We start from the raw sequence: 97494 nt of genomic DNA on the forward strand, positions 1-97494 counted from the left end.
GGTGGATTCACAAACGAAGTGCAAATTCTGTATTCAAACAGAGGTTTGCATGGAGATTGATGAATGGGAAGCCACTACTCTCACCTGACGTTCGAAGAGCGCCGCAAGATCGACAAATGGCATGACGCAAAAATGCCGGTTCCCGAAATTGCGGACCGGCTGGGCCGCGCACCGTCGTCGATCTACCGCGAACTGAAGCGCAATTACTATGACGACAAAGAAATCCCGGAGTTGAACGGCTACTACTCGGTGACCGCGCAACGCCTCTCCGAAGAGCGCCGTGCCGTCCACCGCAAGCTGATCGTGAACCCCGAGCTGAAAGCCGCCGTCGAAGACCGCCTCAAGGCCGGTTGGTCCCCCGAACAGATCGCCGGTCGCATGCGCCTGGAGCGCCATCCGGTCCGTGTCAGCCACGAGACGATCTACCGTTTCGCCTACTCGAAGGACGGCCGCGAAGAACAGTTCTATCGCCACCTCCCAGAGCATCGCAGACGCCGCCGACCGCGAGGGTATCGGCGACACAACCGAACCCACATCTTCGACAGCCAAAGCCTGTCACACAGGCCCGAACGTGTCTCCGAGCGCACCGAGTTCGGCCACTGGGAGTGCGATCTGATGATGTTCCGCAAGGAACACGGCAAGATCAACGTCACCTCCCTGGTCGAGCGCGTCAGCCGCTACACGGTGGTGATGCGAAACGAGGACCGCCAGTCCAAACCGATCATGGAAGCCCTGATCCAGGGCCTCGCGCCTCTGCCCGCGGATGCGCGCCAGTCGATTACCTTCGACCGAGGCACCGAGTTCTCGGCCTGGCGCAAGCTGAAAGACGGGATCGGCGCGGACAGCTGGTTCTGCGATCCGCAGGCGCCGTGGCAGAAAGGTACGGTCGAGAATACCAACAACAGGTTGCGAAAGTACCTGCCCCGCTCGACCGATCCGACGGCGTTGACAAATCGATATTTGAGGTCGATTTGCCACCGCCTCAATTCCACGCCGCGCAAATGCCTTGGCTATAGAACGCCTGCAGAGGTCTTTGAAAGCGAGCTGCTGGCAATTAGCAATGGGATAGAATAGAAACGATATCAGATAGTTGCACTTCGCCGTGAGTTCACACAGAAAACCCCCACAAGATTGTCCCGACCGACGCCAAGCAGGCCCTTCGCCGTTCCGTCGCGCAATACACTAATCTGTTGGAGCGTGGGCAGTCCTAAACAGCGACTATGGAACTTTAGTGTGATGTCATGCGTTGAGTTATGAGGCACCCACCGCCGCGGAGGTTCTATTATGTCGGATTTACGCCGCAACATCCTTACCAAACCTATTCACAAATGGGCTCGAAAAGTTATGCCTAGCCTTAGCCAGACCGAGGCCGAAGCATTGCAAGCGGGTGACATCTGGTGGGAGGCCGAGTTGTTTTCCGGCAACCCCAACTGGTCGAAACTCGCAGCTGTCGCCGAACCACAATTGACGGAAGAAGAACGCACTTTCCTTGGAGGGCCGTGCCGTGAACTCTGCGCCCTGATAGACGATTGGAAAATCAACCACGAAGCCGCTGACCTGCCACCCGAAGCTTGGGCTTTTCTGCGTCAGCATAAATTCTTTGGCATGATTATCGACAAAAAACATGGTGGGCTGGGCTTCTCGGCCTATGCCCATTCCGAAGTCGTGCGGTTTTTGTCCACCCGTTCCGTTGCGGCCGCCGTAACCGTGATGGTCCCCAATTCGCTTGGACCGGGTGAGCTTTTGCATATGTTCGGGACCGATGACCAGAAAGAACACTGGCTACCCCGTCTTGCGGATGGCCGCGAATTGCCCGCCTTTGGCCTGACCAGCGCCGAGGCTGGGTCTGACGCGGCGGCCATGAAAGATGACGGCGTGATCGAAAAGGGCCAATGGCAAGGCGAGGAAGTGCTGGGCATCCGGCTGAACTGGGCCAAGCGGTATATCACCTTGTCGCCCGTCTGCACCGTACTGGGCCTTGCCTTCAAACTGCGCGACCCCCACGGGCATCTGGGCGATGTGGAAGACATCGGCATCACCTGCGCCTTGATCCCCACCGATCTTGCGGGGGTAGATATAGGGCGGCGTCATATTCCGTCGTCCACAATGTTTATGAACGGGCCGACAACAGGCACGGACGTGTTTATTCCTTTGGATCACATCATCGGCGGGCCGGAATATGCCGGGCGTGGCTGGATGATGTTGATGAGCGCGCTGGCCGCCGGGCGCGGCATTTCGCTGCCGTCAATGGGCTGTGCCGCCATCGCCCTGTCGGCGCATACCACCGGTGCATATTCGCGCATCCGGGAACAGTTCAACCTGCCCATCGGTATGTTTGGCGGGGTTCAAGTGCGTTTGGGGCGGCTCGCCGCTGACGCGTATTCTATGGATGCAGCCCGCCGCCTGACCTGCGCCGGCCTTGACGAAGGCCATGCGCTTTCGATCATCTCGGCGATAATGAAAGCGCACGCCACGTTCCGTATGCGCGATGCGATTAACGACGCGATGGACGTGCATTCCGGCAAAGCGGTTATCGACGGACCTTCCAATTATTTGTTGCCGCTTTATCGCGCGGTGCCCATCGGCATCACGGTCGAGGGGGCCAATATCGTCACCCGTAGCCTGATTATCTTCGGGCAAGGCGCGATCCGGGCGCATCCTCATATGTTGGACAACGTTCAGGCCCTGTCCGAAGCCGACGACAGCAAAAGTCTTGAAAAGTTCGATCGCAGTTTCTGGGCGCATGTCAGCCATACGACCAAGACGATGGGGCGTGCCATTGGGCGGGCATGGACGGGCGGATACTTCGCCCCAGCCCCGAAAGCAGGCAAGATGACCTGGGCCTATCGCCAGTTGGCGCGTTGGTCCGCAGCCTATGCGCTGACCGCCGATTTTGCGTTCCTGACGATGGGTGGCGCCCTGAAGCGGAACGAGATGATTTCGGCGCGCATGGGCGATATCTTGTCTGAAATGTATATCCTTTCCGCCACCCTCAAACGTTGGCAGGATGAAGGGCAGCAACAGGCCGACCTGCCCGTGGTGGAATACACCGCCGCACGCGGTATCCAACGTATTCAGTTGGCGCTGGACGAGGTACTTGACGCATTCCCTGCGCGGTGGGCCGCATGGCTTTTACGGGCGATCACACTGCCCGGTGGTCGCGCGCGCGGGCCATCCGACAAGCTTATCAAGGAGTGTGCAGACCTGATCTATGAACCCTCAGACACCCGTGACCGTATCACGGGACGGGTCTTTGAAGGATGTGCGCGGGATGGCATCATAGATCTGAACAAGGCTTACGCTGCCGTGATCGACTGTGCGCCTTTGATGAAAAAACTGCGCGAGGCGAAGTTGACACCCGAAAGCGGGCTGGAGGCCGGCGTTATCTCGGACGCCGACGCCACCCGGATCGCAGAGATGCAGGCACTGGTCGACAAGGTGATCGCCGTTGATGAATACACGCCGAAAGAACTAGCTGCCCTTTACCCCGAACTGAAGGTGCCGACCAAGCATCAGGAGGCTGCAGAATGACCCGTCCCGTTTATCTTGTCGATGGGGCCCGCACGCCCTTTTTGAAGGCCGAAGGCAAACCCGGCCCTTTCACACCTGTCGATCTTGCGGTGCAATGTGGGCGCCCGCTGCTTTTGCGTCAAATGTTTGATCCGCGCGCACTTGATCTGGTGATCCTTGGCTGCGTCAACGTGATCGCGGACGAAATGAACCCGGCGCGCGTGGCCGCCTTGCGGCTGGGATTAGGGGCCGAGATGGTCGCGTTCACCATGCAGATCAATTGCGGATCAGGGATGCAGTCAATTGATACCGCCTATCGCTATATCCGTGACGGCAGCCACGACATGATCCTAGCAGGTGGGGCCGAGGCGTTAAGCCACGCGCCCCTGACCCTTCGCCAAGACGCGGTGGAATGGTTTGGCGGCATGGCGCAAGCCAAGGGGCCCGTGGCGCAGGCCAAAGCGTTGACCGGGCTGCGTCCGGATTTTTTCAAGCCCGTTATCGGGCTGGAACGCGGTCTGACCGACCCGATCACCACACTGAACATGGGACAAACAGCCGAGGTGCTGGCGCACCATTTCGACATCGACCGCAAGACGGCGGATGCCTATGCGATGGAAAGCCATCTGCGGCTTGCCAAAGCGCAAGAAGAAGGCTGGCTGACGGACGAGGTCATGCCAGCCTTTGACAATGACGGCACCGTTTATGACCACGACAACGGCGTGCGCCCTGACAGCAATATGGAAGGGCTTGCCAAGCCGAAACCGGCGTTTGAACGCCCTCATGGCAAGGTCACGGCGGGCAATTCCAGCCAGATCACCGATGGCGCGTCCTGGGTCATCGTTGCGTCCGAGGACGCGGTGGAAAAGCACGGGCTGACACCGTTGGCGCGGATTGTGGACAGCGAATGGGCGGCACTGGACCCAAAGATTATGGGGCTTGGCCCGGTTCTGGCCTCGACCCCGCTTGCGCGGCGCAACGGGATGGATTTGGACGATGTAGGGCTGTGGGAACTGAACGAAGCGTTCGCCGCGCAGGTTCTGGCCTGTCTTGCCGCTTGGCAGCATGACGAGTTCTGCCGCGAGGTTCTGGGGCTGGACGGCGCGTTCGGGCGGATTGACCGTGACCGGCTTAACGTTGATGGCGGCGCAATTTCCTTGGGCCATCCGGTGGGCACCAGTGGCAACCGGATCGTGCTACATTTGGCGAACGCGATGCGAAGGCTTGACCGCAAGACGGGTATCGCGACCGAATGTATCGGTGGCGGACTGGGCGGTGCAATGATGTTGGAGGCTGTGTGATGATCGGACCTGTTCTGCGCCATATGGGCGAAACGAAACTCGAACTTGGCCCAGCGACCCAAGCCGCCCACCCTTGGCGACGGGGCGAAGATAACGGCGTCGTCTGGCTGGTTCTGGATTGCGAGGGCAGTTCAGTCAATACCATCGCGCGCGCCGAAATCGAAGGGCTGGCGACCGAATTGGATCGGCTGGAACAACAGCCCCCCAAAGGTGTCGTGATCCGTTCGGCCAAACCTGCGGGTTTCGCCGTCGGAGCCGATATCAAACAATTCGACGACATGGCACGCGACGGTGCCACCGATATGTTGCGTCAGGGCCATGCGGTGCTTGACCGGCTTGAAGCGCTGCCCTGCCCCACCATCGCCGTGGTGCATGGGCCCGCCATTGGGGCTGGTCTGGAAATCGCGCTTGCCTGTGAACGGCGCATTGCCGTGCCAGGGGCCAGTTTCGGCGCGCCCGAGGTGAAACTGGGCCTGCATCCCGGCCTTGGCGCAACCTTCCGCTTGCCTGCGCTGATCGACCCACTAGAGGCAATGACGCTGATGCTGACCGGCAAAACGGCGCATACGAAGAAAGCCAAATCACTTGGCATCGTGGACGAGATTGTGCGCGAACGCCATATCGCCGCTGCGGTCCATGCAATGCTTGAGCACGAGGCCGACCGCAGCCTTGGTGTCAAGGCGCGGGCTTTGAAATACGGTGGGCGCAGCCTCGCCGCCCGCCAAATGCGCAATGAGACCGAAAAACAGGCGCCAAAAGAACACTACCCCGCGCCCTATCGACTGATCGACAATTGGGAACAGCACGGGGACGACCGCGACGCGATGCAGCAGGCGGAAATCGACAGTTTCACCGAGTTACTGGATACGGACACCTCAAAAAACCTCCGCCGGGTGTTTTTCCTGCGCCAGCGCCTGAAGGATGGACCACGCGGCGCAGATGACATCGCCCATGTTCACGTGATCGGTGCCGGTGCAATGGGGGCCGAGATCGCGGCTTGGGCTGCGGTGAAAGGCAAACGCGTCACCTTGGGGGATGTCGACACCGCCCCACTGGGGCAGGCTGTGGCACAGACCCGTAAGATTGCCGAAGGCGCGCACCTGTCGGATATCGAAATCCGCGATGCTCTTGACCGGATGGTGCCCGACCCCCGCGGATACGGCGTTGCCCATGCCGATCTGGTGATCGAAGCGGGACCGGAAAAGGTTGAGACCAAGCGCAAAATCTATGACAGTGTTGCGGCGCAAATAAAGCCCGGTGCGATCCTTGCGAGCAACACATCCTCGTTGTCGCTGGACGATTTGAAGACGGCCGCTCCCGACATCAAACGTTTCGCGGGACTGCATTTCTTTAACCCCGTGTCAAAAATGCAGTTGGTCGAGGTCGTCCGACACAACGGCACCGACAAAGAAACCATAACCCGCCTTGCCGCGTTCTGCGGGGGCATTGATCGGTTGCCGGTGCAGGTGCGCGATTATCCCGGCTTCCTCGTCAATCGCGCACTGACCCCATATTTACTTGAGGCAATGGTACTGATGGACGAAGGCATCGCGAAAGAGGTCATCGACACCGCCGCCATTCGCTTCGGGATGCCGATGGGACCTGTCGCGCTGGCCGATCAGGTCGGTCTTGATATCGGGCTGCATGTGGGCGACAGCCTGAAGGCGGCTTTGGACAAACCTCTGGCGAAGATCAGCGATGATTTGCGCAAGAAAGTTGATAAAGGCGAGCTTGGTAAAAAGACCGGGCGCGGGTTCTATGACTGGTCACAAGGCACACCGCGACCGGATGCGTCGCTGGATGATGCGCCAGATGATCTGACGGACCGGCTTATCCTTCCCATGCTGGACGCATGTATCGAGTGTTTGCGCAAGGATATCGTGGGCAGCGCGGACGAAGTCGACGGCGCGATGATTTTTGCCACTGGCTTCCCTCCGTTTCGCGGCGGCCCGATGCATTACGCACGCCAGCGCGGCACAGAAGATATCACGGCCCGGTTGAAGAATCTGGCCGACCGGCACGGTCCACGCTTTGCCCCTGATCGCGGTTGGTCAAACATTTGATGCAGAAGCGGTGATGGACAGATGCGGCTGCGCGGGCACGAAGGCCGACTGCATTGCGGCCCTGATCGCCGTCGCAAACCCGCCGCACCCTGACGAAGTTCAGGCGATCAAACGCATGGGCTGGACAACGGGCGGCGGGCTGACGGCGTGGGCCTTTCGCGATGCACTACGCATAATCGCGAAGGATCGGTGATATCGCGCATTTCATCAATGACGCGCCTTTAGGTCAGGTGGTTATGTGCAAGGCTTTGGCATTGACGAACTCTTTCATGCCGAAGCCACCATGCTCTCGGCCATAGCCAGATTGTTTCACACCTCCGAATGGCATGTTGGGTGTCGCAAGGCCAAATCCATTGATGAACACCATGCCCGTATCGAAATGGTCAGCTGCAAGTTTTTTGGCCCGGTTCACATCACCCGAGAAAATACCGCCGCCCAGACCATATTTACTGTCATTCGCAACGCGCATCGCATCGTCAGTATCCTTGGCTCGGATCAATGCGGCCACGGGACCGAACAATTCATCATCATAAGCCGGCTGGCCCGGCGCGACGTTGGCCAGAACGGTTGCCGGATAAAAGTACCCATCACCGTCAGGGATCGTTCCGCCGCAGAGAATACGCGCGCCTTTCCCCACGCTTTCCTTAACCTGCCTGTGTAGATCATCGCGCAGATCATTGCGGGCCATCGGCCCCATATCCACACCGTTTTTCATGGGATCACCGAACCGGGCGTTTTGCATCGCGTTGACGAAGGCTTTGCAAAATTCATCGTAGATTTCATCTACAACGATGAAACGTTTCGCTGCGATACAGGTTTCACCATTGTTATAGATGCGCCCTTGAACGCACATTTTTACCGCTTGATCCAAATCCGCGTCCCCAAGCACGATATAGGCGTCGTTCGACCCCAGTTCGAGCACGGTCTTCTTCAACATTTTCCCTGCGCGTTCGGCAACAACGGCACCCGCAGCGGGGCTTCCGGTCAGGGTCACGCCCCGCACAAGATCATTGTCTATGACCGCATTTGATTGGTCATGCGAGATGACCAACACTTTAAAAAGATGTTCAGGGAGTCCGGCCTCGCGATAAAGCTTTTCCAGCATTTTGCCGCTGCCGGTGACCGAACTGGCGTGCTTCAAAAGGACGCCGTTCCCGGCCATCAGATTAGCGATGGAATACCGGATGACCTGATAGGCGGGAAAGTTCCACGGCTGAATTCCATAGACGACACCGATCGGGGAATAAACGATTTGACCCTCACCCCCATCCGGCAACGCCCGTTCTTCCGGGGCCAATGCATCCGGGCCGTTCTGCGCGGTCCAGTCGCAAATGGCGGTGCAAAGCTCTATCTCCTGCTGGCTCTGAGATAGGAGTTTGCCCATCTCAGCGGTCATCAACTGGGCCAGTTCATCACTGTTTTCACGAAGCTTTTCACCGATGGCTTTGATGACTTTGGCGCGTTCGGAATGGTCTTTGTGCCGCCACATTAGAAACGCCTCGTGACAGGCCTCGATGGCTGACGTCATCTGATCGTCCGACATCAGGGGATAGGTCTGCAAGGCTTCGCCGGTTGCGGGATTGATTGTTTGGATACCATTGGTCATGTGAAAAGCCTCCCTCGGTTCATCGAATTTAAGGTAAACGCGTCAGGTGTCCGCAAAGTTCCGAGCGAACGACGGCAACGTTTATCCATTTCATCAATCCGCCTCCTCATCCTCTTCGACATAATCCGGCAATCCATCACGCGAGGTTGAAGCGAAATCTTCCAGTTCCTCCTCGCTCATCGTGTCGTACATGTCTTTCGACGCACCTTGCAGGTCAGACACGTTCGTCTCGCCCCTCTTGGCGGACAGCGCCGCACCTGCGGCTTTCTGTTGGGCTTTGGATTTGGCTGGCATGGTCTTTCCTTTCAAATCTGCGTTGCACTCGCTTTAAAAACGATGAATGCGGACGAAAGGTTCCCGCAGGGCGGTCGGCTTTGTTAGATTTCTCTGGTCAGAGCCCTGGCTTATAACGACGCAGCCGCCCGGCTTGCCTGATCGTAATGACCTGACAATGCGCGCAAATTGCGGGCAAGTTCGCGCATTTCGGTGCCTGACAGGTCGGTAGAGGCCAGCCCGTCCAGCAGGCATTGGCGGCGCACGTCGCGGTAGGCTTTACAAAGAGACACGCCTTCCGGGGATGTGCTGTAAAATACCTCTTTCCCGCGCTTCTCGGTCATCAGAAGGCCGGCTTTCAGCAGTTTGCGCAGGGCATAGTTGACGTTGTGGCTGTCTTCGATGTTCAGCAGAAAGCAGATGTCGGACAGACGCTTATCGCGGGCGCGGTGGTTGACGTTGTGCAGGATAAGGATGTCGAGAGGGCTGAGTTCGGACTGCCCTGCAGCGGCCATACAGCGGGTCGTCCAACGCGAGAACGCGTTGAAGGCGATGATCATACCAAATTCCAATTCGGACAGCTCCCACCCCTCGCCTTCTGCCAAGTGGCGCGAGGACACGATCCGCCGGTTGTCAGTGCTGTGTTCGGTCATGATCTCTGCCATCTATGTTTATAAAACCCCGACGTTTCACCTATGTTGTGTCATGATGATTGTGTGATTTCAACAATCACTAATCCTTCACATCCATCGTGACCATTATTAGCGAAACGTTGACATTTTACAAACGTTATGACAAACGTCACGCAGAAACATGGATTCTGGGAGGATTAAAAATGTTTGTATCGCGTTACTTGGGCGGGGCGGTTGCCGCCTTGGCTGGACTTGCTGTTCAGGTGCAGGCCGAAACATGGGATATGCCAACGCCATATCCCGATGCGACATTCCATACCGTCAATATCAACGAATTCGCAAAGGACGTATCCGCCGCCACCGATGGCAATCTTGAAATCAAGGTTCATTCGGCCGGGTCGCTATTCAAACACCCCGAGATCAGCAAAGCGGTGCGCAGCGGGCAGGTTCCGATCGGCGAGTTTTTCCTGTCACTGCTAGCCAACGACAATGCCGTATTCGGGGCGGACTCTATGCCGTTTTTGGCCACCAACTATGAAGACGCCGAACGTCTTTGGGCCGCGCAAAAAGACGTAATAGACGGACTTTTGGATGAGCAGGGACTGATGGCACTTTATGCTGTGGCGTGGCCGCCACAGGGTCTTTATACAACGAAAGAAATTGCGTCCGTTGACGATCTGGCCGGTCTCAAGTTCCGCACCTACAATGCCACGTTGGAAGAGTTTGCGAACCTGTCAGGCGCCGCCCCCACGCAGGTCGAGGTGCCGGATATTCCGCAGGCTTTCAGCACCGGCCGTGTCGAGGCGATGATCACCTCACCTTCCACAGGTGTAAACTCCAAGGCATGGGATTTCCTGTCGCACTACACCAATATTCAGGCGTGGCTTCCGAAGAACATCGTTGTGGTCAACAAGCGGTCTTTCCGCAGGCTGGACGATGCCACACAAACCGCCGTGCTTGACGCCGCCGCCGCGGCTGAGGCGCGCGGGTGGGACATGAGCCGTGCGGAAACCGAAGCACAGACTGCTGTGCTGGCCGAAAACGGGATCACCGTGGTCGAGCCGTCAGACGAACTGATGACCGGCTTGCGCGAGATCGGGGCGCAAATGCTGGAAAGCTGGAAGACTGATGCCGGCGAAACCGGCGAGGCGCTGCTGAACGCCTATCAGCAATAAGCCCAAGCAAACGGCCGGGCGCGATCCAGCGCCCGGCCACACAGCTTTGAAAGGGACAGCCATGCGGCGTGGTCTTGATTTCATCTATCGTGCGGCGGGCGGATTGGCGGCGGTTTTCATACTTGCCATCGTCGTGTTGGTTTTCACACAGGTCTGTCTGAACTTGGCCGACAAGATCGCTGCCGGTTTGTTTGACAAAAGTATCGGGCTAACGATCCCTTCCTACGCGGATTTCACGGGGTTCTTTCTTGCCGCCTCGACCTTCCTTGCGCTGGCTTACACATTGCGTGCAGGCGGGCATATTAGGGTTACATTGCTGACCAACCGCCTGCCCGCGCGTCCGCGTCGGAAGGTCGATATCTTCGTGGTCCTAATTGCCTTGGCGATGAGCGCATATGCCACCTGGTATGTGATTCTGCTGGTGGGTGAATCCATCGAATTCGGGGATCGCAGTTCGGGCATGGTTTCAGTTCCTTTATGGTTGCCGCAGCTTCCCTTGGCTCTGGGCCTATCCATTCTTACACTTGCGCTTGCCGATGAACTGGTCGGCCTTCTTCGCGGGCACCGCGCCACGTGGGAAGACAAGGGCGAAAACCTACTAAGCGAATAGGATACCGCCCATGTCAGTTGCCGCATTGTCCATCATACTGATGATCCTGTTGTTCGGCTTTCTTGGGGCCGGTCTGTGGGTGGCGTTTTCGCTGCTGGGCGTGGGAATTGCGGCGATGGCGCTGTTTTCCGACGCGCCCTTGGGGCTTGTCATGGCAACAACGATGTGGGGGCACAGCAATTCCTGGGCGCTGGCGGCGCTGCCCCTGTTCATCTGGATGGGCGAAATCCTGTTCCGATCACGGTTGAGCGAGGATATGTTCGCAGGTCTATCGCCATGGATGAACCGGTTGCCCGGCCAGCTTCTGCACGTCAACGTGTTTGCCTGCGGGATATTTGCGGCTGTATCGGGGTCGTCTGCGGCAACGGCGGCCACGATCGGCAAACTGTCCATCCCCGAACTGTCGCGGCGCGGCTATCCCGAACGGCTTGTCATCGGCACGCTTGCAGGATCGGCCACGCTGGGCCTTTTGATCCCGCCATCCATCATCCTGATCGTCTATGGCGTGGCGACCGAACAATCCATCGCGCGGCTGTTCATCGCGGGCATTCTGCCCGGCGTGCTTCTGGTGTCTCTGTTCGTCGGCTACGTTGTAATCTGGGCGCTGCTCAATCGTGACAGCCTGCCGATGGAGGATATCAGCGCAACGTTTCGTGAAAAACTGCACCGATCGCGGCGGCTGTTGCCGGTGGTCTTGCTGATCGCGGGTGTCATCGGCTCGATCTATGCCGGGATCGCGTCGCCGACCGACGCTGCTGCCGTGGGTGTCGTGCTGGCGCTGGTTCTGTCGTGGAGCTCGGGCACCTTGACCCGCGAAAGCTTTATGGGCGGGCTGATGGGGGCAACGGTCACGTCCTGCATGATCGCCTTCATTCTGGCGGGCGCGTCGTTCCTGACCGTCGCGATGGGCTTCACCGGCATCCCCCGCATTCTGGCCGAATGGATCGGATCACTGGGCCTGTCCACCTTCACGCTTCTGGCGGCGCTGACCGTGTTCTTCGTGATCATGGGCTGCTTTCTGGACGGGATCTCGGTCGTGGTGCTGACCGCCTCGGTCATCATGCCGATGGTGTTGCAGGCCGGGATCGACCCGCTCTGGTTCGGCATCTTTCTGGTGATCGTGGTCGAGATGAGCCAGATCACCCCGCCCGTGGGGTTCAACCTGTTTGTCCTGCAATCGCTGACGGGTCGCGATATTCTGACGGTCGCCCGCGCCGCCCTGCCCTTCTTCTTCCTGATGGTCTTGGCGCTTGTGATCATCGTGGTGTTCCCCGCGATCGTCACCTTCCTGCCAGAGCAGATGTGACCGTGACCCAAGGCCCCTCAGATGGTTTTCCCGTAATCCGCACCGCCGGGGTCGACGGAATGCTCGTCACCTTTGGCAACACCCTGACAGAGCCCGCCAACCGCGCGGCGCTGGCCTTTCGCGAGGCGGTTGAAGCCGCCACATGGGACGGGGTCGAGGAAACGTCCTCCTCGCTCTTGTCCACTTATCTGCGGTTTGACCCCCTGCATCTGAGCCACGACACCTTGATGGCACAATTGGAGGCGCTCGTGCAGCGTCAGGACTGGTATGCCGCCGATCTGCCCGCGGGCCGCCGCCTGTGGCGCATCCCGACCGTCTTCGGCACGTCCTTGGCGCCCGAACTGAGGCAAGCCGCACAAGCCGCGGGGATGAGCGAAGAGGACGCGATCACATCACTGTCCGAGGCGCGCGTCAGGGTCCAAACCATCGGTTTTGCCCCCGGCCAGCCCTATCTGGGCGAACTGCCCGAAGCGTGGGACATCCCGCGCCAAAGCCAACTGTCTGACCGCATTCCCGAAGGGGCTTTGGCGGTCGCGATCCGCCAGCTTGTGCTGTTTTCCGTGTCCACGCCGACCGGATGGCAGCATGTGGGGCAGACGGCGATCCGGCTGTTTCAACCAGAGACCGACGAGCCGTTTCTGCTGCGTCCGGGCGACGAGGTGCAGTTCGTGCCCACCGACCCCGAAACGCTCGACACCATGCGCCGCGATCCCCACGGCGGTGCCACGAACGAGCGGCTGCCATGACCGCGCATCTGAAGATCCTCCGCGCGGGGCCGGGCATGACGGTGCAGGATCTGGGGCGCCCCGGTTATCTGGATGTCGGCCTGTCACGCGGCGGGGCCGCCGACCGCCTGGCCTTGCATGAAGGCGCCGCGCTTCTGGGCCAGCCCGCCAACCTTGCCGCCATCGAGATGGCCGGCGCTGGCGGCGAGCTCAAAGCGACCCAAGATACCCGCATCGCCCTGACCGGCGCCCCGATGCGGGTGACGCTGGATGGGGCCAAACTGGCGTGGAATGCCTCGCACCTTCTGCCTGCCGGTGCGCGGCTGTCCATCGGGTCAATGCTTGGCGGCAGTTACGGCTATCTGCATATCGGTGGCGGTGTCACGGGAAGCCATTGCCTTGGTGCGGAATCGGCTCATCTTTCGGCAGGGATCGGCGCGCGCTTGTCCGATGGCGACACGCTAACGATCGGTCCCGATGACGGGACGCAGGTCGGTATGACCCTGCCGCCCGACGACCGGTTTGGCGGCGGCACGGTCCGCATCGTCGCCAGCTTCCAGAGCCACCTGTTCGCCGATGGGGAACTGGCGCGGCTGCAAGCCACTGCCCTGCGCCGCGATGCCCGCGCCAACCGCATGGGCGTACGGCTGGAACCCGACGGCGACGGGTTTCACGTGGAAGGCGGGCGCAACGTGATTTCCGAGGTCATCGTGCCCGGCGACATTCAGATCACTGGCGACGGCACCCCTTTTGTTCTGATATCGGAATGTCAGACCACGGGCGGCTATCCGCGGATCGGAACCGTTCTGCCCTGCGATCTGCCGCGTGTGGCGCAGACACCGGCAGGTGCGACGCTTCAATTTCGCTGGGTCGGGATCAAGGATGCTGTTGAAATGGAGCGCGCGGACGCCAAGATGCGCGCCGCTCTGCGCGGGCGCCGCCACCCACTTATCCGCGACCCGCACAAGATGCCCGACCTGCTGAGCTATCAACTGATCAGCGGCGTCGTCGCGGGCGACGAGGACGAGATGTAAGGAGAAGACAATGGCACAATCTGTGGACCTGAACGCCGATATGGGCGAAAGCTTCGGCGCGTGGAAGATGGGCGATGACGCGGCCCTTCTGGACATCGTGACATCGGCCAACATCGCCTGCGGATTTCACGCGGGCGACTGGGACGTGATGGCCCAGACGATGAAGAACGCGGTTGCAAAAGGTGTCGGCATCGGCGCACATCCAGGCTTCCCCGATCTGCACGGTTTCGGTCGCCAGCGCATGACTATCGCGCGCAGCTCGTTGCAGAATATCGTGCGGTATCAGTTGGGTGCGGCACAGGCGATGGCGCGCGCCACCGGGGGCGAGGTGCGTCACCTGAAATTGCATGGTGCGCTCTCGAACATGGCGTCCGAGGATGAGGACATGGCAAAAGCCTGTTACGACGCCGCGTTGTCCGTGGCGCCGGACATCATCATCATGGTGCTGGCAGGCACCGCCCAGCATCGGGCCGTGAAGGCCCTGGGCTGCCGTGCCGCGTGCGAGGTGTTCGCCGACCGCGCCTATAATGACGACGCGACGTTGGTTGACCGAAGCCAGCCCGGCGCCGTCATCCACGACCCGGAACGCGCGGGCAAACGCATGGCCCAGATGGTGCGCGAAGGGGCGATCATCACCGAAAGCGGCACAAGGATTTCCACACGCATCGACACGATCTGCCTGCACGGCGACACGCCGACTGCCGTCAGCATCGCCGCCGAAGTGCGGCGCGCCTTGCAGGATGGCGGTGTCACTCTGGCCCAGTTCAAAGGGGCATCTGTTTGATGAACAAATATCGCCCGTCGCCGCGTCGCCCTAACGGTCCCAGATCATGCCGCCCAAACGGGGGTCGTCCGCGAACGCGTCACGCCCAAATTCCAGCCCCAACCGGGGGTGGTCCCTGACCGCCTGCGCGCCGTTTGCACTGATGCGGATATGCCAGCTTTGGCGTTGTTGAGGCGCGCGATCCTTGAATGCCGAACAGGTCAGAACGGCCAGGTTCGCACGGGCATCAGAGTCGCGAACTGATGTGAAGCGGATCAATTCCACCCCTGTTTCGCGGGCGGTGTCGGCAAGGGTCTGACAGGCCGCATAGTCTATCAACTGCATCCAATCCGCGCTGGACCCGGCCAATCGCCCCGTTGTCAGGTCCAACCCCCGCTCGGTTTCGACATCGACCGAAAACGCGGTGTAGTCCGCTGGCGCATCCGGGAACACGGTCGCCGGGCTTTCGGCGTAGAACAAGAAGCGATAAAACACCATTTCCGCAACCGCCGTCTCCGGGTGCTCGGCCCCATACCAGACGCCGGGCGTCCACCCTGCCCTGCGAAACCGCGAGCCATGCGGGTATGGCCGATATCGGAACGGGGTATAGAGCAAGTAATCCAGCCCACGGCAGTCGTCGGGCATCGGGGGTTTTGTGTCCTCAAGGATATCTTCCAGCAGGGCTTGTTCGTCCAGCGTATCGACCAGCCCAAGGGTGGCGACGACGTGCTGAGCCTCGACCAGTCGCCAAGCGGCGCAGTCGATGGCCCGATGTTCAGATCGGAGCGCGTCTGGCGTCCAGATATGCGGCAACATCTGTCAATCCTTGCACAGAAATCATGCGGTCGATGGGGCGAGCGTGCAGGGCGGTGTTTTCTGCAACGATCCAACTGCGCGCGGCGGCGTCATCCCCGCCGACGATCGCATCAAGCGACCGGAACACGCGCACCAGCAAAGCCGCCAGTTCGAAAGCCTTGGTGTGTTCCGTCAGCGTGATCTCGCCCCGTTTCATGCGCGACACTTGCGCCTCGGACACGCCGATCACGTCGGACAGATATTTACCCGACAGTCCAAGACGCGCGGCGGCCCGCGTCACCGCCTTGGTCAACACCACACCCCGGTCAGGCGCTGTTGCTTCCAGTTGAGCATTTCCCATGAAATCACCCTTTCTGCAGAAATATTAACACTATAATATTCCACATGAAAGAAAATAAACCCTGAATGTGCCGCCCAGTCAGTCGTGAAGCCGCACGTTGCCTGACGAAGCCGACACCGCCGAGGCCGAGAAATCGCTGTGCACAAGGATCTGGTTCGCGCCGATCATGATAACGACCAATGCGGCCATTGCTGCCAGGAACGCTTTCATCCTACGCTTCCTTCCCTTGCTGCATTTCGGCATTGCGCACATCGTCCACCCACAGGCTGTGGTGTTCGCGGGCCCATTGCTCCTCGACTTCGCCACTGCCCATGGCGTCAAACGCGCCTTCCATTCCGACCGAACCGATATAGATATGCGCAAGGATGATCGCCAGCAACACGAAGCTGACAACCGCATGCCACAACTGGGCATATTGCATTTCTTCCTGCGGGGTCAGCGGATAGGGCAAGGCATCCTGCCCGAACCACCCCGGCACGCCCCAATCGTTTAGCACCGCGAAGGTCGCGCCGAAGATATTGAATTCAAAAGGAAACAGCAGCGACAAACCCGATACCGAAATCGACGCGCCCAGAACGATCGTGGACCAGAAGATCAGCTTTTGCCCGGCGTTGAATTTCTTGGCCGGTGGATGCCCACCGCCAAAAAGCCCACCACCTTGCGCCAGCCATTTGAAATCGGTGCGGTCGGGCAGGTTATGGGCGACCCACGACACAAAGATGATCACCAGCGCGATGATGAACGCCCAAGAGATATTGTTGTGCACCCACTTCGTGCCGATCGCGAGGGTCGAGAATGCCTCGTGCCCGAAGGTCGGGATCAGCACCTTGCGTCCGAACAGGGAAATCAGGCCGGTCACGCCAAGGATCAGAAATGATCCCGCCAAGAGCCAATGGCCGAAGCGTTCGACCCCTGTGAAACGCGTAATCGTGCGGCCCGTTTTTTTGCCATCAATGCGGACACGGCCACGGATCAGGTAAAACAGCGCCAACAGAACCAGCGTGACCCCCAAAAGGCCCGCGCCATAGGTCAACAGCGGCCCTTCACGAAACTTCAGCCACCACATGCCGCCATCCTGGATCAGCGTCTTGGCGGCAGGTCCGCGTGTCTGGGTCGTGACATCCGCCGTGTCATACCGCAACGCGCGCCAAAGCTCGGGGTCGGATTGTCCCCCGCGCGTACCAAGGGGCGCAGTAATGGGCGCGGCAGCTTCGGGATCGCCAGTGGCCGAGCGGCGGAATTCGTCGTCCACCTTTTGCTGAGCCTGACGGCGCAGGATATCGTCCAGCGTTTGCGCCCCGCCTGTTTCGGCGCGCGGCGTGTCCACGGATTGTTGGGCCACGGCGGGCGCCAGCAAGCCAAAGATCAGGGCAAAAACTGCAAATAGACGAAACATCCGCGTGTTCCTTACGTCGGGTCACAAAAGATGGGCGGCCCGATCCGGGGCCGCCCGTTTATCACAGCGGAAACGGGCGAAATCAGCCGCCGCTTCCCAACCGCGGCCCTGCTTGGCCCTTCTTGCCATAGGCGGTGCCCCAGCCCCAGGCGCCAGCCCCAAAGCCACGCGCGACGATCCGCTCGCGATAGATGTCGGACACGGTATCACCGTCGCCGGCCAACAGGGCTTTGGTCGAACACATCTCGGCACAAAGCGGCAGTTTGCCCTCGGCGATCCGATTGCGACCGTATTTGGCGAACTCGGCGGTCGAGTGGTTTTCTTCCGGCCCACCAGCGCAGAAAGTGCATTTATCCATCTTGCCGCGCGACCCGAAATTACCCGCTTGCGGATACTGCGGCGCACCGAACGGGCACGCATAGAAGCAGTAACCGCAGCCAATGCACAGATCCTTGGAGTGCAACACGATGCCGTCGGCAGTCTGATAGAAGCAGTCCACCGGACACACCGCCATGCAGGGCGCATCCGAGCAGTGCATACATGCCACCGAGATCGATCGTTCGCCCGGCTGGCCATCATTGATGGTCACAACCTTCCGACGGTTGATACCCCACGGAACCTCGTGTTCGTTTTTACAGGCGGTGACGCAGGCGTTGCACTCAATGCAGCGTTCAGCGTCGCAGAGAAACTTTGCTCTCGCCATGATCTATCTCCTCTTATGCTGTCCAGATTTTGCAGAGAGTCGCTTTGGTCTCTTGCATCTGGGTTACGCTGTCATAGCCATAGGTTTGCGCGGTATTGCTGGATTCCCCCAGCACATAGGGGTCGGCCCCTTCGGGATATTTGTCGCGCAAATCCTTGCCTTCGAAATGGCCGCCGAAATGGAAGGGCATGAAGGCCACACCGGCCCCGACACGTTCCGTCAGCATCGCCATCACCTTGACCTTGGCGCCTTCCGGCCCCTCAACCCAGACCTGTTCGCCATCCCGGACGCCAAGGTTGTTGGCATCGCGCGGATTGATTTCGACGAACATATCCTGCTGCAACTCTGCAAGCCACGGGTTGGAACGGGTTTCTTCACCCCCGCCTTCATATTCGACCAGACGACCCGAGGTCAGGATGATCGGATAATCCTCAGAGAAATCATTATTCTGGATCGAGCTGTACATCGTCGGCACGCGCCAGAACTTCTTGTCCTCATAGGTCGGATAATCGGCCACAAGATCGCGGCGGCTGGAATAAAGCGGTTCGCGGTGCAGCGGCACGGGGTCCGGGAAGGTCCAGACCACAGCGCGGGCCTTGGCGTTGCCGAAAGGCGCGCAACCATGCGCGATGGCAACCCGCTGGATACCGCCAGACAGGTCGGTTTTCCAGTTCACACCGCCAGACTTAGTGATGTAGTCCGAAGGGAGTTCGCCCTGTTGCGAGGTTTCGCCAACTTCTTCGGTATTGCCCCCGTCATCTGCAGGCTCGGCCGTCAGGGGCGCCCCATCGGGGAAGCCTGCCACGCGGTCGATGCTGGCGCGTTCCTCGTCCGTCAGATCGCCGTCCCAACCCAGATCACGCAGCATCTGCATGGTGAATTCGGGGTATCCATCCTTGATCTCGGACCCAGCGGAATAGACGCCTTCGGCCAGCAGGTTGTCACCGTCACGTTCCACCCCGAAACGGGCGCGGAATGTCAGCCCGCCTTTAGCCACCGGAACCGACATATCATACAGGATAGGTGTGCCGGGATGGTTCATTTCAGCCGTACCCCAACAAGGCCACGGCATACCATAGACATCACCGTCTGCAGGGCCGCCATTGGCGCGCAAGGTCGTTTTGTCGAACGTGTGCTGGTTGGCCATGTGCTTCTTCAAACGCTCGGGGCTTTGACCGGTATAGCCGATCGTCCACATCCCGCGGTTGAATTCGCGTGTCAGATCCTCAACATTCGGCTCGCCGCCCTCGTCAATCGCGATGTTGCGGAACATCCGGTCATGGAAACCGAATTTTTCGGCAAATTTCGCCAGGATCGTGTGATCGGGCAGCGATTCAAACAACGGAGCCATAATCTGTTCACGCCATTGCAGCGACCGGTTCGAAGCCGTCACCGAACCGCGGGTTTCAAACTGCGTTGCCGCCGGCAAAAGATAGACACCATCAGTGCGATCCTGCATCACCGCCGAGACCGTCGGATACGGGTCAACGACCACCAGCATGTCCAACCGCTCCATCGCGGTTTTCATTTCCTTCATGCGGGTTTGCGAGTTCGGCGCGTGACCCCACAGGACCATGGCACGGGTGTTGTCGGGCTGATCAAGATTGGCCTTGTCCTCCAGCACGCCGTCGATCCAGCGGCTGACAGGAATACCGGTCAGGTTCATCATCTTCGTATCGCCGACCGACGCATCGGAAAACTGCCCCTTGAGCCAGTCAAGATCTTCTTCCCAAACGCGCGCCCAATGCGCCCATGAACCAGCCGACAGACCGTAATAGCCCGGCAGCGTGTCGGCCAGAACCCCAAGATCCGTCGCCCCCTGCACGTTGTCATGGCCCCGGAAAATGTTGGTGCCACCACCGGCGCGACCCATGTTGCCAAGGGCCAGTTGCAGGATGCAATAGGCGCGGGTGTTGTTGTTGCCGTTGCTGTGCTGGGTGCCACCCATGCACCAAATGACGGTGCCGGGGCGGTTGTTGGCCAGCGTGCGGGCCACGCGTTCAAGCTGCTCACCGGGGGTGCCGGTCACGCGCTCGACCTCTTCGGGGGTCCACTTCTTTACCTCGTTGCGGATTTCGTCCATGCCCCAAACGCGGGTGCGGATGAACTCCTGATCTTCCCACTTGTTCTCGAAGATATGCCACAAGATGCCCCATACCAGCGCCACGTCCGACCCCGGACGGAAGCGCACATATTCGTCGGCATGGGCCGCCGTGCGGGTAAAGCGCGGATCGCAGACGATCATCGGCGCGTTGTTTCCTTCCTTGGCTTTCAGCAAGTGCAGCAAGGACACCGGGTGTGCTTCGGCGGGGTTCGAGCCGATCAGGAAGATCGCCTTCGAGTTATGGATATCGTTGTAGCTGTTGGTCATGGCGCCGTAGCCCCATGTGTTCGCCACACCTGCCACCGTGGTCGAGTGGCAAATCCGCGCCTGGTGGTCGACGTTGTTTGTGCCCCAATAAGCCGCGAATTTGCGGAACAGATAAGCCTGTTCGTTGCTGTGCTTGGCCGAGCCCAGCCAATAGACCGAATCCGGCCCGCTTTCGTCGCGGATTCTCATCATGCCATCGCCGATTTCATTAATCGCCTGTTCCCAGCTGAGCCGGACCCATTCGCCGTTCTCTTTCTTCATCGGGTATTTCAAGCGACGTTCACCATGGGCGTGTTCGCGCACCGAAGCGCCCTTGGCACAGTGCGCACCCAGGTTGAAGGGGCTGTCGAAGCCGGGCTCCTGCCCGATCCAGACGCCATTATCGACCTCGGCAATCACCGTGCAGCCGACCGAGCAGTGGGTGCAGACCGATTTCTTGATGTCGATCGCCCGTTCTGCCGCAGTCTGCGCCGTGGCTTGTGTAACTGTGCCGCCGGTCGCGGCAACAGCGGCCAAGCCGCCAATGGCAAGCCCCGATCCGCGCAGGAAACTGCGGCGATCAACCGTGGTGGCAGTATGGGTGGCGGTCGGTGTCGCGCTTCGGCGCGCGCTTCCGTTTGTCTTTTTTCTAAGCATCATCATTCTCCCTGGATCTGCGCTGCAGGCATCTTGGTATCAATGTGGGTTGCCCGTCCATGCAACGCTTGGGCGGGTGGCGCTTACCTTAAAAGCGGGTGCTTTTAAGGTAAGCGCGGGTATGTTCGGTGTCCTGCATCACTTGCGATGACAGATCGACCTGAGCGGGTTCGGCCTGTGCCGCAGTGGCGCCCGTTGCGACGGCGGCCACAGCCCCCGGCACAGCAGTGCCCGCGATCTTCAGGAAACTCCGGCGGGTCGTGCCCTGTTTCTTGTCCGTCATTTGAATGCTCCCTTTCTCCCGTTACGTGTGGCGGCGCCCTCGCCGCCCGATCATCGGCAGGCGATCAGCCCGCCATCATGCGAAATGCTTCTTGTTCGATGGTCAGCAACGCCGATCCAACCGCGCCGACAGAAGCATAAAGAACCGATCCTTTCGCGCCTTGCAAATCGGTGAAGAAATGCGGCGCCCAAGGCCCGATATGTTTGTTGAAAAACGCCCGTTGACGCGGCAGATCGGCGGCGTTGCCGAACCGGCCCACGATCATTCCGCCCATCATCTCCATCAACGATGCGATATTGTCCTCGGGCTCAAACGTATTGGGCGCCCGCGTGATGCCAAGGGCCGCCATGTCCGCGCGCAGATTGGCCAGCGGCTTTTCGTTCAGAAATCCGGTCATATAATAGCTGGCATAGGGCAGCAGCTCGCCCCGACCCAGCCCGATGAACAGCGCATCATATTCCCGTTGCGCCGCTTTGGGCTTGGTGACTTTCGCCACCCGTGCCAGACCGCCGATCGCCTGGCCCAGGGGCGACGTGTCGCCTGTAAGCCCCGCAGTCTGCGCCAGCAACATCTCGTCCGGCGGACCCGCCAGCATCAGCCCGAGATAGTTGTAAAGATCCGCGCGCAGCCGATCCTCTTCGGTGATCTCGGCCATCATCTCGGGTTGTGTTTGCGTCAGGGTCATGCGTCGTGTCCGTCGAAGTTAAACACCATTCTGCGCGGCTTTTGGTGGTCAGGTTCTGCCCCATCTTCCGTCGCGGTTTCAGGCGTCGTTGTGTCTGACCAATCCTGTTGATCGACTTGGTCACTGGTGCGGGTCGGCTCATCACCCTCGTCAAGCGGTGACGACTGGTCTTGCGGCGCGACTACATCGGCCACCCGATCTAACTCCAGAACATGCGCCAGCAACCCCTTGCCAACCTGATAACTGGTCGCAATCGCGGCGTTGCCATAGCTGCCCGCCAGATAATCATCGTCATAATCATTCAATCCGTCAACACATGCGAGCACCGGGTTGCTGCGCCAAAGCTTGCGCAGAGCACGTTTGCGGATGTGTTCCGGCACGGCTTTCGCCATGAAAGCGGTAAAATCATCGCCTTTCACAAGCGTGTCTGGGTCCGGCAAACCCAGTTCGGCCAAGATGTCATCGTCGCTTTTCTCAGCAAGCGTCTGCGCCTCAAGCGCGGCCTGTGCTTGGGCCTGTGCCTCGGCTTCTGCTTCGGCCTGAACGGCGGCACGGCGGCGGTCCCAGAATGTGGCTGTCTTGCTCATCACGATGCCTCACGGCGGCGGCGCGGTGCGCGATAAACGTCGCTATCCTGTGCGATGCGCGGATCACCGATACCATCCTCGTCGCCATCCACTTTCATATTCTTGCGCTTGCGCTTCACGAATACTTCTTCCTCGTGGTGCTGATTCACGAAATCCGCGATCCACGCGCGCATCCCGTCCGGCATCGGCAGCTTTTCCACCAAAGCTTCATCCGAGTCGCAGTAATCCTGTGCCTCGTAAGGCGAAGCGGTGGCCAGCGACACAATCCAAGGCGTGTCCGGCAGTGACGGATTAGGGCTCAGCACAACATAGATCGACGGCTCGCGGGTCTGAAGTTCGTGAACATAGGCCTCGGTATCCGAAGGATAGAGTTGCAACGGAACGGTCGCCGCAAGATACTCCGTCACCTGTCCTTCGCTGCGCAGAACGGTCCAGCACGCAGGCCCCGCGCCGGGCAGCATGTCCACCGCACGCCACGCCCATTTCGCCCACCGGGTGACACCGGGTGATTTGCGAATCACGACCCCAAGCGGGATGGATTGCGAATTGGGAAAGACGAAAGACAAGCTGGCACCTGCTGGCTGTGACGTTTTCAACTCTAGCGCCAATTGTAATGATACACACGTGAAAAGAAAGGGGAGGTCGACTGACATGCATTAAATGTGATCGGCGAATGTGCATAGATCGCCTTTCATCCCGCGCCGTTCCGTCCTACCTATGCAGGGTGAGGGGGCGAAATGAACAAAACTCTGCTGATTTGCGATTGTCTGGGCACCCAAGCGATTGATGCCGATGCGCTAAGCGCGGCGACAGGGCTTGAGTGTTCGCGCCTGCATACATCGCTGTGTGATGGGCAAATAGACCACGCAGCCAAGGCGATGGCCGGCGGCGAGGTGATGATCGCCTGCCAGCAAGAGGCCGCCCGCTTCGCAGACCTTGCCGACGATCTGGGCGTGCCGGTGCCGGATTTCGTCGACCTGCGCGACCGCGCGGGGTGGACGGCAGACACCGCCGACACGACCGCAAAGATGGCCGCACTGGTTGCAGATGCCGCGCGCCCTGCGCCCGCACCCAAGACAATTGATGTCACCTCGGACGGCGTGTGCCTGATCATCGGGGCATCCGGCCCGGCCTTCGAGGCCGCCGAGAAGCTGGCGGACACGCTCGCAGTCACCGTTCTTGTGCCGGATGCAAGCGATCTTCCGGTCACGTCGCGCTATGACATATGCGTGGGGCGGCTTGCCCGCGCGTCAGGCACGCTGGGCCAGTTTTCGATCCGCATCGACGCGTTTCAGCAGGTCATCCCCGGCGGGCGCGGGGCGCCGTCGCTGACCGATCCGCGCGATGGGGCACAATCGACCTGTGATGTGATCCTTGATCTGACCGGCGACACCCCGCTGTTTCCCGCCCCGGACAAACGCGACGGATACCTGCGCGCGGACCCCCACAGCATCCCTGCGGTGGCCGATGCCCTGCTTGCCGCCAGCCAGATGGTCGGCACCTTCGAAAAGCCGCTTCACATCCGGTTGCAGGAACCGCTCTGCGCGCATTCCCGCGCCGAACAGCCTGCGTGCTCGAACTGCCTGAATGTCTGCCCCACCGGGGCCATTCTGCCCGCAGGTGAACATGTCAGCATTGACCCCCTGGTCTGTGCCGGGTGCGGGGCGTGTTCCGCGGTCTGCCCGTCCGGCGCGATCAGCTATGACGCACCGCCTGTCGATCACGTGTTTCGACGCATCAGCACGCTTGCCTCTGCCTATCGCAAGGCTGGTGGGCAGGCCGGGACGCTTCTGGTGCATGACACGCACGGGGCCGAGATGATCCGCCTTACCGCGCGTTTTGGCAACGGTTTGCCCGCCCATGTGATCCCGCTGGAGATCGACGCCTTGGCCATGTTCGGCCATGCCGAGATGCTGGCCACCCTGGCCTGCGGCTTTGCAGACGTCGATATCCTGCTGGCCCCGAAAAGTGACCGCGATGTCTTGCAGGCACAGGCCGATCTGGCCGCCGCGATAGGGGCCGGTGACGGCGTGACGCTGCTGGATATTTCCGACCCCGACGCGCTGTCGGACCACCTGTTTGACCGGGCCGCACCCGCCAACCGGGTCGAGGCACCGATCCTGCCGCAAGGGTCACGCCGCCAAATCACCCGGTTGGCTGCCAAAGCCCTGCAACCCGACGCCGAGATGATCCCCCTGCCCGACCATGCACCCTATGGCGCCGTGATCGTGGACACTGATGCCTGCACGCTATGTCTGGCCTGCGCGTCGCTTTGCCCGTCCGGGGCGTTGGTGGACAATCCCGACAAGCCGCAACTGCGCTTTCAGGAAGACGCCTGCCTGCAATGCGGATTGTGCGCCCATGTCTGCCCGGAAGACGCGATCACCTTGCAGCCACAGCTAAACCTGACCGACGCCGCACTGTCCCAGACTGTTCTGAACGAAGAAGAGCCGTTTGCCTGCGTGGAATGCGGCAGCCTGTTTGGCGTCAAATCCACGATCGAACGCATCACCGAAAAGCTTGCGGGCAATCACGCCATGTTTGCCAACGCCGACGCCGTACGCATGATTCAGATGTGCGACAATTGTCGCGTGAAGGCGCAGTTTCATTCCCAAGACAACCCGTTCACGATGGGCGAACGCCCGCGTGTGCGCACCACCGAAGACTATTTATCAAAACGTAAAGATCACTGACCCTAAACAAGGAGAAAAAAGATGAGCGAAGATTTCAACATGTCCATGCGCAAGTTCCTCAAGCAGGTTGGCGTGACCTCGCAACAAGCCATCGAAGAGGCATTTCGCAAGGCCGACGGCACCGAGGGCAAGGAATACGAGGCCCGCATGGTTCTGACCGTCGACGGTGTCGACCTTGAACACACCGTGACCGGCAAGATCAAAGGCTGAGCCGACATGACAATTGGTCGTGACGACGTTCTGGCCGCGCTGAACACGCTGGCCGATCCGATCAGTGGTGCGCCATTGGTCGAGGCCGGCGTGATCAAGGCCCTGACGGTCGAGGACGGCACCGTGCGCTTCGTGATCGAGGCCACCGGCAGCCACGCCGACGCCTATGCCAAAGTGAAGGATGAAGCCGAGGCTAAGATCGGCGCCCTGCCCGGCGTTAAAAAACTGTCGGTTGTGATGACGGCACACAGTGCACCCGCCGCTCCGCCCGATCTGGGCTTGGGGCGACGTTCTGAACCGGCCGGGCCAGAGAAAGTCCCGGGCGTCGACCGCATCATCGCCATCGCATCGGGCAAGGGCGGCGTCGGCAAATCCACGATCTCGGCCAATCTGGCATGTGCGCTGGCCGCCGAAGGGCGGCGCGTAGGCTTGCTGGATGCCGATGTCTATGGCCCCTCGCAGCCGCGGATGCTGGGGGTGTCGGGGCGTCCCTCGTCGCCCGATGGCAAAACGATTCTGCCGATGCGCAACTATGGCGTCACGATGATGTCCATCGGGCTGATGACCAACGACGACCAAGCCGTGGTCTGGCGCGGGCCGATGCTGATGGGCGCGCTTCAGCAGATGCTGACGCAGGTGCAATGGGGCGCTTTGGATGTGCTGATCGTCGATTTGCCCCCCGGCACGGGTGATGTGCAAATGACGCTGGCCCAGAAAGCACAGCTTGACGGGGCGATCATCGTGTCGACCCCGCAGGATGTGGCGCTTCTGGATGCCCGCAAGGGTATTGATATGTTCAACCAGCTTGGCACATCCATCATCGGCATGATCGAGAATATGTCGACGCATATCTGCTCGCAATGCGGGCACGAGGAACACACGTTCGGCCATGGCGGCGTCGCCGGCGAAGCCGCCAAGCTGGGCGTGCCCTTGCTCGCTGAAATCCCCCTGCATCTTGATATTCGGACGGCGGCGGATGGCGGTGCGCCGATCGTCGTATCCAAGCCCGACAGCGCACAGGCGGCGGCGTTCCGTGAGGTGGCGCAAAAGCTGGTCGCAGCCGGTCACGCATGACGCAGCCGGTCTTTCCCCCCTTGTTCTCCGGGTTTGATGCCGACGGCGCGAACCCGTTTGCGCTGGCCTGTGCGCAGGCGAAGGCGGTGTGTGACGCAGGGCTTGTGACCTATGATCTGGCCCATGACCGCCTGCGCGCAGCCATCGTGTTCGCGCCCGAGGTGCCGCTGCGCCAAGCCGCCTGTATGTTGCCGCTGTGCGGGCTTGGCTTTCAAAACGCCCTTGGCGCCCTTGCCCCGCCCGAGGTTGCAGTGCATCTGGGCTGGGACGGCGGGATTTACGTGAATGGCGGGCGGTGCGGTGCGCTGACAATCGCGGCGTCCCGGCACGACCCGGATGCTGTGCCCGACTGGCTGGTGGTTGGCCTGTCGTTGGACCTGTGGCCACCTTCGGACGACACGGGGCACACACCGGACGCGACCGCGCTTTATGCCGAAGGATGTGGCGATGTGGACGCCGTGACGCTGCTTGAAGCATGGGTTCGGCACACCCTTGTCGCCCTAAACGACTGGGCCGAGGATGGATCGGCCCGCCTTCACGCCAGTTGGCTTGGCGTGGCGCACGGGCGCGATACGGAAGTGGCAGTCGCCGGGCAGCGTGGCACCTTCGTCGGTCTTGATGAAGACCTTGGACTTTTGTTGAAATCCGGTGATCAATCCCGTCTGATCCCCCTCACCGCCCTGTTGACGGAGCCCACATGAAACTTGCCCGCGCGATCCATTTTGACGAAAGCGACACTCGCGTTTTTCACAATCCGGTCCGCACCGGTGAATGGTGCATTTCCGGCGGGTTTGAGTTCTCAAACTGGAGCGAGGCCGATCTGGTCGGCAAGGCCCGCCAAGCCTTTTCCAACGGCTGGATGGGGTGTGAGACCTTCGGCCGTGTCAGCTTTGTCGCTGTCACCCAGATCGAACCCGCCGAGCATGACATGCTGGCCGATCGTCTGGCGCAGCATTTCGTCGACATCTACGGCGCACCATCATTTGAAGTCGCGCGCCATGTCGCCGTGGAAGAACTGTCGCAGATGGCCGATCTGTGCGAAGAACACGCAGCCAACACTCTGCTGACCGTGATGCGCGACCTGACCGAAGCCGGTGTGCGCGAAACCTATCGCGTGATCGAGGCGCAGGCCGCCGGGCTTGAGCAATTTGCCATCCACGCCACGCTGGACGACCCGCAGACCTAAGGCGTCAGCGCCCCAATACACCCATTTGTGACCATGTGATCCGACGCCGTTGTCAGTGCCATTCTCAACCTGTCGGGAATGGGGATGGATTCTTGCGTGTTCTTGTGCGAAATTTCCCAAGAGCGGGAGGAAATACATAAATGGAGAGCTTTTCAGCAATCTTGACCGAGGCGTTGGGCCTGATCTTGGCTTGGGATCCCGACGTGATCGAGATCATTGTGCTATCCTTGCGTGTAACGCTATCCGCGGTTGCAGCGGCCTGTTTGATCGGGTTTCCGCTGGGCGCAGTGATCGGCGCGTTCCGCTTCCCCCTGCGCACAGGTGTGATCGTGGCGATGAACACCATGATGGGCCTGCCGCCCGTCGTGGTGGGCCTGCTGGTCTATCTGATGCTGTCAGCCGCTGGTCCCTTGGGTGTTCTGGGGCTGCTTTACACCCCCACGGCCATGGTCGTGGCGCAGACCATCTTGGTGACACCGATCGTCGCCGCGCTGACCCGTCAGGTGATCGAAGACCTCTACAACGAATATTCCGAGCAGTTCACGTCGCTTGGCGTCGGCCCGTTTGATCGAGTGCGCGCGCTGCTTTGGGATGCGCGCTACAGCTTGCTGACCGTGGCGCTGGCCGGGTTTGGGCGTGCGGTTGCCGAGGTGGGCGCGGTCATCATCGTTGGCGGCAACATCAACCACGTCACGCGTGTGATGACGACAACGATCGCGCTGGAAACCTCGAAGGGCAATTTGCAACTGGCGCTGGCGTTGGGGATGATCCTTCTGACCATCGCAGTGATCGTGAACGGCCTTCTGATGGCCATTCGCGGCACAGCGGCAAGGGCGGCCTATGTCTGAGGCGGTTGTGAACATAAGCGAACGCAAGCGTGGCCCTGCTGCGCGCGCAGGGTCCGCCACCTCGGCCCCGTTATTGAAGGCGCGCGGCCTGTGTTTTGACGCAGGAGGGCACCGCCTGATCGACGGGATCGACCTGGATATCCACCCCGGTCGCTGCACCGTCATCATGGGCGCCAACGGCAGCGGCAAAAGCTTGCTACTGCGCCTTCTGCACGGATTGTTGACCCCAACCGCGGGCGAGGTTCTCTGGCAAGGTCAGCCCTTGGACGCCACCGCGCGCCAGCAACAGGCGATGGTGTTTCAACGCCCCGTCATGCTGCGCCGGTCGGTGGCCGCAAATCTGCGGTTTGCGCTGTCGGTACGCGGCGTGCGCGGCTCTGAACGCAAAACGCGCGAGGCCGAGACGATTGCGCTGGCACGTCTAGACGCGCTCAAAGACAAGCCCGCCCGCGTTCTGTCGGGCGGCGAACAACAACGCCTTGCCGTGGCCCGTGCCATGATCTGCACGCCGCGCATGTTGTTTTTGGATGAGCCGACCGCCAGCCTTGATCCGGCCTCGACCCAAGCAATCGAACACATGGTCCAGGACGCACGCGAAAGCGGGACGACAATCATCGTCGTTACCCACGACGCAGGGCAAGCCCGCAGGCTGGGCGACGATCTGATTTTTCTGCATGGCGGACGGGTGGCTGAAACCGGCCCCGTTGCGGAGGTGCTGGACCACCCCAGCTCTGAAGCTGCCCAAGCGTGGCTTGGGGGCCGCTTGCTTGTTCCATCCAAACCCTAACGAAACCAAAATCATAATAGGAGTATGATAATGTTTAGACGCAGTTTCCTTGGCTTTGCCACCGCCGGCCTTCTAGCCCTTGGCCTGACTGGCCCAGCCACCGCGCAGGACGATTTTATCGTTGTGCAATCCACGACCTCAACCCAGAACTCAGGTTTGTTCGATTATATTCTGCCGATGTTCACCGACAAAACGGGGGTCGAAGTGCGCGTGGTTGCCGTGGGTACAGGTCAGGCAATCAAGAACGCCGCCAATGGCGATGGCGATGTGCTGTTTGTCCACGCCAAACCAGCGGAAGAAAAATTCGTCGCCGACGGTCACGGTGTCAGCCGCAGCGACGTGATGTATAACGACTTTGTCATCGTCGGCCCGCCCGCCGACCCGGCAGAAGTCGCAGGCATGTCCGATGTCGCCGCCGCCTTGTCCAAGATTGCTGAAGCCGAGGCACCCTTTGCATCGCGCGGGGATGACAGCGGCACCCACAAGGCGGAGCTGAGCCTGTGGAACGAAGCGGGCGTCGATGTGGCGGCAGCTTCAGGCGGTTGGTATCGCGAAACCGGCTCGGGCATGGGTGCCACGCTGAACACCGGGACCGGAATGGATGCCTATATCATGACAGACCGCGCAACCTGGATCAGCTTTGGTAACAAAGGGGATTACCAGATCGCTGTGGAAGGCGACGAAAAGATGTTCAACCAATACGGCATCATTCTGGTGAACCCGGAAATGCACGCCAACGTGAAGGGCGATCTGGGTCAGCAATTTGTTGACTGGGTTCTGTCGGACGAAGGGCAAGAGGCGATCGCGTCCTACAAGGTGGACGATCAGCAATTGTTCTTCCCGAACGCGAAGTGACTTGAAACCACCCTGACAACCGGGCGCGCCCATCTTGTGGCGCGCCTTTTGTGAATAAGGAAGAGTCTCATGAAACAGATCCTTACAGCGGGCGTCCTTGCCATGTTTGCAACCACACACCCCGCCCTAAGCGACGAGGTGACACTGCACGCCGCTGGTAGCCTGAAGGCCGCAATGACAGATATTGCCGACGCATTTGAGGCCACAACGGATATGCAGGTCGCACGCAATTTCGGCCCCTCGGGCCTGCTTCGCGAACGTATCGAAGGGGGCGAACATGCCGAAGTTTTCGCCTCGGCCAATATGCGCCATCCGCAGACGCTTGCCGATGCGGCGCTTGCGGGCGACGTGACCATGTTTGCCCGCAACAGCCTGTGCGGGCTCGCCCAGCAGGATATCGCAGTGTCGTCCGACACGATCCTTGACGTGATGCTGTCGCCAGATACACGCCTTGGGACCTCGACCCCTAAAGCGGACCCGTCAGGCGACTACGCTTGGCAGCTTTTCGACAAGGCCGACGCCATCGCGCCGGGCAGCACGGAAACACTCAAATCCAAAGCCCTGCAATTGACGGGCGGACCAAACAGCGCCACGCCGCCAGAAGGCCGCAATCCTTATGGCTGGGTGATGAGCGAGGATCAGGCCGATCTATTTTTGACCTATTGCACCAACGCAGTGCTTGCGCAGCGCGATACACCCGGATTGCAGATCGTGCAATTGCCAGAGGCGCTGGCCGTAGGTGCCGATTACGGCCTGACGGTGATAAACGGCGCATCGGCAGCGGCAGACGACCTTGCCGCCTTCGTAACCGGGCCTGATGCGCAGAAAATCCTGTCCAGCTATGGCTTTAAGGCGCCAGATTAAAACGGTTTCGCGCGGCTGCTTGGGGGGGGGCGTCATTCCGGCAGCCAGCGCACCGCCCCCATGTCGCCAAGGTCATAACCACCCATCGCCGCCGCCTTGTCGTGACATGCGGCTGTGCGGGCGAATTGCAGAAGTGTCTGCACTGGTGGCGTGAAATAAGTGTGCTGGTCGATCAGCAGGTCGAACCGTTCTTCGGCCAGCGGCAGGAAGCCAAGGCTGAACTGTCGGGCCATTGCCTCGATCCCCGTGGCGGCATCGGCCTGTCCGGCGGCGACGGCAGCGGCAGCTTCGTGTTCGGTATGGGCCAGCTCGCTGACCAGCTCCAGATCGCTGGCATCAATTCCTTCGCGCTTCAACATCTCTTCGAAGAACGTGGCGCCGCCGGCCCCCGGCTGACGCCGCGCGACGCGCTTGCCTTTCAGGTCTGCAACGCGGGTGATCTTGTCAGCGGCATCTGGTGCCAGCACAAGTCCGCGCGCGCGGGTAGCCCATGCGATCAGAACGCAGTTCCTCACACCCTGCGCCGATACGATATCCACGTTCCAATCGGTCTCGCCCGGAATATGAAGCCCCGTCAGCGCAGCCTGCCCGTCGGTGAAACAGTCAAGCCCCGCCCGGCTGCCGTTGAACATGGTGGCAAGGCCAGATCCGCTTTCACGCACCGCCCATTCCAGAAGCGGATCATGCGATCCGGTCAGAACCGCAGGGCGCACGCTCGCCACTGGTGCCGCGTCGCTGTTGATCCAGTCCAGCAGTTCGGACCTTGGAAAAATCAGCTTGCCGGTGATGCGCCGATGCGGAATTTCCCCGGTGGCCGCAAGATCATAGACCTTGCGTTCCTTCACCCGCAGCAGCTCTGCCACCTCTTTGGTGGTCAGGTAGCTTGGATCATCGTTTCTGTCGTCCTGTGGCATTACCGCGCCCGTGGTTCAAAGCACGAAGATGGGCGATCAGGCCGTTTTTCACAAGACCAAAGGCACATGGCAATCAGGCGTCCGCCTTCTTGTCAGACGACGCAAACATCTTCTTATAGTCGGACTTCGACAGATTATAGGCCGCGTCAGATTTTGAAATCAGCGTGTAGAACATCGGCACCACGAACAACGTGAAGGCCGTGCCGATCAAAAGCCCGGTAAAGATCACCAGCCCCATCGTTTGTCGTGCCGCGGCCCCTGCCCCGTCAGCCATCATAAGAGGAACCACCGCCAATACCATCGCTGCGGTCGTCATCAGGATCGGACGCAAGCGTGTCTTGGCCGCCGCAACGATGGCCTGTTTACGCGACAGGTTATGTTCGTCACGCTGTTGGTTGGCGAACTCGACCATCAAAATGCCGTGCTTGGTGATCAGGCCGATCAGGGTGATCAGGCCGACCTGCGAATAAATGTTCAGCGTCCCCAACCCAAGGTTCAGGGGCAGGAGTGCACCAAAGATCGACAAGGGCACGGACATCAGAATGATGAAGGGGTCGCGGAAGCTCTCAAATTGCGCGGCTAGAACCAGATAAATCACCACGATGGCTGCCGCGAAAGCAAACAGGATCGTATTGCCCTGTGCTACCTCAAGCCGCGATTGGCCCGAATAGTCGATGAAGAAGCCTTCGGGCAGTACTTCGCGCGCGATCTCTTCCAGTTGGGCCAGACCGTCGCCGGTCGAGGTGCCGATGGCAGGCAGCGCCGTCAGCGTGGCCGAGTTCAACTGGTCAAATTGTTCGATCGAGGCCGCACTGGCGCCCGTATTCACCGATACAACCGATGACAAAGGCACCATTTCCCCGGTCGACGACCGCACGAAGAACTGGCCCAGACGTTCGGGATTGTTGCGCCATTCCTGCGGCACCTGGGTGATGATGTCATAGCTATTGCTGTCGCGATCAAACTGCGCCACCGCGTTGCCGCCGACCAGAAGGGCCAGCGTGTTACCGATTTCGGATACCGGCACATTCAAGCTGGCTGCCCGGTCGCGGTCAATCGTCACCGTCACCTGCGGCGCATCGAAGCTAAGCGAGTTCTGCACCACGATGAACCGGCCCGAAGCCATAGCTTTCTTGCGAATTTCCTCGGCCACCTCGACCACACGTTCGGGGTCATAGATCGACTGGATCACCAGCGACACTGGCAAACCGCCACCCGCACCGGGCAGGGTCGGTGGGGCAAACACAAAGCCCTCAACCCCGGTGTTCTTGTCCAGCACGGCCTGAATGTCGGCCTGCACCTCGGCCTGACTGCGGTCACGATCCGCCCAGTCTTGCAGCGACCAGATATAAATCCCCGTGTTCCCCGCCCCGCCAAAGCCGGCGATCGAGAACCCCAGATCGACCTCGGGCACCTCGCTTGTGTCTTCTGTCACCTTGTCGATGTAAAGCGCGGTATATTCCGTGGTCGCGTAACGCGGACCATTCAGGAAGGCAAACAGCGCGCCCTGATCTTCCTCGGGCGCCAGCTCTGTGGTGGTGTTCAAGAACATGAATCCCGTCGCACCCAGAAGCGCCACAACCATCAGCAAGGTCACGGGCCGGTAATCCAGCGACGACGCCACGCGGCGTTCATACCAGTTCGATACCTTGTCTGACGTGCGATCCACCAACTTCTCGAACCGTCCACCGCTGCCGTGCTTCAACAGCCGCGCCGACATCATCGGCGTGATTGTCAGCGCAACAACGCCAGAAATCAGCACTGCCCCCGCAAGTGTCAGCGCGAATTCCGAGAACAGCGCACCGGTCAGCCCGCCGGTAAAGGCAAGCGGCGCCAGAACGGCAGCGAGCGTCACGCTCATCGCGATAACCGGGCCGGTGATTTCCTGCATCCCGACAATCGCGGCACGGGCGGGTGCCATGCCTTCTTCGATATGGCGGTGGATATTTTCCACGACCACAATCGCGTCATCCACCACAAGGCCAATGGCCAGAACCATCGCCAAAAGCGTCAAAAGGTTGATCGAATAGCCAAGCGCCAGAAGGATCATACAGACCCCGATCAGCGACAATGGAATGGTGACAACCGGCATCAAAACCGAACGGAAAGAGCCTAGAAACAGGTAAATAACCACAATCACGATCAAAACGGCTTCAGCGATGGTCTTGAACACCTCTTCAATCGAGGCGCTGATCGTCTTGGTCGAATCGTAAACCATTTTGATCGTCATGCCTTCAGGCAAGCTGTCGTTCAGGGCCGGCAGTTCGTCCAGAACGGCTTCGGCGGTGGTCAATGGGTTCGCAGCAGGGGTCGCGGTGATGCCAATGAACGTGCCGCTTGCGCCATCGAAGGTCACGATCTCGTCCTGATCTTTCGACGCAAGTTCGACCCGCGCGACATCCCGCAAGCGCACAACGCCAGATGGCGTGTTGATCAATGGAAGCTCACCAAACGCTTCAGCGGTTTGCAGGGTCGATTCCAACGTGATCGAGTAAGTGACATATTCGTTTTCCGTCTTGCCGGGGGCTGACAGAAAGTTCGACGCGCGGATAGCACCCAAAACTTCGCTTGCCGTGACGCCACGCGCAGCCAGTTTCAGCGGATCGATCCAGACACGCATCGCATAGTTGGCCGCACCGATGATCTGCATGTCTGCCACACCTTCGATGGTCGACACGCGTGGGCGCACCACGCGCTCCAGATACTCGGTCAGCTGTTCTTGCGTCATGTTGGGGTTCTGGGCAGCCAGATACATCAACGCGAAGGTCTGCCCGGTGCCTTTGGTGATCACCGGGTCTTCGGCGTCACCGGGCAACTGCCCGCGCACCTGCTGAACCTTCGCCAAAACCTCGGTCAGCGCAACATCCGGGTCTGAGCCCAGTTTCATCTGTACCGACACAACCGACGCCGAGGGCCGTGATTGGCTGGTCACATAGTCAATGTTTTCAGTTGTCGCGACAGCCGCCGCAATGGGCGCGGTGACAAACCCCTGAATCAGTTCCGGCGCAGCACCGGGATAGACGGTCGTTACGGTAACGACGGTTTCTTCGACCTCGGGATACTGGCGCAGCGGCAGATTATAAATGGATTGCAGGCCAAGCAGGATAATCAGGGCAGCCAGCACTGATGACAACACCGGGCGGCGAATGAAGATTTCCGAAAAATGCATCTCGCGCCCCTATTCCAGCGCCGCGTCAGGCGCGACCTCATTGTCGATCTTGACTGCCGCACCACCGACCAGACGGTTCTGCCCGGCATTGACGACCCGATCGCCAGCTTCAACCCCATCAACAATTTCAACCATGCCGCCCGACCGACGGCCCACCTCGATGAACAATTGCGCAACGGTTAGCTTTTCTTCGTCACCGTCCTCGGACGCACGTACGACAAAGATAGCATCGCCATAAAGGGTCGAGGTGACAGCAGTTTGCGGCAAGGCCAATACGCCCTCTTCCTTCGGAAGGTTGATGCGAACGCGCAGGAACTGGCCTGGAAAAAGCTTGCCATTGGTGCCGTCTATCAACGCGCGGATTGTGACCAGGCGCGACACGGGATCAACGCGCGGTTCAATCGCGATGATGCGCCCGTCATAGGTCACATCGCCCACTTCTGTCGTTGTAGTGATCGGCGTGCCGATGGCGATCTTGTCGATATTCTGTTCGGGAATGGTAAAATCAACCTGCATCTGGTCAAGGTTCTGCAAGGTTGCATAGATCGTGCCGGGCGTCACATATTGCCCCGGTTCGATCTTGGAAATACCGATCACGCCGCTAAAAGGCGCCAACATTTCCTTTTGATCCAAAAGCGCGGTCAGCTTGGCAACCTGCGCACGCGCGCTTTTTTCTTGCACTTCGGCCGTGTCGACATTGCTGGTGGCACTGATGCCACGTTCTTTCAGGGTGCGGTTACGCTCCAACTGCGTGATCGCCAGATCAAGCGAGGCCTGCGCCGCCGCCAGATCCGCCCGTTCAATCCGTTCGTCGATCTGAACAAGTTTCTGACCTTCTTCGACCTTATCATTCGGTTCAAACTGCACCTCGCGCACCAGCCCGCCAGCCTCGACCGCCAGATCCACGCCTTGGGCGGACAGGGCCGTGCCGATGGCATCAATGCCGGATTTCCAGTCAATCGGTTCAACCTCGACCACGGATACGGCGACGGGCGGGGCGGTCATGCCGGCAAAGAAATCCGCGATCATCTTGTCGCGAAACATATTAAAGCCAACAATTCCCCCCACAAGCAGACCAAGCAGGACAATGGCTATTGCAAGACGCTTTTTCATATCATTCTCCGGCCAGTCGGGGGATAGGGACGCTTCTTATATGTCAATTCAGCGAAATCATCCGGTCTGATTGATACATCAAACCGGGATTGTCAATTTACCATGCGAACCCGGATACGTGCTGCAACCGCCGTTTGCCAGCCTTTCCTTCACGTTATCAGTTGATGTTCACGACAACTTTATCCAACCACATGACACCGACGAAAAAGAGCATCTTTCATGGTATCCGGCGCCATTATCAGGAAAAGCTTTCACCCTCGGTCTTTTGGGACGCAGCCGCCGAGCGGCTGATTGCAATGTGTCACGGGGATCTGGACATCAGTCCGCCGCGCTTCGACTGATCCGCAGGGACGAGGCCGACAAGTCCCGCGCGGCAAGCGCCCAGTCGCAAAATGCCCGCACTTGCCCTGCCATCATGTTGGTGGCTGCCGGACCGGTCAGCAGGTAATAATCGTGATCATCCAGAACGGTGCACTCTGACAGGGCGACCAACCGGCCAGTGTCCAGGTCCGGGCGAATCATTGCCTTGGCGCACAATGCGACCCCCTGGCCCGACAGGGCCGCGGCGCGCAGCATGTTGAAATCTTCATAGACCGGCCCCGCTAGGGTTTGCCGGGTCTCGTGCCCCGCCTGCCCCAGCCATTTCTGCCAGCCAGAGGCGTCACCATCATGCAGCAGACCCAGCTTTGGAATATCGGCGGGGTGCTTTGGCGCAGGCCCAAGCCGGTCAAACAAGGCCGGACTGCACACCGGCACGCTGGCGCCGGGCAGAAAGGGCTGGCTGGAAACACCCGGCAGGGTCGGACCGCGGTCGGCAAAGACGAACGCGATATGCACATCGCGAAAGTCGATATCACCACCGTGCAGGGCATAAACGATCCGTAGGTCCACCTCTGGGTGCGCAGCGTGGAAATCAGACAGGCGCGGGATCAACCAGCACATCGCGACGGACGGAATTGCCGCAATAATCAGCGGCTGCTGCGCCCCGCTCAGTCGCGCCCGTTGGCAAGCCGCCTCCATATCCGCGAAGGATTGAGTCAGAGTTTGTGCCAGTTCCTCGCCATGAGGCAGCAGAAGGGTGCAGTTGCCTTTGCGTTCGAACAGGCGCTGATCCAGCCAATCCTCCAGATGGCGGATCTGATGGCTGATCGCGGATTGTGACACAAAAAGCGCCTTCGCCGCAGCTTGAAACGAACCGGTGCGGGCCACCGCCTCGAAGGTGCGCAGGGCGGTCAGGGGAAGAGTTGCCATAGCTTGCCAAGTTTAATGGTGAATTTCATTCATGCTGGCATGAGAAACCATCTTTTGACAAGAGCCACCTTCCCGAAGGACGTTCAGTACAGCAAAAACACGCATCTTACATGATTCAAACGGACGGAGGATACCTTGGAGCGCGAGAGATTTCAGGACTACACCAACAATGGCGACAAGGCGACGCCGACCTTTTCAGACGCCGAGATGCAGCGCAGGCTGGACGCGATCCGCGCCTATATGAAAGACGCAAACATCGACGCGGCGCTGTTCACGTCTTACCACTGCGTCAACTATTACTCTGATTTCCTGTATTGCCAGTTCGGCCGTCGCTACGGGTTCCTGGTGGACCACGACATCGCGACGTCGATCAGCGCGGGCATTGACGGTGGCCAGCCTTGGCGGCGCACATTCGGTGGTCGAAACATCACCTATACGGATTGGCAAAAGGACAATTATTTTCATGCCATTCGCCAGCTGGCTGGTGGCGCCAAGCGGCTGGGGATCGAATTTGACCACGTCAATATCGACCTTCTGAACCTTCTGAAGTCCGAATTCCCGGACATGGAATTTGTCGATATCGCCGCCCCTTCGATGCGCCTGCGCATGATCAAATCAGCCGAAGAAATCGCGCATATCGAAAAGATGACCCGCATCGCGGACATCGGCGGCGCGGCCTGCGTCGAAGCCGCCGCTGTTGGTGTGACCGAGCGCGAAGTCGCCTTGCATTCCACCGCCACTATGATCCGCGAGATCGCGAAAACCTGGCCCGATGGCGAATTGCTGGACACCTGGACATGGTTCCAGTCGGGCATCAACACCGATGGCGCGCACAACCCCGTCACCAGCCGCAAGATCGAGAAGGGCGATATCCTGTCGCTGAACTGCTTCCCGATGGTCGCGGGCTATTACGTCGCGCTGGAACGCACCTTGTTCGCGGAAGAGGCCAGCGACGAACATATCCGTCTGTGGCAGGTCAACTGCGACGTGCATGACCGCGGCAAGGAGTTGCTGGTGCCTGGCGCCAAATGTTCCGACATCGCCAAGGAACTGAACGAGATGTATGCCGAAAAAGACCTGCTGCAATATCGCAGCTTCGGTTACGGCCACTCGTTCGGCGTCCTGTGCCACTACTACGGTCGCGAGGCCGGGCTGGAACTGCGCGAAGACTGCGATACGGTGCTGGAACCGGGCATGGTCATCTCGATGGAGCCGATGATCACCATCCCCGATCATCTGCCCGGCGCAGGCGGCTATCGCGAACACGACATTCTGGTGATCGAAGACGGGGGCAATCGCAACATCACCGGCTTCCCCTATGGTCCCGAACACCTGATCGTCAACGGCAACGCCTGAGACAAAAAACCGAAGCCCCCGTTCAATCATCGGACGGGGGTTTTTTTTAATCCAGACACAGCGAGAGGATGAGTTGGTATTTTTTGGTTCCGGACAAAGGAATACGGCTACGGAAAATAATACACTGATCATCAACTGGCTGATCATGCTTGCGTCGGTTGGCGTCTTGATCTGGCAGGCTGGATGGTCGGCCCACTGACGGGCCGTCGGATTGCGACCGCGCTTTATGTCTTGGTCAGCCTTGCAACAATGAAAATGCAAGCGCGGATCGAGCCGGCCTGACCCTCCCGCAGGCCGATGGGGCGGTCCCTTCGGGGGCCGCCCACCCCAAACCCATCAAAGGGTTTCAAGAAACGCGCTGGCGCTGGCGCGATAGGCATCCTTCTTATCGTCCCCCATCCTGTCCCACGTGTGAAACACCTGCCCCAACCGCGGGTTCTGGCGCAGTTTCTTTTCGTTACGGATCAGGAAATCCCAATACAGTGCGTTGAACGGACAGGCCCCGTCGCCGGTCTTTTTCTTCACGTCATACCGGCAGGCGCCGCAATAGTCGGACATCTTGTTGATGTAATTCCCGCTGGCGGCATAGGGCTTGGACGCCAACAGACCGCCATCGGCGAACTGGCTCATCCCGATGACGTTCGGCGCCTCGACCCATTCATAGGCGTCGAAATAGACCGCCAGATACCATTCATGCACCGCATGTGGATCAACGCCGGCCAGCATCGCGAAATTCCCCGTCACCATCAGGCGCTGGATGTGGTGGGCATAAGCCTCGTCCCGCGTCTGTGTGATCGCGGCGGCCATGCAGGCCATGTCGGTGTCGCCGGTCCAGTAGAACCATGGCAGATCGCGGGAGGCCTCGAAAAAGTTCTCGTCGGTGTAGCCGGGCATTTTCAGCCAATAGACCCCGCGCACATATTCCCGCCAGCCGATGATCTGGCGAATGAACCCCTCGGCTGCGTTCAGGGGCGCGTGGCCGTCATAATAGGCGCGTTCGACCCGGCGACAGACCTCCAGCGGGTTCAGAAGGCCCGCGTTGATGTAGGCTGAAAGGACCGAGTGATACAGGAACGGCTCGCCCTCCAGCATCGCGTCCTGATAGTCGCCGAAACACGGCAGCGCCTGATCGACGAAGGCCTCAAGCGCCTTTAGCGCATCGTCGCGGGTCACGGCGCTCCAGAACGGGCGAAGGGTGCCAAAATTGTCTGCAAACTCGGCTTCGACCAGATCAAGAACGTCACTGGTGATCTGATCCGGCGCGACGCGAAGCGGCTGGGGCATGAACAGGTCGCCCTTGGCGGGCTTGCGGTTCTCGGCGTCGAAATTCCACTGTCCACCCTCGGGCTGGTCGCCTTGCATCAACAGCCCGGTCTTGCGGCGCATGTCGCGATAGAAATATTCCATCCGCAACTGTTTGCGCCCCTTCGCCCAGCTTTGAAAATCCGCGTGCGGGCACATAAATCTTGTGTCCTCCAGCACCTGCACGGCAACGCCCAGATCATCGGCCCAACCGTCCATCTCGGCCTTCAGGCGGTATTCGCCCGGTTCGGTCACAACCACGCCCTGCGCGTCGTGGTGGGTGATGGCGCGCGCAACCTCGCCCTTCAGCGACCCGGTGTTGTCGCCGTCACCGTAACGGGTATAGCTGATCTGCCACCCTTGCGCCTGAAGCTCTGCCGCGAAATGGCGCATGGCTGAAAAGATCAACGCGATTTTCTTCTTGTGGTGGGCGACATAGGTCGCTTCGGTCGCGACCTCGGCCATCACGATCACATCTTTGTCCCGGTCGGCTTCCATCAACGCGTGCAGGTCGGGTGACAGTTGATCGCCAAGAATCAGGATGATGCGCGGATGCTCGGGCTTGTCCGTCACCACGGCACGGTCTTCCCCGCCCAGTCAAAAAAGCGCCCGCTGTCGTCCGGGGTCAATCCGTCGATGACGTCAAGCAGGTTGCGGGCGGCCTGTTCGGCTGGCACGGATTTGTGCTGGGGATAATCCTGCGTAAACGGCGTCGCCACCGTGCCGGGATGCAGCGCGACGCAAGTCAGGTGTTTGTGGGTCCGCCCCAACTCGATCGAAGCGGTTCGGATCAATTGGTTCAGCGCCGCTTTTGACGCGCGATAGGAATACCAGCCCCCCAGCCCGTTATCGCCGATTGACCCCACGCGGGCCGACAGGGCAGCAAAGACAGCGGGTTTCGTGCGCGGCAGCAGGCGTTTGGCATGTTTCAGAACAAGCGCCGGGCCGATGGCATTGACTGCAAACACAGCCTCCAGTTCCTGCGCGCTCAAGGCCCCAATGGATTTCTCGGGCCCGGTGGTGCTAGCCAGAACACCCGTCGCGACGATAACCAGATTGAACGGAGCCTCAAGCTGTCCGAGTACATCTGCCACACTGTCCTCGTCCGTGATGTCCAAACCATCGCCGGATCGTGACAGGCCCGTGACGTCGTAGCCGCGCCCTGTCAACGCGGCGGCCAGCGCCTGCCCCACCCCGCCTGATGCCCCGATAACCAAAGCGCGTTTATCCATGTCAGTTCCCACGTCAGTTCAAGAAGAAGATCGCGGCATTCAGGGCCGAGGCAAAGCCCACCCACGCCGCATAAGGGATGAACAGAAGGCCCGACACACGGTCCACGAGCCAAGCGGATTTGATGAACAGAAGGATCGTGACAAGCATGGCTGCGATCACGATCAGGGCAATCCCCGGCATCTGCAGCGCGAAAAACAAGGGCGACCACAGGAAGTTCAGGCCCATCTGAACCAGCCACAACCGAAACAGCGCGGGGTGGCCCGGCTGTTGCCAGACCCGCCAGCCTGCCACCGCGATCATTAGGTAAAGCACCGTCCAGACCGGCGCGAACACCCAGTTGGGCGGGTTGAAAAACGGCTTGTTCAGCGCCGCATACCATTCTCCGGGCGCAGTCAGGGTGCCAATCGCACTGCCTGCACCGATGACAATCACCACAAAAACCAGAAGAGAGATTGCGTTTTTCATATCAGTTTACCTTCGAACCAGTTTCGGTCGCGCGCAGCAAAGCGGCCTCGATATCCTTCGTAATGGTGGCCGACATGGGTTTGACCGGCGGACCATAGGTTGCGATCACCTTGCCATCAGGACCAATCAGAACTTTGGTAAAATTCCAAGCCGGTGAAAACCCCGTTTCCGCCTTGAGCGAGCGATAGAAGGCGTGCGCGTCCGGGCCGATGATCGTGGTGATCCCGGCCATCGGCAAGTCGATGCCAAACCGCATCTCGCAATATTCCTTGACCGCCTTATCGGTCGACAGCTCTTGCCGAAAATCGTTCGATGGCACCGCCAGCACGACCAGCCCGCGGTCGCGATAGGTGTCATACAAGGTCTGCATTCCGTCAAACTGCTTGGCAAACACGCAACGCGACGCGGTGTTCACCACCAACACGGGCTGCCCGCGCCATTGCGAGATCGACAGGCTCCCCCCGTCAATCGCCGCGAACGGCGTTGCAAGGTCCACCGCCCTTGCCTGCGACCCGAACATCACCGCCAGACAAACGATCAGCAATCTGAGCATGGTATCACCTCCGTTTAAGGCGTTACGGCCCGGCCCCGCCTGCGGATCAGAAAAAGGCGCGCTGCGGCAGCGACCATGCGTCGCGTCAGTGTCCGGTCGACAACCTGCCAAGCGAAGCCTATCAATCCCTTGATCCGCTTTCCGGTGCCTCGCACACCGGATACAAGCCATCACGTAAGGGGAAATCCCATGCTGAAAACCACTCTTGTCATCCTGACGCTGGGCTATGGCGGCACGACCCATCTGGCCGTTGCCGAGGCCGAAACCCAAGAGGATTGTCTGGCCAAGGCCGAAGTGCTGGACCAGATCCTGACCGGCGCCGGCGCAAAGATCACGGCCCTGCGCTGCGGCCAGACCGATCTTCGCCTTACGCCCTATAACCACAGCTATGCCGAAGGCGAGCTGCGCTGGCATTACCACATCAAGCTGCACGGAACGGAACGCGAGGACGGGTTCACAATGGCCCCGACCGCAGCAGGCCGCTGCTCGGCCGATGGGGCTGATGAGTTCTGCACGATTTCTGCACAGGCCCCGGTCGAAGAGTGAGCCAAGGCTGACTGGGCCGAGCGCACCGGATCGCGCGTGGTGAACGCGCCGCACGGTCAGTCGACGTCAGGAAGGCGCGGCATTTCCGCGCCCTTCAAACCCGCGCCTGCCGGATCATGTCTGCTGCTTTCTCGGCGATCATCACGACCGGCGACGCCGTATTTCCCGACACGATCTTCGGCATCACCGACGCATCCACGACGCGCAACCCGTCCAGCCCATGCACCCGCAGATCGGGGCCGACCACGGCGGCAGGGTCATGGCCCATCTTGCAGGTGCCGACCGGGTGGAAGATTGTCGTGGCAATGTTGCCCGCCTGCTCCAACAGGGCCGCGTCACTGTCATGGGCCGGGCCGGGCAGGATTTCTTCGGGTTGATAGGGGCGCAGCGCGCCCGTTTGCATGATCGTGCGCGCCTGCCGGATCGAGGCAACGGCCACCCGCTTGTCACGCTCAGCCGACAGGTAATTCAGCCGGATATCGGGTTGCACTCCCTGATCGGTGGACTGCGCATGGCAAGAGCCGATGCTTTCAGGGCGCAGGTTGCAAACCGACACCGTGATCGCGGGGAAGGGATGCAACGGATCGCCCAGACGGTCGGTGGACAGGGGTTGCACGTGATACTCCAGATCGGGCGTCTCAAGCGAAGGGTCGGACTTGGTGAAAATCCCGAACTGGCTGGGCGCCATCGACAATGGCCCGCTTTGGCGCAGCGTGTATTCCAGCCCGATCCGGGCCTTGCCCCACAGCGAATTGGCCATCGTGTTCAACGTCTTGGCATTCTGCACCTTGTAGACAGTGCGGATTTGCAAATGGTCCTGAAGGTTTTCGCCCACGCCGGGGCTTTCGTGAACTGGTGTGACACCCAACCCCGTAATCCTGTCTGGCTGGCCGATGCCCGACAGCTCAAGGAGCTTGGGCGAATTGATGGCGCCTGCCGACAACAGCACCTCGCCGGTGCAGCGCGCCTCGAACATCTTGCCCTTCCACGCAAAGCGCACGCCTTTGACCGATTTGCCCTCGACGATCAGTTCCTCGGTCTGGGCTTGCGTCAGCACCCGCAAGTTGGGCCGCCCCATCGCAGGGCGCAGAAAGCCGGTCGCGGTGCTCCACCGCACGCCGTTTTTCTGGTTCACCTCGAAAAAGCCCGACCCTTCGTTGTTGCCGTCGTTGAAATCCTCGCGCGGGTGAATGCCCATCTCGGCCGCGCCGTCCTGAACGGCCTTCAGGATGTCCCATTTCAGGCGCTGGCGCGTGACCTTCCATTCACCGCCCGCCCCGTGCAGGTCAGTCTGCCCGGCGTGGTGATCTTCGGATTTCAGGAAATAGGGCAGCACATCGTCCCAGCCCCAACCAGTGTTACCAAGCTGGCGCCAATTGTCGTAATCCGCGGCCTGCCCGCGCATGTAGATCATGCCGTTGACGGATGTGCAGCCACCAAGCACCTTGCCGCGCGGATAGACCAGCGATCGGCCGTTCAGCCCCGGCTCATGCGCGGTTTTCATCATCCAGTCGGTGCGCGGGTTGCCGATACAATACAGATACCCCACGGGTATCTTGACCCAGTGGTAATTGTCCTTGCCGCCGGCTTCCAACAACAGCACCCGGTTTTTCGGGTTTTCCGTCAGACGGTTGGCCAGCACACAGCCCGCCGTGCCCGCCCCCACGATGATATAATCATAGGTGCCGTCCAGCGTTTCAATTTGGGTCATCTAAGACACTCCAATAGCCACCGTACCCTTGTTGGTAGGCGGCAATTGGGTCAACCACAACTCTGTTTCTGGACCAATACGCCTAGTTCGACGCGATATAGAACGGCAGATCCTTGGCCGCGTTGCGATACCAGGCGATGATCTTCTTGCGCTCTTCGCCTTCCATGTAGGACACGTTGGCTGGCGGCATCGCGACCGAGACACCGGCTTGCAAATAGACCTGACGCGCGGCACGGGCGATATCGCCTGCGGTTTCCAGATGAATGCCCTTGGGCGCGCGGCGGATACCGTCATAAAACACCTCGCGCGCATGGCACATCGAGCAACGGCCCAGGACAATGTCCTGGACCTCTTCAAACCCTTCGGCGTTTGCGAAGATTTGCTCGGTTGTACTCAGCGGGCGGGCTTCGGCCTCTTCCAGCGTGTCATATTCCAAGGGCGCGGTGGACAGCCACATGATCAGGATGAACAGAACCGTCGTCACCAGCCACGTCCATTTCGGGTCGCTGGTCCCCGCGTGGTTCGAGTTGAAGTAGTGCCGGATCGACACACCCATCAGGAACACAAGGGCTGCGATGATCCAGTTATATTCCGAGGCAAACGCCAGCGGGTAGTGGTTGGACAGCATCAGGAAGATCACCGGCAGCGTCAGATAGTTGTTATGGGTCGAGCGCAGCTTGGCGATCTTGCCATATTTCGCGTCCGGTGTGCGGCCTTCCTGCAGGTCTTTCACCACGATGCGCTGGTTCGGCATGATGATGAAAAACACGTTGGCCGTCATGATCGTTGCGGTGAAGGCGCCAAGGTGCAACATGGTCGCGCGGCCCGTGAAGATCTCGTTATAACCCCAGCCCATTGCCACCAGCAGAATGAACAACAGCACCATCAGAACGGTTGGGTTCTCGGCCAGCGGCGACTTGCACAGCCGGTCATAGACGATCCAACCGATCGACAGCGACACAGCGGAAATCGCGATGCCTTGCCACAGCGCAAGGTCGGCTTTCTGCGCGTCGATCAGATAAAGCTCGCCGCCCACCCAATAAACGATCATCAAAAGGGCAGCGCCCGACAGCCACGTCGTATAGCTTTCCCATTTGAACCAGATCAGATGCTCGGGCATATTTTCGGGCGCCACAAGGAACTTGCGAATGTGGTAAAATCCACCCCCATGAACCTGCCATTCCTCACCATGCGCGCCGACGGGCAAATCCGGCGCTTTGCGCAGACCAAGGTCCAAAGCGACAAAGTAAAAGGACGAGCCAATCCAGGCCATGGCGGTGATGACGTGCAACCAACGGACCGCAAAGGCCAGCCAGTCCCACATGATAGCAAGATCTTGCATAGGGTTTTCCTCCGAGCTTTTGTAAAAAGGTAGCTCACGGGCTGATTATCGTATATTAGGAAAAAGTATCTAGCTGTTTCAAAAAAAGAAGAACAATCGAAAAATGGCTTACTTGGACAATGTGCGCACCTTCGTTCGGGTCTATGAACTGGGAAGCATGTCAGCCGCCGCGCGTGATCTGAGGATTTCGGCAGCCGTCGCATCGTCACGGATATCGCAACTGGAAACCCACTTGGGCATCCGCCTGTTTCAACGCACCACGCGGATGTTGAACCCGACCGAACAGGGCAACACGTTCTATAAAGGCGCAACCACAATCCTTGAGGCCGTCGCCGCCGCCGAGGCTGACATCAGCGACATCACCCAATCCCCGCGCGGCACCCTGTACGTCGCCGCGCCCCTCGGGATCGGCCAGCGTTTCATCGCGCCCGCCGTGCCAAAATTCAAGGAAGCCTTTCCGCTGATCAATATCCGTATGCGGACTTCGGATCGCAAGCTTGATATGGCCGCCGAAGGTCTGGATGTCGCGTTTTTTCTGGGCGTGCCGCAGGACAGCAACCTGCGCATCCGCAAGATCACCGATTGCCCGCGGGTGCTGTGTGCGTCGCCGGACTATATCAAAAGCCACGGAATGCCTCAGTCCAGCGACGAACTGCGCACCAATATGCACGATTGCCTGAACCTGCGCTATCCGGGTGCGCCGGAATTTCAGTGGCCGCTGCAAACCCCCGACGGGGTCAAGCGCGTGACCGTGACAGGCCCGTTCGAGGCCGACCACGGCGAGATCCTGACCAATTGGGCGCTGGACGGACAGGGCATCGTTCTGAAAACGGTGTTCGAGATTTCGGATCACCTTGCCAAGGGGCGACTTGTCCCGGTGCTAGAGGACGAACCGCCCCTGCCCATTCAACTGGCCTGTCTATACATGCACCGCCGCAGGCAAGACCCCAAGGCCCGCCTGTTCATCGACTTCATGGTGGACCACATTCTGGCGTCGATGCCGACTTAACTGCCGCGATAGGTCGAATACCCGAACGGCGACAGCAGAAGCGGCACGTGGTAATGGGCGGCTTCCGACATGCCAAACCGCAATGGCACGACATCCAGGAACCGGGGTTCTTCGGGCGCGGTGCCGGTGGCATCCAGATAGGCGCCAGCATGGAACACCAGTTCATATGTGCCCGTCTCGAACTCGGCAGCGGGCAGGATTTGTTCATCCGTGCGCCCGTCATCATTGGTCTTTAGGCTGCGCAAATGCGTACGCGTCTCACCTTCGATCCGATACAGGTCGATCTCAAGACCTTCCGCCGGGCAGCCCCGAGCAGTGTCCAGAACGTGGGTGGTCAGATATCCGGTCATGTGGCTTCTCCTTATGCGCTATGTATTCATGGCGCGTGTGCAAATTTCAATACATAGGGAAGTGTCAAAAAGCTCTTTCAAAAAAAATGTGAAAGTTACAAAGATTGTTTCGAGGTATAGGAAAGAAAAAAGGAGACCCAAATTGAAACGCTACACCCGTGACATGCGCGGCTACGGCCCGAACCCACCCCATCCCCAATGGCCGGGCGATGCAAATGTGGCGGTGCAATTTGTGTTGAATTACGAAGAAGGCGCAGAAAACTGCGTGCTTCACGGTGATGACGCGTCCGAGGCATTTCTGTCCGACATTCCCGGTGCCGCCCCGTGGCCCGGCAAGCGTCACTGGAACATGGAAAGCATATATGAATACGGTGCGCGCGCCGGGTTCTGGCGTCTGCATCGGCTGTTTACCGGCGCAGATATCCCCCTGACCATCTATGGCGTCGCCCGCGCGCTGTCGCGCAGCCCTGAACAGCTTCAGGCGATGAAAGACGCGGGCTGGGAAATTGCCAGCCACGGTCTGAAATGGATCGAACACAAGGATATGCCGGAAGATGCCGAGCGTGCCTCGATCGACGAAGCCATCCGCCTGCACACCGAGGTCGTGGGCGAACGCCCGCGCGGCTGGTATACGGGCCGTTGTTCGGAAAACACCGTGCGCCTTGCCGCCGAGGAAGGCGGGTTTTCCTATGTATCAGATACTTACGACGATGACCTGCCCTATTGGATGGAAGTCGGCGACCGTGATCAGTTGATCATCCCCTATACGCTGGAAGCCAACGATATGCGGTTTTCGACCTCGCCCGGTTGGGTTACGGGACAAGATTTCGGCGATTACCTGATCGACGCATTCGACACGCTTTATGCCGAAGGTCAGGCGGGTCGCCCGGCTATGATGAGTGTTGGCTTGCACTGCCGTCTTGTGGGCCGCCCCGGCAAGATCGCCGGGCTGAAACGGTTTATCGACCACATTCAGGCGCATGATAGTGTCTGGACTCCGCGCCGTATCGACATCGCTGATCACTGGGCGAAAACCCATCCACCCAAGCGGTTCGAACGTCCCAGTCAGATGGACAAGGAACGTTTTGTGTCGCTGTATGGCTCGATTTTCGAGCATTCCCCGTGGATCGCCGAACGCGCCTTTGATCTGGAACTTGGCCCGGCCCATGACAGCGCGGCAGGTGTGCATAACGCCCTTTCCCGCGCCTTCCGCACCGCATCAGAGGACGAGCGCCTTGGCGTTCTGACCGCCCACCCCGATCTGGCGGGCAAGCTGGCGGCGGCGGGTGAATTGACGGAAGAAAGCACGTCTGAACAAGCTGGTGCGGGTCTGGATTACCTAACCGACGAAGAACGCGAGACGTTCACCAAACTGAACACCACCTATGTGGAAAAGCACGGCTTTCCCTTCATCATCGCGGTGCGCGATCACGACAAGGCGTCGATTCTTGCCAATTTCCACACACGGATCGACAATGACCGCGACATCGAATTTGCCGAGGCCTGCCGACAGGTTGAACGCATCGCGCAATTTCGTCTGAAGGATCTGTTGCCGTGAGCCGCACGCTTACTGCACAGCCCCTGACCGCTGCAGACTTCGCCCCTTTTGGCGACGTGATCGAGGTATCGGGCGCCCCCGACAAGATCATCAACCAAGGCATGTGCGGGCGTCATCACGACCTGGCGACGCTGGACTTTGCAGACGGGCGCGCCGGGATCAGCCTGTTTAACGCCAAGGCGCGCACCTTCCCATACGAAGTCGACATGGTCGAACGTCATCCAGACGGCAGTCAGGCGTTCATCCCCGTGTCCGGCGTTCCCATGCTGGTCGTCGTGGCCGAAGATCAGGACGGCGCGCCCGTCAACCTGAAAGCTTTCATGACCAAGCCGGGCCAGACCATTAACCTGCACCGAGGCGTCTGGCACGGCGTTCTCGCCCCCATCGAAAAACCAGGACAGTTCATCGTCGTTGACCGCATCGGCGATGGACCCAACCTGCAAGAACATTGGTTTGACGATCCTTATGTCGTCGAGGCGATTGACTGATGCACTTGCCACAGAAGCAAGCCATCAAAACCAGTCAATAGGGAGGAAACCACATGGCTGACAATTCCATCGGGACAGCGGAGCAACTTCGTGACCCAAATTATACCCCGCCTTTGTACAAGGCGATTCCGCTGGGCATCCAGCACGTCTTGGCAATGTTCGTGTCAAACGTTACGCCAGCAATTATCGTCGCGGGGGCGGCAGGCTTCGGGTTCGGGTCAAACTCGCCCGATTTCCCCGAGCTTCTGTATCTGATCCAGATGTCGATGCTGTTTGCTGGCATCGCGACACTGCTGCAAACGATTACGCTTGGCCCCGTCGGGGCGGCGCTGCCCATCGTGCAGGGCACGTCTTTTGCGTTCCTGCCCATCATGATCCCGCTTGTGGCGGGCAAAGGCGTTGATGCGCTGGCAGCCTTGTTCACCGGCGTCATCATCGGCGGCATCTTCCACGCCTTCATCGGGACATTCGTCGGCAAACTTCGCTTTGCCCTGCCCCCGCTTGTCACCGGGCTTGTCGTCACCATGATCGGTCTGGCATTGGTCAAGACGGGCATCCAATATGCTGCTGGTGGCGTTCCCGCCGTCGGCACCGAGGAATATGGCAGCCTGCTGAACTGGTCAGCAGCCCTGATCGTGATTCTGGTCACGCTTGGTCTTAAATTCTTCACCAAGGGGATGTTGTCCATATCGGCGGTGCTGCTGGGCCTGATTGTGGGCTATGTTTATGCGCTCATGGTCGGCATGTTGTCGTTCGAGGCTATCGCAGGTTCGTGGGAAAACTCGGCCGCATTCGCCCTGCCCCAGCCGTTCAAATATGGCTGGGAATTGTCGGCCGCTGCAATCATCGGTTTCTGCCTGATGGCCTTCATCTCGGCCATCGAAACGGTGGGTGACGTATCGGGGATCACCAAAGGCGGTGCAGGTCGCGAGGCGACCGAAGAAGAAATCCAGGGCGCAACCTATGCTGACGGTGTTGGCACTGCGCTGGCCGGCTGTTTCGGCGCCTTCCCCAACACTTCGTTCAGCCAAAACGTGGGCCTGATCGCCATGACCGGTGTAATGAGCCGCCACGTCGTGACCTGTGGCGCGATCTTCCTGATCGTCTGCGGGCTGATCCCCAAGGTCGGCGGCGTCATCCGCACCGTCCCGATCGAGGTGCTGGGCGGCGGCGTGATCGTGATGTTCGGCATGGTTGTGGCCGCCGGTATCTCGATGCTGTCGGATGTGGACTGGAATCGCCGCAACATGGTGATCTTCGCGATTGCCCTGTCGGTCGGTCTGGGCCTGCAACTGGAACCCGGTGCGCTTCAGCACATGCCCGACACCGCGCGCATCCTGTTGACCTCGGGCCTGTTGCCAGCAGCGCTGATCGCCATCGTCCTGAACCTGATCCTGCCGGAAGAACTGGCGGACGAGGCGACTGAAGAAGTCTCGGGTGGCATGGCTGGCCACGGGCTCGGCTCAATCTCGCACGACGACCACGTTTGACCCAATTCCCGGCGCCCTGATCCGGGGCGCCGGGACCATCCGACAGTAGTTTCCTGACCAGAACCACACATAATCTACCGCTTCGACAGGCCAGTGACGCACCCCACGGAACGGCAGATCCGCGCCCCGGACGCCCAGAAAAAATCACAAACTGTGTGGGCAAGCCCCACGCAATAGATCACTATTGCCCATAGACACAATAAAACGGAGACCTCTCCATGGTTGATTTGCCCAATGACATTGATCCCATTGAATCGCGCGAATGGCAGGAAGCGATAGAAGACGTCATCGCCCGCGACGGCCCGGACCGTGCCCATTTCCTGCTGGACAAGTCAGTGCAACAGGCCCGCGCCGCCGGGGCAAACCTGCCGTTTTCCGCGACAACGCCGTATCAAAACACGATCCCCTCGGATGAAGAAGTCGAGATCCCCGGCGACATGGACATGGAATGGCGCATCCGCACGATCAACCGCTGGAACGCCATGGCGACCGTCGTGCGCCGCAACAAGGTATCGTCGGAATATGGCGGACACATTGCGTCGTTTGCATCTTCGGCGGTCATGTATGACATCGGGCTAAACCACTTCTGGCGCTCGAAATCCGCGATCCACGGCGGCGACCTTGTGTTTTTCCAAGGCCACGTGATCCCCGGCATTTATGCGCGATCTTTCATGGAAGGCCGCATTTCCGAAGAGCAGCTTGAAAACTTCCGGTCCGAGGTCGCAGGCGGCGGTTTGTCGTCCTATCCGCACCCCTGGCTGATGCCCGACTATTGGCAATTCCCGACCGTATCCATGGGTCTTGGCCCATTGATGGCGATCTATCAGGCCAGGTTCATGAAATACATGCACAACCGCGGTCATATCGACATGGCCGACCGCAAGGTGTGGGTGTTCCTTGGCGACGGCGAAATGGACGAACCCGAAAGCCGGGGCGCCATCGACCTTGCTGCCCGCGAAGGGTTGGACAACCTGATCTTCGTCGTCAACTGCAACCTGCAACGGTTGGATGGCCCCGTGCGCGGCAACTCGAAAATCGTGCAGGAGCTGGAGGGCGGCTTTCGCGGCTCGGGCTGGAACGTCATCAAATTACTCTGGGGCAAAGGCTGGGACGAGCTGCTTGAAAAAGACACCACAGGGCGTCTGCGTCAGTTGATGGATGAAACCGTCGATGGAGACTATCAGACATTCAAATCGAAAGACGGCGCCTATATCCGTAAGCATTTCTTCGGCAAATACCCCGAAACGGCAGCGTTGGTCGAAGATTGGACTGATGACCAGATCTGGGCATTGCGTCGGGGCGGGCATGATCCGCAAAAGGTCTATACCGCCTTCAAACGCGCCACGGACAACAAAGGTCAGCCGACCTGCCTGTTGGTGAAAACCGTCAAAGGCTATGGCATGGGCACCGGCGGCGAAGGGATGAACACCTCGCACCAGCAAAAGAAACTGGCCGAGGATCAACTGCGCGCCTTCCGCGACCGTTTCGACATTCCCGTCAGCGACGAGGATCTGCCGAACGCCCCCTTCGTCAAGCTGAACAATGCGCAGAAATCCTATCTTCTGGACCAGCGCAAGAAGCTCGGCGGCGACTTTCCCAAGCGCGACTGGCGCGAAACGCCCAAGCTGGAAATCCCCGGTCTGGACAAGTTCGCGGCCCAGTTTAAAGGCACGGGCGAGCGTGAAATCTCGACCACCATGGCGTTTGTTCGCATCTTGACCACGCTTCTGCGCGACAAGAATATCGGCAAGAACGTCGTGCCGATCGTGCCAGATGAAAGCCGCACCTTCGGGATGGAGGGTCTGTTCCGATCCGTCGGGATCTATAACCCCGAGGGCCAGAACTATACCCCCGAGGACGCCGACCAGATGATGTATTATAAGGAATCCATCAACGGCCAGGTGCTTCAGGAAGGCATCAACGAAGCCGGTGCCATGGCTGACTGGATCGCGGCGGCGACGTCTTACTCCAACCACGGCGTCCCGATGGTTCCCTTCTACATCTATTATTCGATGTTCGGGTTCCAACGGATCGGCGATCTGGCATGGGCGGCGGGCGACAGCCGCGCGCGTGGCTTCATGCTGGGCGGCACCGCCGGGCGCACCACGCTGAACGGCGAAGGGTTGCAGCACGAAGATGGTCACAGCCACATTCTGGCCAGCACCATCCCGAACTGCATCACCTATGATCCGACTTTCCAATACGAGGTCGCGGTGATCGTGCATAACGGTCTGCAACGGATGTATATCGATCAGGAAGACGTGTATTTCTATCTGACCCTGATGAACGAAAACTACTCGCACCCCGACATGCCAATGGGCGTCGAGGACGAGATCATCAAAGGTCTGTATCGTCTTGAAGAGGTCAAGAAGCCCGGCAAGAAACACGTCACCCTGATGGGGTCGGGCACGATCTTGGTGCAGGCCATGAAGGCCGCCGAGATGCTGAAAGAAGATTTCGGCGTCACGGCGGAAATCTGGTCGGCCACGTCCTTCAACGAACTGGCGCGTGATTGTCAGGATGCGGCCCGCTGGAACCGGCTGAACCCATTGTCCGAGCCGCGCGAACCCTTCGTGACCCAACAGCTGTCCAAGGCCAAGGGTCCGATCATCGCGGCGACGGATTACATGAAAAACTATGCCGAGCAAATCCGGTCCTGCGTGCCGGGGCGTTATACGGTGCTGGGCACAGACGGCTTTGGTCGCTCGGACAGCCGCGTAAACCTGCGCCGCTTCTTTGAAGTAGACGCGAACCACATCGCCGCAGCCGCCATGGTGGACCTTTATCGTGACGGCAACGTTACGAAGAAACAGCTGCAAGACGCGCTTTCCAAATATGACATCGACGGCAACAAGCCCAACCCGCGCTTGGTGTGAACGGACAGACAGGAGATTATACAATGACGATCGAAGTAAAAGTTCCCGACATCGGTGATTTTTCCGACGTGCCCGTTGTGACCGTTCTGGTCAGCGTGGGCGACGTGATTGCCGAAGAAGACCCAATTATCGAACTGGAAAGCGACAAGGCGACACTGGAAGTGCCATCGCCCGCCGCCGGTAAAGTGGCCGAGATTAAAGTGTCCGAAGGCGATAATGTATCTGAAGGCGCGCTGATCCTGCTGCTGGAAGGTGATGGCGCGGGCGCAGACAGCCCGGCGCCTGCAGCCGACGCGGCCCCCGCGCCCGCCGCTGCACCGGCACCTGCCGCCGCCCCGACCCCTGCCCCTGCGGCGGTGACGGATGCGGGCTTTGGCAAGGCCCATGCCAGCCCCTCGGTCCGTGCCTTTGCCCGCCAGTTGGACATTGATCTGGCGCAGATCAACGGATCAGGCCGCAAGGGTCGCATCCTGCGCGAGGACGTGACCGCGTTCCTGAAAACCCAATCAGCGCCTGCGGGTGGCGGTGCAGCTGCCAGTGGCGGCATGGGCATTCCGCCGATCCCCGCCGTCGACTTCTCGAAATTCGGCCCGACCGAAGATGTCGAGATGCCGCGCATCAAGAAACTGTCCGGCCCCGCACTGCATCGCTCGTGGCTGAACATCCCGCATGTCACCCATAACGAAGAAGCCGACATCACCGATCTGGACGCCTATCGTAAGGAACTGGATACAGCGGCCAAGGCTGACGGCTATCGCGTTACGCTTCTGTCTTTTGTGATCAAGGCCAGCGTCTCGGCGCTGAAACAGCATTGGGAGGTGAACTCCTCGATCCACCCTGACGGCGACAAGCTGATCCGCAAGGATTTCTATAACATCGGCTTTGCTGCCGACACGCCAAACGGGCTGATGGTGCCGGTGATCAAGGACGCCGACCGCAAGGGGATCATCGAGGTTTCCAAAGAACTGGGCGAGTTGTCCGCCAAGGCGCGCGACGGCAAGCTGAAGGGCGACGACATGTCTGGTGCGACCTTCACCATCTCGTCTTTGGGCGGGATTGGTGGCACGTCGTTCACCCCCATCGTCAATGCACCCGAGGTCGCCATTCTGGGTCTGACCCGGTCGAAAATGGCCCCGGTCTGGGACAAAGAGAAGGGCGAGTTCGTACCGCGCAACATGCAGCCGCTCAGCCTGTCCTATGACCACCGCGCCATTGACGGTGCACTGGCCGCGCGCTTCTCGGCGACATTGAAACACCTGCTCGGCGATGTGCGCCGGCTGATGCTGTAAGGGGGACGATCTGATGGATGTGAAAGTTCCTGATATTGGCGACTTCTCGGATGTGCCGGTTATCGGCATTCTGGTGGCCGTGGGCGACACGGTCGAAGCCGAAGACCCGCTGTTAGAGCTGGAAAGCGACAAGGCCACGATGGAAGTCCCCTCGCCCGCCGCTGGCGTGGTGAAGGAAATCAAGGTCTCCGAAGGCGATACCGTGTCCGAAGGATCGGTCATCATGGTGCTGGACAGCGCGGATGCGGGCGATGCGCCAGCCAAGGCTGCTCCGGCAGAAGCTGCGCCTGCCCCCGCACCTGCCGCGATTGCGGCAACGGGCACGGCGACCGGCCCCGGTGACGTGCATGGCGAAGTGGTTGTGCTAGGCTCTGGCCCCGGTGGCTACACCGCCGCTTTCCGCGCCGCAGATCTTGGTAAAAAGGTCGTGCTGATCGAAAAAGACAGCTCGCTTGGTGGTGTCTGCCTGAACGTGGGCTGTATCCCATCGAAAGCGCTTCTGCACGCCGCCAAGGTGATCACCGAAGCCGAGGAAATGGGCGATCATGGTATCGCCTTCTCGAAACCCAAGATCAAGCTGGACGACCTGCGCGACTGGAAATCTTCCGTTGTGAACGGACTGACCGGCGGTCTGTCCGGGCTGGCGAAAGCCCGCAAGGTGCAGGTCGTGACCGGTTATGGCCGCTTCTCTGGCCCGAACATGATCGAGGTGCAGACCGATGACGGCCTGACCAAAGTCAGCTTTGATCAATGTGTCATCGCCGCAGGCTCCGAACCCGTCACCCTGCCCTTCATCCCCCATGACGACCAGCGCGTGATCGACAGCACGGGCGCGTTGGAGCTTGAGGATATTCCCAAGCGCCTTCTGGTTCTGGGCGGTGGGATCATCGGGCTGGAAATGGCCACGGTCTATGACGCACTCGGGTCAAAAGTCACGATTGTCGAGTTTATGGACCAGATCATTCCCGGTGCCGACAAGGACATCGTGAAGCCGCTGCACAAGCGGATCGAGGGTCGCTATGAAGCGATCTTGACCAAGACGAAAGTCACTGCGGTCGAGGCGCAGAAGAAGGGCTTGAAGGTCACGATGGAAGGCCCGGACGGCGAGAAAACCGACACGTTCGACAAGGTGTTGGTCGCGGTCGGGCGCAAACCCAACGGCCATATGGTCGACGCCGAAAAAGCAGGCGTTGCCGTGGACGACCGTGGCTTCATCCACGTCGACAACCAGCAGCGCACCGGCGTTTCGCACATCTTCGCCATCGGCGATGTCGTCGGCCAGCCGATGCTGGCGCACAAAGCAGTGCATGAAGGCAAAGTGGCAGCCGAAGTTGCCGCCGGTCAAAAGCGCTTCTTTGACGCCCGCGTTATCCCGTCCGTCGCCTATACCGACCCCGAGGTCGCATGGGTTGGCCTGACGGAAACCGAAGCCAAAGCGCAGGGTATCAAGGTCGGCAAGGGCAGCTTCCCTTGGGCAGCCTCTGGCCGGGCGCTAAGCCTTGCGCGGTCTGAGGGCATCACCAAACTGCTCTTCGATGAAGAGGATGATCGCGTGATCGGCGCCGGCATCGTCGGCCCCAACGCAGGCGATCTGATCGCCGAGGTTGCACTGGCGATCGAAATGGGCGCCGATGCGGTCGATCTGGGTCACACCATCCACCCGCACCCGACCCTGTCAGAAACAGTGAACTTCGCCGCCGAGATGTTCGAAGGCACCATCACCGACCTGATGCCGCCGAAGAAACGCAAGACGTGACCCACGGCCCAGATCGGGCCAACCAAGCACCCAAGGCGCGCCCGTCGTGGCGCGCCTTTTTCTATGTTGCAGGGCCGCGCGCTGCGCCCTAGGAACCAAGGGACCGAAACACGAGCACCTTTCATGCAAGACTTCATCATCCTGGCCATCGCCGCCTATGCAGCGGGCGTTTTGAACACGATTGCAGGGGGCGGCACTTTCCTGACCCTGCCCGCACTGGTCTTTACCGGTGTGCCAGTGGTCGCGGCAAACGCCACCAGCGCCGTGGCGGTATTCCCCGGTTATCTGGGCGGCGCGTTGGGATTCCTGCCGGAATTGCGCAGCTTTGATCGCAAGCTGATGGTCAAATTGACCGTGGTCACGCTGGCTGGCGGAGTGGTGGGCGCGGGGCTACTGTTGATCTCGTCCGACAAGGCATTCTCTGCCGTGGTGCCATTTCTGCTGCTCGCCGCCACTCTGGTCTTCCTGTTTGGCAACCGCTTGCGGGAATGGAGCGCCAAGCACAGCCGCTCCGTCACCCCCTATGGCGCGGTCGGGCTGTTCTTAATCAGCATTTATGGCGGTTATTTCAACGGTGGGCTTGGCATCGTTCTGCTGGCGCTGTTTTCGCTGTGGGGCATGTCCAACATCCACCAGATGAACGGGCTGAAAAACGGGTTGTCCTTCGCGCTCTCCGCCATCTCGGTCGCGATTTTTGCGCTGGCGGGGCTGGTGGCATGGCCGCAGGCGCTGGTGATGATGGTCGCATCCACCATTGGCGGATACACCGGCGCCCCTGTCGCCCGCGCCATCCCGGTGCCAATGCTGCGCCTGATCATCGCCATCATCGGCTTCTCGATGAGCGCGGTGTTTTTCTATCGCTTCCTTGCAGGCTGACCTGTCACGGCATCACCCCGTGCAGATACAAAAGCCCCGGCAGCCAGCCGGTCAGAACGCCAGTGGCGAACGTTGCCGCGACCGTCAGCTTGCGAATGTGCCAGCCCAGCCCCAGCTCCAAGAAGTAAATGAACCACAGCGTCGACCACGCCGCCCAGCTTGCCGCCATCCACACCCCCCAAAGGGACGGTGACACGGCAACGAACGCCATCGGCAGAACCGTGATCGCGACGAACAGGCTGAACCAGCCCAGCCCCCGCCCGTCGCAACCCGTCGCGCGGTTATAGGCCACCCACCCATAGGTGATCGCAAACAACAGTGTCATCGCCGCGTTGCGCACCCCTTCTTGGTCCACAGCCCCCACAGTCAGCCCTAAAGCGACCGAGGTCGAAATCGCGGCAACCGCCACGTTGATCACGATGATCTCGCGATCTTCAATCCGACCGGCCAGCCAGATGCTGTTCAAAACCAGTACAGCGCCGACATATAACAACGTGATCCCCAGCAACATGCACGCGCCCTTCTTAAACGAGAAAGGGAAGGGACAAACGCCCCTTCCCCGGTTTTCAAAAGCTGTCAGATCCGCAGATCAGTGACCGCCATCGGACTGTTTCGCAGCCTCGACCATCTCATCTTCCGTGATCTCCTTGGTGCCGTTCAGCACGATGTTCAGCACGACCGACGCAATCGCTGCCAGCAGGATACCCGAGTGGATCAGCGGCTCGATCGAGTGCGGAAGCCACATGGTAAACTTCGGCGCGATCAAGGGGATCATGCCCATACCAAGCGAAATAGCGACGATCAGACCGTTGTTACGGTTGGTCTTGAAGTCAACGCCACCCAGAATACGAACACCCGTCGCGGCCACCATTCCGAACATCACCAGACCGGCACCGCCCAGAACGGCGACCGGCAGGGCCTCAACCAAGGCGCCCATCTTGGGCACCAGACCCAGCACGATCATGATCGCACCACCAGCCACACAGACATACCGGCTTCGGATACCCGTCACACCGACAAGGCCAACGTTTTGACTGAACGAGGTATAGGGGAAGGTGTTGAACATCCCACCGATCAGCGTGCCCAGACCATCGGTGCGCAGACCGGCCGACAGCGACGGACGCTCGATCTTCCGGTTGCACATCTCGCCCAAGGCCAGGAACATGCCAGTCGATTCAATCATCACCACGATCATGACAAGCGTCATGGTCAGGATCATGATCGGGTCGAAAATCGGCAGGCCAAAGCGGAATGGCGTGATCAGGGCAAACCACTTGGCATGACCGACCGTGTCGAAATGCATCATCCCGATCGAGGCCGCAAAGACCGCGCCCACGATAATCCCCAACAGGACCGAGATATTGGCAAGAAAGCCCGTTGCGTATTTCATCACAACGATGATCGTCAGCAGCACAAGGCCGGAAATCATCATGTTCTGCGGCGTTGCATATTGCGGGTTGTCCACCGTCGGCGCCACGGTCAAACCGTCTGGCACTGCCGGGATGGCACCGCTTGCCAGCATACCACGCACTTCCTCAAGCCACGCCGTATGGGTCGGATCAACGATCGCGGGCGCTGTGGGGCCAACCGGCAGGCCGAAGATCCAATTGATCCCGACGCGCATCAAGGTGACACCGATCACCAGAATGATCGTGCCCGTGACGACGGGCGGAAAGAACCGCAACATTCGGCTGACAAGTGGCGCGATCAGCATCGCGATAATGCCTGCGCCGATAATGGCGCCAAAGATCATACGCGCGCCATCCACGCCGGGATTTGCCACCGCGATCGACACCATCGGCCCGACCGAAGCAAAGGTCACACCCATCATGACCGGCATCTTGATGCCAAACCATTTGGACGCACCCATCGACTGAATGATCGTCACGACACCGCAAACAAACAGGTCAGCCGAAATCAGGAACGCCACCTGTTCAGGGTTCAATTTCAGCACGCGCCCGACGATCAGCGGCACCGCGATAGCACCGGCATACATTACCAGAACGTGTTGTAATCCAAGGGTAAATAATTTTGCGGGCGGCAGTTTTTCGTCAACCGGGTCCACGTCGGTGGTTATTGTTGTCATTTGGGTCTTCCTCCTCCAAATTTGTTTCAAGTCCGGGGAGCCGCGCCGACCCTACGCCCATTCGGCACCCCGGTTTGTTTTCAGCCGTAGCTTGACACCGCCGAGCCCGCCAACGCGGCGGTATTCAACAACCCACGCACAGTGATCGAGGGCGTGACGATGTGTACCCGGTTGCCCATCCCCATCAGGACGGGACCAACCTCCAGCCCGCCGGCGACGGATTTCAGAATGTTGCGTGTGGCGCCTGCGGCATCGGTGTTTGCATATACCAACACGTTCGCCTTGCCCGTCAGCCGCCCACCAGGGAACAGTCGCTCGCGCAGATCGGGGTCAAGGGCGGCATCGGTGTGCATCTCGCCCTCGTACTCGAAATCCAGACCTTGCGCGTCCAGGATATCCAGCGCCCCGCGCATCACACGACCTGACGCGCTGTCCAGATTGCCAAATTGCGAACCCGAGCACATCGCGATCCGCGGCTCGACACCGAACCGGCGCACGTGGCGCGCGGCGGCAACGACGATTTCCGAAAGTTGCTGCGCATCAGGTGTAATGTTCACATGAGTATCCGCGATGAACAGCGGGCCTTGATCCATGATAACCAAGGACAGCGCACCAACCGGGTGCAGTTCGTCTTCGGCCAGCAGGTTCGTGGCATAGTTCAGGTGCCAGCGAAATTCACCGAACGTGCCGCACACCATGCTGTCAGCCTCGCCGCGCCGCACCATCACGGCCGCAATGGCCGTCGTGTTGGTGCGCATGACCGCCTTGGCCAAGTCGGGTGTGACACCCTTGCGCGCCAGAACCGCGTGATAGGTCTCCCAATAATCGCGATAGCGCTGGTCACTTTCCGGGTTCACCAGTTCGAAATCTTTGCCGGGCTTGATCTTCAAGCCCTCCCGCTCCAACCGTGCCTCGACGACCTCTGGCCGACCGATCAGGATCGGCGTGTCCACGCCATCTTCGACCATCGACTGGGCGGCGCGCAGCACACGTTCGTCTTCACCTTCGGAAAAAACAATCCGGCGCTTGGAGGCCCGTGCGGCGTCAAACACGCGGCGCATGATCGTATAGGACCGGAACACCTCGCCCTGAAGGCTGATTGCATATTCCTCAAGGTCAATTTTGCGCGTCGCAACGCCGGATTCGACAGCCGCCCGCGCCACCGCGGTCGCAATTGTCGGCAGCAGCCGCGGATCGAAGGGCTTGGGGATCAGATACTCTGGCCCAAAGGTCAAACGCTCGCCGCGATACGCCTCGCCCACTTCGGCCGAGGTGGTTTCACGCGCCAGCCCCGCAATCGCTTCGACGCAGGCCAGCTTCATCTCGTCATTGATCTCGGTCGCGCCGCTGTCCAGCGCACCACGGAAGATGAACGGAAAACACAGGACGTTATTGACCTGGTTGGCATAATCGGATCGCCCCGTTGCGATCAGCGCGCCGGGCGCAACCTCGCGTGCGTCCTCGGGCATGATCTCTGGCGTCGGGTTCGCCAGCGCGAAAATGATCGGGTCATCCGCCATCTTCTTGACCATGTCCTTGGTCAGAAGACCCGGCCCAGAGACACCAAGGAACAGGTCCGCACCGACCATCGCATCATCGGTGTTGCGCATATCGGTATCGCGCGCAAATTCCTGTTTCTGCGGGTTCAGATCGGTGCGGCCCGTGTGGACAACGCCCTTGCTGTCCAGCATGGTGATATGCTCTTTCTTGACGCCCATCACCATCAGCATTTTCAGACACGCAATGCCGGCAGCACCAGCGCCCAACGCGACAACCTTGATATCTTCGGCCTTCTTTTCCGCAACGATCAACGCGTTATAAGCCGCAGCAGACGCCACGATCGCCGTGCCGTGCTGGTCGTCGTGAAACACCGGAATGTTCATTTTCTGCTTGCACAGTTCCTCGACCAGAAAGCAGTCGGGGGCTTTGATATCCTCAAGGTTCACCGCGCCGAATGTGGGTTCCAGCTTGGCGACGATCTCGGCCAGCTTTTCGGGGTCGGTCTCGTCCACCTCGATGTCAAAACAGTCGATCCCGGCGAATTTCTTGAACAGAACCGCCTTGCCTTCCATCACGGGCTTGGAGGCCTGCGCGCCGATATCGCCCAACCCCAGAACCGCCGTCCCGTTCGAGATTACGGCAACCAGATTGCCCTTCGAGGTATAGCGCGCCGCATCAGCGGGGTTCTTTTCGATCTCAAGACAAGCCTCGGCCACGCCGGGGCTGTAAGCGTTTGACAGATCGCGCCCGGTGGCCATTGGCTTGGTCGCCCGGATTTCCAGTTTTCCGGGCTTCGGAAACTCGTGATAGTCCAGAGCTTCTTGACGCTTGTCGCCGCTTTTGTTGTCCAGTGCCATAGTCTGTTCCTCCTCCAAGGTGCGGGCCGTCAGGGCACCGCGTTCAGCATGTTGTGGGTTTGCGCCACGTGTTATCATGCCGATACTAACCACAAACGCTTGGATCATGTTGCCCAGAGATCCAATAAACGTCGCCGACTGCCCGGCGACCTTGAAAAATACTTAGAAATCAACCTCGATCGCGATACCCTTTTCGATGGCCAGATCGACAACCTTGGATGCAACCGCGAGGTCTTGCAGACCAACACCAGTGCCGTCGAACAGCGTCACTTCAGCGTCCGAACTGCGACCCGGATGGTCGCCGTTGATCACGGCTCCAATCTCGGCGATGTCTGCCTGTTTCAGCGATCCATCGGCAATCGCGTGCTGGCCTTCGCCAATGCTGATCGACTGCGCGATTTCGTCGGTGAACACGGTTGCGCGCGCGACCAAGGCGGCCTCGACCTCTTGCTTGCCTTTTGTGTCGGTGCCCATGCAGGCGATATGCGTGCCGGGTTTGACTTGCGCATCCTTCAGGATCGCCGCTTGGCTGGACACGATCGTCACGATCACATCCGCCTGCGCGCCCAGTTCATCAAGGCTGACGCTCTCAAACGGCAGACCCAGCTCGCCCGCGACTTTCTCAAGCGAGGCGAGTTTCTCGGGCGTCCGGTTCCACGCGACAACTTTCTCGAAATCACGCTGTTCCGCCACGGCTTGCAGCTGGAACGGGGCTTGGTGTCCTGCGCCGATCATGCCCAGAACCTTGCTGTCCTTGCGCGCCAGATGCGCGACCGAAACGGCGGCGGCGGCAGCCGTGCGCAGGGCGGTCAACAGATTACCCCCAACGACCGCGCGGCATTTGCCGGTGTCGGCATCAAACAGAAACACGGTCGATTGGTGGTTGGTCAGGCCCTTGTCGGCATTGCCGGGCCAGTAACCGCCCGATTTCAGACCAAGGTTCAGCGCCGCGCGATCAAACCCGGATTTGAACCCGTAAAGCGCATCGGCATGACCAATCGCTTCGCGGATCACCGGGAAGTTATAGGCCGAGCGCTTGGCCATGGACGCGAACACCTGTTCAACCGCGTCAAAGTTGTCTTTGCGCGTCACAAGGGCGGCGATTTCTTTCTCGGGGACGATAAACATATGGTTCTATCCTTTGAAAATTGATGGGACCGACGCCCCACCAGTTTCTTAAAGTCGGCTTAGTAAGCCTTGCCGCGCGCCGACACCGGCCAAACGGTTTCAACCTTGCCGCCCCGCACGCCCACATACCAATCATGCACGTTCGCGGTCGGGTCGCAGTGGCCCGGCACCAGCTTCAGCTTGTCGTTCACCTTCAACACACCTTTCGGATCGGCCACGACGCCGTGTTCGTCCGAGCATTTGATGTATTCCACATCGTCACGGCCATAGATAAACGGCAGGCCGCTATCGACCGACTGCGCCTTCAGGCCCGCATCGACGATGGCCTTGTCTTTCTTGGCGTGGCTCATCACCGAGGTCAGAATGAAAAACGCGTTTTCCCACTCGCCCGCGTCGATGCGGTTGCCGTCCTTGTCCAGAATACGCCCGTAATCGGCATCCATGAAGGCGTATGACCCGCACTGAAGCTCGTTATACACGCCTGAATTGGCTTCGAAATAATACGACCCTGTGCCGCCACCCGAGACCAGATCACATTCGATCCCTTCGCCTTTCAGACCTTCGATCGCATCCGTGACCTGATCAATTGCCGCTTGAAGCTTGGCCTCGCGGTCCTCGAAGCTGTCCATGTGCTGCATCGCGCCCTGATAGGCCTGAATGCCGCGGAAGGTCAGGTTGTCGGCGTCGCGCACGGCTTTGCCGATCTCGACAACCGCATCAGTCGTGGTCACACCGCAACGGCCCGCGCCGCAGTCGATTTCGATGAACACGCCAAGGTCGGTGCCGTGCTTTTTCGCGGCTTCCGACAGGTCGGCGACGTTCGCGACGTCATCGACACAAACGATCACTTCGCCGCCGCTGACCTTGGGCATTTGCGCCAGACGGTCGATCTTGGCCGGGTCGCGGACCTGGTTCGAGACCAGAATTTCCTTGATCCCGGCGCGGGCGAACACCTCGGCTTCCGACACTTTCTGACAGCAGACGCCAACCGCGCCGCCCAGTTCCATCTGCAGCTTCAGAACGTCCACGGATTTGTGCATTTTGCCGTGCGCGCGGTGGCGCATCCCGTGCGCTTTGGCATAGTCACCCATTTTCTTGACGTTACGCTCAAGCGCATCAAGATCCAGGATCAGACACGGCGTCTGGATGTCCGCTTCGTCCATGCCGGGCACGGCGGGCACGTCGAACCCCACCTCAAGCTTCGAAAAATCAGTCGGTGCATTCATTGTTCAGTCTCCCAATCAGGTGTTCAGCCACGGCAGTTTGTCCAGATCGACATTGCCGCCAGTGATGATGATGCCGACGCGCTTGCCTTTGAACGTGTCGGGGTTTTTCAGGATTGCGGCCAGAGGCACGGCGGAGGATGGCTCCATCACGATACGCAGGTGCTTCCAGGTGATTTTCATTGCCTCGATGATCTCGGGGTCGGACGCAGTATAGATGTCGGACACGTGGTTCGACACGAAATGCCACGTCAGATCCTTAAGCGGCACCAAAAGACCATCAGCGATGGTCTTGGGCGCGTCGTCGGCAATGATATGCCCCGCCTTGAAGCTGCGGCAAGCATCGTCCGCCTGCTCGGGCTCTGCCGCGATGATCTTGGTTTCCGGCGCAAGGTTTGACACGGTCAGGCAAGTGCCCGAAATCATGCCGCCGCCACCGATGGGGGCCACCACATAGTCCAGCCCATCCACCTGTTCGATCAGTTCTTTCGAACACGTCCCCTGCCCCGCAATCACCCGCGGGTCATTATAGGGATGCACGAAATCGCCACCGGTTTCGGCCTGCACCTTGGCGAATGTCTCTTCGCGCGATGTGGTCGACGGCTCGCATTCAGTGATCTTGCCCCCATAGCGACGCACGGTGTCCTTCTTGGCCTGCGGTGCTGTGTGCGGCATGACCACGTTGCACGGAATACCGCGCAACATGGCCGCATAGCTCAGGCACGACGCATGGTTGCCGCTGGAATGCGTCGCGACACCCTTCTTGGCCTGCTCCTCATCCAACCCGAACACCGCGTTCGAAGCACCGCGCACCTTGAACGCGCCCGGCTCTTGAAAGTTCTCGCATTTGAAAAACAGCTCAGCGCCGGTCAACTCGTTCAGGTAATCCGAGGTGCGGATCGGGGTGCGGCGGATATGCGGTTTGATCCGCTCATGCGCCTCAAGCATGTCTTCATAGGTCGGAATATACATGATCTCAGCACCCTTCCCGATTAAACAGCGTTGTTACGATAATATTCCTGCGCCGCGGCAACACCGGACCCCAGTTTGATATCCAGCCCCAGATCGACCATCACCATTTCAGCGGTCGCAATGCCCGACAGCGTCATGACATCGGTCAGGCTGCCCAGATGACCGATACGGAACACTTTGCCCGCGACCTCGCCCAGTCCGACACCGAAGGCGACGCCGTATTTGTCGGCGGCATGGGTGACGATATCGGTGGCGTTGAAGCCTTCGGGCGTGCGGATCGCGCTGACCGTATCCGATTGCACGTCTTTCGACACGGCGCACAACTCAAGCCCCCAAGCGTTCACGGCCTGACGCACACCCTCGGCAATACGGTGATGGCGGGTAAAGACATTTTCCAAACCTTCATCCAGCAGCATCTTAACAGATTCATTCAAGCCGTTCAGCAAACCGACAGCAGGCGTATAAGGATAGGCATTGTTCGCATAGCCATTGCCCATGTCACGCACGTCAAAGAAAGTGCGCGGCAGGGTCGCGGTTTCCAGCGCTGCCATGGCTTTCGGCGAGAAGCCGACGATGGCAAGACCGGCGGGCAGCATAAAGCCCTTCTGCGATCCGGTGACAGCGATATCAACGCCCCATTCGTCCATGCGGAAATCCATCGACGCGATCGAGCTGACGCCATCGACGAACAACATCGCCGGGTGGCCTGCGGCGTCCAGCGCCTTGCGCACGGCCGCAATGTTCGACCGAACACCGGTTGCGGTTTCGTTATGCGTGGCCAGCACAACCTTGATCTCGTGGTTGGTGTCGGCTTTCAGGATCTCTTCGTATTTATCGGCAGGCAGACCGGCCCCCCAAGGGGTTTCCACGATCTGCACGTCCAGACCGTGACGCTGGCACATATCAATCCAGCGGTGGCTGAACATGCCGTTGCGGGCCGCCAGAACCTTGTCACCAACGGAAAGCGTGTTGGTCAGCGCGGTCTCCCAACCACCCGTCCCGGTCGAGGGGAAGATGAAAATCTTGGCCGTTTCACTTTTCAAAACCTTCTTCACGCCGTCCAGTGCCGGATGCAAGATTTGTCCAAACAAAGGCGAACGGTGGTCCAAGGTCGGCATGTCGACAGCCTTGCGCAGGCTTTCGGGCATGTTGGTCGGACCGGGAATGAAAACGGGGTTCTGGAAGCTCATGATTCTGCCCTCCTATTGGCGGTTTCTACACACATTAACGATCTGGCCCATCGGCGGATATATTTTTGAAAAAGTGTTTCATTTTGGGCTAAATGATGATATTATCATTTTGTTTCAGTTGTTTGACTTTTTCACTCGTGAAATACTACTTTCAAATTTTTACTGAAGGTCTTTTTTGTTACGCTGGCAGGAAAAGAAAATGGAACCGACACAACGGCGCATGGGGCGCCCCAAGAAGTTTCAGGGCAAGGATACGCAGCCAACCATTCTGGCTGTTGATCGTGCACTGGATGTGCTGGACGCGTTGGCCCATGCCAACGGCATGACACTGTCGCAACTGGCCACGCGACTGGACCAGTCACCCGCCACGATGCACCGGGTTCTGGCGACCCTGCACGCCCGCGAAATTGTCGAGATTGATCAGCAAACGCAGGCCTGGCATATCGGGTCCGCGGCGTTTCGCATGGGGTCCGCCTTCCTGCGCCGCAGCAGTATCGTCGAACGCAGCCGCCCCGTCATGCGCGAATTGATGGAGGCGACCGGAGAGACCTCGAACCTTGGCATCGAACGTAATGGCGAGGTCATGTTCATCAGCCAGGTTGAAACAAACGAGTCCATCCGCGCCTTCTTCCCCCCCGGCACCTTGTCACCGATGCACGCATCCGGCATCGGCAAGGCGCTTTTGAGTTGTTATTCCGACCACCGCACAAGCCAGTATTTTCGCAGCGCCGAACTGACCGGGTTCACCGACAAGACGATCACCCAACCCCTTGCCTTGAAGGACGAACTTATCGGCATCCGCGAAAAAGGGTGGGCGTTTGATGACGAGGAAAAGGCCGAGGGAATGCGCTGCATTGCCGCCCCGATCAAAGACATCTATGGCGAAGCCATCGCGGGCATTTCGATTTCCGGCCCGACCCAACGCATTCCCGAAAGCGCGGTCGACCGGATCGGGACGCTGGTCGCGGATGCGGCAGCGCGTGTGTCACGCGGCCTTGGGTCGTCCTAAATCTTCGCGGCGTTCAAGGTCATGTGCCGGTTCACGTCCTTGTAAAGCAGGTAACGGAACGGACCCGGCCCGCCAGCATAACACGCCTGCGGGCAGAACGCGCGCAGCCACATATAGTCGCCCGCCTCGACCTCGACCCAATCTTGGTTCAGACGGTAAACCGCCTTGCCTTCCAAGACGTAAAGCCCGTGCTCCATCACATGAGTCTCTGCAAAGGGAATGACGCCGCCCGGCTGGAACGTAACAATGGTCACATGCATATCATGGCGCAGGTCGTTCGGATCAACGAAGCGGCTGGTTGCCCATGCCCCGTCCGTGTCGGGCATCGGCGTCGGCGTAACATCGTTTTCATTCGTCACAAACGCCTCGGGCGCATCCAGCCCATCAACCGCCTGATACTGCTTGCGAATCCAGTGAAAACGAACCGTCGCAGACCCGTTGTTGCGCAGGCTCCACTTGGACTGCGGCGGCAAAAACGCGAATCCGCCCTCGTCCATCTCATGCGCCGTGCCATCAATGGTCAGGGTCATGCCGCCTTCGACGACGAACAACACAGCCTCGACGCCCGCCTCGGTTTCGGGCCGATCACTGCCGCCGCCCGGCAGCACCTCGGCAATGTATTGCGAAAACGTCTCGGCAAAGCCTGACAGGGGCCGCGACAGCACCCAGAACCGTGCGTCGTCCCAGAACGGCAGAAGGCTGGTCACGATATCGCTATAGGTCCCCTTCGGAATAACCGCATAAGCTTCCGTGAACATCGCCCGATCTGTCAAAAGCTGGGTCTGAGGGGGCAATCCCCCCTGCGGTGCGTAATAGCTTGATTTTGTCATACCGGGGCCTTTGCAAAGGGTTATGTCGTTTGTCCGCCCCATGATGAAACGAATACACCGAATAATCTGCGCCTAATGTCCCTGAAGGATTATCAAAATAACTTTGAAAATGCGGGGCGGCTTCTGAAAATCCCCATTGCCGCTAGGCACGCGCCACCCCACGCATGACGCCAGAGGTCAACAAGAAATACCCGATCACTGGCCATGAAATTTGAAAGGCCTTTGGTCGACAATACCCCACACGTGCAACACAATGGCCAAAACGATACCGCAAGCAACGAAAGGCGCACACCATGGCCACCGAAGTATTGGAGCAAGTCTGGATCACCCTGTCAGATGGGTGCCGCGTTGGCGCGCGCATCTGGCTGCCTGACGGGGCACGTGACGCGCCCGTTCCGGCGGTTCTGGAATACATTCCCTATCGCAAACGCGATGGCACCCGCGTGCGCGATGAACCGATGCACGGCTATTTTGCCGAACATGGCTATGCCTCGGTGCGGGTCGATATGCGCGGGTCGGGCGATTCCGACGGTCACATGGCCGACGAATACCTGCCGCAAGAACAAGACGACGCGCTAGAGGTGCTGACATGGATCGCCGCGCAGGACTGGTGCACCGGCGATATCGGCATGATGGGCAAAAGCTGGGGCGGCTTCAATTGCCTGCAAATCGCCGCCCGCAGGCCGCCCGAACTTAAAGCCGTGATCCCGGTCTATTTCACCGATGATCGGTTCCGCGACGATATTCACTTCATGGGCGGCTGCCTTTTGAACGACAACCAGTGGTGGGGGTCGATCATGCAAGCCTACCAGGCCCGCCCGCTGGACCCAGAAATCGTTGGCGACCGCTGGCGCGAGGATTGGCTGAAACGTATCGACGACCTGCCCTTCTTCCCCGCGCTCTGGGCCGAACATCAACGCTATGACGACTATTGGAAGCACGGCTCGGTGCAAGAGGATTATTCAGACATCACCTGCCCCGTTCTGGCCTTCGGGGGCTGGGCGGACAGCTATACCAATTCCGTCCCGCGTATGCTGGAAAACCTCTCGGTCCCCTGTCGCGGCGTCATCGGGCCGTGGGGCCATGTCTATCCCCATGACGGCGTGCCCGGCCCCGCGATCGGCTGGCTGCAAGAGGCCGTGCGCTGGTGGGATCAATGGCTCAAGGGCATCGACACCGGTGTGATGAACGAACCCAAACTGCGCGCCTATGTGAACGACGCGCTCCTGCCCGACGGCAGCCGCCCCATGCAGCCCGGCCATTGGGTCGGCGAGGCGGAATGGCCATCAGACGAGGTCAAACCTCTGCCCCTTTGGCTGACCAAATCGGGGCTTGCAGACGCACCCGGCACCGGCGAGGTGTCGATCCGCTCGCCGCAAAGCCACGGCAAGGCGGCGGGTGAATGGATGTCTGCCGGCGTGCCGGGCGAAATGCCCACGGATCAACGCCTTGACGATGGCGGATCGCTGAATTTCGACACCGACACCCTGACAGAAGAGGTCGAGGTCTTGGGCCGCCCCCATCTTGACCTGACCCTGACATCAGACAGTCCGGTGGCGCAAATCGTCGTGCGCCTGTGTGACGTTCTGCCAAGCGGAGAGGTCTTGCGCGTCAGCTATCAGGTTCTGAACCTGACCCACCGCGACGGGCACGAACACCCCGAAGCGCTGGAACCCGGCACGCCCACCAAGGTCCGTGTCGCGCTGAACATGTGCGGCCACCGGTTCGCCAAGGGGCACAAGATCCGAGTGTCGGTCGGCACCGCCTATTGGCCGATCATCTGGCCCGCGCCCTATGCGGCGACCCTGTCGTTTGGGCTGGACGATGCTTGCCTGTCCCTGCCCCGCCGCGCAGGCGGTGACGTGCACGAAATGACCTTCCCCGACCCGGCACATGGGCCGCTCACGCCCATCACTCAGGTCGATCCCGGCTCGGTCTCGCGCACCAGTATGCAAGACCACCTGACGGGCGAAACGGTCTATATCACCGATGGCGTCGGTGGGGTGTTCGGCGAAGGCGTCCTGCGCTTTGACGACATCGGCACACAGATCGCCCATTCCCTGCGGCGCGAGCTTCGCATCCGTGACGATGACCCCCTGTCGGCCCGGTCGATCATCGACCAAAGCTATGACACCATCCGCGACGGCTGGAACATCCGCACTGAAACGCGGCTGGAACTGACCTCGACCGAGACCGAGTTCCATTACGACGGCATGTTGCGTGTCTTGGAAAACGGGGAAGAACTGCGCAAACGCACTTGGCACAAGACCGTCCCCCGCAACCTGATCTGACCCGGCATCAGTCCGGCGCCGGGGGCGTTATTCCCCCGCCGCCGGGCGAAGATGGCGCAGCAGAAAGTCGATCTGCCGCCGCACCACATAGGGGTTTCTGGGGAACGTAAAATGATCGTCGTTCGGAGTAATCAGCATCTCGAACGACTTTCCGGCGGCGATCAGCGCGGCAGCCAATTTTTGCGTCTGCGCCGGATGCACGTTGTCGTCCAGGTCGCCATGCCCCAGCAACAGCGCACCGCGCAGCCCCTTGGCCCGGCTGGCATTATCGGCGGCATCGTAATTCGTGCTGCCATCATCGTGTTGCACCAGCCGCCCCTGCCATTTTTCCGGCCAACAACTGTTGTAAAGCCGCGGGTCATGGCTGCCCGCCGTCGCGATTGCCGCGCACCACACATCGGGGTAATCCAGAACCGCCCGCGCCGCCGCATGTCCGCCCGCCGAATGGCCCATGATCGCCACCCGCGCCGGGTCAATTTCGGGATGCGCCGCGCAAAGATCAGTTAACGCCTTAGCGTGATCGTCCAGATGCCCCGGATTATCCAGCGCCCCGTGACAAAGATCATGCAGCGCCTTTTCGCGAAACGGCGTTCCGCGCCCGTCCAAAATCACAACGCCCATGCCAAGACGCACCAATGCACCGGCAAGCGCGACCTTGAAGAACTCGGACGCATCTGCGGGAAAGGGTGACAGCGTTTGTTCGATACATTGCGGGCCGGGATATATCATCTCGACCAACGGGACCGAGGCGGGGGCGTGATCACCTTCGGGCAACCACACTTGCGCGAAAATCTCGGTCTTGCCATCCGCCGCCGTCGTGCTGAACGTGGTGGGCCAGATCAGATCATTCGCGGTGCTTTGTGCCGCGTCCAGATCGGCCACACAGCTTCCGTCCCGCCGCCGCAATTGCGACACCGGCAGGCTGTCCTTGGGGGCAAAGGTATGCACGAAATACGCACAATCAGGCGACAGGGCCGAAGGCAGCGGCCCCAACATGCCTGCCCGCGCGACCAGATCGGCCCAGCCAACACCCTGCATCGCCACATCATTATCGCCAGCATCAGGCGTCAAAACCGTCACGCCACCACCATCCAGATCGGCACGGCACAGGCTGCGTTGATAAGGCGTCGCGTTCTCGGCAATTCCGCCCGTCAGGAAAAACACCTGGCGGTTCACCTCGTCCACCGCCAGAAGATCGCGCACGACCCAATCGCCCTGCGTGATCTGCGCCTTGATCGTGCCATCGTGCAAGTCGATCAGATAAAGATGCGCCCATCCATCGCGTTGCGAGAACCAGATCGCTTCATCGGTGCGGTCGAGGATATGGATATTCGGACGCCGCCCGTATTCCATGTTCACATCCACAAAATGGTCCGAGGTTTCGGTGATGATCTCGCGGGTGGCACCGGTGGCGCGGTCCATTTCCACCAGCGCGATCCGCTTTTCATACCGGTCATGGTCGACGAAGAAAACACGGGCACTGTCGGCGCTCCACCACGTTTCAGCTCGTTCGATCAGGCTGGTTTCGGTCACGTGAACCGGCCCGCCCTGTTGGCGCACAATGGTGCCTGTCTCGGTGTCGATCACCGCCTGATGCGCCATCGGCACCTCGGCATCGCCGGTAAACGCGATGCGCAGGTCGTGCAACACGGGGCGGCGGCTGCCATCATCGGGGACGTTCTGCACCATCGGCAAAGACCGCACCGCGCGTTCGTCCAGTTGATAGGTCAGAACATGCCGCCCATCCGGCGCCCATTGGGCAATCGGCGGTAGCGTGATCCCAAGCCGCGCGATCCGTATGGTTTCAAGGTTCTGATCAGGCGATTTGGCCCATTCAAAATGCGGTTCGGCGCTGTGGGTCAGCCGACGCTCGATGCCCGTCGCCACGTCGCGCACCCACAAATCGCCGGCACGCCGGAACAACGCCCGCATCCCATCGGGAGAGGTCGGAACATCCCCCGACACGCGCGGCAGGTCGCGCAAGACAAGCCCCTGTCCGTCAAAGTCATAGGCCCGTCCGTCCAGCCCGATCAGCCCGTCACGGTCCAACAGCTCGACCCGTGCCAAAGCGGTATCAGGGTCAGTCGTCACTGCAGACAGCGCGCGACGCAAGGCGGCGGTATCGAAAGCGACGCGCGTTTTGCCGGTTTCGGCATCAACCAACATAAACGCAATATCCGCACCCGTTTCACGCCGATACCAGAACCCGCGCGCATCGGGAAACCAATGCGGGTCAATCCGCAGGTTTGTAAAGCTGTTGCGCAGGTTCCAAGGCATAGCTGGGGCAATCGCCGCCCACATGGCGTCGGTCAATCCGGTCAAAGTGACCTCCTTTTTTATCCGGTGGGGGCGCCGTCTGGACCCAAGGGAAAATGGCAGGTAAAGCGGCGCCCCGCCTGGGTCGTCGATACCTCGGGGACGACCTCGCGGCATTTGTCGCGTACAAAGGGGCACCGGCCATGGAATTCACACCCCGACGGGCGGTCCAACAAGCTTGGCACTTCGCCCTCCAGCCGGATGCGCTGTTCGGCAGCATCGGCATCCGTGGTCGGGTTGGCTGACAGCAGCGCGGCGGTATACGGATGGCGCGGTTCGTCAAAAATACGTTGCGTGTCACCGATTTCGACCACACGCCCCAGATACATGATCGCCATATAGTCAGCGACGTGACGCACGATATTCAGGTTGTGCGTGATGACCAGAAGCGCCAAGTCCAGCTTTTCGCGCAGATCGTTCAAAAGGTTCAGAACCTCGCCCTGCACCGACACGTCCAGCCCGGCTGTCGGTTCATCCGCGATCACCAGCTTTGGCTTCAGCGCCAGCGCGCGCGCCACACCGACGCGCCGCGCTTGCCCGCCTGACAACTCGTGCGGGCGGCGATCCGCCATTGTGACCGGCAGACCGACCAAAGACAGCATCCGGTCAACCTCGGCGTCCGGGTCGTCGGGCATCATGTCGTGTATCTGAAACGGCTCAAGCAGCAGCGCGCGCACCGTGAACCGCGGGCTAAGCGAACTGACAGCGTCCTGAAAGATCATCGCCACCTCGCGGCGCAGTGCCTTGCGGTCGGACCCTGCAAGGTTCAGAACGTCGCGCCCGTCAAACGTCACGTCACCGCTGACGTCTTCGCCCAGACCGGCGATGGCGCGCGCAAGGGTCGTCTTGCCCGACCCGGATTCGCCCACCAGCGCCAAAGTCTGTCCTGCCTCAAGATCGAACGAGACGCCGGCAACAGCCTCAATATACTGTTTTGCCGAAAACAGACTGCCAAGGCCGCCGCCAACGGGAAAACGCGATACCAGATCGCGGACTGACAGAAGATCCGTCATTTCGTTACCTCCGGGTCACGCAGATGGCAGCGCACCATATCCGACCCGCCCGAGGTCACGATGCGCGGGTGGATGTCCGCGCAGGGCGCAAATGCTTTCGGGCAGCGCCCTTCGAACACGCAACCGGGCGGCAGGTTAATCAAACTGGGAAGCTCGCCCCCGATGGTGGGCAGATGTCGCGTGCGTTCGGCAATTTGCGCCGGGTCACAGGCGAACAGAAGTTCGGTATAGGGGTGCTGCGGCGCGTCGAAAACCGCACGCGTGGGGCCGCTTTCAACCATTTCACCCGCATACATGATATTGACCGACTGACACAGCTCGGCCACCACGCCAAGGTGGTGGGTGATGAAAATGATCGCGCAGCCGATTTCCTTTTGCAACTCGCGCAGCAGGTCGATGGTCGTCAGCTCAAGCGTGGCATCCAGCGCGGTGGTCGGCTCGTCCGCCACCAAGACGTCCGGTTCCGCCATCAAGGCCATTGCGATGGCCACCCGCTGCCGCATCCCGCCCGAGAATTCGAACGGATACCGGTCAAGCCGCGATTCCGGGTCAGGAATACGCACTTTTTCCAACATCTCGACCGCCCGGGCGCGCTTTTCGCGCTGGCTAGCCTTGCTGCGGAACTGGATGTCCGTCATCTGCCGCCCAATGGTCAGAACCGGGTTCAAAGACTTCATCGGGTCCTGAAACACCGCCGACATCCGGTCGCCCAAAACACCGCGCATCTGCTTTGGCCCCAGCGTCAGCAAGTCGGTATCGCCAAGCATGATCTGCCCGGATTCGATCACCGCAGCCGAACTTTGCAGCCCTAAAATGGTTTGCATCAGGGTCGTCTTGCCACACCCGGATTCGCCAACAAGCCCGACAATCTCGCCGCGTGGCACGATCAGGTCGATCTGGCGCAGGGCGCGCAGTTTGCCGCCCGGCACCTTGTAACTGACGTTCAGGTCGCGGACCTCAAGTGCGTTTTTCTCGCTCAATTTCCGCCTCCAAGTTTGGGGTCGAATGTGTCGCGCAACGCCTCGCCAAGGAAGGTGAAACCCAGCGTTGTGATGACGATCGGCAGACCGCCCGCAATCACCGGCCACGCGCTTTCACGGATATAGGAAAATCCGTCGAACAGAATGCTGCCCCATGACGGGGTCGGTGGACGAACGCCAAGGCCCAGAAAGCTCAGCCCGGCTTCAATACCGACGACGACGGGAATATCCATCGCGGCGACGATCAGGATGGGGCCGACAATGTTGGGCAAAACATGGCGCAGCATGATCCGCGCCTGCCCCGCGCCCAAAGCCTGTTCGGCGTCAATGAATTCAGCCCGCCGAATGGCCAGCGTTTGCGTACGCGCCATCCGCGCATAGGCCGGCGCGTTCACCAGAACGACAACCAGCAACACGGCATAAAGGCTCGGCCCCGTGACCGTGACCAGCATCAGGGCCAGCATGACGGTGGGAATGGATTTCATCGCGTCGAAGATCAGCAACATCACGTTGTCCAACCACCGCGGCCCATAGCCTGCGATCAGCCCTGCGGCCACACCGATGACCATGGCAATCACCGTCGCCCCGATTGAGACCGTCAGCGCAATCCGCGCCCCATAAAGAACGCGAGTAAACAGGTCGCGGCCAAGGTTATCGGTGCCCAACCAATGCTCGGAGCTGGCAGGTTGGAAACGCGCCAGCGGGTTCAGGGCAATCGGGTCCCACGATGTCATCCCCGCACACAGCGCCGCCAACACGGTCAGGGCGATCAGCACGACACCCAACATCCCCAATGGGTCGGAAATCAGACGGCCAAACGCGCCACGTCGCTTTGCCGGACGATCACCGGCCGGATCGGGCTTCGGGGCCGCCCCCGGGGTCGGACTATCAGCGGGAGAGGTCATGACGCACCTTTGGATTAAGCCATGCGACCAAAAGATCCGCCCCCAGATTGACAACCACAAAGAAGATCGTCGTCACAAGGACCGTTCCCGTCACAATGGGATAGTTGCGCGATATAATGGCATCATAGACAAGCTTGCCAATGCCGGGCCGCCCGAACACCACTTCGGCGAAGACGGCGCTGGACAACATCTGCCCGATACCTATGCCCAGCACAGTGATCATTGGCAAAACGGCGATGCGCAGGACGTAGTCATACATGATCCGGTTTTCCGACAGGCCAAAGGCGCGGGCGGTGCGGACATGCCCCTCGTTCATCTCTTCCAGGATCGAGGCACGCAGGATTCGCGCGATATACCCGATCCATGCCAGCCCCAGCGCAAGCGACGGAAGCACCAGCCGGTGCAACCGGTCCCAGAACCCCGTCCCCGCGCCGATGGCGGGAAACCAGCCAAGCTGGATCGAAAAGACAAGCAGCAGGTAAATCGCGATCACGAACGCAGGCACGGACATCACCGACACCGACAGAACCGAACTGATCCGGTCGATGATCCCACCGCGATAGCGCGCCGACAGGATGCCAAGGATCACACCGGGCACCAACGCAACCAGAACCGACCCCAGCACAAGGTAAAGCGTGTCGGGGAACTGGGACAGGACGGTGTTCAACACCGGCTCGCCGCTGATCGCGTCGCGCCCCAGATCCCCCTGCAACAGCGATACGAAGAAGTTGTAAAGCTGCGTCGCCAGCGATTGATCCAGACCCATCCGCGCGCGGAACTCGGCAATCAGCTCGGGGTTGGCGCGCGGCCCCAGCGCGACCCGGGCGGGATCACCCGGAATCGCATAGGTCAGCAGGAACAGCGCGATGACCACAAGGATCACCACCAAAACCGACAACAGCAGTCGTTTCAGAAAATAAAGGGCCATGACAGGCTCGTGTCCTTCCGGGCATCAGCCCTGTTTTGGGCTGAACTCATAGAACACCGGCTCGCCATCGGGGCGCAGTGCGGTCTGGACCTTGTCGCTGTTCAGAACACCCACGGGCACAAAATTCAGGAACACGAAATCACCCGATTCCTCCATCAGATCCTGCATCCGCTTATACATGCCGTCGCGCTTTTCGGTGTCGATCTCGATCTGCGCGGCCTCTTGCAGCTCTCCGAATTCAGCATTGTCAAAGCCCTGCCAGTTCCAGATACCGATTTGCTGCGGCGTGAACCACATGGTCGCCCAGCTGGGATCGGGCTGCATGGAAAAGCGCATCAGGAACAGTTGCAGATCAAGATATTGATCACCCTCGTCCTTGCTGCCAAGGCTCCAGAACGTGCCGCTTTCATACTGGTTGATGGTCACTTGAATGCCGACCTCGGCCAGATTGGCCTGAATGACCTGCGCAGCGGCAAGGTTTTCCGCCGTCTGCTGGATCGAGATCGTCAAGTTGAGGCTGTTGGCCATCCCCGCCTCTTCCAGCAGACGCTTGGATTCTTCGACGTCGCGATCATAAAGGTTGGCCTCGCGGCTGCCGATCAGGGCCGGGGCGATAATGCCCGCGGCCGGCACAGCCCCGCCAAGCGACGACGCATCAACAACCGTCTTGCGATCCACCGCCAACTGAATGGCCCGGCGCACATTTTTGTCCGCCAACTGGTCGTTCAATTCGTTGATGCCCATCCAGTAGTAGTTCAGACCCTCGAATTTGTTGAACTCGGCCCCGGCGGGCAGGTTCGCTTCGTAACGCGGGATCGACGACACACTGATTTCCGAGAAATCAAGATCGCCCGCCTCAAAGCCAAGCTCGGCGGTCTTGGGGTCTTCGATCGGGATCAGGTGAAGCTCTTCATAAGGCGCGTCGGTCAGCGTCCAATCCGGGTTCCGCTCAAGGATCAAACGGGTCTTGGGCTGCCAGTCCTTGATCCGGTAAGGGCCGGAAAAACACGGCGGCTGAACCGAGAACCGGCCCCCCGCATCTTCGATTGCAGCTTTCGGAAGGATCACACCGCTGACCCCCGGAAGGGTCGTCGTCAGCAGCGGCGCGAAGGGCTGCGTCAGCACGATGACGCCGGTGTATTTACCGGTCACTTCCACATGATCTAGCGTCGCCCAATCTTCCATATAGGGTGAATTCAGCTCGGGGTTGGCGATGCGCTCGAACGAGTATTTTGCGTCTTCCGCCGTCATTTCACCATAATCGCCGGAATACATAATGCCTTCGTGCAGTTCGAAGGCGATATGGGTGTCGTCGATGAATTCATACGACTTCATCGCAGACGGCTGCGCCTCGAAAACGTCCGAGTTGGTGTCATACATCAGCGAATGTGCAAACAGGCAGCGAATGACCATCGCATCAACGGCCGACGTCCAGAACGCTGGGTCCAAGCTGGAAATATCCGCGTATACCCGCGCGGTCAGGATGCTGCCCTCGACCATGCTGTCAGCAATCGCGCTTGATGCAAATGGCAAGCCACCAAGCCCCGCCATCGCACCCAATGTTGCGCCTGAACCGATAAAGCTACGCCGTGAAAGACCGTTGGTTTTGGTTGTCTTGCGTGTCATGAGTTTGCCGCTTCCTGTCAAAATTTCGTTCCTCTGCAAGTGCAGAAATCCGTTGTCATTAAGCCCAAGGTTTCACTTATCCACCCGAGTTTCAACCGCTTTACCCTAGGTAATCATGCTTGCATCGGTCTTTTATAACAAGCCGAACACGGCTTTGACGCACGATACAAGGCGCTTCCGCGCCTCAAATGTTAGCGCCAAACAACGCAGAACTTGCGCGGCGGCGCAGCATGTTTTACCACCGCAGCGCGGCATCTGGGGTTTTCGCACCGCCCAAAGCCGTCATATCCAACATATCGCCAGCGGCCCAGACCGGCCCGCCGCTTGGGCGCCAATAACAAAAAAAGAAGGACAGAACCGTGAACAGCATTGATGAAAAACTCCAGCCCATCCTCAGCACCGTCCTTCACCGAAACTCCGGCGAGGCTGAATTTCATCAGGCCGCTCGCGAAGTGCTGGAAAGCCTTGGCCGCGTGGTTTCCAAGCATCCCGAATATTTCGACGAAGCCCTGATCGAACGCATCTGCGAACCCGAACGCCAGATCATCTTTCGCGTGCCGTGGATCGACGATAACAATCAGGTGCAGATCAACCGTGGCTTCCGGGTGCAGTTCAACTCGGCCCTTGGTCCCTATAAGGGCGGGATACGCTTTCACCCCTCGGTCAATGTGGGCATCATCAAGTTTCTGGGGTTTGAGCAAACCTTCAAGAACGCCCTGACCGGCCTGCCCATCGGTGGCGGCAAGGGTGGGTCGGATTTCGACCCCAAAGGCAAATCTGATCGTGAAATCATGCGCTTCTGCCAGTCGTTCATGATCGAGTTGCACCGCCATATCGGCGAATATGTCGATGTGCCCGCTGGTGATATCGGCGTTGGCGCACGTGAAATCGGCTATATGTTCGGCATGTATAAACGCCTCAACAACCGGTTCGAAGCGGGCGTTCTGACCGGCAAGGGTCTGGTCTATGGCGGCTCGCGCGCCCGGAAAGAGGCGACAGGCTTTGGCACCGTCTACTTCGTGCGCTCCATGCTCGCCCAAAGCGGCACCGATTTCGACGGCAAGCGTTGCGTCGTGTCAGGGTCCGGCAATGTCGCGATCTATGCAATGGAGAAGGTGCAGGAATTCGGTGGACGCGTCGTCGCGTGCTCTGATTCCAGCGGCTATATCTTGGACGAAGACGGCATCGACCTTGAACTGGTGAAACAGATCAAAGAGGTCAACCGCGGCCGCATCGCCGATTACGTCGAACTGAAGCGCGGCAATAGCAAGTTCGTCAAAGGCGGCTCGATCTGGGATGTGCCTTGCGAAATCGCCCTGCCCTGCGCGACTCAGAACGAACTGAACGGCGCCAACGCCAAGACGCTGATCAAGAACGGCGTGATCGCGGTGGCCGAAGGCGCCAATATGCCCTGCACCCCCGAAGCGGTGCAGTTGTTCCAAAAAGCAGGCGTCCTGTTTGCACCCGGCAAGGCCGCGAACGCGGGCGGGGTGGCGACCTCGGCGCTGGAAATGCAGCAAAACGCCAGCCGCGACAGTTGGAGCTTTGCCAAAACCGAAAGCCGGCTGGAAGAGATCATGACCAACATTCACGACGCCTGCCACAACACCGCCGAAGAATACGGCGCGCCGGGCGATTACGTGCTGGGCGCGAATATTGCAGGCTTCGTGCGCGTGGCAGATGCGATGCACGCAATGGGCGTAATCTGATCTGAATTGGCGTGGCGCGCCTTCTGGCGTGTCACATCACCCCGACAGGATCAGCGTCGCGACCGAGAAATAAAGCAAAACCCCCACCCCGTCGGAAATGGTCGTAACCAACGGGCCGCTGGCGGTGGCGGGGTCTAGCCGCAGACGGCTCAGAACAAAGGGCAGCGACATACCCACCAAACTGCCCACAATCACCACGCAGAACATCGTCAACCCGACAACCAGCGCCACATCCGGCCCACCACGCCACGCGCCAAGCGGCAGCACCACCAGCGCCATCGTCGCCCCAAGCGCAGCGGCGACCACCAGTTCGCGCAGGATAAGATTACGCCAGTCCGACAGTGCCACATCCCCCGTCGCCAACGCTCGCACCATCAAGGTGGCCGATTGCGACCCGGCATTGCCGCTGCTGTCGATCAAAAGCGGCAGGAAAAAAACCAGCGACACATAGGCCAGGATCATCTCCTCGAAATAGGCGATACCCGCACCGGAAAACAGGTTGCCAAACACCAAAAGCGCCAGCCAGACGATACGCTTGGAATACAAAACACCGACTCCCACCGCCCGCAGGCTTTCCGTAAACGGCAACACGGTCGAAATCCTTTGGAAATCCTCGGTCGTTTCCGCCTGCATCGCGTCGGTTGCGTCATCATGGGTGACGATCCCAACCAGCCGATTGTCGGCGTCCACCACCGGAACCGCCAACAGGTCATAGCGCGCGATGGTCTTCGCCACGTCCTCCTGCCCCATATCGGGGGTGACGGCGATGGGGGTCTTCTCCATCATTTCGGCAATCGGGTGGTCCTCGTCCAGCAAGATAAGTTCATGCAACCGCACCGACCCGATCAGCCGCCCGGCCTTATCCAGAATGTACGAGCGGTAAATCGTCTCCGACCCAGGCGCGGCGCGGCGCAGCGCGGCAATCGCCTGGCCCCCGGTCATCCCCGCGCTCAGCGTCGCGAAGTTTGATGTCATAAGCGCCCCCGCTGTCCCCTCGTCATAGGTGGACAGGTGGCGGATATCGGCGCGGTCGTCGCTTTCCAGATGCGGCTCCAGCGCCTGTTGTTCTTCAACCGTCAGCACATTGAACAGATCAACCCGGTCGTCGGCATCCATTGCGGAAATTATCTCGACCAATTCGGGGCGCGATGCCGCGCGTGCCAGATCGGCCTGCACGTCCAGCGGCAGGCTGGCAAAGACCTTAACTCTCCGGGACACCTCGACATCCGACAGGTATTGCCATGCGCCCTCGCGCGGCAACTGGTCCAGCCAGCTTGCCACATCCATCGGATGCGCGGACACTATGAAGGCGGTGATGGTGTCCGCGCCTGCGCCATGGGGCGGCGGCATCATGGTCGGCTGCGTGGCAGTTGTCGTCATGGTGTTGCCTCTTTACTGATTCACACGGGCGGGCCGGACAGGCGGAACAGACCCTAGCGGTCGTAACGCGCAGCGGTCAGACCATCGAACGAGATTTCGGGCGTCTTGCCCAGAACGACATCCGCCACTGCACGGCCCGACCCGCAGGCCATCGTCCAGCCCAAGGTGCCGTGGCCGGTGTTGACAAACAGGTTTTCGTACCGGGTCGGCCCCAGAACCGGCGTGCCGTCGGGTGTCATCGGGCGCAGACCTGTCCAACCCTCGGCACGGGACAGATCACCACCCTTGGGAAACAGATCGCCGATCACGTGCTTTACCGTATCGGTGGCATGGGGGCCAAGCCGGTCGGAATAGCCCGCAATCTCGGCGGTGCCCGCCACGCGAATACGATCGCCCAGCCGCGTAATCGCGACCTTGTGCGTTTCATCCATGATCGTTGATTGCGGGGCGAAGCCGTCGTCCACCACCGGCAAAGTGACCGAATATCCCTTGACCGGATAGACTGGCAGCTTGATCCCAATCGGGTTCAGAACACCCACCGCATAACTTCCCATCGCACAGACATACGCATCGCCCGTCACCCGCCCGGCAATTTCGGTGTCCACCCCCGCGACTTTGCCATTTTCAATCGCGATGGCCTTGATGGTCTGACCGTAAAGAAACTCGACCCCCATCTCGACGCATTTTTCGGTCAGCGCCATTGTGAACATACGGCAATCACCCGTGCGGTCCGCGGTCAGGCGCAACCCACCCACGAACTTCTCGCGCACCTGCGCAAGCGCCGGTTCGGTGGCAATGCAGCCGTCACGATCCAGCACCTCATAGGGCGACGCGTATTCATCCAGAATGTCCTGATCGGCCTTTGACGCCGCCACCTGTTTTTCCGTGCGAAACAATTGCAGCGTGCCTTGCGCGCGGCCCTCATACTCGATGCCGGTTTCCGCGATCAAATCCGGCATAACATCGCGCGAATAGCTTGAAATCCGCACCATTCGCCCCTTGTTCACGCGATAGCTTTCGTCGTTGCAGTTGCCCAGCATCTGCGCGCACCATTTCCACATGGTCGGGCTGATCAGGGGCCAGATGAACAGCGGGCGGCGCTTCATGAACATCCATTTCACGGCCTTCATCGGAATACCCGGCGCGGCCCAAGGCGAGGTCATGCCATAGCTTAACTGCCCCGCATTGGCATAGCTGGTTTCCAGCCCCGGCCCCGCCTGTCGATCAATCACGACTACCTCGGCGCCCTGCTTGGCAAGGTAATACGCGGTGGTCACACCAATGACGCCCGCCCCCATGACAACAACTTTCATAGCCGAAGCCCCCATGTGTGTTTGACGTAAGATGCGCCGCCAATCGGCGACACGCAAGGGGGCTGGTCGGCGGTATCACTTGATCTTGCCGGGCGGATTCGGCGCCTCGCCTTCCGGGATGTCACCGCGGGTCTGGCTCTGGGCAACACGTTTCATCCGATCAGCTTCTTTCAAGGGTAAGCAAGATCCATTTTCGTAGCGACTCGACATTATTGTAGTTACATTTTCGAGGCGCTATTGATCGTCTCATGACACAGGCCGACACCGTCATACTGCTCGTCACCCGGATCGCGCGGATCAAGGCTGGCGAAAGTTGGGGCAATGACCTGAACCCCGCGCAACAGGCGGCGCGGGATTATATTGGCCACGCCAACCAGCTTTCCCGCGCACCATCCCATGCGGCACCCCTTCCGCCACACGACACCCTGCAAATCTGCCATGAACAGGAACCCACATGACCACCCCCGACCTTCGCGCCACCATCACCGGGCTGTTCACCGGCCAGATCAAGCAGCACTGGCCCGGCAAAGCCCCGTCAGCCATTCACAAAATCCGCGCGGGTGGCCCGGTGTCGGTTGGGCCCCTTGGCTTCGATGGCGATGCCCAAGCCGACCTGACCGTGCATGGCGGCGCCGAGAAAGCCGTGCACCACTATGCCACCGATCACTATGCCTTCTGGCAATCCAAGGGGATGATACCCCCCGGCACCCAACCCGCCGCCTTTGGCGAGAATATCGCGACCTTCGGCATGGATGAAACCACGCTTTGCATCGGGGACATCCTGACTGCTGGCACCGCCATTCTGCAAATCAGCCAAGGGCGGCAGCCCTGTTGGAAACTGAACGCCCATACCCACCAAGACACGATGGCCGCTTGGTTCCAGAAAACCGGGTGGACGGGGTGGTATTACCGGGTGCTACAGCCGGGGGTCATCACCCAAGGCGATCAGATCACCCTGTCAGACCGTCCCTGCCCCGGCTGGACCGTCGCGCGCGTGACCCAAGCGCGCCTGACCCGGCAGATCACAACCGATGACGCAGCACAGCTTGCCGACCTGCCCGAATTGGCCCCCGGCTGGCGCGCCGCGTTTGCCAAAATGGCTCGCGGTGACAGGGCCGAGGATACAAGCGCCCGGCTGGGCCAGACCTGATCGGGCACCAATCCGGCGCCAGAATTTTTAATCATTCGCCGTATTGACATTTCTGACAAAATTACTCAGCTTTATCCCAACCTATCACAAAGGCACACGGATCAGGCAACGCGTCATGACACAACCCAACCATCAGCCCGTCCCAGACGCCCCCCGGACACCACTCACACGTCCGCCCGCGCGCCCAGCACGCCCGTCCCTGTCGCGGCGCGAGGTTCTGGGATGCGCCCTAGATGGCGGGTTCGACTGCGAAACTCTGCTGGAATGCCTCTGCGACCGCACGGACCGCCCGTCATGAAAAAGCTCACCATGACATCCGGGGGATCGGCGGACTAAACCAGCCTTTCATCCGCCCGCCGCATGGATGCCCGGCGCGTCAGAACCTGTCGTCGGATAAACGCCACGATGAACACGGCCGTCAGGATCAGGATAATGGTCGGCGCGGGCGCGCTGTCCAGAAAGAAGCTGACATAGGTGCCCAGCAGCATTGACGCCATGCACACCAGGACGGACACCCACAACATCGTTGAAAACGTCCTGACCAGCAAAAACGCAATCGCGCCGGGCGCAATCAGAAGGCCGATGGCAAGGATCAGCCCCGCCGCAGACAGCGTGGCCACAATGGTCAGCGACAACGCCGCCAGCAACCCGTAATGCAACCAATTGACCCACAGCCCCGACGCCCGCGCCTGCGCCGGATCGAAACTGTGCAACAGCCAGTCTTTCCACTTCAACACCAGCATCAACCCGACACCGGCCGAGATGATGGCCGCCGTCCAAAGCTCGTGCGCCTCGATCCCCAGCATGTTGCCAAACAGGATGTGATCCAGATGCGCGTTGGTGTCCACCGACACGAACAGCACAATCCCCACGCCGAACATGCCCGAGAACACGACGCCCATCACAGTGTCTTGCTTCACCCGGCTGTTCGACGCCAGATATCCCGTCGCAATCGCACAGGTCATCCCGGCCGCGAACGCACCGACAATCAAGGGCAAGCCAAAGATATAGGCCAACACGATTCCCGGCAGTACCGCATGGCTGACCGCATCGCCCATCAACGCCCAGCCCTTCATCACCAAAAAGCACGACAGAAGCGCGGTCGGGATCGACACGATTACCGAAATCAGAAACGCGTTTTGCATGAACGCAAACTGGAAGGGCAGTAAAAGGGTCTCCATCATTTGAACTCCGCCGCTACAGCGCCCGGCCCATGAACCAACGCCGCGCGCGCCTTGCGTTTCGCGGCCAGCAATCCGTGTTTCGGTGCAAGGATAAAGGCGATCAGGAAGATCACCGTTTGCAGGGTGACGATGATGCCCCCCGTCGCGCCATCCAGAAAATAGCTGACATAGGCGCCGGTAAAGCTGGTTAACGCGCCAATCGCCACGGATGTCACGATCAGCCTCGGAAACCGGTCACACAGCAGATACGCCGTGGCCCCCGGCGTCACCACCATCGCGATCACCAGAAACGCGCCGACGGTTTGCATCGCGGCAACCACGGACGCCGACAGCAGCACAAAAAACACCGCTTTCAGCAACCCGGGCCGCAGCCCGATGGCGCGCGCGTGGTTTTCATCGAAGAAGGTCACCATCAGGTCTTTCCACTTCGCCAGCAACACCGCCAGCGACACGAACCCGATGATCGCCAACTGCAACGTGTCTTCGGGTGTGATCGCCAGAATATTGCCCATCGTGATGGTCTGGATCGACACCGACATCGGGCTGATCGACACGATGAACAGGCCCAGCCCGAAGAACGATGTGAAGATCAGGCCGATGATCACATCCACCTTCAGCCCCGATCGCTCCGACAGAAACAACATCGCACCGGCGGCCAACCCACCGGCGATAAACGCCCCCAGCGCGAAAGGCAGCCCAAGTATATACGCCCCCGCCACCCCCGGCACGACCGAATGTGACAGCGCATCCCCAATCAGCGACCAGCCTTTCAGCATCAGATAGGCCGACAGGAAGGCACATACCCCGCCCACCAAGGCCGAGACCCACATCGCGTTGGTCATGTAATTGTAACTGAACGGCTCCAACAGATATTCCATCATGACGGAATATCCGTGCGCTGGGTCTTGTCGCCATATTGCACAAGGGGCCGTTCATCGTCGGTAAAGATCGACACCGCCCGCGCGTCCTCGTCATCATGCAGCGCATCGCCGCCAAGGGTGAAGTGGCGCAGCACGCCGCCGAATGCCTCTTCCAGATTTTCGCGGGTGAAGGTCGTCTCGGTCGGGCCGTAGCTCAGCACCGTGCCTTTGACCAAAACCGTGCGGTCGCAAAATTCCGGCACCGAGCCAAGGTTGTGGGTCGACACCAGCATCACCCGCCCCTCGTCACGCAATTCGCGCAGAAGGGTGATGATCTGTTCCTCGGTCTTGACGTCAACGCCGGTGAACGGCTCGTCCAGCAAAATCACCTGCCCGTCCTGCGCCAGCGCGCGGGCCAGAAAGACACGCTTGCGCTGCCCGCCCGACAGCTCGCCAATCTGGCGATGGCGGAAGTCCTGCATGTTGACGCGCCGCAGTGCCTGATCCACCGCGTCGTGATCGGCTTGTTTCGGTCGGCGCAGGAACCCCATATGTCCATAGCGGCCCATCATCACCACGTCCTCGACCAACACGGGGAAGGCCCAGTCGACCTCTTCTGACTGAGGAACATAGGCGACAAGGTTTTTCGACAATGCCGCACGCACATCCATGCCCAGAACTTGAATTTCGCCCTTGGCAACCGGCACGAAGCCCATGATCGCCTTGAACAGGGTCGATTTGCCCGCCCCGTTCACCCCTACCAAAGCGGTGATGGTGCCACGCGGAATGCCGAAACTGGCATTCCACAGCGCCGTGTGACCGTTGCGATAGGTCACGGTCACATCCTGCGCCATGATCCCCGCCCCTTGGGCCGGGGCGTTCACGTTTGATCTGATCGGTTCGTCGCGCATCTTCATTCCTTTGCCCAAAGGGCGTCTTTTATCCCGGCCGCCCGCCTATTGCGCCGCCGCTGTCAGCCCCGTCGCGACGGTGCTTGATGTCACGCGCAGCAGATCCAGATAGGTCGGCACCTCGCCATCCGGCGCGCTTAGACTGTCGACATACAGAACCCCACCATACTGCGCGCCGGTTTCGCGCGCGACCTGTTTGGCAGGCGCTGTGTTCACGGTGCTTTCACAAAACACCACCGGAATATCATTGTCGCGCACCCCGTCGATCACACCACGCACCTGTTGCGGCGTGCCGACCTGATCGGCGTTCATCGGCCACAGATACAGCTCTTTCAGCCCGAAATCCCGCGCTAGATAGCTGAACGCCCCTTCGCAAGTGACAAGCCAGCGGCGATCTTCCGGGATGGTCGCGATCTCGGCCCGCAAGGGTTCGATCGTGGCGCGCAATTCGTCCTTATAGGCCGCAGCGTTCTGCGCATAGACCTCAGCGTTGTCCGGGTCGTGCTGGGCAAACGCGCCCGCAATATTGTCAATATAGATCAGCGCGTTATCCAGCCCCATCCAGGCATGAGGGTTCGGCTTCCCCTCGTAACTTCCCTCGGCAATCGGGATCGGATCAATGCCGTCGGTCAGCGTGGCAGACGGAACGTCCTTCAGATTCGACAAAAACTGTTCAAACCACAACTCAAGGTTCAGCCCGTTCCACAGGATCAGATCCGCATCAAAGGCGCGCACAATATCCTGTGGCGTCGGCTCATACCCATGAATCTCCGCCCCCGGTTTGGTGATCGAGACAACCTCGGCCGCCTCGCCCGCAACATTCGCAGCCATGTCAGCCAGCACGGTGAAAGTGGTGACAACCTTCATCTTGTCCTCGGCAAAGGCGCTGGACGCCGCCATGACAGCCAGCGCCGCCACAGACGAGGTTTTCAGGAATCGGCCAATCATCTGCATCTCCTTTATATGGTGTCGGCTCTTGTAAATGCAAATCACTCGCAACTGTCAAGTACAATTGCGAACCATTCTCAAAAAGACACCCTAACGTGAGAATGCGACTGGAACGGTAAACCGGTGCGGCCCTTTTCCCAACCCTTTCGGCGCAGGCGGAATACGTGCGGTGCGGATCGCCGCCAACGCGGCCTGATCCAGCGCGGCGTGGCCAGAACTGCGCACGACGCCCGCCGACACGACCTGCCCTGCTGGCGACACCGTCAGCGACAGCGTGACCGTCCCTTCCGCCCGCGTGCCGCGCGGATAGCGTTTGCGCCGCTCGATCGCCGCGCGCACCTTGCCGCCCCAACGCGCAAGCAGGCGTTGACTGTCACCCTGCCCCGCGCTGCTGTCGGTCTTGGCCTTGCGCCCGGCAGCCTGCCCACCCCCCGCGCCCACCGCCCTTTGCGGTGCCCGCTTCACCGCCGGGGCGGGTTTGCGCGGCTTGGGCTTCACCGAAGCCTCAGGCGCGCTTGTCGCGGGTGGCGGTGTATCGGCACTTGGGCGGTCCACATCTGGCCGCGCTGGCATCACAGGCATTGCCATCCGCGCCTGCGCCTGCGCGTTAGACGGAGTATCCAGCACCGGCGGCTCTACAGGCATTGGCGGTGCCAGCTCCGGTGTGGCAACCGCGACATCCGGCGTGGTTTCCCACCGGGCCACCAACGCCTCAAGGGTGGCATCGCTGGCGCGCAGGGCCACCTGCGCCTGCCCGTCCGCCCCCGCCGCGTCGGACCCCACAGGCGGGGCCGAGGGCCACAGAACCACATGCCCCGACACCGCCAGCCCGAAGCAGATCAATATCTCGCGCAGCCCGGCACTCATTGGCGCACCGTCAAGGTCAGCGCGACCCCCTCGGGCATCCGTTGCAACAGCTGCGCCAGCTCGGGCGCCGCAAGCGCCCCGTCCGCCGTGACGGTCAGCCGCGCGCCCGGCTCCAGTGCCGCGATGGCTGCAAGCGCCGCCTCGCCCCGCGCCGCGCCAAACGCCATCTCACCGGCCGCCGAGACATAAAGCACCAGCCCCCCATCCGCGCCCTCACCCCCCACAGCCGTGGGCGGAGACAGCCTGAACGGCGGCGCCGAGGCGATCTGCGAGGTCATCATGAAAAAGACCAACAGCAGAAACACCACGTTGATCATCGGCACAATCGCCTCAGGTCTGGATCTGGTTCGAGGGCGGGGGAACTGCATCGGCTACTCCACCAAGGTCAGACCGGTGAAGCCCGCCGCGCCCAGATGTTGCATGACCTCGACCACGCGCTGCACATCGGCATCAGGCCCGCCGCGCAGCACGATCAGGTCGCCGGGGTCGCGCATCAGCCCCTCCAACGCGGCCACGCTATCGGCCAGCGCGATGGGGCGACCGTTCAGCCACAGCCCCTCGGCCCCGATCCGCACCAGACGCGGCGGGCCGTCATATTGCCCCGCCCCACCGCCACCCGTGCGCAGGGACAAGGTCGTGTCCCGGCTGAACTGCGCGGTCAGCATAAAGAACACCAGCAGCAGGAACACCACGTCGATCATCGGGGTCAGGCTGGGCCGGCGGCGCGGCCGGTCTGAGGCGAAGGAAAACATCACGCCACCTTTGCACGACCGGTTGCAAAACACGCAAACAGCCGCGTCGCGATGCCTTCAAGATCGGCTTGCACGCGGTCGGCGACGGCCTCGAACCAGCTATGCGCGATGGTGGCCGGGATCGCCACCGCCATCCCCGCCGCCGTCGTCAAAAGCGCCTGCCAGATGCCGCCTGCCAGAAGGGTCGCATCCACCGTGTCACCCGCAAGCTGCAACGCCTGAAACGCGTCGATCATGCCCAGAACCGTGCCCAACAGCCCGACCAGGGGCGCAATCGTCGCGATCAGGTCCAGGGGCCGCAGCCCATGCCGCAACCCGGCGATTTCCAGCATCGCCAGCCGCGTGATCTCGGCCTGTTGCAGGCCACGATCCAGCCCGGGCTCCGACAGCACGCCGACGCAATCCCGCACGAAGCGCGGCCGCACCCGCCGCGCGTCCAATGGCAGCGTCGCCGCATCCGCTCCGGCGCACAGGTCCGTCACCAACGCCTCGGCCCGTCCGCCGGACCACGCGCCCGCCAGCGACAGCCGCCAGATGCGCCACAGAACCAGCGTCACCATCAGAACCGACAGGGCAGCGATGACCCACATCGCCGGGCCGCCGCGCAGCAGGAAGCCCTCGATTGCCTCAATCCGTGTCATGTTGCAGCCTCCGTTTCGGTGTCATGTTCAGGCGGCGCGGCGCCGTCCGCTTCCGTCCAAGGTCCGCGCTTCACGTCGATCTTCCATTCCTGCACGCCGTCGGTCATGGCGTCGTAAACGCAGCGCCCGATAGCCTCGCCAATATCGGTATGCAGCCCGGCGAAACCAAGCGCACCCGGCGGTGCGGCAACCGCGATGCAATCGGTGCCGGTGCCCGTGGCAATCCCGACGGGCAACGCAATACCCTGATCCATCACCGCCGCCGTGCGCGCCTGCGCCACGATGCTTGTCGCCTCCAACAGGCCCGCATCGTTCAGCCCGCAATCCAGTTGCACGGCGATGTTGATCGTGCCCCACCGCGCCCCGTCATAGCGCATGCGCTGCCCGACCCGCTCGGCATTGGACAGGCCCACCGTCGCCACGCAGCGCGCCGTGATGTCTCCCACACGCGCCACCGCCTCTTTCATCCGCCGCACATCGCGCGAGGTCAGAAAGCACGGGCATTCCGACCGGCCCCGCGCGGCCAAAGCGTCCTCAAGCCACGCGGCCACATCCAGATCGGGCGTCAGATCGGCGTTGCGCACCTCGCGCCACAGAATGCGGTCGGCGGTGATGAAACCGGGGCGGTTCAGCACCCAACTGACCACCCTAAGCGGCGCGCCCAAGGTCAGTTCCATCCACGGACCATCCAGATCAACCGGGGTCATTCCAGTACCTCCAACGGTTGGAAAATGGGGCCATGCGGCGTATGTTCAAAATGCGCGGTGATTGCGAAATGGCGGCGCAGGTTGTCGGTGCTCAGAACCGATTGCGGCGGCCCATCGGCCACGATCCGCCCCTCACCCAGCAGCACAAGCCGCGTGCAATGCCGCGCCGCCAGCCCCAGATCATGCAGCGACACCAGCGCCGATTTGCCCTGCTTCGCCATCCCCGCAAAGATCTTCATGGTCGAGATCTGATGCCCCGGATCAAGCCCCGCAATCGGCTCATCCGCCATCACCAAAGGCGTGCCCTGCGCCAGTGTTCGGGCAATCAATACGCGGGCCTGTTCGCCGCCCGACAGCCGCGTGACCGTACGGTGGCGCATGGCGTCCAGCCCCATCTCGTGCAGCGCAGTATCGACCGCTGCTTGGTCAGCTTGCGTCGGCCTTTGCCCAGCCGCCAGATGCGGAATACGGCCCAGCGTGACCACCGTTTGCACATCCACCGGCCACGCCAATTCGCGCGCCTGCGGCAGCCACGCCGCCTGTTTCGCCCGCACCCGCAGCGGCATATCGGCAAGCGAGCTGCGGCCGTCGAACCCGATCAACCCAAGGGCCGCGCGCATCAATGTGGTCTTGCCCGCACCGTTGCCACCGATCAGGCCCACGACCTCGCCCGCGTCAATCGTCAAGGACACATCACGCAGAATACTGCGTCCGCGCCGCGTGACCGACAGATCCGATATCGCAAGCAAGCTCATACGCTCATCTTCCTGACTTTGTGGATCAGGTGCAGAAACAGCGGCGCGCCGATGATGGCAGTCAGAACGCCCAACTTCAGGTCTTTCGACGGCAACACCAGCCGCACCGTGATATCCGCCGCCAACAGCATCGCCGCGCCGCCCAAAGCGGAACTCCACAACAGGGCCGATGGGCGCGCGCCGACGAAGGGGCGCAGGATATGGGGCACCACCAGCCCGACAAAGCCGATGACGCCCGCGACCGCCGTCGATGCGCCCACCACCGCGGCGGTGCCGATCACCACCATCAGCCGCAGAACCATCAGGTTGATGCCCATCGCCTCGGCCGCGTCCTCGCCCAAGGTCAGCGCATCAAGACCGCGCCCCACCCCGCCCAGCAGCAGCCAGCCCATCACCATGAACGGCAGCGCAAGACCCACATGCACCATCGAGCGGTCGGCCAGCGACCCCATCATCCAGAACACGATCTCGTTCGCCGCAAAAGGGTTGGGCGACAGGTTCAGCACAAGAGAAGTCAGCGCAGCCGCCAATGACGACACCACGATCCCCGCCAGGATCAGCGTCAGCGACGAGCCGCGTGGCCCCGCCAGCGCCAACACCAGCAACACACCCACCAGCGCCCCAGCCAATGCCGATAACGGCAGTCCAAGCGCAAAGGCGGCGGCAAGGCCCGTCTGGATCGCCAAGACAGCCCCCAGCGCCGCCGAGGCCGACACCCCGATCAGTCCCGGATCGGCCAGCGGGTTGCGCAGATAGCCCTGCATCGCGGCGCCTGACAGGCCCAGACTGGCCCCGATCATCACCGCAAGCAGCGCGCGCGGCAGGCGGATTTCATACATCACCAGCCCCAGCAACGACTCCTCGCGGGTGATCAACGCCACAAGGCTCTGCCACGGGTCGGTATCTGCCGGACCCAGCAGAAGCGCCGCGACGAACAGCACCACCACCAGTGCGATCAGGATCAGGGCAAGGCGTCTCATTCCCCTGCCCCCCGTGCAACTGCTTCATAATCGTGCCGCAACCCGATCAGCCCCTCGACCGCGCGCAGCACATGCGGCGTGCCGCAGATCCAGTCGCGGTCAGCGATGGTGCCGCGCAACCGCGCATCCTGTAGATGCCGGACCACCGGGTGATCCAGAATCTCCTCGGACCGCGACGCGGCGGGGTAGCGTTGCCCGGTGATGATCACGTCCGGGTCCAGCAGCGCGAGCACCTCCAGAGGAATATTTCCGGCCACGGGAATACCCGCCTCGCGCGCGATGTTGTCAAAACCGGCGGTCGCCAGTATGTGCCCCGACAGGCTTTGGTCCCCCACACTATAGCCATTGGCATAGTAAATCGCCGCGCGCGGGCGGTTTACCACCTGTTCACGCAGCGCGGCCAGACGGGCCTCGAACCCCGCGACTTGGTCCGCAGCGCGCGCGTCTTGATGCAGCGCCGCGCCCATCCGGGTCATCGCGGCGCTGACATCCTCCAGCGACAGGGCGGGCTCGAACACCTCGACCGGCAAGCCCAGCTTGCGCAACATCTGAACGGTCGCCTGCGATGAAAACGCCCCGGCGACCACCAGATCAGGCTTCAGCAGAAAAATCTCTTCAGCGCGGGCGTGGTTGATGGGCCACCCCAGCGCCTCATCCGCCATGGCCGAGCTTTCGGGCTCGCGCGCCAGCACCGACACCGACACAAGCTGGCCGGGATCTGCCAGCATCATCGCCAGTTGATCGGTGCACAGGTTGATCGACACGACCCGCTTGGGCCGCACGTCCGGCGCATCCTGCGCGGTCGCAACCAGCGGGGCGATCAGGCCGATCACCCCGCCAAGGACCATATTGCGCAGGTGCGCCCGGATCATGTCAGAACCGGGCCTCTAGCCCGACATAGGCCGTCATCGGCCGCGCGGCATAGCCCCACGACTCCGACGCGTCCACGTCAAACAGGTTCTCGACCCGCCCCGTCAACGTCACCTCATCGGTCAAGGCATAGCGCGCGGCCACATCAACCGTGGTGAACGCGGGCATCTCGACCGTCTCGAACGCGCCCCAATACTGGGTGTCATAATTCCCCGCCACATGCCGCAGATCAGCCGAGATCGACCCACGCCCGCCAAACGCCGCCAGCGTCGCGCCCAGCGTCAGCTCGTGTTCCGGGCGCCGCGTCTCGACGCTGCCATCGGGGTTCTTGGCGTCCAGCCAAGTGTATCCAAACCGCAGATCCAGCGTATCCGTCGCCGCGACCTGTCCCCCGACCTCAAGGCCCTCGCGGGTGCTTTTGCCCACCTGGTTTTCAAACGAAAACGTGCCCGGCCCGGTTGAAATGTCCGTGATCTCGTCGCTGAGCCGTTCGTTGAAATAGGTCACATCCACCACGCCACGATCCCCGAATATCGGCAGCTCGATCCCGACATCGAAGCTCTGGTTGGTCTCGGGCATCAGGTTCGGATTGCCGGTATAACCGAACGCATCCGCATACAGTTCGAAATACGATGGGTTCACCGACCCGGTCCCGGCAGACGCGTGAAGCCGCACACCATTGTCAAACCCGTAAGACATCGCCGCATTCCAAGTGGTGATATCATCAAACGAGTCGTTGAAATCGCGCCGCGCACCCAGTTGCACGTCAAACCCGTTTGCGAAACTGCCGCGATACTCCACCGCGACCGAGGTCGTGCCACGCCCGTAAAGCGGATTGCTGTCACTGCTGTCTGTTTCATCCTCGACGATCAGGTTCACAAGCTGATCAGCACTGGCAACCGCCTCACCGCTCAGCGAATAGCTCAGCAGATAGGCCAGTTTTTCCGACTTGGTCTTCGTGAAAGGGCCACCGTCATAGGATTGATCGTTCCGCGTCCAGTCATAGGACAGACGATGCGACAGACGCCCGTCCAGCATCAGGTATTCGGCAAAGACACTGGCGGTCATTTCGTCCCGTTCGCCGTAAAGGTCGGGATCATCAACGATATAGCTGGCTGCGTCCGTCGGCGTCCAGGATGTCGCGTCGTAATCATATTCCTCGTTCGATTTGCGGAAGGTGAAACCCAGCTTCACATCGTCCGTCAGCGCATAATCACCCGACAGGATCGCGGTATTGCGCCGGGTGGCATCGCGTTCCCCCCCATCGCCCGAGAAATCATAGCCGTGATCATCGGCATGAGACAGCGACAGCGACAGCCCGCCCCGTTCGCCCCGTTGCGAGATAAATGCGGTCGCGGTGGTGCCGCCTCCGACCTCAATCGAGCCGCCATATTCCGTGCCCTCGCCCCCGCGCTTGGTGATGATGTTGATCACCCCCGCCGACGCGTTCGACCCGTAAAAGACCGATTGCGGCCCGCGCAGAACCTCGATCCGTTCGATATTGGCGGTCTCCAGCCCCGACAGCACATATGTCCCGTCGCCGCCCGCGGCCTCGATCCCGTCGATCAGGATCAGCGTGTGGCTCGCCTCGGCCCCACGAATGCGGACTTGGGTAAAGTTGCTACCCTGCCCGCTAACCGACAGGCCCGGCAACGCACGCAACGCCTGTTGAACCGTGGTCAGGCCGCGTTCCTCGATATCGGCGCGGGTCAGAACACTGGCAGACCGGCCATAGCGCGCAGCCTCGACCGGGGAAAACCCGCCCGACACGATGATCGTGCCCAGGTCATACGGGTCTTGCGCGAAAGCGGGTTGGGATAATAATGCGCACAGCGCAGTGGTGGAAAGAATACGGGCGGTCATGGCCTCGTCCTTCATCAAACGGGCCGTTTCGGCCCAAAGCAACAAATCATGAACCGAAAGGGTAAACCTTCGGACACGGCGAAATTGCCACCACGACGGAAGGGACCGTAGTTCATGACGCCCCTCGCGCCCGAACTGGGTGATCTCTTCGGCAGGTCTCCTGACTTGCGGGTCGTCGCTTGGCCGGACCTTCCCGCCGCACATTAAGCAGCAGTGGTATCTCCCGGCTTCGCTCGCCGCTTACAGTTGCGGGGGCAGTCGCGGAGTTGACGCCGTCACCGACATCGCACCGTGTTCCCTATTATCCGGGCAATATGCGCCCGGACCGAAGCAGCTTGGGTGTAATTGATCGGGGCGGGTCTTGTAAATGATGATTCGCACACGACCCCTTGGCGTGGAGCATCGCGAGCCTGTGACCCACACGACGGGGTTTTTCTGTGATATACGGGCTAGCACCGTGGGCTGCGCCGGTCCGAACACCTTCCGCGCCTGGTCTAAGTGTCCGGTGTGCGGGACTAAGATGCCGTTTGCTCTGGACCACTCTATGACTGGAGTCGGCCCAAAGCGGACACGTGTTACGTGTTGGTGGTCCCTTTAACCGGGCGGATCAGGCGGCTCTGGGTGCGGATCGGACATTCGCTTGGATCAGCGCCACCGTCCAGGGTTGGGGGGAACCCAACTCGACACTAAGACCATAGGCCTGTACGCATTCACTTGTATGTCTTTTGCAACGATTGGTACGAAAATGGATGTCTCTGAGTGGGAAAATGGTTGGCAACTTTGGGATTTGATTTCACACCTCAAGGACAGTGCGGTCGTAGGGCCAACCAACCTATATCGCGGCCAATCGGATGCTGAATGGGGGCTTACTCCGGCGCTGTACCGGCGAGAAGTACATATCTTCAGTGAACAGCTCTCCAAAGCAGAACTCTATCTACGCGCTGAGGAGGCAATGCTTCGAGCATTTTTCGATCAAGGCGCTTTGTTACTACCCGACTTTCAGCGTGCGCCTTTCATCGATCGCTTTGTAGCTCAGCACTATGGAGTTCCAACGCAATTGCTCGACTGGACACTTGATCCTCTAATTGCACTTTTTTTTGCAGTAAGCGGCGATCCTGAAAAAGACTGTGCTTTGTTTTATATGCAGCCGCTGAGCCGGGTTTGGAGTGATCGGACGAACATTAAGCTACCGTGGGATGGAAAGATCGCTGCGTTGAAACCGCCAGTGCTGGACGACAGAATTAGAACTCAAAAAAGCTTCTTTACTGTTCAGAGTTTTCAAGGCGCCGACACCTTTCTGCCCTTGGACCAGCGCGCTCTAAAGGTATCAAAGAAAAACGAGGGGACGCATCCAAACGATGAGGTTTCCACGTTCGGCAAGGTCATAGTTCCAGCTCGTCGAAAACAGCAAGTGCTCTTTCAGCTGCTTCAGCTCGGCATAGATAGCTCGCTTGTATACCCCGGGCTACAGGGAATAGGGCAACGCATCGCAGATATCGCAAACATCCAGAAATATGGGGGCCGCGACATCTATTGATGTTATCAGGGGTTTCTTCGGAATCAAGCTGCAACGACGTCCTATCAACGAGAAGCAGTGCACATCCGTCAGAAAGCGATAGGCGAAACGATTGTCGACTTTGCAGTGTCCGGATCCCGTGCCCCCGCGCCATTCCTACTAACCCGAAAAATTCATGAGGAGTCGGTGAGAGTGGCGTAAGATTCTGAAATCTTGTAGATTTTGAGTGTTGAAACCAAGACCTTGGATTTCGAG

At 60.3% G+C, this 97494-nt stretch carries 89 protein-coding genes and 1 riboswitch; of the genes, 36 read left to right on the forward strand and 53 right to left on the reverse strand.

Translation table 11 applies throughout. The features are described from left to right. The first annotated feature begins 63 nt into the window (after positions 1 to 63). The 5 genes from MN186_RS04510 (at position 64) to MN186_RS04530 (ending at position 7067) form a co-directional block, all read left to right on the forward strand. Positions 64 to 1074 carry an IS30 family transposase gene (locus MN186_RS04510; RefSeq protein ID WP_242111182.1) on the forward strand — a complete coding sequence of 337 codons (1011 nt, stop codon included), beginning with the start codon at positions 64 to 66 and terminating at the stop codon, positions 1072 to 1074. A gap of 210 nt (positions 1075 to 1284) precedes the next feature. Then, a complete protein-coding gene (locus tag MN186_RS04515; RefSeq protein WP_255743772.1) occupies positions 1285 to 3531 on the forward strand; it encodes an acyl-CoA dehydrogenase in 2247 nt (748 codons plus the stop codon). Next, a complete protein-coding gene (locus MN186_RS04520; RefSeq protein ID WP_242112769.1) occupies positions 3528 to 4811 on the forward strand; it encodes an acetyl-CoA C-acetyltransferase in 1284 nt (427 codons plus the stop codon). Before MN186_RS04515 ends, MN186_RS04520 begins: the two co-directional genes overlap by 4 nt. After that, positions 4811 to 6874 (forward strand): 3-hydroxyacyl-CoA dehydrogenase NAD-binding domain-containing protein, encoded by a 2064-nt coding sequence (locus tag MN186_RS04525; protein ID WP_242112771.1) that lies wholly within the window; start codon positions 4811 to 4813, stop codon positions 6872 to 6874. The genes MN186_RS04520 and MN186_RS04525 overlap by 1 nt, the downstream gene beginning before the upstream one ends. Before the next feature lie 13 nt (positions 6875 to 6887). After that, the gene (locus MN186_RS04530) at positions 6888 to 7067 is read left to right on the forward strand and encodes a hypothetical protein (RefSeq protein ID WP_242112773.1); all 180 of its coding nucleotides are present in this window, start codon (positions 6888 to 6890) and stop codon (positions 7065 to 7067) included. A 33-nt stretch (positions 7068 to 7100) separates the two neighbouring features. Here the strand turns inward: MN186_RS04530 and MN186_RS04535 are convergent, their stop codons facing one another. The 3 genes from MN186_RS04535 to MN186_RS04545 all read right to left on the reverse strand — a co-directional run bounded on the left by MN186_RS04535 (position 7101) and on the right by MN186_RS04545 (position 9418). Then, complete coding sequence (locus MN186_RS04535) at positions 7101 to 8480, reverse strand: NAD-dependent succinate-semialdehyde dehydrogenase (RefSeq protein ID WP_242112782.1); 1380 nt, start codon at positions 8478 to 8480, stop codon at positions 7101 to 7103. Between the two features lie 93 nt (positions 8481 to 8573). Then, positions 8574 to 8774, reverse strand: a complete 201-nt coding sequence (locus MN186_RS04540) for a DUF3008 family protein (RefSeq protein ID WP_242112791.1) — start codon at positions 8772 to 8774, stop codon at positions 8574 to 8576. 110 nt (positions 8775 to 8884) lie between these two features. Further along, positions 8885 to 9418 carry a winged helix DNA-binding protein gene (locus MN186_RS04545; protein ID WP_242112800.1) on the reverse strand — a complete coding sequence of 178 codons (534 nt, stop codon included), beginning with the start codon at positions 9416 to 9418 and terminating at the stop codon, positions 8885 to 8887. A 170-nt stretch (positions 9419 to 9588) separates the two neighbouring features. Here MN186_RS04545 and MN186_RS04550 point away from each other — a divergent pair, with 170 nt between their 5' ends. The 6 genes from MN186_RS04550 to MN186_RS04575 all read left to right on the forward strand — a co-directional run bounded on the left by MN186_RS04550 (position 9589) and on the right by MN186_RS04575 (position 15019). Beyond that, positions 9589 to 10560 carry a TRAP transporter substrate-binding protein gene (locus MN186_RS04550; protein WP_242112802.1) on the forward strand — a complete coding sequence of 324 codons (972 nt, stop codon included), beginning with the start codon at positions 9589 to 9591 and terminating at the stop codon, positions 10558 to 10560. Positions 10561 to 10621: 61 nt separating this feature from the next. Beyond that, the gene (locus tag MN186_RS04555) at positions 10622 to 11170 is read left to right on the forward strand and encodes a TRAP transporter small permease (protein ID WP_242112804.1); all 549 of its coding nucleotides are present in this window, start codon (positions 10622 to 10624) and stop codon (positions 11168 to 11170) included. Between the two features lie 10 nt (positions 11171 to 11180). Further along, positions 11181 to 12476, forward strand: a complete 1296-nt coding sequence (locus MN186_RS04560) for a TRAP transporter large permease (protein ID WP_242112806.1) — start codon at positions 11181 to 11183, stop codon at positions 12474 to 12476. Between the two features lie 2 nt (positions 12477 to 12478). After that, positions 12479 to 13222, forward strand: coding sequence for a 5-oxoprolinase subunit B family protein (locus MN186_RS04565; protein WP_289069586.1), 744 nt, complete (start codon positions 12479 to 12481; stop codon positions 13220 to 13222). Next, positions 13219 to 14235: a 5-oxoprolinase subunit C family protein gene (locus MN186_RS04570; RefSeq protein ID WP_242112808.1), complete on the forward strand. Its 1017-nt coding sequence runs from the start codon at positions 13219 to 13221 to the stop codon at positions 14233 to 14235. The genes MN186_RS04565 and MN186_RS04570 overlap by 4 nt, the downstream gene beginning before the upstream one ends. Positions 14236 to 14245: 10 nt before the next feature. Then, positions 14246 to 15019: a LamB/YcsF family protein gene (locus MN186_RS04575; protein WP_242112809.1), complete on the forward strand. Its 774-nt coding sequence runs from the start codon at positions 14246 to 14248 to the stop codon at positions 15017 to 15019. 30 nt (positions 15020 to 15049) lie between these two features. Here MN186_RS04575 and MN186_RS04580 read toward each other — a convergent pair whose 3' ends face one another. The 10 genes from MN186_RS04580 to MN186_RS04620 form a co-directional block, all read right to left on the reverse strand. Continuing rightward, positions 15050 to 15814 (reverse strand): RES family NAD+ phosphorylase, encoded by a 765-nt coding sequence (locus MN186_RS04580; RefSeq protein WP_242112811.1) that lies wholly within the window; start codon positions 15812 to 15814, stop codon positions 15050 to 15052. Continuing rightward, positions 15774 to 16154: an MbcA/ParS/Xre antitoxin family protein gene (locus MN186_RS04585; RefSeq protein ID WP_242112820.1), complete on the reverse strand. Its 381-nt coding sequence runs from the start codon at positions 16152 to 16154 to the stop codon at positions 15774 to 15776. Before MN186_RS04585 ends, MN186_RS04580 begins: the two co-directional genes overlap by 41 nt. Positions 16155 to 16232: 78 nt before the next feature. After that, positions 16233 to 16364 carry a hypothetical protein gene (locus MN186_RS16435; RefSeq protein WP_255743778.1) on the reverse strand — a complete coding sequence of 44 codons (132 nt, stop codon included), beginning with the start codon at positions 16362 to 16364 and terminating at the stop codon, positions 16233 to 16235. Position 16365: 1 nt separating this feature from the next. Further along, entirely contained in the window at positions 16366 to 17550 is a 1185-nt protein-coding gene (locus tag MN186_RS04590) for a formate dehydrogenase subunit gamma (RefSeq protein WP_242112822.1), read from the reverse strand. A gap of 82 nt (positions 17551 to 17632) precedes the next feature. After that, positions 17633 to 18253, reverse strand: a complete 621-nt coding sequence (gene fdh3B / locus MN186_RS04595) for a formate dehydrogenase FDH3 subunit beta (RefSeq protein ID WP_242112831.1) — start codon at positions 18251 to 18253, stop codon at positions 17633 to 17635. A gap of 13 nt (positions 18254 to 18266) precedes the next feature. Beyond that, entirely contained in the window at positions 18267 to 21260 is a 2994-nt protein-coding gene (locus tag MN186_RS04600) for a formate dehydrogenase subunit alpha (protein ID WP_242112836.1), read from the reverse strand. 88 nt (positions 21261 to 21348) lie between these two features. Continuing rightward, entirely contained in the window at positions 21349 to 21543 is a 195-nt protein-coding gene (locus MN186_RS04605; protein WP_242112843.1) for a twin-arginine translocation pathway signal protein, read from the reverse strand. A 64-nt stretch (positions 21544 to 21607) separates the two neighbouring features. Then, positions 21608 to 22228, reverse strand: a complete 621-nt coding sequence (locus MN186_RS04610; protein WP_242112850.1) for a TorD/DmsD family molecular chaperone — start codon at positions 22226 to 22228, stop codon at positions 21608 to 21610. Further along, positions 22225 to 22815: a DUF3306 domain-containing protein gene (locus tag MN186_RS04615; protein WP_242112854.1), complete on the reverse strand. Its 591-nt coding sequence runs from the start codon at positions 22813 to 22815 to the stop codon at positions 22225 to 22227. The genes MN186_RS04610 and MN186_RS04615 overlap by 4 nt, the downstream gene beginning before the upstream one ends. Continuing rightward, entirely contained in the window at positions 22815 to 23411 is a 597-nt protein-coding gene (locus MN186_RS04620; RefSeq protein WP_242112855.1) for a DUF3305 domain-containing protein, read from the reverse strand. Before MN186_RS04620 ends, MN186_RS04615 begins: the two co-directional genes overlap by 1 nt. 141 nt (positions 23412 to 23552) lie before the next feature. On the opposite strand from MN186_RS04620, the gene MN186_RS04625 reads away from it, so the two are divergent. The 9 genes from MN186_RS04625 to MN186_RS04665 all read left to right on the forward strand — a co-directional run bounded on the left by MN186_RS04625 (position 23553) and on the right by MN186_RS04665 (position 31332). After that, positions 23553 to 25508 (forward strand): 4Fe-4S binding protein, encoded by a 1956-nt coding sequence (locus MN186_RS04625; RefSeq protein WP_242112857.1) that lies wholly within the window; start codon positions 23553 to 23555, stop codon positions 25506 to 25508. A 21-nt stretch (positions 25509 to 25529) separates the two neighbouring features. Continuing rightward, positions 25530 to 25718, forward strand: coding sequence for a DUF6494 family protein (locus MN186_RS04630; protein WP_242112865.1), 189 nt, complete (start codon positions 25530 to 25532; stop codon positions 25716 to 25718). A gap of 6 nt (positions 25719 to 25724) precedes the next feature. Beyond that, positions 25725 to 26792, forward strand: a complete 1068-nt coding sequence (locus MN186_RS04635; RefSeq protein WP_242112871.1) for an Mrp/NBP35 family ATP-binding protein — start codon at positions 25725 to 25727, stop codon at positions 26790 to 26792. Next, entirely contained in the window at positions 26789 to 27493 is a 705-nt protein-coding gene (locus MN186_RS04640) for a biotin/lipoate--protein ligase family protein (protein WP_242112879.1), read from the forward strand. The genes MN186_RS04635 and MN186_RS04640 overlap by 4 nt, the downstream gene beginning before the upstream one ends. Beyond that, the gene (locus MN186_RS04645) at positions 27490 to 27978 is read left to right on the forward strand and encodes a DUF6505 family protein (protein WP_242112884.1); all 489 of its coding nucleotides are present in this window, start codon (positions 27490 to 27492) and stop codon (positions 27976 to 27978) included. Before MN186_RS04640 ends, MN186_RS04645 begins: the two co-directional genes overlap by 4 nt. A gap of 140 nt (positions 27979 to 28118) precedes the next feature. Next, positions 28119 to 28826: an ABC transporter permease gene (locus MN186_RS04650; RefSeq protein ID WP_242112893.1), complete on the forward strand. Its 708-nt coding sequence runs from the start codon at positions 28119 to 28121 to the stop codon at positions 28824 to 28826. Further along, entirely contained in the window at positions 28819 to 29613 is a 795-nt protein-coding gene (locus tag MN186_RS04655; RefSeq protein WP_242112896.1) for an ABC transporter ATP-binding protein, read from the forward strand. Before MN186_RS04650 ends, MN186_RS04655 begins: the two co-directional genes overlap by 8 nt. Before the next feature lie 30 nt (positions 29614 to 29643). Continuing rightward, positions 29644 to 30468: an ABC transporter substrate-binding protein gene (locus MN186_RS04660; protein WP_242112899.1), complete on the forward strand. Its 825-nt coding sequence runs from the start codon at positions 29644 to 29646 to the stop codon at positions 30466 to 30468. A gap of 69 nt (positions 30469 to 30537) precedes the next feature. Then, the gene (locus MN186_RS04665) at positions 30538 to 31332 is read left to right on the forward strand and encodes a molybdate ABC transporter substrate-binding protein (protein WP_242112901.1); all 795 of its coding nucleotides are present in this window, start codon (positions 30538 to 30540) and stop codon (positions 31330 to 31332) included. A gap of 32 nt (positions 31333 to 31364) precedes the next feature. On the opposite strand, the gene MN186_RS04670 is transcribed toward MN186_RS04665, so the two are convergent. The 4 genes from MN186_RS04670 to MN186_RS04685 all read right to left on the reverse strand — a co-directional run bounded on the left by MN186_RS04670 (position 31365) and on the right by MN186_RS04685 (position 37779). Further along, complete coding sequence (locus tag MN186_RS04670) at positions 31365 to 32246, reverse strand: helix-turn-helix transcriptional regulator (RefSeq protein ID WP_242112904.1); 882 nt, start codon at positions 32244 to 32246, stop codon at positions 31365 to 31367. A gap of 73 nt (positions 32247 to 32319) precedes the next feature. After that, positions 32320 to 35415 carry an efflux RND transporter permease subunit gene (locus MN186_RS04675; protein WP_242112911.1) on the reverse strand — a complete coding sequence of 1032 codons (3096 nt, stop codon included), beginning with the start codon at positions 35413 to 35415 and terminating at the stop codon, positions 32320 to 32322. A 9-nt stretch (positions 35416 to 35424) separates the two neighbouring features. Beyond that, positions 35425 to 36528 (reverse strand): efflux RND transporter periplasmic adaptor subunit, encoded by a 1104-nt coding sequence (locus MN186_RS04680; protein ID WP_242112913.1) that lies wholly within the window; start codon positions 36526 to 36528, stop codon positions 35425 to 35427. Between the two features lie 318 nt (positions 36529 to 36846). Next, entirely contained in the window at positions 36847 to 37779 is a 933-nt protein-coding gene (locus MN186_RS04685; RefSeq protein ID WP_242112915.1) for a LysR substrate-binding domain-containing protein, read from the reverse strand. A gap of 207 nt (positions 37780 to 37986) precedes the next feature. On the opposite strand from MN186_RS04685, the gene MN186_RS04690 reads away from it, so the two are divergent. After that, entirely contained in the window at positions 37987 to 39135 is a 1149-nt protein-coding gene (locus tag MN186_RS04690) for an aminopeptidase P family protein (protein ID WP_420838901.1), read from the forward strand. Between the two features lie 336 nt (positions 39136 to 39471). Here MN186_RS04690 and MN186_RS04695 read toward each other — a convergent pair whose 3' ends face one another. From MN186_RS04695 to MN186_RS04710, 4 genes are read right to left on the reverse strand one after another with little or no spacing between them, the layout of a single operon-like run. Further along, complete coding sequence (locus MN186_RS04695) at positions 39472 to 41010, reverse strand: cryptochrome/photolyase family protein (protein WP_289069585.1); 1539 nt, start codon at positions 41008 to 41010, stop codon at positions 39472 to 39474. Beyond that, positions 41007 to 41669 carry an SDR family NAD(P)-dependent oxidoreductase gene (locus tag MN186_RS04700; RefSeq protein ID WP_242112920.1) on the reverse strand — a complete coding sequence of 221 codons (663 nt, stop codon included), beginning with the start codon at positions 41667 to 41669 and terminating at the stop codon, positions 41007 to 41009. Before MN186_RS04700 ends, MN186_RS04695 begins: the two co-directional genes overlap by 4 nt. Before the next feature lie 13 nt (positions 41670 to 41682). After that, a complete protein-coding gene (locus MN186_RS04705; RefSeq protein WP_242112922.1) occupies positions 41683 to 42135 on the reverse strand; it encodes a TspO/MBR family protein in 453 nt (150 codons plus the stop codon). A 1-nt stretch (position 42136) separates the two neighbouring features. Next, complete coding sequence (locus tag MN186_RS04710; protein ID WP_242112924.1) at positions 42137 to 42688, reverse strand: glutathione peroxidase; 552 nt, start codon at positions 42686 to 42688, stop codon at positions 42137 to 42139. 189 nt (positions 42689 to 42877) lie between these two features. Between MN186_RS04710 and MN186_RS04715 the strand changes: the two genes are divergently transcribed. Beyond that, the gene (locus MN186_RS04715) at positions 42878 to 43234 is read left to right on the forward strand and encodes a hypothetical protein (protein WP_242112926.1); all 357 of its coding nucleotides are present in this window, start codon (positions 42878 to 42880) and stop codon (positions 43232 to 43234) included. Between the two features lie 94 nt (positions 43235 to 43328). On the opposite strand, the gene MN186_RS04720 is transcribed toward MN186_RS04715, so the two are convergent. Both MN186_RS04720 and MN186_RS04725 read right to left on the reverse strand, forming a co-directional pair. After that, complete coding sequence (locus MN186_RS04720; protein ID WP_242112936.1) at positions 43329 to 44945, reverse strand: GMC family oxidoreductase; 1617 nt, start codon at positions 44943 to 44945, stop codon at positions 43329 to 43331. Between the two features lie 82 nt (positions 44946 to 45027). Next, positions 45028 to 46287 carry a urate hydroxylase PuuD gene (locus tag MN186_RS04725; RefSeq protein WP_242112941.1) on the reverse strand — a complete coding sequence of 420 codons (1260 nt, stop codon included), beginning with the start codon at positions 46285 to 46287 and terminating at the stop codon, positions 45028 to 45030. Positions 46288 to 46390: 103 nt separating this feature from the next. Between MN186_RS04725 and MN186_RS04730 the strand changes: the two genes are divergently transcribed. Beyond that, positions 46391 to 47296 (forward strand): LysR family transcriptional regulator, encoded by a 906-nt coding sequence (locus MN186_RS04730; RefSeq protein WP_242112946.1) that lies wholly within the window; start codon positions 46391 to 46393, stop codon positions 47294 to 47296. On the opposite strand, the gene uraH is transcribed toward MN186_RS04730, so the two are convergent. Beyond that, complete coding sequence (gene uraH / locus MN186_RS04735; RefSeq protein ID WP_242112949.1) at positions 47293 to 47646, reverse strand: hydroxyisourate hydrolase; 354 nt, start codon at positions 47644 to 47646, stop codon at positions 47293 to 47295. The two genes, MN186_RS04730 and uraH, sit on opposite strands and share 4 nt — an antisense overlap. 142 nt (positions 47647 to 47788) lie before the next feature. Between uraH and puuE the strand changes: the two genes are divergently transcribed. From puuE to MN186_RS04770, 7 genes are all read left to right on the forward strand, one after another. Beyond that, on the forward strand, positions 47789 to 49204 hold the full coding sequence (puuE, locus tag MN186_RS04740; RefSeq protein ID WP_242112958.1) for an allantoinase PuuE: 1416 nt from the start codon (positions 47789 to 47791) through the stop codon (positions 49202 to 49204). After that, positions 49201 to 49692: an ureidoglycolate lyase gene (locus MN186_RS04745; RefSeq protein ID WP_242112968.1), complete on the forward strand. Its 492-nt coding sequence runs from the start codon at positions 49201 to 49203 to the stop codon at positions 49690 to 49692. The genes puuE and MN186_RS04745 overlap by 4 nt, the downstream gene beginning before the upstream one ends. A 53-nt stretch (positions 49693 to 49745) precedes the next feature. Next, positions 49746 to 51182, forward strand: coding sequence for a uracil-xanthine permease family protein (locus MN186_RS04750; RefSeq protein WP_242112974.1), 1437 nt, complete (start codon positions 49746 to 49748; stop codon positions 51180 to 51182). A gap of 218 nt (positions 51183 to 51400) precedes the next feature. Beyond that, complete coding sequence (gene aceE / locus MN186_RS04755) at positions 51401 to 54058, forward strand: pyruvate dehydrogenase (acetyl-transferring), homodimeric type (protein ID WP_242112983.1); 2658 nt, start codon at positions 51401 to 51403, stop codon at positions 54056 to 54058. A 23-nt stretch (positions 54059 to 54081) separates the two neighbouring features. After that, positions 54082 to 55347 carry a 2-oxo acid dehydrogenase subunit E2 gene (locus tag MN186_RS04760; protein ID WP_242112985.1) on the forward strand — a complete coding sequence of 422 codons (1266 nt, stop codon included), beginning with the start codon at positions 54082 to 54084 and terminating at the stop codon, positions 55345 to 55347. A gap of 13 nt (positions 55348 to 55360) precedes the next feature. After that, on the forward strand, positions 55361 to 57103 hold the full coding sequence (gene lpdA, locus MN186_RS04765) for a dihydrolipoyl dehydrogenase (RefSeq protein WP_242112987.1): 1743 nt from the start codon (positions 55361 to 55363) through the stop codon (positions 57101 to 57103). 123 nt (positions 57104 to 57226) lie between these two features. Beyond that, entirely contained in the window at positions 57227 to 57979 is a 753-nt protein-coding gene (locus tag MN186_RS04770) for a sulfite exporter TauE/SafE family protein (protein ID WP_242112989.1), read from the forward strand. Positions 57980 to 57983: 4 nt separating this feature from the next. On the opposite strand, the gene MN186_RS04775 is transcribed toward MN186_RS04770, so the two are convergent. The 7 genes from MN186_RS04775 to bhcA all read right to left on the reverse strand — a co-directional run bounded on the left by MN186_RS04775 (position 57984) and on the right by bhcA (position 66935). Then, positions 57984 to 58490, reverse strand: coding sequence for an AmiS/UreI family transporter (locus MN186_RS04775; RefSeq protein ID WP_242112990.1), 507 nt, complete (start codon positions 58488 to 58490; stop codon positions 57984 to 57986). A gap of 78 nt (positions 58491 to 58568) precedes the next feature. Continuing rightward, complete coding sequence (locus MN186_RS04780; RefSeq protein WP_242112999.1) at positions 58569 to 60065, reverse strand: nucleobase:cation symporter-2 family protein; 1497 nt, start codon at positions 60063 to 60065, stop codon at positions 58569 to 58571. Positions 60066 to 60145: 80 nt separating this feature from the next. Continuing rightward, positions 60146 to 62422 (reverse strand): NADP-dependent malic enzyme, encoded by a 2277-nt coding sequence (locus tag MN186_RS04785; protein ID WP_242113001.1) that lies wholly within the window; start codon positions 62420 to 62422, stop codon positions 60146 to 60148. 162 nt (positions 62423 to 62584) lie between these two features. Beyond that, positions 62585 to 63550 (reverse strand): iminosuccinate reductase BhcD, encoded by a 966-nt coding sequence (bhcD, locus tag MN186_RS04790; protein ID WP_242113003.1) that lies wholly within the window; start codon positions 63548 to 63550, stop codon positions 62585 to 62587. Positions 63551 to 63609: 59 nt separating this feature from the next. After that, on the reverse strand, positions 63610 to 64776 hold the full coding sequence (gene bhcC, locus MN186_RS04795; protein ID WP_242113011.1) for a 3-hydroxy-D-aspartate aldolase BhcC: 1167 nt from the start codon (positions 64774 to 64776) through the stop codon (positions 63610 to 63612). Positions 64777 to 64791: 15 nt separating this feature from the next. Beyond that, on the reverse strand, positions 64792 to 65745 hold the full coding sequence (gene bhcB / locus MN186_RS04800; protein ID WP_242113013.1) for a beta-hydroxyaspartate dehydratase BhcB: 954 nt from the start codon (positions 65743 to 65745) through the stop codon (positions 64792 to 64794). A gap of 20 nt (positions 65746 to 65765) precedes the next feature. Continuing rightward, a complete protein-coding gene (gene bhcA, locus MN186_RS04805; protein ID WP_242113015.1) occupies positions 65766 to 66935 on the reverse strand; it encodes an L-aspartate--glyoxylate aminotransferase BhcA in 1170 nt (389 codons plus the stop codon). A 199-nt stretch (positions 66936 to 67134) separates the two neighbouring features. On the opposite strand from bhcA, the gene bhcR reads away from it, so the two are divergent. Continuing rightward, positions 67135 to 67944, forward strand: coding sequence for an HTH-type transcriptional regulator BhcR (gene bhcR, locus MN186_RS04810; protein WP_242113022.1), 810 nt, complete (start codon positions 67135 to 67137; stop codon positions 67942 to 67944). Here bhcR and MN186_RS04815 read toward each other — a convergent pair. After that, positions 67941 to 68774, reverse strand: coding sequence for a bifunctional allantoicase/(S)-ureidoglycine aminohydrolase (locus MN186_RS04815; protein ID WP_242113030.1), 834 nt, complete (start codon positions 68772 to 68774; stop codon positions 67941 to 67943). The genes bhcR and MN186_RS04815 overlap by 4 nt on opposite strands. Positions 68775 to 69067: 293 nt before the next feature. Here MN186_RS04815 and MN186_RS04820 point away from each other — a divergent pair, with 293 nt between their 5' ends. Beyond that, a complete protein-coding gene (locus tag MN186_RS04820) occupies positions 69068 to 71065 on the forward strand; it encodes a CocE/NonD family hydrolase (protein ID WP_242113032.1) in 1998 nt (665 codons plus the stop codon). Positions 71066 to 71092: 27 nt separating this feature from the next. On the opposite strand, the gene MN186_RS04825 is transcribed toward MN186_RS04820, so the two are convergent. The 6 genes from MN186_RS04825 to MN186_RS04850 are packed head-to-tail and all read right to left on the reverse strand — an operon-like array spanning position 71093 to position 78833. Further along, positions 71093 to 73387 carry a S9 family peptidase gene (locus MN186_RS04825; protein WP_242113040.1) on the reverse strand — a complete coding sequence of 765 codons (2295 nt, stop codon included), beginning with the start codon at positions 73385 to 73387 and terminating at the stop codon, positions 71093 to 71095. A 14-nt stretch (positions 73388 to 73401) separates the two neighbouring features. Then, complete coding sequence (locus tag MN186_RS04830; protein ID WP_242113042.1) at positions 73402 to 74394, reverse strand: ABC transporter ATP-binding protein; 993 nt, start codon at positions 74392 to 74394, stop codon at positions 73402 to 73404. Then, on the reverse strand, positions 74391 to 75374 hold the full coding sequence (locus MN186_RS04835; protein ID WP_242113052.1) for an ABC transporter ATP-binding protein: 984 nt from the start codon (positions 75372 to 75374) through the stop codon (positions 74391 to 74393). Before MN186_RS04835 ends, MN186_RS04830 begins: the two co-directional genes overlap by 4 nt. Beyond that, on the reverse strand, positions 75371 to 76279 hold the full coding sequence (locus MN186_RS04840) for an ABC transporter permease (RefSeq protein ID WP_242113073.1): 909 nt from the start codon (positions 76277 to 76279) through the stop codon (positions 75371 to 75373). The genes MN186_RS04835 and MN186_RS04840 overlap by 4 nt, the downstream gene beginning before the upstream one ends. Next, positions 76263 to 77207 (reverse strand): ABC transporter permease, encoded by a 945-nt coding sequence (locus tag MN186_RS04845; protein ID WP_242113075.1) that lies wholly within the window; start codon positions 77205 to 77207, stop codon positions 76263 to 76265. Before MN186_RS04845 ends, MN186_RS04840 begins: the two co-directional genes overlap by 17 nt. A 24-nt stretch (positions 77208 to 77231) precedes the next feature. After that, positions 77232 to 78833, reverse strand: coding sequence for an ABC transporter substrate-binding protein (locus MN186_RS04850; protein WP_242113079.1), 1602 nt, complete (start codon positions 78831 to 78833; stop codon positions 77232 to 77234). A gap of 359 nt (positions 78834 to 79192) precedes the next feature. On the opposite strand from MN186_RS04850, the gene gdhA reads away from it, so the two are divergent. Then, the gene (gene gdhA, locus MN186_RS04855) at positions 79193 to 80542 is read left to right on the forward strand and encodes an NADP-specific glutamate dehydrogenase (RefSeq protein ID WP_338024982.1); all 1350 of its coding nucleotides are present in this window, start codon (positions 79193 to 79195) and stop codon (positions 80540 to 80542) included. A 36-nt stretch (positions 80543 to 80578) separates the two neighbouring features. On the opposite strand, the gene mgtE is transcribed toward gdhA, so the two are convergent. Both mgtE and MN186_RS04865 read right to left on the reverse strand, forming a co-directional pair. Beyond that, entirely contained in the window at positions 80579 to 81922 is a 1344-nt protein-coding gene (gene mgtE, locus MN186_RS04860; protein ID WP_242113088.1) for a magnesium transporter, read from the reverse strand. A 53-nt stretch (positions 81923 to 81975) separates the two neighbouring features. Continuing rightward, positions 81976 to 83235: a D-amino acid dehydrogenase gene (locus MN186_RS04865; RefSeq protein ID WP_242113094.1), complete on the reverse strand. Its 1260-nt coding sequence runs from the start codon at positions 83233 to 83235 to the stop codon at positions 81976 to 81978. Positions 83236 to 83483: 248 nt separating this feature from the next. Here MN186_RS04865 and MN186_RS04870 point away from each other — a divergent pair, with 248 nt between their 5' ends. Then, positions 83484 to 83693 (forward strand): hypothetical protein, encoded by a 210-nt coding sequence (locus tag MN186_RS04870; RefSeq protein ID WP_242113096.1) that lies wholly within the window; start codon positions 83484 to 83486, stop codon positions 83691 to 83693. Further along, positions 83690 to 84385 (forward strand): MOSC domain-containing protein, encoded by a 696-nt coding sequence (locus tag MN186_RS04875; RefSeq protein WP_242113099.1) that lies wholly within the window; start codon positions 83690 to 83692, stop codon positions 84383 to 84385. The genes MN186_RS04870 and MN186_RS04875 overlap by 4 nt, the downstream gene beginning before the upstream one ends. Positions 84386 to 84717: 332 nt before the next feature. Here the strand turns inward: MN186_RS04875 and MN186_RS04880 are convergent, their stop codons facing one another. The 13 genes from MN186_RS04880 to MN186_RS04940 form a co-directional block, all read right to left on the reverse strand. Next, positions 84718 to 85569: a metal ABC transporter permease gene (locus MN186_RS04880; RefSeq protein ID WP_242113101.1), complete on the reverse strand. Its 852-nt coding sequence runs from the start codon at positions 85567 to 85569 to the stop codon at positions 84718 to 84720. Next, positions 85566 to 86447, reverse strand: coding sequence for a metal ABC transporter permease (locus tag MN186_RS04885; RefSeq protein WP_242113161.1), 882 nt, complete (start codon positions 86445 to 86447; stop codon positions 85566 to 85568). The genes MN186_RS04880 and MN186_RS04885 overlap by 4 nt, the downstream gene beginning before the upstream one ends. Further along, positions 86447 to 87340: a manganese/iron ABC transporter ATP-binding protein gene (locus MN186_RS04890; RefSeq protein WP_255743805.1), complete on the reverse strand. Its 894-nt coding sequence runs from the start codon at positions 87338 to 87340 to the stop codon at positions 86447 to 86449. Before MN186_RS04890 ends, MN186_RS04885 begins: the two co-directional genes overlap by 1 nt. A 45-nt stretch (positions 87341 to 87385) precedes the next feature. Beyond that, complete coding sequence (locus MN186_RS04895) at positions 87386 to 88288, reverse strand: metal ABC transporter substrate-binding protein (RefSeq protein ID WP_275066120.1); 903 nt, start codon at positions 88286 to 88288, stop codon at positions 87386 to 87388. A gap of 90 nt (positions 88289 to 88378) precedes the next feature. Then, positions 88379 to 89155 carry a TonB family protein gene (locus MN186_RS04900; protein WP_242113105.1) on the reverse strand — a complete coding sequence of 259 codons (777 nt, stop codon included), beginning with the start codon at positions 89153 to 89155 and terminating at the stop codon, positions 88379 to 88381. Continuing rightward, positions 89152 to 89523: an ExbD/TolR family protein gene (locus MN186_RS04905; RefSeq protein WP_242113106.1), complete on the reverse strand. Its 372-nt coding sequence runs from the start codon at positions 89521 to 89523 to the stop codon at positions 89152 to 89154. Before MN186_RS04905 ends, MN186_RS04900 begins: the two co-directional genes overlap by 4 nt. A 3-nt stretch (positions 89524 to 89526) precedes the next feature. Further along, a complete protein-coding gene (locus MN186_RS04910) occupies positions 89527 to 89907 on the reverse strand; it encodes an ExbD/TolR family protein (RefSeq protein WP_242113108.1) in 381 nt (126 codons plus the stop codon). Continuing rightward, a complete protein-coding gene (locus MN186_RS04915; protein WP_242113123.1) occupies positions 89907 to 90548 on the reverse strand; it encodes a MotA/TolQ/ExbB proton channel family protein in 642 nt (213 codons plus the stop codon). Before MN186_RS04915 ends, MN186_RS04910 begins: the two co-directional genes overlap by 1 nt. Next, positions 90545 to 91255: an adenosylcobinamide amidohydrolase gene (locus MN186_RS04920; protein WP_242113125.1), complete on the reverse strand. Its 711-nt coding sequence runs from the start codon at positions 91253 to 91255 to the stop codon at positions 90545 to 90547. Before MN186_RS04920 ends, MN186_RS04915 begins: the two co-directional genes overlap by 4 nt. Next, positions 91252 to 92010 (reverse strand): ABC transporter ATP-binding protein, encoded by a 759-nt coding sequence (locus MN186_RS04925; RefSeq protein WP_242113127.1) that lies wholly within the window; start codon positions 92008 to 92010, stop codon positions 91252 to 91254. Before MN186_RS04925 ends, MN186_RS04920 begins: the two co-directional genes overlap by 4 nt. Then, positions 92007 to 92990: a FecCD family ABC transporter permease gene (locus MN186_RS04930; RefSeq protein ID WP_242113135.1), complete on the reverse strand. Its 984-nt coding sequence runs from the start codon at positions 92988 to 92990 to the stop codon at positions 92007 to 92009. Before MN186_RS04930 ends, MN186_RS04925 begins: the two co-directional genes overlap by 4 nt. Next, complete coding sequence (locus tag MN186_RS04935; RefSeq protein WP_242113137.1) at positions 92987 to 93862, reverse strand: ABC transporter substrate-binding protein; 876 nt, start codon at positions 93860 to 93862, stop codon at positions 92987 to 92989. The genes MN186_RS04930 and MN186_RS04935 overlap by 4 nt, the downstream gene beginning before the upstream one ends. A 1-nt stretch (position 93863) precedes the next feature. After that, positions 93864 to 95723 (reverse strand): TonB-dependent receptor plug domain-containing protein, encoded by a 1860-nt coding sequence (locus tag MN186_RS04940; protein WP_242113146.1) that lies wholly within the window; start codon positions 95721 to 95723, stop codon positions 93864 to 93866. A 133-nt stretch (positions 95724 to 95856) separates the two neighbouring features. After that, positions 95857 to 96068, reverse strand: a riboswitch (cobalamin riboswitch). A 400-nt stretch (positions 96069 to 96468) separates the two neighbouring features. Between MN186_RS04940 and MN186_RS04945 the strand changes: the two genes are divergently transcribed. Then, positions 96469 to 97260 (forward strand): FRG domain-containing protein, encoded by a 792-nt coding sequence (locus MN186_RS04945; RefSeq protein WP_242113149.1) that lies wholly within the window; start codon positions 96469 to 96471, stop codon positions 97258 to 97260. Positions 97261 to 97494: the final 234 nt, after the last annotated feature.

Origin of the sequence: Aliiroseovarius sediminis (assembly GCF_022678485.1) — a bacterium.
GTDB lineage: Bacteria > Pseudomonadota > Alphaproteobacteria > Rhodobacterales > Rhodobacteraceae > Aliiroseovarius > Aliiroseovarius sediminis.

Excerpts from the sequence above, each read along its gene's own strand:
- MN186_RS04530 (WP_242112773.1), top strand. The coding sequence starts at position 6,888 with ATGGACAGATGCGGCTGCGCGGGCACGAAGGCCGACTGCATTGCGGCC.
- MN186_RS04815 (WP_242113030.1), bottom strand. The coding sequence starts at position 68,774 with ATGACAAAATCAAGCTATTACGCACCGCAGGGGGGATTGCCCCCTCAG.
- MN186_RS04730 (WP_242112946.1), top strand. The coding sequence starts at position 46,391 with ATGGCTTACTTGGACAATGTGCGCACCTTCGTTCGGGTCTATGAACTG.
- MN186_RS04575 (WP_242112809.1), top strand. The coding sequence starts at position 14,246 with ATGGCACAATCTGTGGACCTGAACGCCGATATGGGCGAAAGCTTCGGC.
- MN186_RS04615 (WP_242112854.1), bottom strand. The coding sequence starts at position 22,815 with ATGAGCAAGACAGCCACATTCTGGGACCGCCGCCGTGCCGCCGTTCAG.
- MN186_RS04630 (WP_242112865.1), top strand. The coding sequence starts at position 25,530 with ATGAGCGAAGATTTCAACATGTCCATGCGCAAGTTCCTCAAGCAGGTT.
- MN186_RS04895 (WP_275066120.1), bottom strand. The coding sequence starts at position 88,288 with ATGATTGGCCGATTCCTGAAAACCTCGTCTGTGGCGGCGCTGGCTGTC.
- MN186_RS04905 (WP_242113106.1), bottom strand. The coding sequence starts at position 89,523 with ATGCAGTTCCCCCGCCCTCGAACCAGATCCAGACCTGAGGCGATTGTG.
- MN186_RS04865 (WP_242113094.1), bottom strand. The coding sequence starts at position 83,235 with ATGAAAGTTGTTGTCATGGGGGCGGGCGTCATTGGTGTGACCACCGCG.
- bhcB (WP_242113013.1), bottom strand. The coding sequence starts at position 65,745 with ATGTATATTCCGACCTATGAAGACATGCTTGAGGCGCATGAGCGGATC.
- MN186_RS04590 (WP_242112822.1), bottom strand. The coding sequence starts at position 17,550 with ATGTTTCGTCTATTTGCAGTTTTTGCCCTGATCTTTGGCTTGCTGGCG.
- MN186_RS04715 (WP_242112926.1), top strand. The coding sequence starts at position 42,878 with ATGCTGAAAACCACTCTTGTCATCCTGACGCTGGGCTATGGCGGCACG.
- MN186_RS04930 (WP_242113135.1), bottom strand. The coding sequence starts at position 92,990 with ATGAGACGCCTTGCCCTGATCCTGATCGCACTGGTGGTGGTGCTGTTC.
- mgtE (WP_242113088.1), bottom strand. The coding sequence starts at position 81,922 with ATGACGACAACTGCCACGCAGCCGACCATGATGCCGCCGCCCCATGGC.
- MN186_RS04880 (WP_242113101.1), bottom strand. The coding sequence starts at position 85,569 with ATGATGGAGACCCTTTTACTGCCCTTCCAGTTTGCGTTCATGCAAAAC.
- MN186_RS04625 (WP_242112857.1), top strand. The coding sequence starts at position 23,553 with ATGAACAAAACTCTGCTGATTTGCGATTGTCTGGGCACCCAAGCGATT.
- MN186_RS04850 (WP_242113079.1), bottom strand. The coding sequence starts at position 78,833 with ATGACACGCAAGACAACCAAAACCAACGGTCTTTCACGGCGTAGCTTT.
- MN186_RS04660 (WP_242112899.1), top strand. The coding sequence starts at position 29,644 with ATGTTTAGACGCAGTTTCCTTGGCTTTGCCACCGCCGGCCTTCTAGCC.
- MN186_RS04775 (WP_242112990.1), bottom strand. The coding sequence starts at position 58,490 with ATGTTGCTGGGGATCACGTTGTTATATGTCGGCGCTGTACTGGTTTTG.
- MN186_RS04870 (WP_242113096.1), top strand. The coding sequence starts at position 83,484 with ATGACACAGGCCGACACCGTCATACTGCTCGTCACCCGGATCGCGCGG.
- MN186_RS04640 (WP_242112879.1), top strand. The coding sequence starts at position 26,789 with ATGACGCAGCCGGTCTTTCCCCCCTTGTTCTCCGGGTTTGATGCCGAC.
- MN186_RS04635 (WP_242112871.1), top strand. The coding sequence starts at position 25,725 with ATGACAATTGGTCGTGACGACGTTCTGGCCGCGCTGAACACGCTGGCC.
- MN186_RS04560 (WP_242112806.1), top strand. The coding sequence starts at position 11,181 with ATGTCAGTTGCCGCATTGTCCATCATACTGATGATCCTGTTGTTCGGC.
- MN186_RS04645 (WP_242112884.1), top strand. The coding sequence starts at position 27,490 with ATGAAACTTGCCCGCGCGATCCATTTTGACGAAAGCGACACTCGCGTT.
- MN186_RS04700 (WP_242112920.1), bottom strand. The coding sequence starts at position 41,669 with ATGGATAAACGCGCTTTGGTTATCGGGGCATCAGGCGGGGTGGGGCAG.
- MN186_RS16435 (WP_255743778.1), bottom strand. The coding sequence starts at position 16,364 with ATGAAAGCGTTCCTGGCAGCAATGGCCGCATTGGTCGTTATCATGATC.
- MN186_RS04845 (WP_242113075.1), bottom strand. The coding sequence starts at position 77,207 with ATGGCCCTTTATTTTCTGAAACGACTGCTGTTGTCGGTTTTGGTGGTG.
- MN186_RS04550 (WP_242112802.1), top strand. The coding sequence starts at position 9,589 with ATGTTTGTATCGCGTTACTTGGGCGGGGCGGTTGCCGCCTTGGCTGGA.
- MN186_RS04910 (WP_242113108.1), bottom strand. The coding sequence starts at position 89,907 with ATGTTTTCCTTCGCCTCAGACCGGCCGCGCCGCCGGCCCAGCCTGACC.
- MN186_RS04780 (WP_242112999.1), bottom strand. The coding sequence starts at position 60,065 with ATGACAACAATAACCACCGACGTGGACCCGGTTGACGAAAAACTGCCG.
- MN186_RS04725 (WP_242112941.1), bottom strand. The coding sequence starts at position 46,287 with ATGCAAGATCTTGCTATCATGTGGGACTGGCTGGCCTTTGCGGTCCGT.
- MN186_RS04570 (WP_242112808.1), top strand. The coding sequence starts at position 13,219 with ATGACCGCGCATCTGAAGATCCTCCGCGCGGGGCCGGGCATGACGGTG.
- MN186_RS04555 (WP_242112804.1), top strand. The coding sequence starts at position 10,622 with ATGCGGCGTGGTCTTGATTTCATCTATCGTGCGGCGGGCGGATTGGCG.
- lpdA (WP_242112987.1), top strand. The coding sequence starts at position 55,361 with ATGGATGTGAAAGTTCCTGATATTGGCGACTTCTCGGATGTGCCGGTT.
- MN186_RS04510 (WP_242111182.1), top strand. The coding sequence starts at position 64 with ATGGGAAGCCACTACTCTCACCTGACGTTCGAAGAGCGCCGCAAGATC.
- MN186_RS04585 (WP_242112820.1), bottom strand. The coding sequence starts at position 16,154 with ATGGGAAATGCTCAACTGGAAGCAACAGCGCCTGACCGGGGTGTGGTG.
- MN186_RS04545 (WP_242112800.1), bottom strand. The coding sequence starts at position 9,418 with ATGGCAGAGATCATGACCGAACACAGCACTGACAACCGGCGGATCGTG.
- MN186_RS04945 (WP_242113149.1), top strand. The coding sequence starts at position 96,469 with ATGGATGTCTCTGAGTGGGAAAATGGTTGGCAACTTTGGGATTTGATT.
- aceE (WP_242112983.1), top strand. The coding sequence starts at position 51,401 with ATGGTTGATTTGCCCAATGACATTGATCCCATTGAATCGCGCGAATGG.
- MN186_RS04610 (WP_242112850.1), bottom strand. The coding sequence starts at position 22,228 with ATGACCCTGACGCAAACACAACCCGAGATGATGGCCGAGATCACCGAA.
- MN186_RS04600 (WP_242112836.1), bottom strand. The coding sequence starts at position 21,260 with ATGCTTAGAAAAAAGACAAACGGAAGCGCGCGCCGAAGCGCGACACCG.
- MN186_RS04935 (WP_242113137.1), bottom strand. The coding sequence starts at position 93,862 with ATGATCCGGGCGCACCTGCGCAATATGGTCCTTGGCGGGGTGATCGGC.
- MN186_RS04690 (WP_420838901.1), top strand. The coding sequence starts at position 37,987 with ATGCAGCGCAGGCTGGACGCGATCCGCGCCTATATGAAAGACGCAAAC.
- MN186_RS04875 (WP_242113099.1), top strand. The coding sequence starts at position 83,690 with ATGACCACCCCCGACCTTCGCGCCACCATCACCGGGCTGTTCACCGGC.
- MN186_RS04515 (WP_255743772.1), top strand. The coding sequence starts at position 1,285 with ATGTCGGATTTACGCCGCAACATCCTTACCAAACCTATTCACAAATGG.
- MN186_RS04665 (WP_242112901.1), top strand. The coding sequence starts at position 30,538 with ATGAAACAGATCCTTACAGCGGGCGTCCTTGCCATGTTTGCAACCACA.
- MN186_RS04720 (WP_242112936.1), bottom strand. The coding sequence starts at position 44,945 with ATGACCCAAATTGAAACGCTGGACGGCACCTATGATTATATCATCGTG.
- bhcC (WP_242113011.1), bottom strand. The coding sequence starts at position 64,776 with ATGAATGCACCGACTGATTTTTCGAAGCTTGAGGTGGGGTTCGACGTG.
- bhcA (WP_242113015.1), bottom strand. The coding sequence starts at position 66,935 with ATGAGCTTCCAGAACCCCGTTTTCATTCCCGGTCCGACCAACATGCCC.
- MN186_RS04770 (WP_242112989.1), top strand. The coding sequence starts at position 57,227 with ATGCAAGACTTCATCATCCTGGCCATCGCCGCCTATGCAGCGGGCGTT.
- MN186_RS04705 (WP_242112922.1), bottom strand. The coding sequence starts at position 42,135 with ATGAAAAACGCAATCTCTCTTCTGGTTTTTGTGGTGATTGTCATCGGT.
- MN186_RS04940 (WP_242113146.1), bottom strand. The coding sequence starts at position 95,723 with ATGACCGCCCGTATTCTTTCCACCACTGCGCTGTGCGCATTATTATCC.
- MN186_RS04655 (WP_242112896.1), top strand. The coding sequence starts at position 28,819 with ATGTCTGAGGCGGTTGTGAACATAAGCGAACGCAAGCGTGGCCCTGCT.
- MN186_RS04890 (WP_255743805.1), bottom strand. The coding sequence starts at position 87,340 with ATGCGCGACGAACCGATCAGATCAAACGTGAACGCCCCGGCCCAAGGG.
- MN186_RS04920 (WP_242113125.1), bottom strand. The coding sequence starts at position 91,255 with ATGACCCCGGTTGATCTGGATGGTCCGTGGATGGAACTGACCTTGGGC.
- MN186_RS04710 (WP_242112924.1), bottom strand. The coding sequence starts at position 42,688 with ATGCTCAGATTGCTGATCGTTTGTCTGGCGGTGATGTTCGGGTCGCAG.
- MN186_RS04885 (WP_242113161.1), bottom strand. The coding sequence starts at position 86,447 with ATGGAATATCTGTTGGAGCCGTTCAGTTACAATTACATGACCAACGCG.
- bhcD (WP_242113003.1), bottom strand. The coding sequence starts at position 63,550 with ATGTTTATCGTCCCCGAGAAAGAAATCGCCGCCCTTGTGACGCGCAAA.
- MN186_RS04605 (WP_242112843.1), bottom strand. The coding sequence starts at position 21,543 with ATGACGGACAAGAAACAGGGCACGACCCGCCGGAGTTTCCTGAAGATC.
- MN186_RS04680 (WP_242112913.1), bottom strand. The coding sequence starts at position 36,528 with ATGAAAAAGCGTCTTGCAATAGCCATTGTCCTGCTTGGTCTGCTTGTG.
- MN186_RS04900 (WP_242113105.1), bottom strand. The coding sequence starts at position 89,155 with ATGAGTGCCGGGCTGCGCGAGATATTGATCTGCTTCGGGCTGGCGGTG.
- MN186_RS04915 (WP_242113123.1), bottom strand. The coding sequence starts at position 90,548 with ATGACACGGATTGAGGCAATCGAGGGCTTCCTGCTGCGCGGCGGCCCG.
- MN186_RS04525 (WP_242112771.1), top strand. The coding sequence starts at position 4,811 with ATGATCGGACCTGTTCTGCGCCATATGGGCGAAACGAAACTCGAACTT.
- MN186_RS04580 (WP_242112811.1), bottom strand. The coding sequence starts at position 15,814 with ATGTTGCCGCATATCTGGACGCCAGACGCGCTCCGATCTGAACATCGG.
- MN186_RS04830 (WP_242113042.1), bottom strand. The coding sequence starts at position 74,394 with ATGACGGATCTTCTGTCAGTCCGCGATCTGGTATCGCGTTTTCCCGTT.
- uraH (WP_242112949.1), bottom strand. The coding sequence starts at position 47,646 with ATGACCGGATATCTGACCACCCACGTTCTGGACACTGCTCGGGGCTGC.
- MN186_RS04750 (WP_242112974.1), top strand. The coding sequence starts at position 49,746 with ATGGCTGACAATTCCATCGGGACAGCGGAGCAACTTCGTGACCCAAAT.
- MN186_RS04840 (WP_242113073.1), bottom strand. The coding sequence starts at position 76,279 with ATGACCTCTCCCGCTGATAGTCCGACCCCGGGGGCGGCCCCGAAGCCC.
- MN186_RS04675 (WP_242112911.1), bottom strand. The coding sequence starts at position 35,415 with ATGCATTTTTCGGAAATCTTCATTCGCCGCCCGGTGTTGTCATCAGTG.
- MN186_RS04520 (WP_242112769.1), top strand. The coding sequence starts at position 3,528 with ATGACCCGTCCCGTTTATCTTGTCGATGGGGCCCGCACGCCCTTTTTG.
- MN186_RS04925 (WP_242113127.1), bottom strand. The coding sequence starts at position 92,010 with ATGAGCTTGCTTGCGATATCGGATCTGTCGGTCACGCGGCGCGGACGC.
- MN186_RS04785 (WP_242113001.1), bottom strand. The coding sequence starts at position 62,422 with ATGGCACTGGACAACAAAAGCGGCGACAAGCGTCAAGAAGCTCTGGAC.
- MN186_RS04670 (WP_242112904.1), bottom strand. The coding sequence starts at position 32,246 with ATGCCACAGGACGACAGAAACGATGATCCAAGCTACCTGACCACCAAA.
- MN186_RS04685 (WP_242112915.1), bottom strand. The coding sequence starts at position 37,779 with ATGGCAACTCTTCCCCTGACCGCCCTGCGCACCTTCGAGGCGGTGGCC.
- MN186_RS04535 (WP_242112782.1), bottom strand. The coding sequence starts at position 8,480 with ATGACCAATGGTATCCAAACAATCAATCCCGCAACCGGCGAAGCCTTG.
- MN186_RS04540 (WP_242112791.1), bottom strand. The coding sequence starts at position 8,774 with ATGCCAGCCAAATCCAAAGCCCAACAGAAAGCCGCAGGTGCGGCGCTG.
- bhcR (WP_242113022.1), top strand. The coding sequence starts at position 67,135 with ATGGAACCGACACAACGGCGCATGGGGCGCCCCAAGAAGTTTCAGGGC.
- MN186_RS04820 (WP_242113032.1), top strand. The coding sequence starts at position 69,068 with ATGGCCACCGAAGTATTGGAGCAAGTCTGGATCACCCTGTCAGATGGG.
- fdh3B (WP_242112831.1), bottom strand. The coding sequence starts at position 18,253 with ATGGCGAGAGCAAAGTTTCTCTGCGACGCTGAACGCTGCATTGAGTGC.
- MN186_RS04760 (WP_242112985.1), top strand. The coding sequence starts at position 54,082 with ATGACGATCGAAGTAAAAGTTCCCGACATCGGTGATTTTTCCGACGTG.
- MN186_RS04650 (WP_242112893.1), top strand. The coding sequence starts at position 28,119 with ATGGAGAGCTTTTCAGCAATCTTGACCGAGGCGTTGGGCCTGATCTTG.